Origin of the sequence: Trichococcus ilyis, assembly GCF_900109135.1 — a bacterium.
GTDB lineage: Bacteria > Bacillota > Bacilli > Lactobacillales > Aerococcaceae > Trichococcus > Trichococcus ilyis.
In genome coordinates this window covers 1-103,239 of the sequence record NZ_FNYT01000009.1, presented here as the reverse complement: position 1 = coordinate 103,239, position 103,239 = coordinate 1, and the positions used below count along the sequence as shown (strand labels likewise).

At 49.0% G+C, this 103,239-nt stretch carries 103 protein-coding genes, 6 tRNA genes, 1 other RNA gene, 1 pseudogene, 1 riboswitch and 1 other annotated feature; of the genes and pseudogenes, 23 read left to right on the top strand and 88 right to left on the bottom strand.

Translation table 11 applies throughout. The annotated features are described in order from the left end of the window. The 3 genes and pseudogenes from BMX58_RS06250 to BMX58_RS06240 all read right to left on the bottom strand — a co-directional run. Window positions 1–207 (bottom strand): annotated as a pseudogene (locus BMX58_RS06250) (IS5/IS1182 family transposase); the annotation flags it as partial. Window positions 208–467: 260 nt separating this feature from the next. Then, a complete protein-coding gene (gene rpsU / locus BMX58_RS06245) occupies window positions 468–641 on the bottom strand; it encodes a 30S ribosomal protein S21 (protein WP_068559653.1) in 174 nt (57 codons plus the stop codon). Window positions 642–840: 199 nt separating this feature from the next. Further along, the gene (locus tag BMX58_RS06240) at window positions 841–1,275 is read right to left on the bottom strand and encodes a Fur family transcriptional regulator (protein WP_068622862.1); all 435 of its coding nucleotides are present in this window, start codon (window positions 1,273–1,275) and stop codon (window positions 841–843) included. Between the two features lie 88 nt (window positions 1,276–1,363). Between BMX58_RS06240 and BMX58_RS06235 the strand changes: the two genes are divergently transcribed. Further along, the gene (locus BMX58_RS06235) at window positions 1,364–2,200 is read left to right on the top strand and encodes a pyruvate, water dikinase regulatory protein (protein ID WP_068622863.1); all 837 of its coding nucleotides are present in this window, start codon (window positions 1,364–1,366) and stop codon (window positions 2,198–2,200) included. 72 nt (window positions 2,201–2,272) lie between these two features. Here the strand turns inward: BMX58_RS06235 and BMX58_RS06230 are convergent, their stop codons facing one another. The 5 genes from BMX58_RS06230 to hisS form a co-directional block, all read right to left on the bottom strand. Continuing rightward, on the bottom strand, window positions 2,273–3,118 hold the full coding sequence (locus BMX58_RS06230) for a TPM domain-containing protein (RefSeq protein ID WP_068622864.1): 846 nt from the start codon (window positions 3,116–3,118) through the stop codon (window positions 2,273–2,275). Window positions 3,119–3,146: 28 nt separating this feature from the next. Next, window positions 3,147–3,725, bottom strand: coding sequence for a LemA family protein (locus BMX58_RS06225; protein WP_068622865.1), 579 nt, complete (start codon window positions 3,723–3,725; stop codon window positions 3,147–3,149). Window positions 3,726–3,818: 93 nt separating this feature from the next. Continuing rightward, window positions 3,819–4,712, bottom strand: coding sequence for a deoxyribonuclease IV (locus tag BMX58_RS06220; protein ID WP_068622866.1), 894 nt, complete (start codon window positions 4,710–4,712; stop codon window positions 3,819–3,821). Between the two features lie 143 nt (window positions 4,713–4,855). Beyond that, on the bottom strand, window positions 4,856–6,622 hold the full coding sequence (gene aspS / locus BMX58_RS06215; RefSeq protein WP_068622867.1) for an aspartate--tRNA ligase: 1,767 nt from the start codon (window positions 6,620–6,622) through the stop codon (window positions 4,856–4,858). A 24-nt stretch (window positions 6,623–6,646) separates the two neighbouring features. After that, the gene (gene hisS, locus BMX58_RS06210; protein WP_068622868.1) at window positions 6,647–7,969 is read right to left on the bottom strand and encodes a histidine--tRNA ligase; all 1,323 of its coding nucleotides are present in this window, start codon (window positions 7,967–7,969) and stop codon (window positions 6,647–6,649) included. Between the two features lie 511 nt (window positions 7,970–8,480). Between hisS and BMX58_RS06205 the strand changes: the two genes are divergently transcribed. After that, the gene (locus tag BMX58_RS06205) at window positions 8,481–9,803 is read left to right on the top strand and encodes an N-acetylmuramoyl-L-alanine amidase family protein (RefSeq protein ID WP_068622869.1); all 1,323 of its coding nucleotides are present in this window, start codon (window positions 8,481–8,483) and stop codon (window positions 9,801–9,803) included. A gap of 70 nt (window positions 9,804–9,873) precedes the next feature. Here BMX58_RS06205 and dtd read toward each other — a convergent pair whose 3' ends face one another. The 6 genes from dtd to BMX58_RS06175 all read right to left on the bottom strand — a co-directional run bounded on the left by dtd (window position 9,874) and on the right by BMX58_RS06175 (window position 15,717). Next, window positions 9,874–10,320, bottom strand: coding sequence for a D-aminoacyl-tRNA deacylase (gene dtd, locus BMX58_RS06200; RefSeq protein WP_068622870.1), 447 nt, complete (start codon window positions 10,318–10,320; stop codon window positions 9,874–9,876). Between the two features lie 22 nt (window positions 10,321–10,342). Then, window positions 10,343–12,553: a RelA/SpoT family protein gene (locus BMX58_RS06195; RefSeq protein WP_068622871.1), complete on the bottom strand. Its 2,211-nt coding sequence runs from the start codon at window positions 12,551–12,553 to the stop codon at window positions 10,343–10,345. Between the two features lie 271 nt (window positions 12,554–12,824). After that, the gene (gene deoC / locus BMX58_RS06190; RefSeq protein ID WP_068622872.1) at window positions 12,825–13,490 is read right to left on the bottom strand and encodes a deoxyribose-phosphate aldolase; all 666 of its coding nucleotides are present in this window, start codon (window positions 13,488–13,490) and stop codon (window positions 12,825–12,827) included. After that, window positions 13,483–14,259, bottom strand: a complete 777-nt coding sequence (locus BMX58_RS06185; protein WP_068622873.1) for a 16S rRNA (uracil(1498)-N(3))-methyltransferase — start codon at window positions 14,257–14,259, stop codon at window positions 13,483–13,485. The genes deoC and BMX58_RS06185 overlap by 8 nt, the downstream gene beginning before the upstream one ends. A 3-nt stretch (window positions 14,260–14,262) precedes the next feature. Next, window positions 14,263–15,213, bottom strand: a complete 951-nt coding sequence (prmA, locus tag BMX58_RS06180; protein WP_068622874.1) for a 50S ribosomal protein L11 methyltransferase — start codon at window positions 15,211–15,213, stop codon at window positions 14,263–14,265. Window positions 15,214–15,234: 21 nt separating this feature from the next. Further along, window positions 15,235–15,717, bottom strand: coding sequence for a DUF3013 family protein (locus BMX58_RS06175; protein WP_068622875.1), 483 nt, complete (start codon window positions 15,715–15,717; stop codon window positions 15,235–15,237). A 185-nt stretch (window positions 15,718–15,902) separates the two neighbouring features. Between BMX58_RS06175 and BMX58_RS06170 the strand changes: the two genes are divergently transcribed. The 4 genes from BMX58_RS06170 (at window position 15,903) to BMX58_RS06155 (ending at window position 18,464) form a co-directional block, all read left to right on the top strand. Further along, window positions 15,903–16,277: a hypothetical protein gene (locus tag BMX58_RS06170; RefSeq protein ID WP_068622876.1), complete on the top strand. Its 375-nt coding sequence runs from the start codon at window positions 15,903–15,905 to the stop codon at window positions 16,275–16,277. A 168-nt stretch (window positions 16,278–16,445) separates the two neighbouring features. Beyond that, a complete protein-coding gene (gene gpsB, locus BMX58_RS06165) occupies window positions 16,446–16,787 on the top strand; it encodes a cell division regulator GpsB (protein WP_068622877.1) in 342 nt (113 codons plus the stop codon). 18 nt (window positions 16,788–16,805) lie between these two features. After that, window positions 16,806–17,171: RNase P RNA component class B (gene rnpB / locus BMX58_RS06160), an RNA gene on the top strand. A 120-nt stretch (window positions 17,172–17,291) separates the two neighbouring features. Further along, window positions 17,292–18,464, top strand: coding sequence for a THUMP domain-containing class I SAM-dependent RNA methyltransferase (locus BMX58_RS06155; protein ID WP_068622878.1), 1,173 nt, complete (start codon window positions 17,292–17,294; stop codon window positions 18,462–18,464). Between the two features lie 112 nt (window positions 18,465–18,576). Here the strand turns inward: BMX58_RS06155 and BMX58_RS06150 are convergent, their stop codons facing one another. The 3 genes from BMX58_RS06150 to BMX58_RS06140 form a co-directional block, all read right to left on the bottom strand. Next, window positions 18,577–18,951: a nuclear transport factor 2 family protein gene (locus tag BMX58_RS06150; RefSeq protein ID WP_084253893.1), complete on the bottom strand. Its 375-nt coding sequence runs from the start codon at window positions 18,949–18,951 to the stop codon at window positions 18,577–18,579. A gap of 76 nt (window positions 18,952–19,027) precedes the next feature. Continuing rightward, window positions 19,028–20,026 carry an aldo/keto reductase gene (locus tag BMX58_RS06145; RefSeq protein ID WP_068622879.1) on the bottom strand — a complete coding sequence of 333 codons (999 nt, stop codon included), beginning with the start codon at window positions 20,024–20,026 and terminating at the stop codon, window positions 19,028–19,030. A gap of 41 nt (window positions 20,027–20,067) precedes the next feature. Continuing rightward, the gene (locus tag BMX58_RS06140; RefSeq protein WP_068622880.1) at window positions 20,068–20,676 is read right to left on the bottom strand and encodes an NAD(P)H-binding protein; all 609 of its coding nucleotides are present in this window, start codon (window positions 20,674–20,676) and stop codon (window positions 20,068–20,070) included. Between the two features lie 248 nt (window positions 20,677–20,924). Here BMX58_RS06140 and BMX58_RS06135 point away from each other — a divergent pair, with 248 nt between their 5' ends. Beyond that, window positions 20,925–21,761 carry an SDR family oxidoreductase gene (locus BMX58_RS06135; RefSeq protein WP_068622881.1) on the top strand — a complete coding sequence of 279 codons (837 nt, stop codon included), beginning with the start codon at window positions 20,925–20,927 and terminating at the stop codon, window positions 21,759–21,761. Between the two features lie 284 nt (window positions 21,762–22,045). Here the strand turns inward: BMX58_RS06135 and BMX58_RS06130 are convergent, their stop codons facing one another. From BMX58_RS06130 to BMX58_RS06055, 16 genes are all read right to left on the bottom strand, one after another. Continuing rightward, a complete protein-coding gene (locus BMX58_RS06130) occupies window positions 22,046–22,456 on the bottom strand; it encodes a ribonuclease HI family protein (protein ID WP_068622882.1) in 411 nt (136 codons plus the stop codon). Between the two features lie 80 nt (window positions 22,457–22,536). Continuing rightward, complete coding sequence (locus BMX58_RS06125; RefSeq protein ID WP_068622883.1) at window positions 22,537–22,749, bottom strand: cold-shock protein; 213 nt, start codon at window positions 22,747–22,749, stop codon at window positions 22,537–22,539. Window positions 22,750–22,857: 108 nt separating this feature from the next. Beyond that, a complete protein-coding gene (locus tag BMX58_RS06120; protein ID WP_068622884.1) occupies window positions 22,858–23,826 on the bottom strand; it encodes a tetratricopeptide repeat protein in 969 nt (322 codons plus the stop codon). Window positions 23,827–23,944: 118 nt separating this feature from the next. After that, window positions 23,945–24,727: an acetyl-CoA carboxylase carboxyl transferase subunit alpha gene (gene accA / locus BMX58_RS06115; RefSeq protein WP_068622885.1), complete on the bottom strand. Its 783-nt coding sequence runs from the start codon at window positions 24,725–24,727 to the stop codon at window positions 23,945–23,947. After that, window positions 24,724–25,599, bottom strand: a complete 876-nt coding sequence (gene accD / locus BMX58_RS06110; RefSeq protein ID WP_068622886.1) for an acetyl-CoA carboxylase, carboxyltransferase subunit beta — start codon at window positions 25,597–25,599, stop codon at window positions 24,724–24,726. The genes accA and accD overlap by 4 nt, the downstream gene beginning before the upstream one ends. 36 nt (window positions 25,600–25,635) lie before the next feature. Continuing rightward, window positions 25,636–27,012, bottom strand: a complete 1,377-nt coding sequence (locus BMX58_RS06105) for an acetyl-CoA carboxylase biotin carboxylase subunit (RefSeq protein WP_068622887.1) — start codon at window positions 27,010–27,012, stop codon at window positions 25,636–25,638. A 1-nt stretch (window position 27,013) separates the two neighbouring features. Beyond that, a complete protein-coding gene (gene fabZ / locus BMX58_RS06100) occupies window positions 27,014–27,445 on the bottom strand; it encodes a 3-hydroxyacyl-ACP dehydratase FabZ (RefSeq protein ID WP_068559698.1) in 432 nt (143 codons plus the stop codon). A gap of 18 nt (window positions 27,446–27,463) precedes the next feature. Beyond that, the gene (gene accB / locus BMX58_RS06095; RefSeq protein ID WP_068622888.1) at window positions 27,464–27,925 is read right to left on the bottom strand and encodes an acetyl-CoA carboxylase biotin carboxyl carrier protein; all 462 of its coding nucleotides are present in this window, start codon (window positions 27,923–27,925) and stop codon (window positions 27,464–27,466) included. Window positions 27,926–27,928: 3 nt separating this feature from the next. Beyond that, complete coding sequence (gene fabF / locus BMX58_RS06090) at window positions 27,929–29,164, bottom strand: beta-ketoacyl-ACP synthase II (protein WP_068622889.1); 1,236 nt, start codon at window positions 29,162–29,164, stop codon at window positions 27,929–27,931. Window positions 29,165–29,179: 15 nt separating this feature from the next. Beyond that, window positions 29,180–29,911: a 3-oxoacyl-[acyl-carrier-protein] reductase gene (fabG, locus tag BMX58_RS06085; RefSeq protein ID WP_068622890.1), complete on the bottom strand. Its 732-nt coding sequence runs from the start codon at window positions 29,909–29,911 to the stop codon at window positions 29,180–29,182. 29 nt (window positions 29,912–29,940) lie between these two features. After that, a complete protein-coding gene (gene fabD, locus BMX58_RS06080; protein ID WP_068622891.1) occupies window positions 29,941–30,867 on the bottom strand; it encodes an ACP S-malonyltransferase in 927 nt (308 codons plus the stop codon). 21 nt (window positions 30,868–30,888) lie between these two features. Beyond that, window positions 30,889–31,848, bottom strand: coding sequence for an enoyl-[acyl-carrier-protein] reductase FabK (fabK, locus tag BMX58_RS06075; RefSeq protein WP_068622892.1), 960 nt, complete (start codon window positions 31,846–31,848; stop codon window positions 30,889–30,891). 25 nt (window positions 31,849–31,873) lie between these two features. Then, on the bottom strand, window positions 31,874–32,101 hold the full coding sequence (locus tag BMX58_RS06070; protein ID WP_068622893.1) for an acyl carrier protein: 228 nt from the start codon (window positions 32,099–32,101) through the stop codon (window positions 31,874–31,876). A gap of 25 nt (window positions 32,102–32,126) precedes the next feature. Next, the gene (locus tag BMX58_RS06065; RefSeq protein ID WP_068622894.1) at window positions 32,127–33,110 is read right to left on the bottom strand and encodes a beta-ketoacyl-ACP synthase III; all 984 of its coding nucleotides are present in this window, start codon (window positions 33,108–33,110) and stop codon (window positions 32,127–32,129) included. Continuing rightward, on the bottom strand, window positions 33,110–33,610 hold the full coding sequence (gene fabT, locus BMX58_RS06060; RefSeq protein ID WP_093088807.1) for a fatty acid biosynthesis transcriptional regulator FabT: 501 nt from the start codon (window positions 33,608–33,610) through the stop codon (window positions 33,110–33,112). Before fabT ends, BMX58_RS06065 begins: the two co-directional genes overlap by 1 nt. Before the next feature lie 245 nt (window positions 33,611–33,855). Further along, window positions 33,856–34,194, bottom strand: coding sequence for a DUF2187 domain-containing protein (locus BMX58_RS06055; RefSeq protein WP_068622955.1), 339 nt, complete (start codon window positions 34,192–34,194; stop codon window positions 33,856–33,858). A 239-nt stretch (window positions 34,195–34,433) separates the two neighbouring features. Here BMX58_RS06055 and BMX58_RS06050 point away from each other — a divergent pair, with 239 nt between their 5' ends. Continuing rightward, a complete protein-coding gene (locus tag BMX58_RS06050; protein ID WP_068622896.1) occupies window positions 34,434–34,736 on the top strand; it encodes a hypothetical protein in 303 nt (100 codons plus the stop codon). An 80-nt stretch (window positions 34,737–34,816) separates the two neighbouring features. Here BMX58_RS06050 and BMX58_RS06045 read toward each other — a convergent pair. The 23 genes from BMX58_RS06045 to comGA all read right to left on the bottom strand — a co-directional run bounded on the left by BMX58_RS06045 (window position 34,817) and on the right by comGA (window position 52,550). Further along, window positions 34,817–34,890 (bottom strand) — tRNA-Arg (locus tag BMX58_RS06045). Window positions 34,891–35,157: 267 nt separating this feature from the next. Next, window positions 35,158–35,231, bottom strand: a tRNA-Arg gene (locus BMX58_RS06040). Between the two features lie 190 nt (window positions 35,232–35,421). Continuing rightward, on the bottom strand, window positions 35,422–36,675 hold the full coding sequence (locus BMX58_RS06030; protein WP_093088803.1) for a methionine gamma-lyase family protein: 1,254 nt from the start codon (window positions 36,673–36,675) through the stop codon (window positions 35,422–35,424). Further along, entirely contained in the window at window positions 36,659–37,918 is a 1,260-nt protein-coding gene (gene hflX, locus BMX58_RS06025) for a GTPase HflX (RefSeq protein ID WP_068622897.1), read from the bottom strand. The genes BMX58_RS06030 and hflX overlap by 17 nt, the downstream gene beginning before the upstream one ends. Window positions 37,919–37,957: 39 nt before the next feature. After that, window positions 37,958–38,908 (bottom strand): tRNA (adenosine(37)-N6)-dimethylallyltransferase MiaA, encoded by a 951-nt coding sequence (gene miaA / locus BMX58_RS06020; protein ID WP_068622898.1) that lies wholly within the window; start codon window positions 38,906–38,908, stop codon window positions 37,958–37,960. Further along, the gene (locus tag BMX58_RS06015) at window positions 38,901–39,641 is read right to left on the bottom strand and encodes a glycerophosphodiester phosphodiesterase (protein WP_068622899.1); all 741 of its coding nucleotides are present in this window, start codon (window positions 39,639–39,641) and stop codon (window positions 38,901–38,903) included. The genes miaA and BMX58_RS06015 overlap by 8 nt, the downstream gene beginning before the upstream one ends. A gap of 46 nt (window positions 39,642–39,687) precedes the next feature. Beyond that, window positions 39,688–41,388 (bottom strand): DNA repair protein RecN, encoded by a 1,701-nt coding sequence (gene recN, locus BMX58_RS06010; RefSeq protein WP_068622900.1) that lies wholly within the window; start codon window positions 41,386–41,388, stop codon window positions 39,688–39,690. Between the two features lie 38 nt (window positions 41,389–41,426). Further along, on the bottom strand, window positions 41,427–42,269 hold the full coding sequence (locus BMX58_RS06005; RefSeq protein ID WP_068622901.1) for a TlyA family RNA methyltransferase: 843 nt from the start codon (window positions 42,267–42,269) through the stop codon (window positions 41,427–41,429). A 12-nt stretch (window positions 42,270–42,281) separates the two neighbouring features. Beyond that, a complete protein-coding gene (locus BMX58_RS06000; protein WP_068622902.1) occupies window positions 42,282–43,175 on the bottom strand; it encodes a polyprenyl synthetase family protein in 894 nt (297 codons plus the stop codon). Between the two features lie 5 nt (window positions 43,176–43,180). Beyond that, entirely contained in the window at window positions 43,181–43,426 is a 246-nt protein-coding gene (locus BMX58_RS05995; protein ID WP_068622903.1) for an exodeoxyribonuclease VII small subunit, read from the bottom strand. Further along, window positions 43,426–44,760 (bottom strand): exodeoxyribonuclease VII large subunit, encoded by a 1,335-nt coding sequence (gene xseA, locus BMX58_RS05990; RefSeq protein ID WP_068622904.1) that lies wholly within the window; start codon window positions 44,758–44,760, stop codon window positions 43,426–43,428. The genes BMX58_RS05995 and xseA overlap by 1 nt, the downstream gene beginning before the upstream one ends. A 16-nt stretch (window positions 44,761–44,776) precedes the next feature. After that, window positions 44,777–45,616, bottom strand: coding sequence for a bifunctional methylenetetrahydrofolate dehydrogenase/methenyltetrahydrofolate cyclohydrolase FolD (gene folD / locus BMX58_RS05985; protein ID WP_068622905.1), 840 nt, complete (start codon window positions 45,614–45,616; stop codon window positions 44,777–44,779). A 125-nt stretch (window positions 45,617–45,741) separates the two neighbouring features. Beyond that, complete coding sequence (gene nusB, locus BMX58_RS05980; protein ID WP_068622906.1) at window positions 45,742–46,197, bottom strand: transcription antitermination factor NusB; 456 nt, start codon at window positions 46,195–46,197, stop codon at window positions 45,742–45,744. After that, the gene (locus BMX58_RS05975) at window positions 46,194–46,619 is read right to left on the bottom strand and encodes an Asp23/Gls24 family envelope stress response protein (RefSeq protein ID WP_068622907.1); all 426 of its coding nucleotides are present in this window, start codon (window positions 46,617–46,619) and stop codon (window positions 46,194–46,196) included. The genes nusB and BMX58_RS05975 overlap by 4 nt, the downstream gene beginning before the upstream one ends. A 26-nt stretch (window positions 46,620–46,645) precedes the next feature. Continuing rightward, window positions 46,646–47,203: an elongation factor P gene (gene efp / locus BMX58_RS05970; RefSeq protein ID WP_068622908.1), complete on the bottom strand. Its 558-nt coding sequence runs from the start codon at window positions 47,201–47,203 to the stop codon at window positions 46,646–46,648. Window positions 47,204–47,271: 68 nt separating this feature from the next. Next, window positions 47,272–48,333, bottom strand: a complete 1,062-nt coding sequence (locus BMX58_RS05965; protein ID WP_068622909.1) for a M24 family metallopeptidase — start codon at window positions 48,331–48,333, stop codon at window positions 47,272–47,274. Window positions 48,334–48,566: 233 nt separating this feature from the next. Then, window positions 48,567–48,896: a hypothetical protein gene (locus BMX58_RS05960; protein WP_068622910.1), complete on the bottom strand. Its 330-nt coding sequence runs from the start codon at window positions 48,894–48,896 to the stop codon at window positions 48,567–48,569. Between the two features lie 40 nt (window positions 48,897–48,936). Continuing rightward, window positions 48,937–49,404 carry a competence type IV pilus minor pilin ComGF gene (gene comGF / locus BMX58_RS05955; protein WP_162268618.1) on the bottom strand — a complete coding sequence of 156 codons (468 nt, stop codon included), beginning with the start codon at window positions 49,402–49,404 and terminating at the stop codon, window positions 48,937–48,939. Further along, complete coding sequence (locus BMX58_RS14585; RefSeq protein WP_068622912.1) at window positions 49,373–49,714, bottom strand: hypothetical protein; 342 nt, start codon at window positions 49,712–49,714, stop codon at window positions 49,373–49,375. Before BMX58_RS14585 ends, comGF begins: the two co-directional genes overlap by 32 nt. Continuing rightward, window positions 49,689–50,132, bottom strand: coding sequence for a prepilin-type N-terminal cleavage/methylation domain-containing protein (locus tag BMX58_RS05950; RefSeq protein ID WP_068622913.1), 444 nt, complete (start codon window positions 50,130–50,132; stop codon window positions 49,689–49,691). Before BMX58_RS05950 ends, BMX58_RS14585 begins: the two co-directional genes overlap by 26 nt. A gap of 14 nt (window positions 50,133–50,146) precedes the next feature. Next, window positions 50,147–50,482, bottom strand: coding sequence for a competence type IV pilus major pilin ComGC (gene comGC, locus BMX58_RS05945; protein ID WP_068622914.1), 336 nt, complete (start codon window positions 50,480–50,482; stop codon window positions 50,147–50,149). Further along, window positions 50,483–51,556 (bottom strand): competence type IV pilus assembly protein ComGB, encoded by a 1,074-nt coding sequence (gene comGB, locus BMX58_RS05940; protein WP_084253898.1) that lies wholly within the window; start codon window positions 51,554–51,556, stop codon window positions 50,483–50,485. Continuing rightward, the gene (gene comGA, locus BMX58_RS05935; protein WP_068622916.1) at window positions 51,507–52,550 is read right to left on the bottom strand and encodes a competence type IV pilus ATPase ComGA; all 1,044 of its coding nucleotides are present in this window, start codon (window positions 52,548–52,550) and stop codon (window positions 51,507–51,509) included. Before comGA ends, comGB begins: the two co-directional genes overlap by 50 nt. Before the next feature lie 163 nt (window positions 52,551–52,713). Here comGA and BMX58_RS05930 point away from each other — a divergent pair, with 163 nt between their 5' ends. Then, window positions 52,714–53,604, top strand: a complete 891-nt coding sequence (locus tag BMX58_RS05930; RefSeq protein WP_239420550.1) for a YitT family protein — start codon at window positions 52,714–52,716, stop codon at window positions 53,602–53,604. 91 nt (window positions 53,605–53,695) lie between these two features. On the opposite strand, the gene BMX58_RS05925 is transcribed toward BMX58_RS05930, so the two are convergent. The 4 genes from BMX58_RS05925 to BMX58_RS05910 form a co-directional block, all read right to left on the bottom strand. Further along, complete coding sequence (locus BMX58_RS05925; protein WP_068622917.1) at window positions 53,696–53,992, bottom strand: hypothetical protein; 297 nt, start codon at window positions 53,990–53,992, stop codon at window positions 53,696–53,698. A gap of 42 nt (window positions 53,993–54,034) precedes the next feature. Next, window positions 54,035–54,544: a DJ-1/PfpI family protein gene (locus BMX58_RS05920; RefSeq protein WP_068622918.1), complete on the bottom strand. Its 510-nt coding sequence runs from the start codon at window positions 54,542–54,544 to the stop codon at window positions 54,035–54,037. A gap of 238 nt (window positions 54,545–54,782) precedes the next feature. Further along, window positions 54,783–55,517 (bottom strand): YebC/PmpR family DNA-binding transcriptional regulator, encoded by a 735-nt coding sequence (locus BMX58_RS05915; protein ID WP_068622919.1) that lies wholly within the window; start codon window positions 55,515–55,517, stop codon window positions 54,783–54,785. A gap of 66 nt (window positions 55,518–55,583) precedes the next feature. Then, window positions 55,584–56,081 (bottom strand): VanZ family protein, encoded by a 498-nt coding sequence (locus BMX58_RS05910; RefSeq protein WP_068622920.1) that lies wholly within the window; start codon window positions 56,079–56,081, stop codon window positions 55,584–55,586. Window positions 56,082–56,192: 111 nt separating this feature from the next. On the opposite strand from BMX58_RS05910, the gene BMX58_RS05905 reads away from it, so the two are divergent. Next, a complete protein-coding gene (locus tag BMX58_RS05905) occupies window positions 56,193–58,001 on the top strand; it encodes a M3 family oligoendopeptidase (protein ID WP_068622921.1) in 1,809 nt (602 codons plus the stop codon). 168 nt (window positions 58,002–58,169) lie between these two features. Here BMX58_RS05905 and BMX58_RS05900 read toward each other — a convergent pair whose 3' ends face one another. Beyond that, on the bottom strand, window positions 58,170–59,081 hold the full coding sequence (locus BMX58_RS05900) for a diacylglycerol/lipid kinase family protein (RefSeq protein ID WP_068622958.1): 912 nt from the start codon (window positions 59,079–59,081) through the stop codon (window positions 58,170–58,172). Between the two features lie 171 nt (window positions 59,082–59,252). On the opposite strand from BMX58_RS05900, the gene trhO reads away from it, so the two are divergent. Next, entirely contained in the window at window positions 59,253–60,233 is a 981-nt protein-coding gene (trhO, locus tag BMX58_RS05895) for an oxygen-dependent tRNA uridine(34) hydroxylase TrhO (RefSeq protein ID WP_068622922.1), read from the top strand. A 140-nt stretch (window positions 60,234–60,373) separates the two neighbouring features. Continuing rightward, window positions 60,374–63,124 carry a transglycosylase domain-containing protein gene (locus BMX58_RS05890; protein WP_068622923.1) on the top strand — a complete coding sequence of 917 codons (2,751 nt, stop codon included), beginning with the start codon at window positions 60,374–60,376 and terminating at the stop codon, window positions 63,122–63,124. 268 nt (window positions 63,125–63,392) lie between these two features. Here BMX58_RS05890 and ccpA read toward each other — a convergent pair whose 3' ends face one another. Next, complete coding sequence (gene ccpA / locus BMX58_RS05885) at window positions 63,393–64,403, bottom strand: catabolite control protein A (protein WP_068622924.1); 1,011 nt, start codon at window positions 64,401–64,403, stop codon at window positions 63,393–63,395. 227 nt (window positions 64,404–64,630) lie between these two features. On the opposite strand from ccpA, the gene BMX58_RS05880 reads away from it, so the two are divergent. Then, the gene (locus BMX58_RS05880) at window positions 64,631–65,740 is read left to right on the top strand and encodes a M24 family metallopeptidase (RefSeq protein WP_068622925.1); all 1,110 of its coding nucleotides are present in this window, start codon (window positions 64,631–64,633) and stop codon (window positions 65,738–65,740) included. 255 nt (window positions 65,741–65,995) lie between these two features. On the opposite strand, the gene BMX58_RS05875 is transcribed toward BMX58_RS05880, so the two are convergent. Together BMX58_RS05875 and BMX58_RS05870 are read right to left on the bottom strand one after the other, a co-directional pair. Continuing rightward, window positions 65,996–66,460: a YtxH domain-containing protein gene (locus tag BMX58_RS05875; protein ID WP_068622926.1), complete on the bottom strand. Its 465-nt coding sequence runs from the start codon at window positions 66,458–66,460 to the stop codon at window positions 65,996–65,998. 34 nt (window positions 66,461–66,494) lie between these two features. Continuing rightward, window positions 66,495–66,959, bottom strand: a complete 465-nt coding sequence (locus BMX58_RS05870) for a DUF948 domain-containing protein (protein ID WP_068622927.1) — start codon at window positions 66,957–66,959, stop codon at window positions 66,495–66,497. Between the two features lie 267 nt (window positions 66,960–67,226). On the opposite strand from BMX58_RS05870, the gene BMX58_RS05865 reads away from it, so the two are divergent. Beyond that, window positions 67,227–68,132, top strand: coding sequence for a mechanosensitive ion channel family protein (locus BMX58_RS05865; RefSeq protein ID WP_068622928.1), 906 nt, complete (start codon window positions 67,227–67,229; stop codon window positions 68,130–68,132). 92 nt (window positions 68,133–68,224) lie between these two features. Here the strand turns inward: BMX58_RS05865 and cbpB are convergent, their stop codons facing one another. From cbpB to racE, 4 genes are all read right to left on the bottom strand, one after another. Further along, window positions 68,225–68,725, bottom strand: coding sequence for a cyclic-di-AMP-binding protein CbpB (gene cbpB / locus BMX58_RS05860; RefSeq protein ID WP_068622929.1), 501 nt, complete (start codon window positions 68,723–68,725; stop codon window positions 68,225–68,227). Window positions 68,726–68,826: 101 nt separating this feature from the next. Next, window positions 68,827–69,345 (bottom strand): metallophosphoesterase, encoded by a 519-nt coding sequence (locus tag BMX58_RS05855; RefSeq protein WP_084253900.1) that lies wholly within the window; start codon window positions 69,343–69,345, stop codon window positions 68,827–68,829. Beyond that, a complete protein-coding gene (locus tag BMX58_RS05850; protein WP_068622930.1) occupies window positions 69,346–69,969 on the bottom strand; it encodes an XTP/dITP diphosphatase in 624 nt (207 codons plus the stop codon). It abuts the gene before it with no gap. Between the two features lie 25 nt (window positions 69,970–69,994). Beyond that, window positions 69,995–70,819 (bottom strand): glutamate racemase, encoded by an 825-nt coding sequence (gene racE / locus BMX58_RS05845; RefSeq protein ID WP_068622931.1) that lies wholly within the window; start codon window positions 70,817–70,819, stop codon window positions 69,995–69,997. A 261-nt stretch (window positions 70,820–71,080) separates the two neighbouring features. On the opposite strand from racE, the gene BMX58_RS05840 reads away from it, so the two are divergent. Both BMX58_RS05840 and BMX58_RS05835 read left to right on the top strand, forming a co-directional pair. Next, window positions 71,081–71,386, top strand: a complete 306-nt coding sequence (locus BMX58_RS05840) for a hypothetical protein (RefSeq protein WP_068622932.1) — start codon at window positions 71,081–71,083, stop codon at window positions 71,384–71,386. A gap of 341 nt (window positions 71,387–71,727) precedes the next feature. After that, on the top strand, window positions 71,728–72,153 hold the full coding sequence (locus BMX58_RS05835; RefSeq protein WP_068622933.1) for a YslB family protein: 426 nt from the start codon (window positions 71,728–71,730) through the stop codon (window positions 72,151–72,153). A gap of 241 nt (window positions 72,154–72,394) precedes the next feature. On the opposite strand, the gene trxA is transcribed toward BMX58_RS05835, so the two are convergent. The 4 genes from trxA to BMX58_RS05815 all read right to left on the bottom strand — a co-directional run bounded on the left by trxA (window position 72,395) and on the right by BMX58_RS05815 (window position 76,535). Continuing rightward, the gene (gene trxA, locus BMX58_RS05830; RefSeq protein ID WP_068622934.1) at window positions 72,395–72,706 is read right to left on the bottom strand and encodes a thioredoxin; all 312 of its coding nucleotides are present in this window, start codon (window positions 72,704–72,706) and stop codon (window positions 72,395–72,397) included. 75 nt (window positions 72,707–72,781) lie between these two features. Beyond that, window positions 72,782–75,154, bottom strand: a complete 2,373-nt coding sequence (locus tag BMX58_RS05825; RefSeq protein WP_068622935.1) for an endonuclease MutS2 — start codon at window positions 75,152–75,154, stop codon at window positions 72,782–72,784. A gap of 86 nt (window positions 75,155–75,240) precedes the next feature. Next, window positions 75,241–75,786 carry a CvpA family protein gene (locus BMX58_RS05820; RefSeq protein WP_068622936.1) on the bottom strand — a complete coding sequence of 182 codons (546 nt, stop codon included), beginning with the start codon at window positions 75,784–75,786 and terminating at the stop codon, window positions 75,241–75,243. A 29-nt stretch (window positions 75,787–75,815) separates the two neighbouring features. Continuing rightward, window positions 75,816–76,535: a cell division protein ZapA gene (locus BMX58_RS05815; protein ID WP_068622937.1), complete on the bottom strand. Its 720-nt coding sequence runs from the start codon at window positions 76,533–76,535 to the stop codon at window positions 75,816–75,818. 223 nt (window positions 76,536–76,758) lie between these two features. Here BMX58_RS05815 and rnhC point away from each other — a divergent pair, with 223 nt between their 5' ends. Beyond that, the gene (gene rnhC, locus BMX58_RS05810) at window positions 76,759–77,709 is read left to right on the top strand and encodes a ribonuclease HIII (RefSeq protein WP_068622938.1); all 951 of its coding nucleotides are present in this window, start codon (window positions 76,759–76,761) and stop codon (window positions 77,707–77,709) included. 184 nt (window positions 77,710–77,893) lie between these two features. On the opposite strand, the gene pheT is transcribed toward rnhC, so the two are convergent. The 5 genes from pheT to BMX58_RS05785 form a co-directional block, all read right to left on the bottom strand. Continuing rightward, the gene (pheT, locus tag BMX58_RS05805; protein ID WP_068622960.1) at window positions 77,894–80,308 is read right to left on the bottom strand and encodes a phenylalanine--tRNA ligase subunit beta; all 2,415 of its coding nucleotides are present in this window, start codon (window positions 80,306–80,308) and stop codon (window positions 77,894–77,896) included. Between the two features lie 4 nt (window positions 80,309–80,312). Beyond that, a complete protein-coding gene (gene pheS / locus BMX58_RS05800) occupies window positions 80,313–81,359 on the bottom strand; it encodes a phenylalanine--tRNA ligase subunit alpha (protein ID WP_068622939.1) in 1,047 nt (348 codons plus the stop codon). A gap of 328 nt (window positions 81,360–81,687) precedes the next feature. Further along, the gene (locus BMX58_RS05795; protein WP_093088806.1) at window positions 81,688–82,002 is read right to left on the bottom strand and encodes a winged helix-turn-helix transcriptional regulator; all 315 of its coding nucleotides are present in this window, start codon (window positions 82,000–82,002) and stop codon (window positions 81,688–81,690) included. A 334-nt stretch (window positions 82,003–82,336) separates the two neighbouring features. Continuing rightward, window positions 82,337–83,095, bottom strand: coding sequence for a TrmH family RNA methyltransferase (locus BMX58_RS05790; RefSeq protein WP_068622940.1), 759 nt, complete (start codon window positions 83,093–83,095; stop codon window positions 82,337–82,339). Window positions 83,096–83,211: 116 nt separating this feature from the next. After that, window positions 83,212–84,513 carry a murein hydrolase activator EnvC family protein gene (locus BMX58_RS05785; RefSeq protein ID WP_068622941.1) on the bottom strand — a complete coding sequence of 434 codons (1,302 nt, stop codon included), beginning with the start codon at window positions 84,511–84,513 and terminating at the stop codon, window positions 83,212–83,214. A gap of 251 nt (window positions 84,514–84,764) precedes the next feature. Between BMX58_RS05785 and BMX58_RS05780 the strand changes: the two genes are divergently transcribed. Then, complete coding sequence (locus BMX58_RS05780; RefSeq protein ID WP_068622942.1) at window positions 84,765–84,944, top strand: YjzC family protein; 180 nt, start codon at window positions 84,765–84,767, stop codon at window positions 84,942–84,944. Window positions 84,945–85,059: 115 nt separating this feature from the next. On the opposite strand, the gene BMX58_RS05775 is transcribed toward BMX58_RS05780, so the two are convergent. After that, window positions 85,060–85,491 (bottom strand): GatB/YqeY domain-containing protein, encoded by a 432-nt coding sequence (locus tag BMX58_RS05775; RefSeq protein ID WP_084253902.1) that lies wholly within the window; start codon window positions 85,489–85,491, stop codon window positions 85,060–85,062. Window positions 85,492–85,743: 252 nt separating this feature from the next. On the opposite strand from BMX58_RS05775, the gene BMX58_RS05770 reads away from it, so the two are divergent. Then, a complete protein-coding gene (locus tag BMX58_RS05770; protein WP_068622943.1) occupies window positions 85,744–86,487 on the top strand; it encodes a YwaF family protein in 744 nt (247 codons plus the stop codon). A gap of 249 nt (window positions 86,488–86,736) precedes the next feature. Here the strand turns inward: BMX58_RS05770 and pepV are convergent, their stop codons facing one another. The 3 genes from pepV to BMX58_RS05755 all read right to left on the bottom strand — a co-directional run bounded on the left by pepV (window position 86,737) and on the right by BMX58_RS05755 (window position 90,707). Next, window positions 86,737–88,140 (bottom strand): dipeptidase PepV, encoded by a 1,404-nt coding sequence (gene pepV, locus BMX58_RS05765; protein WP_068622944.1) that lies wholly within the window; start codon window positions 88,138–88,140, stop codon window positions 86,737–86,739. Between the two features lie 101 nt (window positions 88,141–88,241). Next, window positions 88,242–88,985 (bottom strand): pseudouridine synthase, encoded by a 744-nt coding sequence (locus BMX58_RS05760; RefSeq protein ID WP_068622945.1) that lies wholly within the window; start codon window positions 88,983–88,985, stop codon window positions 88,242–88,244. A gap of 63 nt (window positions 88,986–89,048) precedes the next feature. Beyond that, window positions 89,049–90,707: a putative polysaccharide biosynthesis protein gene (locus BMX58_RS05755; RefSeq protein ID WP_068622946.1), complete on the bottom strand. Its 1,659-nt coding sequence runs from the start codon at window positions 90,705–90,707 to the stop codon at window positions 89,049–89,051. 331 nt (window positions 90,708–91,038) lie between these two features. Here BMX58_RS05755 and BMX58_RS05750 point away from each other — a divergent pair, with 331 nt between their 5' ends. Further along, the gene (locus BMX58_RS05750; protein WP_068622947.1) at window positions 91,039–92,475 is read left to right on the top strand and encodes a LysM peptidoglycan-binding domain-containing protein; all 1,437 of its coding nucleotides are present in this window, start codon (window positions 91,039–91,041) and stop codon (window positions 92,473–92,475) included. Between the two features lie 91 nt (window positions 92,476–92,566). Here the strand turns inward: BMX58_RS05750 and leuS are convergent, their stop codons facing one another. Beyond that, the gene (leuS, locus tag BMX58_RS05745) at window positions 92,567–94,981 is read right to left on the bottom strand and encodes a leucine--tRNA ligase (protein WP_068622948.1); all 2,415 of its coding nucleotides are present in this window, start codon (window positions 94,979–94,981) and stop codon (window positions 92,567–92,569) included. A gap of 89 nt (window positions 94,982–95,070) precedes the next feature. Next, window positions 95,071–95,278 (bottom strand) — a binding site (T-box leader). Window positions 95,279–95,365: 87 nt separating this feature from the next. Then, on the bottom strand, window positions 95,366–98,476 hold the full coding sequence (locus BMX58_RS05740) for a LysM peptidoglycan-binding domain-containing protein (RefSeq protein ID WP_275425219.1): 3,111 nt from the start codon (window positions 98,474–98,476) through the stop codon (window positions 95,366–95,368). A gap of 321 nt (window positions 98,477–98,797) precedes the next feature. Here BMX58_RS05740 and mnmL point away from each other — a divergent pair, with 321 nt between their 5' ends. Continuing rightward, window positions 98,798–99,790, top strand: a complete 993-nt coding sequence (gene mnmL, locus BMX58_RS05735; protein ID WP_068622950.1) for a tRNA modification radical SAM protein MnmL/YtqA — start codon at window positions 98,798–98,800, stop codon at window positions 99,788–99,790. Beyond that, complete coding sequence (gene mnmM / locus BMX58_RS05730; protein ID WP_068622951.1) at window positions 99,759–100,340, top strand: tRNA 5-(aminomethyl)-2-thiouridylate-methyltransferase MnmM; 582 nt, start codon at window positions 99,759–99,761, stop codon at window positions 100,338–100,340. Before mnmL ends, mnmM begins: the two co-directional genes overlap by 32 nt. Before the next feature lie 99 nt (window positions 100,341–100,439). On the opposite strand, the gene metK is transcribed toward mnmM, so the two are convergent. Beyond that, window positions 100,440–101,636: a methionine adenosyltransferase gene (gene metK / locus BMX58_RS05725; protein ID WP_068622952.1), complete on the bottom strand. Its 1,197-nt coding sequence runs from the start codon at window positions 101,634–101,636 to the stop codon at window positions 100,440–100,442. After that, window positions 101,634–101,709: riboswitch (SMK box riboswitch) on the bottom strand. It overlaps the preceding gene by 3 nt. 224 nt (window positions 101,710–101,933) lie before the next feature. Here metK and BMX58_RS05720 point away from each other — a divergent pair. Then, window positions 101,934–102,740, top strand: coding sequence for a hypothetical protein (locus tag BMX58_RS05720; protein ID WP_068622953.1), 807 nt, complete (start codon window positions 101,934–101,936; stop codon window positions 102,738–102,740). 88 nt (window positions 102,741–102,828) lie between these two features. Here BMX58_RS05720 and BMX58_RS05715 read toward each other — a convergent pair. The 4 genes from BMX58_RS05715 to BMX58_RS05705 form a co-directional block, all read right to left on the bottom strand. Then, window positions 102,829–102,900 (bottom strand) — tRNA-Glu (locus tag BMX58_RS05715). 17 nt (window positions 102,901–102,917) lie between these two features. Next, window positions 102,918–102,991: transfer RNA gene (locus tag BMX58_RS05710), tRNA-Ile, on the bottom strand. A 4-nt stretch (window positions 102,992–102,995) separates the two neighbouring features. Further along, window positions 102,996–103,083, bottom strand: a tRNA-Arg gene (locus tag BMX58_RS14650). A gap of 25 nt (window positions 103,084–103,108) precedes the next feature. Then, a tRNA-Met gene (locus tag BMX58_RS05705) sits at window positions 103,109–103,181 on the bottom strand. Window positions 103,182–103,239: the final 58 nt, after the last annotated feature.

Below are 103,239 nucleotides of genomic sequence, written 5' to 3'. Positions count from 1 at the left end.
GATTATCAAGGCACCTAGTGCCATCCTCACCGGCTTGGCGATGTTCCCTCTGTCACTGTTGAACAGAGCAGCGTACTTATCTTCAATGACTGACCAGGGAATCGAAGCTGCCTTTTTGACCCAACGGTTTTCTGGATTCATTGTGAGGCCCAATGGCTGATCGAAGTCATAAATGGTCAATTGCCGATTCGTCTGCTTTTTGTACATTTTCATCGCCTCTTCGTATCATTTTTGAAAAAAGTGCACGGGTTTTTGGTGTTTTCCCCTAGATTCCATGCATCTATTATACCAAAAAACATCGAAAAACGCTGTCACAATAAGGTTTATAAATTATTCAGTAGACATTATTTATACCGGTTGCGGACGATGGCGCAGCTGCGGAACGACAAAAAAATGGAATGATACGGAGATCATCCCATTCTTTATTGATTAGTCTCTAAGAATTTCAGAAAGCAAGCATCCGGCTGTTAGAATTTGCGTTTTCTGGCAGCTTCAGATTTTTTCTTGCGTCTCACACTTGGCTTTTCATAAAATTCATGTTTACGAGCGTCTTGTAGAGTTCCAGTTTTTGAAACAGTACGTTTAAAGCGACGAAGAGCATCATCAAGAGATTCGTTTTTACGAACAACTGTTTTTGACATTAAATATTCCCTCCCTCCGAGCATTAAAAGTAACGTTTCCTTTTGAAAGCTAGCAATCAAAATGAAATTGTTCTTTTGATATTATATCATAGGCGAAAGCAATTGCAACGGTTTATTGAAAACAAATACAGGAATTGTATCGGAATTGTATCGGAATCTTTTTTTCAGGAAAAAATTGCTTGACGTCCGGTAAGGTACGCTATCCGGCAGCCAGGCAATCCTTGCAGATCCCGAATATTTCGAAGCGATGGGAAGAAATTTGGCATCCCTCCAACTGTTGCTCAAAAAAATCCATCGGACACATCTGCAAAGCAATCGTCATCCCGCACTGCTGACAGATAAAGTGGTGATGGTGGTGCCCCTCATGCAGGCAAGTGATCCTGAACAATTTTTCATTGTTCAACTCGGTTTCTTCCAAGATCCCCACATCGACAAAAGTGTACAGATTGCGGTATATAGTGTCGTAGCTGAGTGTCGGATACTCAGCTTCCAAAGCCTGAAGAACAGCCTTTGCGGACAGATAACGGTTTGCTTCCGCAAAAACCGTTATGATATCTTCTCTTTTTTGGGTGTATTTGTAACCATGCTTTTTTAATTTCTGCAACGCAATTGTTACGGTATCGACCGGCATCATTTTCCCTCCCGACTCTATCAATTTCAAATTGACTATAGTATATTATTAGTGAGATTGCAATCATTAAGATTCAGGGAGGACGAATTATATGGAACAACAAGCGCACGAGGACCTGCATTTTGTCATCATATCCGATTCGGTTGGGGACACCGCCAGGAAAGTACTCCAGGCCGTTCTGGCCCAATTCCCGTCGATCACCGTTCATATGTACCATTACCCGTTCATCAGGAAGATGAAAGATCTGGAACCTGTTTTGAAAGAAGCCAAAGAATTGAAGGCATTTGTGATCCATACTCTGGTCGTCGAGGACTTGAGCGAATTCACGGACAGTTTCTGCGCTGCAGAAAACCTGCCTTGCTACAATATTTTAAAAGCACTGGTGAGCGATATTTCCGAAAAAACCGGACAGCAACCCCTCCGGCGAGCCGGCGCTTTGCACCGTTTGGATGACGAATACTTCAACCGCATCAGCGCCATCGAGTTTGCCGTCAAATACGACGACGGCAAAGATCCGAAAGGCTTCTTGGATGCCGATTTGGTCCTGTTGGGTGTTTCCCGCACTTCGAAAACGCCGCTTTCCATGTTTTTGGCGAACAAAAACATCAAGGTAGCCAACTTGCCGATCATGCCGGAAGCGGCTGTGCCTGACGAGATTTGGCAAGTCGATCCGAAGAAAATAGTCGGACTGACAAACGATGCGGAAGTACTGAACAACTTCCGCAAGGAGCGTATGATTGCTTACGGTTTGTCACCGGAAACCATCTACTCGGATATGGATCGCATCCGGGCAGAATTGGAATACGCCTATGAATTGTACAACAAGTTGGGCTGCATCGTCATCAACGTATCCAAACGTTCCATAGAAGAGACGGCCGCCATCATCATGAGCAGCATCGAAATTTCCGACACAACCATCATCCCTTAACAACAAAAGAAGAGGACGCGGTTTTTAAATCCGCGTCCTCTTCTTTTGTTGTCCGCTAGCGCATCGGCCGGGCTAGAAACCTCGGCTGGATCCGCCGCCTCCGGAAGATCCTCCACCGCCGAACCCGCCGCCTCCGCCAAAGCCGCCACCAAAACCGCCGCCGAATCCGCCGGAACCGCCGCGACGGTTGTTATCCCGATAACCGCCGCTCCCCAGGAGCAACCACCACAAAGGGTCCATTCCGCCGCCTCGGCCACCGCGTCCACCTCTGCCCCGGCCACCGAAAAAGTAGGACAGCAGCAAAAGAATGAACAGGAATTGGACCAGTTCCGCAATGAATGAGGAATCGTCTTCTTTGTATTGGTCAGCATCGACAGGATAGCCGGAAAAGATGACAGCATCGTCGAATTGGTATTCTTCATTGACGACGACAGCAGCCTCGGTGAATATTTGCTTGAGCCCGCCGTCGAAATCATTGGCCGAAAGATAATCCAGATGATTGTCCAGAATCCGTCCGGTCCTGCTGTCGGTCAGGGCGCCTTCAAGGCCATATCCGATTTCGAAGCGGATTTCCCTTTCCTCGAGGGCCAACAAAATCAGCACTCCGTTATCGGTTTCCTTCTGGCCAATTTTCCACTTTTCGAACAGGTCGACGGAATACTCTTCGATTGTCTCACCCTGCAGCGAATCGACCACTGCCACAACGATTTGAGGCTTTTCTTCCGTCAATTCATATTGCTCATTCACGCTCATGATGAATGTTTTCGTTTCTTCGGAGAGCGTGCCGCTTGGATCATAGACATAAAAATCGCTTGTCGGTTCAGGCAACGTTTGCGCCTGTACTGATGGCGCGGAAACCATCGAAAAGAAAAACGCCACCAAAACCGCAAGCAATTGCCATCGTGCCTTTTTCCTCATTTGAAACAAAGCATCATCAGCCCCTCAATTATTCATCGTCTGTATTCAGGTCCACGCTAGGAGCGGTTTCAGCGCCGCTGACCGCTTCAAAATAAGATTTTTCATCAAATCCGAAAAGGCCTGCCATGAGCGATCCCGGGAACCGTTTGACTTTGTTGTTGTACTGTTGCACCGCTTCGTTGTAGCGGTCCCTTTCGACCGAGATCCTGTTTTCGGTGCCGGCCAATTCATCCATCAAGGCTGTAACTTGTTCGTTCGATTTCAGTTCCGGATAGTTCTCGACAATCACCAACAGACGCGAAAGTGCGGATTCCATCTCGTTGCTGGCCGCCACCTGTTCTTCGGTCGTCTGGGCACTGCCGATTTTCGCGCGGGCATCAGCGATCGCGCCGAAAACTTCCTGTTCCTGTTCCATCGCACCTTTCACCGATTCGACCAAGTTAGGGATGAGATCGTAACGTCTTTGGAGTTTGCTTTCCACATTCGCCCACTGCACGTCGACATTGCTTTCCTCCGTCACCAATCCATTATAGGAACTGATCAAGGGCACTCCCAGCAGCAACACCGCAATGAACACCCCGATTAATCCTTTCAACCAACTTTTCATCTTTCCCCATCTCCTTCTTTATGCTTTTATTGTCGCTTGCATTCCATTATCCCTGAACGGAAACAAAAACGCATCCATCCAAAGATGTATTTCTTACTGATTCAGTATGTCTTCCAATAATCTCGGATTGAATGTCTGCGACTTCAGCATATCCAATTCGAATTTGTAAGGGGCCTTCTTGTTCTTTTTGTCCTCGCCCACGAACGGTGTCTCCAATATTTTCGGCAAATCCTGCAGCTGCGGATGGTGCACAATCTTGTTCAATGTCCCGAATCCGATTGTGCCGAAGCCGATGTTCGCATGTCTGTCCTTGTGGGTGCCTCTTTCGTTTTTCGAATCGTTGACATGCACCACTTTCAGACGCTCCAACCCGATGACGCGGTCGAATTCCTCCAGAACGCCATCAAAGTCCTCCTTGATATTGTATCCTGCATCGTTAGTATGGCATGTGTCCAGCGTTACGGAAAGCTTGTGATTGTAGACTACGCCATCGATGATGGCCGCCAACTCTTCGAACGTTCGGCCGATTTCGGTCCCTTTTCCCGCCATCGTTTCCAGTGCGATCTGTGCTGTCTGGCTGGGCTCAAGCACTTCGTTCAAGCCTTTGATGATCTGTTTGATTCCTGTTTCAGCGCCGGCGCCGACATGCGAGCCAGGGTGCAACGTAATCTGTTTGGCGCCGAGCGCTTGCGCCCGCACAATTTCATCGCGCAAAAAATCGATCGCGAATTCAAAATGATCCGGTTTCGTTGTGTTGGCCAGATTGATGATGTAAGGCGCATGAACGACCAACTCGAGCAATCCATGCTTTGCCATATAGTCCATGCCCTCCGGAATATTCATCTCGTCTACGCTTTTTCTGCGGGTATTCTGCGGAGCCCCTGTATAGATCATGAAAACGGATGCCCCATATGAGGCCGCTTCCTCCGCTGAACCCAACAACATTTTTTTGCCGCCCATGGAAACATGTGAACCTATCTTTAACATATCTTCACCCTTTTATCGTATATTATCCTAATAGTCCGTTTCGCCTGCAATCAAATGAAGGACGAAAAAACAGCCTTATGATACGGTTATTGTATCATAAGGCTTGTTTTTCTTTCTATCAGATGCTTTTTTTGGCCCTGATGTCAGTCCAATGAAGCAATTCTTAAGCTCAGTTCTTTCAACTGCGCTGCGCTTACTTCGCTTGGTGCGCTGGTCATCGGATCGAAAGCTTTCCCGTTTTTAGGGAAGGCGATCACTTCGCGGATGTTCGACTCGCCGGCCAGCAGCATGACCAGACGATCCAAGCCTAAAGCGATTCCGCCGTGCGGTGGAAAACCGTAATCGAAGGCATCAAGCAAGAATCCGAATTCTTCCTGGGCATCCTCTTTGCTGAAGCCCAGTGCCGCAAACATCTGCTCTTGCACTTCTCTTGTGTGGATACGCAGCGATCCGCCGCCGATTTCATAGCCGTTCAGGACGATATCATAGGCTTGGGCATAGACTTCTTCCGGATGATCGGCCAATTTGGAAAGATCCGCATCATTCGGACGAGTGAACGGATGGTGCATGGCAGTGTAGCGTTTTGCGTCCGCATCGTACTCAAGCAATGGCCAATCCACGACCCAAACGAAGGCAAATTGGGATTTGTCGATCAGGTCCAGATCGCGGCCGAACTTCAGACGCAATTCCCCCAGAGCCTGATAGACGATCTCTTTTTTGTCGGCAACGAACACCAGCAAGTCGCCTGGTTCTGCATCCATCAACCTGATCAATTCTTCGCTGTCTTCCGTAAAGAATTTCGCAACGGCGCCTTTCAGGCCGTCTTCTTCAACTTTCATCCAAGCCATGCCCTTAGCGCCGTATTGCTTGGCGTATTCGATCAGGTTATCCATGTCTTTGCGCGAATAAGCATCGGCTTTGCCTTTGACGTTCAGACCGCGGACTTGGCCGCCCTTTTCGCTCGTCGCTTTGAATACATTGAAGGATGATGTTTTCGCAAACTCATTCAAGTCGATCAGCTCCAGGCCGAAACGGGTATCCGGCTTGTCGCTGCCGAAACGGTTCATCGCTTCGTCATAGGAGATGCGCGGGAACGGAACCGGAATGTCTTTGTCCAACACATCCTTCATGACTTTCTGCAGCATGTTTTCGGTGATTCCCTGAATTTCCTCAGCGGAAAGGAAGCTGGTTTCGATGTCCACTTGCGTGAATTCAGGTTGTCTGTCACCGCGTAAATCCTCATCACGGAAGCAGCGCACAATCTGGTAATAACGGTCAAAGCCAGCGCCCATCAGCATCTGTTTGAACAGTTGCGGGGATTGCGGCAATGCGTAGAATTCGCCTTGGTGGACGCGGGAAGGGACGATGTAATCGCGCGCGCCTTCAGGAGTCGACTTCGTCAAATATGGCGTTTCGATGTCCATGAAATGCAAGTCATCCAAATAGTTGCGGACAGTGCGTGTCGTTTGGTGACGGATTTTCATGTTGTTCATCATTTTGTCTCTTCTCAGATCGATGTAACGGTATTTCATTCTCAGTTCATCGGATACGTTCACATCACCTTCAACGTAGAACGGCGGTGTTTTCGCTTTCGCCAAAATCTCCACGGATTCCGCTTCGATTTCGATTGTGCCCGTGCCGATGTTTGGATTGATTTGATTTTCTTCCCGAAGGACGACTTTACCTTTTACCTGCAGGACATATTCCCCACGGATTGTTTCCGCGATACGGAAAGCTTCTTCGCTGAACTCCGTGTTGAAGACGACTTGAACGATACCTTCACGGTCACGCAGATGGATAAAGATCAATCCGCCTAAGTCTCTTCTTTTGTTTACCCAGCCGTTGGCGACGACAGTCTGCCCGACATTTGCTTCCGTAAATAATCCGCAATACTCTGTTCTTCTTTCCATGTTCACTACCCTTTTCTGTATGATCTAGTCTTCTTTTCCGAAAAATTCATTGAACGCCGTCATATCGGCGGTCTGTGTTTTGTACACTTTATCAAAATCCGCGTAAATTTCAGCCAAAGACAAAGTCTGCTCTTTGCCTGTCGCCATCACTTTGAATTGCACTTGCCGATTCTTCAGTTCCTCTTCCCCGATGGTCATGACCACTTTGGCGCCGTTTTTCGTGGCTGTCTTGAACTGAGCCTTCGCTTTGCGGTCGTGGAAATCACGGTCAGCCGAATAGCCCGCTTGGCGCGCATTTTGGACCAATTTCATGACTTCGATGTTCGTTTCTTCGCCCAAACCTACCACATATACATCAAGTTCCGACAATTTTGGAACATCGACTTGCTGGTCTTTCATCAAAAGGATCAATCTCTCCAAGCCCATCCCGAAACCGAAACCGGGCACTTCCGGTCCGCCGATTTCCTGGACCAAACCGTCATAGCGTCCGCCGCCGCAGATGGTCGTTTCCGCTCCGAAGACTGCGGAGGATGTCATGATTTCGAAAATGGTATCCTGATAATAGTCGAGCCCGCGTACCATGTTGCTGTTGATCGTGAAAGGGATCTCCAATACCTTCAGCATTTCCTGGACCGCTTCAAAATGCTGCTTTGATTCTTCCGAAAGGAAATCCAGAATGCTCGGTGCATGTGCCACAATCTCTTTATCGCGCTTATCTTTGCTGTCCAATACGCGCAGTGGGTTTTTGTGCAGACGGGTCTGGGAATCTTTGCTCAATTCATCATGGAAAGGCTCCAGGTAGGCGATTAGCGCTTCGCGGTACCTGATCCGATCCGCTGTTTTGCCCAACGAATTGATGACCAATTTCAGATCGCTCAATTCCAGTTCCTTCAACAGGTCCCATGCCAATGCCATCGTTTCGACATCCGTCGCCGGGTTGACGCTGCCGAATACCTCGACTCCCAATTGGTGGAACTGACGCATTCTGCCGCCTTGTGGTCTTTCATAGCGGAACATCGGGCTGATGTAGTATACTTTCAATGGTTTCGGGTGTTCAGGTCCGAACAGCTTGTTTTCGACATAGGCACGGACAACCGGAGCCGTACCTTCCGGTTTCAAAGCGATATGCCGATTGCCTTTGTCGTAGAAATCATACATTTCCTTCGAAACGATGTCGCTCGTATCGCCGACCCCTCTGGAGAACAACTCGAAACTCTCGAACATCGGGGTGCGGATTTCCGAAAATTGGTAATCATGCAACAAGATGCGGGCTGTCTCCTCCACGTATTGCCAAATTTCCGCTTCCTGCAAAAATATATCGGCAGTCCCTTTTGGCTTTTGTATCATTTTTTTATCTCTCCTTTAAGCTTTATCCTGTCTGTTCTGTCCGAAAAAAAGCAAAAAAATAGCCCTCTTTCCATCATGGAAAAGGACGATTGATCAGACGTGGTGCCACCTTTATTCGAAAGCACAGCTTTCCTTTGGCGAGTAACGTTCGCGGCGTAATAGCTTTTCACTATTAATCCTCCAACCTGTCTTTCAAATAATCGTTTTGGGATTGCTCTCAGCCGCGGCAACCCTCTCTGATCAAACCGACCTATTTTACTTCGATCTTCACTGGACTTTTGTAATTTCCTTTACGATACAAGATAAGCAACGAATTGTCAATACCGTTTTCATCAAATTCTAACTTTACGGAGCACTTTCCCTGCCGCAGCGCCATGTCTGGCCGGAAATGCATCCGGGCATAATTTCTGAAAAGGCTTTGCATTGGATGCTGTATCTTTGCTATAATGAATAGAAGAATTGAACAGTTTCTGTAAATTATTATGCATCCAAACCAGAAAGGAGACAGCTAGTGAAGACTCTCGCAAAAAATAGACACCTGTTCTTCCTGACGATTGTTTTGCTGTTTGTCGGATTGGGCTCCTTCGGTACGGTAGCATTGGCCAACTATACCAGTGTCGGCATAACCGCAAGCATTGTAAATGTCCGCTCCGGCCCTGGCTTATCCTACGACATCATGACGCAGATACAGGGTGGCTCATCAGTCAATGTTCTGAGCGAAAAGAACGAATGGTATAAAGTCCGGCTCTCGGACGGGAGAATCGGTTGGGTGGCCAGCTGGCTGATCAGCAACACCGAAATCGCGGCAACCTCCGACCTGCTTGCGACCGTTCTGGTTCCGTCCGCCAACGTTCGCCAAGAGAATAATGAGGCTTCCGAAGTGGTCGGAACAGCCAGTCAAGGCGAAAAATTCGCCCTGCTGTATGAAGAAAACGGCTGGAGTCAAATCCAGTTCAACAATAAAGTCGCTTGGATTTTGTCCGAACTGATCGAAATTTCCCCTGGCAGCATCCAGTTGGCGCCCGAAACGGTAGACACCACAGCCACTGGGGCTGGGGCCGACGAGTCCGCTCCGATGGTCCTCATCACGATGGATGGCGTAAATGTCCGCAGCGGGCCTTCGACGGGCAGCGATATCCTTTTCATCGCCGAAAAAGGTGAAAAATATGAACTGATCAGCGAAAGCGGGGACTTCTACAAAATCCGCTATGAGGGCAACAAAGAAGGTTATGTCGCTTCATGGTTGGTGGAAACTACCAAGTCGATCAATCAGCCAGTCACCGCCTCCTCTACCACGACGCTTTCCGAAGCGACCATCGTGATCGATCCGGGGCACGGCGGGGAAGACCCGGGTGCTGAAGGTACTTACATCTACGAGAAGGAAGTGACCCTCAAAACCGCTGAAGCGGTGGCGGAAAAATTGCGCAGCGCGGGGGCGAATGTATTGTTGACCCGCACTTCCGACGTCTATGTGACGCTCGAAGATCGGGCAGCCATGAGCAATGCCAACAACGCGGATCTGTTCATCAGTTTCCATTATGACTCCACCGCGTCCGGTGCCTTAGCGACAGGCTTTACGACTTACTATTACGCGGATGCGGATATTCCGCTGGCGAATCTGGTCGATGATCATCTGGCCGACACCTTGCCGTTGCAGGACAACGGATCCAAGTTCGGGGATTTCTTGGTCACGCGCGAGAACACGCAACCCGCTCTGCTTTTGGAACTCGGCTACATGAACAATGATTCCGATGTCAAGACCTTCAATTCCGATTATTATCGCTCGTTGGTTGCCGAAAGCATCTACCAAGCTTTGACCCAGTATTTCCAATAAACCAGCGCACAGCGCTCCAAAATAACGGAGAAGGCGCCCTGAACCACGAATGTTCAGGGCGCCTTCTCCGTTATTTGTTTTTGGAATCTATAAGGATGGTCACGGGGCCATCGTTGTTCAAACGGACTTCCATGTGGGCACCGAATCGGCCGGATGCGACAGAGAAGCCTTCCGCCCTCAGGAGTTCATTGAACGCTTGATAAAGGGTTTCTCCGGCATCGGGGGCAGCGGCTCCGGTAAAACTCGGGCGGTTGCCCTTTTTCGTATCTGCGAATAAAGTAAATTGCGATATCGAAAGGACGGCCCCCTCAACATCCTTCAAAGAACGGTTCATTTTTCCGTCCTCATCTTCAAAAACTCTCAGATTCGACACTTTGCGGGCAACGTAGGCGACATCTTCCTGCGAATCCTCTTTGCCTATCCCTACGAGGAGCAGAAAACCTTTTCCGATCTCCCCTATTGTTTCTCCAGCGACCGAAACGGAAGCTTCGGCCACTTTCTGTACGACAACACGCATATTTTCCCTCTCTTCATTTTGATTAGGAGGTGACTCTCCTGACGGTGTAGACATCCGGGATATTCTTGATTTTATCGACGATTTTATCCAATTGGCTCAAATTCTGGATCCCTATCTTCAACGTGATCACAGCGATTTTATTGCTGTCGACTTTACCGTTCACGCTGCTCAGATTCTTGGTCATCGTGTTCACGACATGCAATATTTCGTTCAGAAGGCCGGAGCGGTTGTAGCCTTCGACCGTCAGCTCCGTTTCATAATCGATATTGGACGTGCCCGTATCTTCCCATTCCACTTCGATCAACCGATTTTCGTGCTCTCCGGACACTTGGACATTCGGGCAATCTTTGCGGTGGACGGATATGCCCCGGCCTTTGGTGATGTAGCCGACGATTTCGTCCCCGGGTACCGGATTGCAGCAATGGCTGATGCGGATGAGCAGATTATCCACGCCTTGGATGACCACGCCGCCTTCATGGCGGATCTTCATTTTTGGATTGTCTTTTTTGGTCTTTTGCTCGATTGTGTCCATCTGCTGTTCCGTTTTGTGCTTGTCGCGTTCGCGGCGGGCTTTTTCGGTCAAGCGATTGGAGACGATGAACGCAGACAGCTCGCCGAAACCGATAGCGGCATAGAGATCATCTTCCGAGTTCACATTGAAGCGGTTCAAAAGATCTTTGATCGCCTGTTTGGTCAGGAACTCTTTTGGTGAGAATTCCATCTCCGTCAATTGTTTTTCCAGCATATCCCGGCCTTTGATGACATGTTCGTCGCGGTCCTGCAGCTTGAAGTAGCGTTTGATTTTGTTTTTTGCCTTGCTGGTGGAAACCAGGTTGATCCAGTCCCTGCTTGGTCCGAATGAGTTCGGGGAAGTCATCACTTCGATGATGTCCCCGTTCTGCAGTTTGTAATTCAACGGCACGATTTTGCCGTTCACTTTGGCGCCGATGGTTTTGTGCCCGATTTCGGTATGGATGTTGTAGGCAAAATCCAACGGACCCGCGCCGGATGGCAACTCAACCACATCGCCTTTCGGAGTGAAGACATACACTTTGTCCTTGAAGATGTCCTCTTTTACGCTTTCGACGAATTCGCTGGCATTCTTGGAATCATCCTGCAGGTCAATCAGATCGCGGAACCAATCGATTTGGTGGGGCATCTTTTCGGGATCGATTTTTTTCGTGATGCCTTCTTTGTAAGCCCAGTGCGCAGCAACCCCGTATTCCGCGACCTGATGCATCTCGATTGTCCGGATCTGGATTTCGACGGGTGTACCCTGGGTTCCGATAACGGTTGTATGCAGCGACTGGTACATATTCGCTTTCGGCATCGCGATGTAATCTTTGAACCGACCGGGCATCGGCTTCCATTTTGTATGGATGGCCCCTAAAACGGCATAGCAATCCTTGATGGAATGCACGATGACTCGGATCGCCAGCAGGTCATAGATTTCCGTGAATTGTTTCTTTTGGTCCTTCATTTTCCGGTAGATGGAGTTGATATGCTTCGGCCGGCCGTAGATGTCGGCTTCGATTTCCAGTTCATCGATCGATTCCTTGATTTTGCTGATCGTATCTTTGATGTACAGCTCCCGTTCATCCCGCTTGCTGTTCATCAGATGCACGATCCGGTAATATTGCTGCGGGTTCAGATACCTCAACGAAGTATCCTCCAATTCCCATTTAATCCGGTTCATCCCCAACCGGTGGGCTAACGGTGCATAAATTTCCATAGTCTCATTGGAGATGATCCGCTGTTTCTCGGGTCTGTGGTATTTCAGCGTGCGCATGTTGTGCAATCTGTCGGCCAACTTCACCATGATGATGCGCAGATCTTTTGCCATCGCCATCAACATCTTGCGGTGATTTTCGGCCTGTTGCTCCTCATGGGACTTGTATTCGATCTTGCCCAATTTTGTGACTCCATCCACCAAGATGGCCACGGTTTTGGAGAATTCGCGCTCGATGTCCGCCAACGTATATTCCGTATCCTCTACGACATCATGCAAAAATCCCGTTGCAATCGTTTCCGGGTCCAGTTTCAAATCTGCCAATATCGCTGCGACTTGAGTCGGATGAACAAAATATTCCTCACCGGATTTGCGCATCTGTCCGCTGTGGGCTGCCCGGGCAAAATCACACGCTTTTTGGACAAATGCCACATGGGTTTCATTCATATACTCCGTGCAGAGCTGCACAACCTCTTCAGGCGAATAGGTTTTGATTTTCGGCATGTTGTCACTCCTGACTCTTAAGTTTATGTATGTATTTGCTGCAATCCCGTCCGCGAACGGAAAAGCAGTTGAATATATCAAATTTTGCAAACAAAATAAGTGCATATATTTCCCTTTATTATACTTTAAATCGGAACGATGCGCCATCAACAATTGTCCCTTGTTTTCAGCCGCAAAGCTTCAAAAAAACCTTGGGGAATACTCATAAGAGGGTCCCCAAGGTTCTATGGCCTATGCGCTTGTAATGAACGAAAAAGGATCCGCCTTCAGCTTATTTTGCCGCAAGCCAGCCTTCGACGATTTTCTTGCCGCTGGAAGTGCCCAAACGCGTTGCGCCGGCTGCGATGAAAGCCAGGGCATCTTCATACGTGCGCACGCCGCCGCTTGCTTTTACATCCATTACGGGTCCGACTGTCTTGCGCATCAGCGCGATATCTTCCAATGTTGCGCCCCCCGTTGAAAAACCGGTGGATGTCTTGACGAAGTCGGCGCCTGCCTTTTGGGCCAATTGGCAAGCGAGCACTTTTTCTTCATCGGTCAACAGGCACGTCTCGATGATGACTTTCAGGATTGCCTCGCCTTTAACGGCTTCAACTAATGAGGCAATCTCGCGTTCGACTGTTTGATGATCTCCATCCTTCAAAGCCCCGATGTTGATGACCATGTCCACTTCATCCGCACCGTTCTGGACCGCTTGCTTCGCTTCGAATGTCTTCACTTCGGCCGTGTTGGCGCCATGCGGGAAGCCGACAACCGTGCACACCAGGACATCCGTGCCGGTCAAAAACGCTTCCGCTTTTTTCAACCAGTATGGCTGTACGCAGACGGATTTGAAGTCATATTCCTTCGCTTCTTCGCAAAGGGCTTTGATTTCCGACTCCGTGGCATCTTGTCTTAATAGAGTGTGATCGATGTATTTGTTCAATTTTTCAACCATTTATATCCGCTCCTTTTCTTAATTCCAATTCATAGGATACTGCCGCCAATGCATACAAAGGGGCTGTCTCGGCACGCAGGATTCTCGGTCCCAACGCGCAGCTCTGATGGCCGGCTGACCTGAACGCAGCCAGTTCCTCCGGTGCCAAGCCGCCTTCAGGCCCGAAAACCAACAACAAAGAATCGCCTGGTTCAAGCTTTTCCAATGTGTGCACCAGGATGCTGCCTTCACCGGCCTTTGCATCTTCTTCATAGGCAACCAGCACTTTGCTGTATGTTGCAGCTTCGGCCAACAATTCATTGAGGTTATGGACGGGGTGCACGACCGGTTCTTTCTGGCGGTGTGATTGCTCTGCTGCCTCTTTCGCAATTTTCTGCAGGCGCTGCTGTTTTTTTGCGGCTTTATCCGCCGTCCACTTGACAACCGCATTTTTTGCTGCGAATGGGATGAAGGCAGCCGCGCCCAACTCTGTGCCCTTCTGCACGATATATTCGAGCTTGTCGCCCTTCGGAAGTCCGCAGGCGATTGTGACACGGATCGGCAATTCCGTTGAGCGGTCCTCATCGGCCAACCACTTCAGACTGACCGCGGTTGCGGATATATCGGTGATTTCTGCAACGAACGAAATTCCGGAGTTGTCGGCTAAATAGACGCGGTCCCCCTGTTTCATGCGCATCACATGCACCATGTGGTGATGGAAATCATCCGACAGGTTGATCGGCTGCTTTTGGTAATCTTTTGTCAAGGGCGGGATGATGTATCGCTGCATGCTTCAGTCCTCCACATTTTTTGTGCAGATCAGGCAAACCCAATCTTTCATCTGCTTTTCCTGCTCGATCTCGAATCCATTAGCATAGAGAGCCTCGATCAATTCATCCTTCTTCGAATCGATGATGCCCGAGAGGATGAAATAGCCGTCATCCTTGAGGTTTTTGTAGGCATCCGGGAGCAAAAGCAACAATATTTCCGCCAGGATATTCGCAACGATGATGTCGGCTTCCTCGTCGGCGATGCCTACCAATAGGTTGTTCTCTTTGACGATCACATCCGCAGCATAGGCATTATAAGCGATGTTCTCTTTGGAAACGCGCGTTGCGATTTCATCGATATCATAGGCATAGACGGTGTCTGCGCCCATTGCCTTGGCTGCGATGCTCAACACGCCCGATCCGGTTCCGACATCGATCACTTTTTCGCCGCCCCGCATCACGGCTTCAAGCGCTTCGATGGACAGGCGCGTAGTTGGATGCGTGCCGGTGCCGAAGGCCATCCCGGGATCCAATTGGATCAGCAGCTCCTTTTCATCTTCAGGCGTGTACTCTTCCCAATAAGGCACAATCGTAAGGAAACGCGTAAGCCTGATCGGGTGGAAATATTCTTTCCAGGAGTTTTCCCAATCCTCTTCTTTTACTTGATTGATCTGCAGCTCATTCTTTCCGATCTTCAGATCGAGTTTTTCCAACTCAGCCAGCTGTTCTTTGATGAACAACACGGTGTCCTGGAAACCCACGTTGTTCGGATAGTAGGCCATGATGAAGACGGCATGGCCTTCTTCAGGCAACGCACGCTCCTCTTTTATCTGGCCGAAACCGTCATCCTGCAGATTGACGAAGTCCAGCTCGTCGTCTATGGCGACGCCTTTCGCACCGGCCTCCATCAATATATTCGATACAGCCTCAACCGCTTCTGTAGCAGTCACAACCTTCACTTCATTCCATTCCATTTGCAATCACCTTTCCTATCATTAAGGATAACGATAATACGTTTCATCATATCTTCCTATTTCCTTCAGTGTTTCGATTGTCTGGATAAAATTCACTTCATTCCAATGCAACTCGAAGCTGGGATCCCCTTCATTCTTCAGAAACCCTCTTAACCTGCTGTTCGCCTCGCCTAACGTCAAGCGTATGCTCTTGATCACCGCTTCGGCCAAACCGCCTTGGATCCCTCTTTTCCGATCGAATGGAATACTGGCCAAATATTCCTCTGTTTTTATTTTTGCTGATCCGCGATCATAAAACAAAACAGAATCCTCAAAAATGAACCGGTCTTCATGATTGGAATGGCCATATACATCCGAAATACTATTGTCTGGAGGATAACTGACTTCTAATAATAACACAATTTCAACCGTATGGAAGGGTTTATGCCACTCTAACCGCCATTCGCATGACAAGTTGTGTTCCTCCAATTTTTCATGGATCATATCCAGCATACTTTTATTCATAATCTTCCTCCTCGTCGGGATGGATCTCATCATCTATTGTAGCAAAAAATGAGAAAAAGATATATTCCCGACTGTACAGCCGCAACTCATTTTCCGAATAACGGCCCGCGACATGCACAGAACCATTTCTTAAAAGAGCAGTTTGTGATATATTTAGGTCAGGCAAAAAGTTGGAGGGATATTTCATGACAGAACAATCAGAGATCAGACAATCCATCGATTACCTGGTGACACGCATCGCCCGTGATTACCGGAAAACAGAATTCAAGGACAGCTTGAAAGTCCAGATCCCTTTCGGCCGGAGGGCTGAGATTCTGTTGACTGACGATTACCTCGCACCGGATGAAAAAAGCATTTTCGCTGACAACATCGATCCGGTGGCCAAAAGCGAGCTTTTCAAAGAAGTCCTGCAAAGTAAAACGGATAAGGTCTTCAAGAGTTTTTTGCTGGAGATTTTCGGCAAACAGCCCGTTCTTAATGAAAATCTTTCCATCACGACAAAAAAATCCGGCAGCAATCAATATATCATCATCAATTTTGAAGGAGCCTTGCCTTATTGAGCTTTCCGTTCTTTTATAGCCGGAAAGTTCTGCGGGAGCCAAGCAAAAAAATCAGTTGAGTTTATCCGAAAAGCCTGATATGATGTTGATTGGAATATTTGCTTATTAATATTACTGTTTTATGCTATACTGATTAGGTAACAAGGACAACTAACGAGGTGTGCAAATATGGCAGAAAAAAATCTAACAACCAAAGATATTCTGCAAAAAGAATTCAAGAGCGCTATGAGAGGCTATAATGTTGCAGAAGTCGATGAATTCCTGGATATGATCATAAGAGACTATGAATCTTATCAGAAAGACCTTTCTTATCTTCAAAGTGAAAATGAACGTTTGATGAGCCGTGTTGATGAGTTGACGAAGCAAGCCGTATTGGCTAAGCCGACCCAATCAAACACCGCTTCAGTCGGCAGCGGTGTGACGAATTTTGATATTCTGAAACGCCTTTCCAATTTGGAGAAACATGTATTCGGTTCAAAACTGGATGAGACCAACGAAGAAGCAAACTAGCAGCAAAAGACATTTGTAAATTTCGGGTAATTGCGGTCTCCTTTATGGAGGCTGAGGAAAGTCCATGCTCGCACAAGCTGAGATGCTTGTAGTGTTCGTGCTTAGCGAAACAATAAGCTAAGGCAATCGATAGATTGACGGCAGAAAAAAAGGCTAAGGGCTCTACCTATGCCTGAGTATTCTTGAAAGTGCCACAGTGACGAAGCAGACGGGGAAACCTTTCTGGTGGAACGCGGTAAACCCCTCGAGCGAGCAACCCAAACTTTGGTAGGGGCACTCTTTCCAAGGAAATGAACGAGGGAAAGAGGCAGAAATGCAGATAGATAATTACCTCCGCCATCAGAGGCCTGGCTCCGATGGCGCGACAGAACATGGCTTACAGAAATTTACAAATCAGGCTTTTTTCTTCAAAAGAATACGATCAAGGATGGGACAAGCTAATTTTTGTCCCATTTTTCGTGCATTATCCGGCAATCTCTAAGGCAAAACAATAAGGAGTTATCAATGAGAACATATCAATTAGTGGCCACGGCCGCAAGCGGCATCGAAGCCATCACCGGCAATGAGCTGAAAAAAATGGGCTACAACGTCCAAGTAGAGAACGGCAAAGCCTACTTCACCGGCACGGAAACGGACATCATCAAGACCAACCTATGGCTGCGCACTGCCGACCGCATCAAGATCGTCTTCGGCAAATTCGAAGCAAAAACGTTCGATGACCTGTTCGAGCAAACGAAGGCCTTGCCTTGGGAACAAATCCTTCCGATGGATGCGGAATTCCCGGTTTCCGGCAAATCGCAGAAGTCGGCTTTGTACAGTGTCCCCGATTGCCAAGCAATCGTCAAAAAAGCCGTCGTCAACCGCCTGAGCGAATATTACCACCGCCGTACCCGTTTGCCTGAATCCGGCGCACTCTATCCGATCGAAGTAGCCATCAATAAGGATGAAGTGATCCTGACGATCGACACGAGCGGTTCCAGCCTTTTCAAACGCGGTTACCGTTCCGAAAAAGGCGGCGCTCCTTTGAAGGAAAACATGGCAGCCGCTTTGGTGATGCTGACCAATTGGTACCCTGACCGCCCCTTCTATGATCCGACTTGCGGTTCCGGCACGATTCCGATCGAAGCTGCTTTAATCGGACTGAACATCGCGCCAGGGTTGAAACGCTCCTTCCCTTCCGAGGAATGGAACATTTTCGAAGAAGGCCAGTGGGATCGCATCCGCAGTGAAGCAAAAGCTGCAGCGAACTTCGATGTGCAACTGGACATCGGCGGCTCCGATATCGATCCGCACATGATAGCCATCGCAAAGAGCAATGCCGCAAAAGCAGGCGTTGCGGATTATGTCACTTTCAAACAATTACCTTTGGCTGAGTTCACGACAACCAAGGAATACGGTACAATCGTCTGCAACCCGCCTTACGGTGAGCGACTTTCCGATCAGGAAGAGATCGAAGTCCTCTACAAAGAGATGGGCCAAGTTTTCCGTCCGATGAAGACGTGGAGCAAGTACATCCTGACTAGCGAATTGCTTTTCGAAGAATTCTACGGCGAAAAAGCCACGAAAAAACGCAAACTCTACAACGGAAGATTGCGCACCGACCTGTTCCAATATTGGGGCACGCGCCCGCCGCGAATAAAAAAAGAGCTTGACGCCGGCGAAACCAAAGAAAAATAGTCGTTATTGAAACAAAGCAGTCCGGACGATCCCGCATTAGCGGGCGTCCGGACTGCTTTGTTTTTTAACAGGATACGCTCTTCGCAGCCGGGCTCCGGCTCATAATCCGAACTCAATATGCGCTTGCTGTTGCATAGATGATTGTCCAAATGCCGTTTCGCTTAAGGAACTCCATTTCCAACTGTAGCCTCCATGTATTGCGGTAGCCGTTGATGCGGGCATCCACTAAATTTCTCCCTGTGATTGTAGCGGTATCATTACGTCCGGATACCGTAACATCTTTTTCGGCCGATGAATAATATCTCATTGCTTCCGCATCGATTTGATCTAGCCACTCATTTTTCGTTTGCGCATACCCCGTCATATGGACAAGTTCGAATGCATCGTCCAAAAGTACACTCAAAGCAAGTGTATTTTTCTCGACCATATACTCATGGTATTTTCTGTAAACCTGCAAAATCATTGCTCCGTCTCCGGTTTCTTTCACAATTTGCTCCCCTCTCCTGTATCAATGAACGCTTGCATTCCCGGTTTGATAATTCAGTCAGTTGTTCTGCCAAACATTATTTTTGCAACATACTAAACTGGCCAAGCGTTTTTTCTTCCGAACGGCCTGTTGCCGGTTCCGGGGCAAGCGAAAGTGAACTGATTTCCGCCCGCAATTCAGGCGTCACCTCAAAATCGGTTGCAGCCAATGAAGCATCCAATTGCGCCAAATTCCGGGCACCGATGATTGGCGCAGTCACTGCCGGATGGCTTTTTGCCCATGCCACAGCTAATGTCGCAGGACTGACACTCAATTTTTGGGAGAATGCCGTGAAGCGATCGGCAAGTTCCAGATCATCTTGATAACGCAAACGATTCAGTTCGCTGTCGACGAGACGGCCGGAATCCGGTTGTTTAGCCGTTCCGTATTTCCCCGTCAGCAAGCCTGCACCAAGCGGGCTGTAAGGGATGACCCCGATGTTCTTGGATTCAGCCAAAGGAAGCAATTCCACTTCGGATTGTCGTTTCGCCAAATTGTACAAAGGCTCCATAATTTCAAAGCGACCGAGCAACTCCCTTTCCGAAATGCCCAGTGCATCCATAATTTGCCACGCGGCCCAATTGCTGACGCCGGAGTAAAGTATTTTCCCTTGTTTTTGCAGATCATCCAAAGTTCGCAAAGTCAGTTCAATGTCAGTGCTCGGGTCGAAATAATGCAGGATATAGAAATCGATGTAGTCTGTATCCAACCGTTTTAGACTGGCATCAATGCTTGTTAGTATATGTTTCCGGGAAAGACCGCGGTCATTGATTCTCGGTGTTTTTGATGTCGGAAAGAATACTTTGCTCGTGATCACAAGATCCTCCCTTTGTCCCTTCATCAATTTCCCTAAAATTTCTTCGGATCGGCCGTGCGAATACATATCTGCTGTATCAAAAAAATTGATTCCAGCATCAAGACAGCGCTCATACAATGCTTTTGACGTTTCTTCATCCGCATCGCCTCCAAAAAACATGGCACCAAAACATAATTCAGAAACTTTGATGCCCGTTCTGCCAATTGATTTATATTTCATAGTTTGTCATCCCCTCACAGATAAATTATGCATCCCAAGGATCATTCCGGACGATTGATGCCTACACTTTCACGGACATAAAGATTCGGATCGGAAGCAAGGCGTAAGACAAGATCTGCGATGCTTTTTCTGGATACATCGTGACCGCCGAAAGGCTCGCCCTTGACGGTGATTTCATAATCCGTATCGTTGCTGCTGTCGAACCAGCCTGGGCGGACGATTGTATAGTCCAGACCCGAAGCTTCAATCACATCTGCAGCGTCACGGTACGTCTGCAAAACCGGATTGGAGCGAAGATTGCCGGAAGAGCCCACTGAAGCCGGGATTTCGTTATAGATACCCATCGAAGTGATAAAGATCAAACGCTTAACTCCAACACGCTGCATCGATTCCACAATCGCCTTGGCCATTTTCCCTAGGTTTCCTGTCAACGAGGCAAACACGACATCCTGGCCGGAAATGGCCTTGTCCAGTTCGCCTGCTTTCATCACATCGCCCGAAACGGAGACTTCTCTTGTTGGATCGATTGGTTTAAGCCTTTCCGGACGCCGTGAGAAAAGCGTCAACTCATCATTTGTTTTTTCAAGGAACAGCTGTCTTGCAACGCGACCGACTGAACCAGTTGCACCAATAATCACTACTTTTGTCATCAATTCCACCTCATATTTCTGATTGATATGAGTATGGTATCACTTGGAGTTCACTCTAAGTCAACCTTGAACGGTCATTTAAATTTTCACCGGTACGGAATCCAGCTTTTGAATGGTTCAATCAGAGCTGTGAAGGTGTAATGAAACCAATCCATAATAAGTGCCATATAATTGTTTTTAACAAAGCGCTTGACTTGGAGCCCACTCCAAGAGCTATAGTCTGAATATAAGATGGAATGGAGGCAAAAATGATGGGCAAAACGTGGTTGATTACAGGGGTGAGCAGTGGCTTCGGCTATGAACTGACGAGACAATTGTTGGATAAAGGCGACAAGGTGATCGGAACGGTGCGCAACAACGCCAAAATTGTCGATCTGATTGCAGAATACCCGACGCTGTTCGATTGCCGGATTCTTGATGTGACCGATACGCCAGCGATCCAGCAGGTGGTGAAGGAGGCGTTTGAAAAACACGGAGCAATCGATGTCATCATCAATAATGCGGGCTACGGCCTGTTCGGCGCCGCAGAGGAGTTGAGCGACGAGCAAGTAGAGCTCATCATCGCAACCAATTTGACCGGTTCCATCCAGATGATCCGTTCCGCGCTTCCGTTCCTGCGCAAGCAAGGTCACGGCCGCATCATCCAAATTTCTTCCTACGGCGGACAAGTCGCTTTTCCGGGCAATTCCATGTACCATGCCACGAAATTCGGGATCGAAGGCTTCTGCGAATCCGTGGCCCAGGAAATGGCCCCGTTCAATATCGGCGTGACCATCGTCGAACCGGGCGGCGCGCGGACTGAATTCCGCTACGGCAGCGCGCAAGTCGCGGAACTTATGCCTGAATACGACGGCAATCCAGCCCATAGCTTTCTTGCGATGCTTGATGCGTCTATTGTCCTGGCTCCAGGAAATCCAGCGGAAATGGCAAAACGGATCATCGAAAGCGCAGAAATCACACCCGCTCCGCTGCGGATGGTACTCGGCTCGCAAGCGCTGGCAAGCACAATCGCCACGCTCGAGAAACGCTTAGCTGATTTCAGGATGCAAACGGAGCTGGCGGCCTCAACGGATTACAAGGAATAAGCGTGATTTTTCGTCCGAAGCGAAAAGGCCACAGAACCGTCTCGAAATTAGACAGTCTAATTTTGTGCTGCTATCTTGATTGTCGGATTATTCGTTGTTATCCGACAACTTTTGCCGTAATCACGCTCCAGTTGTCAGATTCTTCAACGATATTCGACAATCTCGATCCGTTTGCAAATTCGGCACTCAAAAAGGCCATTAGGCTGTCTCAAGAGTAGACAGCCTAATGGCCTTTTTGAGTGCTGAAATGTGTATTTCATATTTCCGGAAAAGGTCAACCTTGCTCATTTTTTCTTTTTCACAAGCTGATAGAGCGCTTGTTTGGCGAGATTATCCGCACCTTTGTTTTCCTTTTCCGGAACCCATTCCAAATAAAAATTGGTGAACGCACCCATATTCTGCAGGGCTTCTTCCAGATACAGTCTGTGTTCCGCTTGTTTTGTGTACTTTTTCCGGATCGATTCGGCAACAAGTTTGCTGTCCGTGTAACAGAAAATGAGCTGTTCCTGCTTATTCTGTGTTTTCAGATAACGCAATCCATACAGCAACGCTTCGAATTCGGCACTATGATTATCCATTCTGTCCTCCAGAGGGATGCCGATCTGCTCTTGTATGCCATCCTCAACAATCAAAATTCCGATGGCTGCATAGCCTTCTTTTCCGGTGGCTGCCCCATCCACGAATAATTTTATCACCAGTTCCACATCCTAAAAAGCAAAGGTGAGAGGAAATCCTGAATGGATCCCCTTCACCTTTGCGGTTTGCTTGTGCTTTTTTATGGCTCCGCCAAGACCATCACATTGGTGGCTTGCGGTCCTCTGACGCCTTCAGCGATATCGAACTGAACGCGTTGCCCTTCTTCTAGTCTTTTGAAGCCTTCTCCAGCTATACCGGTAAAATGTACGAAAATGTCGTCTTCCTGCTCTTCGAGTTCAATAAAGCCATACCCTTTATCATTATTGAACCACTTTACTTTGCCAAATTCCATTGTACATCCTCCTTCAACACTCAATTCTTTGGAACTGCTTTCACAAAGACGGGTTACTCTCATTATAGAGAGGAAACCCGACAGAGTCAATTATTCTGATGGGTTCATTCAAAAAAAACCAAATAACTCGGTCAACCTTTTTTCCAATCGTTCAATTTGATCACGGATGGCCAATTCCCCCGGTTCGCCAGTCCCGGCAGTTCCGCTGTAGATGCGGCAAAGCACATCCAGCCATTCCGGAACGGAGGAGATTGTCCTGTCCTCGAACGGATACAGCAAGGAAAGTTGCATGAAGAAGCCATTTTCCACAGCGCCCGCCAAAGCAGGGTTCTTGTTGGCAATCTCTTCCTGGATGTAAGCCATCCCTTCTTTGTAGGTTTTCGTCTCAATCAAGGGGACCACCCTTGCCAGATCCAATTTTTCTTCGCTCCCGTCCAGTCTGACAGTCAGCGATGGACGGAGCCCGCGCTCAAGAAATTGATGGATGATTTCAGTCTTGAGCATCCGATGAAGTTTGTTGTTCAGGAGCAACCGTTGCGCTAGTTTGCCGAATTGGTCGTCCTCCAATTCCTTCAGTTGTTGTGCGTATACTTGTTGTTTGTGGAAAGGTTGGGTATCGATGTTTTTCTCTGCCCGGAGGATTTCTGAACTTTTTTTCAGCTTCGTTTCCAACTTCTTGAGTTCCACTTTTTCAACATCAGCTTCCAATTGCTCCAAAGCGAATTGATGCTCCATCGACAGCCCGAAAGTTTTTTTTCTGGCATCGATCTGTTCCCGGGCCATGTCAAAGGCTCCGGATTGAAGCAAACCTTTCAAATACAGAAAATCGATATCATCCACTGAAACGGCGGCTGCAATGTCCGGCCGGATTTCTTTGATCATTTCCAAACTTTTTTCCGCCTGATCGGTCTCCTGCAGCAGCATGAGGTACAGCGGGAGGATATCGTCTGCTTGCTTGATGGCTATGGCTTTGCCGATCCATTCTTCCGCAAGCTGCAGATTCCCCTCTTCGAATGCAAACAGACCCTTTTTCAAGTATCCTTCGTAATTTAGTGGAAAAACAATTTTTTCTCCCATTTCAATCACCCCAATCTAAGCTGATTTTCCTGTCAGGTCATTATAACATAAATGCATACACTAAAAAAACCGCCCGCACAGTATCGACTGTGCGGGCGGCCCCATTGCTGCTGGTGGATCAGTAGTTGCGGAACCTTTTCTGGCGTTGCGCGACCAGTTCGTCCGGAGTCAGTTGCTTCAGTTCTTTCAGCTTCGCACTTAACTCCCGTTTTAATTCCTGCATGACATCTTCCGACTTGCGGGCCACTTTTCTGCGGCTTTCCAAAATGATCTTGTCGATGACATCCAATGCAAACAAATCATCGGGCGTCAGCTTCATTACTTTGGCCGCTTCATCGGACCGTGAGGCGTCTTTCCATAAAATAGATGCAAAACCTTCCGGGGAAAGGACAGAATACATGGTGTTCTCCAACATCCATACTTCGTTGCCCATTGCCAGCGCCAATGCACCGCCGCTGCCTCCCTCGCCGATGAAGATGGCGATGAAAGGGACGGTCAGTTGACTCATCACCAGGAGCGATTCTGCGATCGCTTCACCGATGCCTCTGTCCTCGGAATCGACATCACAGAAAGCGCCTGAAGTATTGATGAAGGTCACGATCGGGCGATCGAATTTTTCTGCCTGTTTCATCAAGCGGATTGCCTTGCGGTATCCTTCCGGATGCGGGGATCCGAAATTGCGATAGACATTTTCAGTCAAATCGTGGCCTTTTTGCGTTCCGATGACGGTCACCGGCATGCCGTCCAAGAGTGCGATCCCGCCGACGATGGCGGGATCATCACCGAATTTTCTGTCGCCATGGAATTCAATGAACCCTTCACAGATGGCATGTATCATTTCTGTAGCCGTCAGGCGGGAAATGCTTCTCGCAGCGGTGATAATGTCTTTGACTTCTTTCACTGCACTTCACCCGCCTTTTCTGAAGGAGCATGCAACAGCAAGATATGCCGCAAAGTCCTTCTCAAATCTTTTCTGGCTACAATTTTATCGATAAAGCCGTTTTCCAGCACCTTTTCCGCCGTCTGGAAACCTTCCGGCAGTTTCGCTTTGATGGTCTGCTCGATAACGCGCTTGCCGGCGAAACCGACAGTTGCTCCAGTTTCGGCAATAATAATATCCCCTTGCATCGCAAAGCTGGCCGTCACGCCTCCGGTCGTCGGATCGGTCAGGACGGTGATGTACAACAAGCCGGCTTTGCTGTGGTTGGAGACTGCTACACTGACTTTCGCCATCTGCATCAAGGACATAATGCCTTCCTGCATTCTGGCTCCGCCTGAAGCTGTGAACACGATGATCGGAAGCTTTTCGGCAGTCGCCCGTTCAAACGCGCGCGTCAGCTTCTCTCCGACCACTTTCCCCATGCTTGCCATGATAAAGTTCGAATCCATCACACACAAAGCAACTTTATGCTTATTGATGAATGCCGCGCCGGTTACGACCGCCTCATCAAGTCCCGTTTTCTCCTTCGCAGCCTTCAACTTGTTCTCATACCCAGGAAATGCCAAAGGATTTTCTTCAGGCATGAGTGCGTTCCATTCATCAAAAGTGCCCTCATCAACGATATTGGAAATGCGCTCGTAGGCCGAAATCCGGAAATTATAGGCACAGTGCGGGCATACTTTATCTTTTCCTAAATCCTTGCTGTAGATTGTCTTTTGGCAATTCGGGCATTTTTCCCATAAACCCTCAGGAACAATCGGTTTCTGACTGTCGGCTTTTGAAGCGGGAACTTGAGCTATCGGAATGTAAGGACGCTTACGAAATAATTTCATTTCCTCACCTCTAGTGTGACTTCTTGACTAATTGATTTATACACTTTCCTCTTCTTCAGGTGCCCAAGTTTTCAAGAACACGTTCTGAAGATATTCCGTATCGTAATCTCCGGAAATGAAATTAGGATCCTGCAGAATATCTTCCTGGAAGAATTGATTCGTGTCGACTCCCTCAATGACCAGTTCCTGCAACGCACGCCTCATCTTGGCGATTGCCTCGCTTCTGTCATCACCTTTCGTGATGATTTTGGCGATCATTGAGTCATAGAATGGCGGAATCATATATCCGCCGTACATGGCGCTTTCTACACGCAGTCCGTTCCCGCCGCTTGGCAAGAACAGGTAGTCGATTTTCCCGGATGAAGGGCGGAAGCCCAAAGCCGGATTTTCAGCGTTGATGCGGCATTCGATCGTGTGGCCGGTGATGACGACCTCATCCTGCGTAAAGGATAAGGGCTCACCGCTGGCGATGCGCAGTTGTTCCTTGACGATATCGATGCCGGTTGCCATTTCCGTCACCGGATGCTCCACTTGGATACGCGTGTTCATTTCCATAAAATAGAAACGTTGTTCCGTATCGACGAGGAACTCGATTGTGCCTGCATTCGTATAGCCGACGTGTTTGGCCGCCCGGATGGCAACTTCCCCCATCGCTTTGCGTGTCTCTTCAGAAATGAACGTGGATGGACTTTCCTCCAGCACTTTCTGATGATTGCGCTGCAGCGAGCAGTCCCGCTCGCCCAGATGGACCACATTGCCGAATGAATCCCCTAAAATTTGCACTTCGATATGGCGGGCCGGTGTGATGATTTTTTCAAGATACATGCGGTCATCGCCGAATGCCGCTTTAGCTTCCGCTTTAGCTTGGCTGAAGGCTGCCTCCAGACCGTTTTCCTGGTAGACTTTCCGCATCCCTTTCCCGCCACCGCCTGCTGCAGCTTTCAGGATGACCGGATAACCGATTTTCTCTGCTTGCGCCACTGCCTCTTCGTATGAAGAGATGTAGCTTTCGCTGCCCGGAGTGACAGGTACGCCTGCAGCTATCATCGTTTTGCGGGCATTTGCTTTGTTGCCCATCAGGTCGATGATCGTGGAAGAAGGTCCGATGAAGCGGATGTTCATTTCTTCGCACATCGTAGCGAAAGCGCTGTTTTCTGATAGGAAACCGAAGCCGGGGTGGATGGCTTGGGCTCCTGTAACGACTGCCGCACTCAAAATGCTTGTCATATTCAAATAGGAATCGCTCGCTTTTGCAGGACCGATACAAATCGCCTCGGTAGCCAATTGCGTATGCAACGCTTCGCGGTCGGCTTCAGAATAGACCGCTACCGTCTGGATTCCTAACTCATGGCAAGCACGAATGATCCTGACAGCAATTTCTCCTCTGTTTGCGATCAATACCTTCGTAAACATATTATCTACCAATGATGAATGTCATTTCAACTTCACAAACTTTTTTGTCTCCGACAAAAGCTTGCCCGTAACCGATACCCGCAAATTTTTTCAATTTGACGATATCCACTTGAAGGCGCAAAACATCGCCAGGGACAACTTTTTGACGGAATTTAACTTTATTCAATCCGCCTAAATAAGCTGTTTGTCCTTTGAAATCAGGCAATGTCAACAACGGAATCGAACCCGCTTGAGCCAATGCTTCAACGATCAATACGCCCGGCATTACCGGTTCGCCAGGGAAGTGGCCTTGGAAGAAAGGTTCGTTGATTGTTACGTTTTTGTAGCAGACGATGTGTTCGCCTGGTGTCAATTCTTCAACTTTGTCGATGAAGAAAATAGGGTAGCGGTTTGGGATGATATCCATTACTTCTTGTGCGCTTAATAAACTCATTTTATTAGTCTCCTTTTTTTAGACGATGCGGAACAACGGTTGATTGTATTCAACAATCTGTTCGTTTTCAACCAATACTTCAACGATTTCCCCATCGAATTCGCTTTTGATTTCATTCATTAATTTCATCGCTTCAACCAGGCAGACAACTTCGCCTTTTGATACGGTCTGTCCTTTTGAGACATACGGTTTGGCATCAGGTGTCGGGGCCAGGTAAACAACCCCAACGATCGGAGAAGTCACGATTTTTCCTTCTTTGCGCTCAATCGTTTCAGCAACAGCTTCTTTGACGGCTTGTATCGGCGCAGCCGCTGCCGGTGCCGGGATTGCTGCCGGAGTGTTTTCGGCCGCCTGTTGGTGAGTCTGAACCAGTTTGTTCTTCGACAACAAGAGCTGGAAATCGCCTGTCTGATAGTGCAATTCAGTCAATGAAGATTGGTCTATCAACGAAATTAGGCTTTTTACATCTTCAATATTCACGTATTAAGCCTCCCATTTTTTGAAACATAGTACGGCATTATGGCCGCCGAAGCCCAAAGAATTGCTCAGAGTATAAGTCACTTCTTTTTCACGTCCTACATTCGGAATGTAATCCAAATCGCAGCCTTCATCAGCCACTTGGAAACCGATTGTAGGAGGCAGGAAATTATCCTGAATGGCTTTCACACAGGCAACCGCCTCGATACCGCCGGCAGCGCCCAACAGGTGGCCTGTCATGCTCTTTGTACTTGAGATAGCGACGTTGTAAGCTTCTTCACCGAATGCATATTTGATCGCAGCTGTTTCGCCGGAATCATTTGCAGGCGTGCTTGTGCCGTGAGCGTTGATGTAGTCGACTTGAGCCGGTGTGATCCCCGCTTCGTTCATAGCCAGGATCATCGCTTTACCCGCGCCGCTGCCGTCAGCTGACGGAGCAGTCATATGGTACGCATCACAAGTGACACCGTAGCCGACTACTTCAGCCAAAATGGTTGCGCCGCGTTCCAGTGCGTGATCAAGGTTTTCAAGCATCAAGATGCCCGCGCCTTCACCCATGACAAAGCCGTTTCTTTCTTTATCGAAAGGAATGGATGCACGGTCCGGATCAGTGCTTGCGGATAATGCAGTCAGAGCCGCAAACCCAGCGATGCCGATTTCGCAGACTGTCGCTTCCGATCCGCCGGCAAGCATCAGGTCAGCATAACCGTGCTTGATGCTGCGGAACGCTTCGCCAATTGAGTTTGTCGCAGAAGCACAAGCCGTTACGATATCCATGCTTGGACCTTTTGCGCCGAATTTGATGGCAGTGTTTCCTGCCGCCATATTGCCGATAGCCATCGGTACGAACATCGGCGGTACGCGTTTTGGTCCTTTTTCATGCATTTTGATGATGCCGGATTCCATCGTGATGAAACCGCCGACCCCGGAACCGATCGTAACGCCGAAACGGTCCGCATCGATTTTCTCCATGTCAATGCCGCTTTGTTCAACAGCTTGTGCTGAAGCTGCAACTGCATACTGCGAGAACAGATCCATCCGCTTGTATTCTTTACGGTCCATATATAAGGTCGCATCGAAGTCTTTCACTTCACCTGCAACCGAAATGCCTGTTTCGGTTGCATCAAAATTGGTGATGGCGGCGATGCCGTTTTTACCGTTTTTGATGCCGTCCCAGTATTCAGTCACTGTATTTCCTAGAGGTGTGATAGCACCCATACCTGTAATAACAACGCGATTCATATTTATCCTCCTGTCTTACATGTACATGCCGCCATTGACACTGATGGTCTGGCCGGTAATGTAAGTATTCTCACTCAAGAAAACAGCGGTGTTTGCCACTTCTTCGGCTTTCCCAAATCGTTTCAATGGAATTTGCGTCAACATTTGCTCCTGAATCTTATCGGACAGTACATCCGTCATTTCCGTTTCAATGAAGCCTGGTGCGATCGCATTACAAGTAATGCCTCTTGCTGCCGCTTCACGGGCGACTGACTTCGTCAATCCGATGATTCCTGCTTTGCTGGCCGCATAGTTGGCTTGTCCCGTATTTCCGGTTTCGCCGACCACACTTGAAATATTGATGATGCTCCCCGCTCTTTGCTTCAGCATAAGCGGCAAGGCGTGTCGGATCATGTTGAAGGTACCCTTCAGATTCACTTGGTAAGTAGCGTCGAAATCCTCTTCATCCATGCGCATGATCAGTTTATCGCGGGTGATCCCGGCATTGTTCACCAACACATCCACGGAACCGAACAGTTCCTTGGCTTGGCTGATGATTTCTTTGGCCGTTTCAAACTCGCTGACATCACCCAAGAGTGTTTTCACGGTGACACCATAGGATTCCAGATGTGCTATCTTTTCTTCAGGAATCGGTTTGCGCGCATTCAGAACGATGTTGGCTCCTCGTTTCGCATAGGCTTCAGCGATGGCTTCCCCGATTCCTCTTGAACTGCCAGTGACGATGACTGTCTTTCCTTTTAAATCCAAGGCTATCCCTCTTTTCTTGTCTGAATATCTTATTTTTGCAATGCTTCAAGGGTCTTATTGAGGGATTTTGCATCCTCTACGTTATATACGGCGACCTCTTTGTTGATTTTTTTGATGAACTTGCTCAAAGTCGTTCCAGGGCCGACTTCAACGAAAGTGTCCACACCCAAATCGATCAGTTTGCGGACGCTGTCTTCCCACAATACCGGTGATTCGATCTGACGGACCAAAAGGCCTTTGATGGCATCTTTTGCCACGATATCAGCTTCCGTATTGCCAATGACAGGGATCTTAGGCTCCTCGACAGTCACTTCGGACAAAGCCGCTTCCAGCCTCCCCGCTGCAGGGTGCAACAGTGCGGTATGGAATGGGCCGCTGACATTCAGAGGAATGATGCGTTTCACGCCTTTGGATTCAAGAATCTCGATTGCCTTGTCGACGCCTTCGATTTCCCCGCCGATGACGATCTGCGTCGGCATGTTGTAGTTGGCAGGCGCGACATAAGCCGTCTCGCTTGCTTCCCGGCAGGATTCTTCGATAACGGAGCGTTCAGCGTTCATGACCGCCGCCATCTTGCCGCGGCCTGCAGGAACTGCTTCACTCATGTATTTTCCGCGTTTCGCTACGAGCGAAATAGCCTCATTAAAAGAAAAAGCATTGGCTTTCACCAGTGCTGTATATTCCCCGAGGCTCAATCCTGCAACAAAATCTGGCTGAATTCCCTTTTCAGCTAGTAATTGATCAAGGGCGTAGCTAACCGTTAAGATTGCTGGTTGTGTGTATTCAGTTAAATGAAGCTTTCCGTTCTCCACGAAGCAAAGGTCTGCGACGTCGTAACCCAGAACAGCGGATGCTTCATCAAAAACAGTGCGCACAACTTCAAATTCGTTATAAAGTTCTTGGCCCATACCGAAATATTGCGCCCCTTGACCACTATAAACAAAAGCTGTTGCCATTATTTCACCTCTATATTTTTGTTAATCCGCCCACAATTTGGCTTGGGCCAGGATAACTTCTTTGCATTCCGTCATATACTCTTGTATGATATCATGACACGTTTGTTCCTTCGAAATCAGGCCGGCAATCTGTCCGGCCATCATCGAACCGTAGTCTTTATCACCATCAACAGTCGCTCTTCTCAGAGCGCCTTTGCCCATTTCTTCAAGTTTTGCCAAGTCCGGATTTTCCTTGCTTGTCTCTTCTTTTTCGACTTGCAGATATTCTCTGGTCAGTTTATTGCGCAACACACGAACAGGATGTCCGGTAATCTGACCGGTAATGACTGTATCGATGTCTTTCGCCTTTAGAATGGCATTCTTGAAATTTTGATGGGCATTGGATTCTTTGGCAACTACAAACCGTGTACCCACTTGAACAGCGGAAGCGCCCAGCATAAATGCTGCGGCCATTCCACGCCCATCGCCGATACCGCCGGCAGCGATGACTGGAATGGAGACGGCGTCGACTACCTGGGGAACCAGGGCAAGGGTTGTTGTCTTTCCGATGTGACCACCGGATTCCATACCTTCAACAACGACTGCGTGTGCACCGTCTTTCTCCATCCTTCTCGCTAAAGCTACGGAAGCTACAACCGGAATGACTGTGATACCTGCTTCTTTGAATTGGTTCATATAACGGGCTGGACTTCCGGCGCCAGTTGTGACAACCTTAACGCCGGCAGCGATTACTGCTTCAACAATCGCATCGACATGTGGATTCAAAAGCATGATGTTTACACCAAAAGGCTTATCAGTCAATGCTTTCATTTTCGAAATTTTTTCATTCGCTACATCCACGCTATCGTGGCCAGTCCCGATCAGACCCAAACCACCAGCATTGGAAACGGCACTTGCCAAATCAGCATCCGCCACCCACGCCATTGCCCCTTGAATGATGGGATATTGAATACCTAATAATTCACATAATTCTGATTTCATACAAGGCCTACTTTCCTTCTACTTCTTATTCTGCTAATTGAGCATCAACGTATTTGACCAAGTCTTCAACAGTGTTGATGCCTTCGTCTGATTCGATTTTGATATCGAATTCGTCTTCGATGTCGTTGATGATTTGGAATAAGTCTAAGCTATCAGCATCCAGGTCTTCTCTGAAGTTTGTTGCTAATTGTACTTCTTCTACTTCTTTGTCCAATTGGTCCACGATAATAGCTTGAATTTTTTCGAATGTCATAATAAATTCCTCCAAATATGTTTTTTTAGTTTAATGATACTACGATGGCTCCCCAAGTGAGGCCGCCACCAAATCCTGTCATCAGCACCTTCTCTTTGGTGCCGAGTTGAATTTCTTTGGTTTGCACAAGCTGATCCAACAGAATCGGAATGCTTGCTGCTGATGTGTTGCCCGTTTCTGCGATGTTTGTGGCAAACAATGAAAATGGCATTTTCAATTTTTTGCTGATTGCCTCCAACAAGCGAACGTTTGCTTGATGGGCCAGGATCTTCTTCAGATCTCCTTCAGAAAGATTTCCTTTCTCCATCACTTCGCGTATGACGCTCGGCACACTCCGGATTGCAAAGTCAAAAATGGCTCTGCCGTCCATCGTAAGGAAAGCTTGTTCCTCTTGCGCGGTGCTTCCATACGGATTTTTTACTTTCATCGTGTTCGCCACTAATGCCATATGGCGTCCACCATCGGAATGGATCGCTTCTGAAACAAAGCAATCGTCTTCCGTTCGTTCCAACAACACGCCGCCTGCGCCATCCCCGAACAGGACTGCCGTAGAACGGTCTTCCCAGTTGACGGCTTTTGACATTGTCTCGGCACCGATGATCATACCATATTGATATAGACCGCTCTGCATCATATGTAGACCGGTGGACAATGCGTAGACAAAACCGGAGCAAGCTGCATTGACATCGAAACAGAAAGCATTTACTGCGCCTATCTGTTCTTGCACAAGGCAAGCTGTCGACGGGCTGAGAGCATCCGGAGTCATTGTGGCTACAATGATGAAATCCAGCTGTTCGGCAGTGATTTTACCGTTTTGCAAAATCCGGCGGGCTGCTTCGCTGGCAAGATCGGAAGTGTTCTCATCCTTCGAAATGTGCCGGCTGCGTATGCCTGTCCTTTTGCTGATCCACTCATCACTCGTGTCCATGATTTTAGACAGATCATCATTTGTGATGACCTGTTCAGGAAGGTAATGACCTGTTGCGCTAATCTTTGAACCCAATTCCATCAACCCTGTTCCTTGATATTTTGAACTAAACCAAATAAGAAACCGTGAAGATTGTTTAGGCCTTTCAGCAAAACTTTCACTTCCTGATCTTCCATATCGCGAATGGTGTTCTTTACCATTTCCCGATGGAACTTATCATGAAGACGATACAGTAAGCGTCCTTTTTTGGTTAATCCTAGTTTTACGACTCTGCGGTCTTTCTCCATCCGAATGCGTTCGACATACCCTTTCTTTACCAGAGCGTTAATGGCCACCGTCAAAGTTCCCGCAGTTATGTTCAATTTCTTTGCTACTTCAGAAGTTGTATGTTCTTGATACATACCGATTGCTTCCACAGTATGCATTTCTTTGATGGATAAATCCGAAAATGAACTGACACGCAATGCATCCTCTTCGATATCCAGCACTTCATTGAAGACAGCTACGAGATATGAGTTAATTGTATCTATGGAATGATCCAAAGATAACTCTCCTCCTTTCGATGCCCGCTCAAACCACATTAGTCTGAAGGTCAAAATAGTTTGATGTTCAAACCTTTCGACTTTCAAACTATATAAAATTTTATACACCCTGTCAAGCATTTCGATAATAATTATTCTTCAGCTCCAAACGATATTGCAAATTCCATTCATTTGTTTCCATCCGCTTGCGCGCGGGCATTTCCGTGCAGGTTCAAGGCCTATTGCCCGGACTACGCCGCCAAAGAAAAGAAGCGACGAAAAACGCCGCTTCTTCAGTATCTTTATTAATCGACCTTAACAAATTCTTCGATATCTTTGAAATTCACGATCGTTTTATCTTCGCAGATATCTTTCATGGCACCTGATGACAAATCCCAATAAATTTCCACGACAGCGCTGTTTGTCAGTAATTTCCTGATTACCCCCACCATCTCCTGTTTACGGAACGTGAATTTGATTTCATCACCGATTTCAGGCCGTATAGATTCCTTGATGGCATCGACGACCTCCAAAGCCTGATCATACGACACGCCAAGCAGATTCGCAATACGTGAGTTGCTCGTACCTTTACGTAATTCGCTCTCAATCATGGTCTTCGTTTCTTTAGTAATATCCCTTACCATTTCCATTATCGCCTCACTTTTAAGAACCAGGAACTACAACAGACTTACAAACAGTAGTATACCATACTTCTTACGATTTGGCTCGAAAACACACTTATTGTAAGCAATATCGCCACATATCTTTCAGATTTCCGCTTTCAGCGTGCAATTTCATTTCAAAATAGTGTTTAATAATTTGCCTGCGATAAGGTATAATGATGATGTGAAGTGTTTAGCATTCTGTTTAGGAGGGGTTTAAGATGTTGAATGACCTTATTACGATACTGAAGCATGAATACACGGTGCATCCTGGTGAATACTTCAACGTGGATACATACTGGGTAAAAAATATGTCTGAAGTGAAGACTGTGATCATCGATCAGGATCACGTATTTACAAAAATGGTAAGCTTCTATCCCAAAAATTTTGTGATCTACTTGGAGCAGTTCCCCGATCAGAGCATTTACCGCACGAATTTCCCATTGCGGAAGATCGAAAACAGCGACTCCCATGAAGTTGTTTTTGACGAAGCGACCAAAGATGTCTATGAATATCTCGATTGATCACTAGGCTCGCAAGAATCGGATTCAGCAAGCAAAAAAGCTCACCGCAGTGAGCTTTTTCTTTTTTCTTCTATAATATACGTCTCAAGAGAGATTCGAACTCCCGACCGTTCGCTTAGAAGGCGAATGCTCTATCCTGCTGAGCTATTGAGACAGATTGGTATTGGACAGGAAAGGTTGCAAACCGTTTTGACCTCGTCACAAGTAATGATTATACAGTAAACCGATTAAATTGTCACCATGATTTTGATTGTTTTCCCAAAAATATTTCAATGACACAACAAACGGATATTCATGCCGCTCCTCACGGGCGACATTTGATCCGGAAGAAAGTGTCGTGACAAAAAAAACGTCGCATTCGTTTTGACACGAATGCAACAGAGTCTCTGCCCTGGACTTGCCGTCCTGAAAACAGATATGACGTCTCAAGAGAGATTCGAACTCCCGACCGTTCGCTTAGAAGGCGAATGCTCTATCCGGCTGAGCTATTGAGACAAGGTTTTAAGCCATTCGAACAACTCACAACATTGAATAGTATAGGCGATAACACGTCCAAAGTCAACACTTTCCTGGAAATGTTTTGGCTATTCCTTTTGCTTCTTTTGTTTTTGGGGGACGTTTTTTTACAAGCAAGCAAATTTGTCGGCCGGGCTGGATGATTACCCGGCCAGCAAATTCCGATCCGTCAGGAGAAGAACGTATCCTTCACCGCGGCCGTGACGGCCAATTTGACGTGTTCAAAGGTCAGTCCGCCCTGGACGTAGAGCAGATAGGGCGGACGGATCGGACCATCTGCAGTCAACTCCAGGCTGGCGCCTTGAATGAAGGTTCCCGCGGCCATGATCACATCATCTTCGTATCCGGGCATGTAAGCCGGAATCGGTTTGACGGTTGCATTCACGGGAGAATATTTTTGGATCGTCTGCGCGAAAGCGATCATGGCTTCCTTGCTCGGCAGAGCGACCATTTGAATCAGATCCGTGCGCGGGCTGTTCCAGGCAGGCGTTGACGATACGCCGCATTCTTCCAACAAGCCTGCCGTAAAGACTGCGCCTTTCACTGCTTCTCCCACGACATGCGGCGCCAAAAACAACCCTTGGTACATTTCCAGCAGACTATAGAGCGAAGCCCCAGCCTCGCGTCCGATACCGGGTGTCGTCAGGCGGTATGCGCACCTTTCGATCAGGTCCTCACGGCCGGCGAGATAACCGCCCATCTTCACGATGCCGCCCCCAGGATTTTTGATGAGCGACCCGGCGATCAGGTCGGCTCCGACTTCAATCGGTTCCATCGTTTCGACAAATTCGCCGTAACAATTATCGACAAAAAAGATCGTTTCCGGCGCCACATGCGGCCTGATTGCCGCTATCATCGTTTTGATCTCTGCGACCGTAAAAGAAGGCCTCGCCGCATAGCCACGGGAGCGTTGTATTGCGATCATTTTCGTTTTCGGGCTGACTTTTTCCAGTACAGCTGGGATATCCACTTCGCCGTCCGCACACAAGTCGACATGCTGGTATGCGATATTGTATTCTTTCAGAGAGCCTATCCCGTTACCGGTCAGACCGACAATATCCAGCAGGGTGTCGTATGGCGTTCCGGTCACGTACATCAATTCATCCCCGGGACGCAGAACTCCGAAAAGCGCCGTTGATATAGCATGTGTCCCGGAAATGATTTGCGGCCGTACCAAAGCGGCTTCAGCCTGAAAAATCTCCGCGTAAACCCTTTCCAGCGTGTCGCGGCCATCGTCATCGTACCCGTAACCCGTGCTCGGGTTGAAATGGAAATCGCTGACGCGGTGTTTGCGGAACGCCTCCAACACTTTACCTTGATTGAATAATGCCTTTTCCTGTATCGTCTTGAAAATGGGCTGGATTTTGTCATCCACTTTTGCGACCATACCCTCCAGCATTTCCTCTTTATTCATCACTTGCATCCGTTTTTTTGTCTCCTAACCACTTTGAATTGCTTTTGGCATACCCTCTCAAGCGGTATGCATTGGTTTCCTCTATGTACTCGATGGATTCCACAAAGGTTTCTTGCTGCATTTTATTCATCGTGCGGGCTTCAGGTCCGCTCGCATCGATATCTTTCGTGTATGGAACCAGCATTTTTGCGATTTCATCCCAAAGGAAGTCCTTCAACCGATTGATATCCGCATCGTCCAGTGCTGAAATGACGATATTCGGAAAAAGTCTGGGCTGAAAATCCGGCCCGGCGAGATCCCGTTTGTTGTAGATTGTCAACAGCGGTGTTTTGTCCATATCCAGATCCTTCAACAGCTCCAAGACGGTCTTTTCGTGCTGATCGATAAAGGATGTCGAAGCATCCACCACATGCAGGAACACGTCCATATTGCGGCTTTCCTCCAATGTGGAATGGAATGCATGGATCAACTGTGTCGGAAGGTCCTGGATGAACCCTACGGTATCGGTGATGGTGGCTTGGAATTGATTCGGAAAAGTCATTTTTCTTGTCAACGGATCCAAAGTCGCAAATAATTTGTCCTCTTCCAACGTTCCCGCATCGGTCAGGCGGTTGATGATCGTCGATTTCCCGGCGTTCGTGTAACCGATCAAGCCGATCTGGAAAACCTCACTGGCGTGCCGTTTTTCCCTGGCTCTTTGTCTGTGCAACTCTGTCTCTTCCAAAGTTTTCTTGATTTCCTGCATCTGACTGTGGATATGCCGGCGGTCGGATTCAAGCTTCGTTTCTCCCGGCCCCCGCGTGCCGATTCCCCCGCCCAAACGGGATAAATTGACACCCTGTCCCATCAGTCTGGGCAACAGATAACTCAATTGGGCCAAGGCCACCTGAAGCTTCCCTTCTTTGCTGCGGGCGCGCATCGCAAAGATATCCAATATCAGCTGAACCCGGTCGATCACTTTACAGTCGACAGACTCTTGGATGTTGCGGACTTGTTTTGACGAAAGCTCCTGCTGAAAAATGACGGTATCCGCATCAAGTTCCGCGCACAAATTCACCAATTCCTCCAACTTTCCTTTGCCGATGACGGTTCGTGAATCTTTCCGCTCCCTTTTTTGGGTCAAGACGCCGACCACTTCCCCCAACGCGGTTTCGGTCAATTCAGCCAGTTCCCTCAATTCATATTCAAAGGCTTCGTCCGTCTGATCCGTCTGAACGTTTACCAGAATCACTTTTTCTCTCGTATTTTCCATAGAATTTCCAACTTTCTTTTTTCGTCCTTTTGCCGATCATCACTTCAGGAACGACTCGACCAACGCTGCGATTTGCCGCATTCGGGAATCATCCTGAACCAAATCAAACCAATGGATGCCGCTCATTCTGTTCCGGAACCAGGTAAGTTGCCGCTTGGCATATCGCCTTGAGTTCAGCTTCAGCAATTCTTTGGCCTCTTCCAAGGTGATTTCCCCATTGAAGTAGCCGAACCATTCCTTGTATCCTATGCCTCTTGTGGCCTGTGTCTTGTCAGGCAAATGCAGGTCAAAAAGGGCTTTGGCCTCTTCGATCAGCCCGCCTGCCACCATCAGATCCACCCGTCGGTTGATGCGCTCGTAGAGGACGCTTCGATCGGTGTCAAGTCCGATCAGAAGTGCATCGTAATGCGGAGCAGCCTCCCGGTCATTCTGATCAGAAAACAATTTCCCGCTGAAGTGGATCATTTCCAGAGCGCGGATGACCCTTCGGCTGTTGTTCGGATGGATCTGTTCGGCGGCTCGGGGGTCCTTCTCGTTCAGGAGGTTCCAAAGATGCATGGCATCAGTCCGTGCCAATTCAGCCTCCAGTTCCCGGCGGTATTGTTTGTCTTCATTTGCGACTCCCCCGAACTGCATATCAAACAACAGTCCTTCGATATACAGCCCCGAACCTCCGACCACAATCGGCAGTTTGTCGTTTGCAACAATCGCGTCGATCGCTTGTCCGGCATCCCTTTTAAAATCGGAGGCTGTATAGTCCTGATCGACCGGTACGATATCCAACAAGTGATGCGGGATCCCTTCCGCCTCTTCCGCGGTCACTTTCGCCGTTCCGATATCAAGCCCTTCATACACTTGCATGGAATCCCCGTTGATGATTTCGCCATTGAATTGTTTCGCCAATCGGATGCTCAGTGCCGTTTTCCCGACTGCTGTCGGACCGATAATGACCACGATTTTTTTTAACTTGCTCTTTGTTGTTTCAGACACCTTGGATCACCTTTCTCATTTGCAATGCACGTTCCGGATAATCCGTGATCATCGAATCGATCTTTCTGCGCAGACAGACTTGCATTTCGACCTTCCGATTCACCGTCCAAACACGGAGGGGCATCTTTGATTGTTCAAAAGGAGGCAGGCTGCGCAAAATCGAGAATTTCGGGTGCCACCCCTCAACAGGGATCCCGGCACCCAAGTCAATTTGCTGTTTCCCCTTTTTGCTGAACAACAAAGCAATCTCCGAGTCCCCGCGCAACGCCTTGATTTTTTTCAGGGTATCGTAATGGAAACTGGAATAGATGACCGAAAATCGAGCAAGGAAAGGTTCAGTCAAAACCAGGACCTTTTCTTCGATCGCAGGATATTGGAATACATCCGTCTTCAATTCAATATTCAGCACTCCGGTAAAGTGATTCTCAGCCAGGAGATCCAGCACCTCTTGCAGCGTCGGGATGCGGGCCTGATTGTATTTCGGGTCGAACCAACTGCCTGCATCCAATTCTTTCAATTGTTGCAGGGTCAAATCTTTGACGAAGCCTTTTCCGGATGTCGTACGGTCAACAGTCTCATCATGGATGACCACGACCTCACCATCTTTGCTCAGATGGACATCCAATTCGATGCCATCGCTCGCTACATCCAAAGCTTCCTGAAACGCCTCAAGTGTATTCTCAGGCCGGTTGCCGCGGCTGCCTCTATGAGCGATGATTTTTGTGTATGCCAATCTCCCACAATCCTTTCAAATGAACCTTAACCCGCCTTTTTCTCATCTATGCTTTATTTTTTTCAGTGTCGGCCAAATCCAACAATTCCTTTGCATGAGCCAGCGAAAGCTCCGTGATGTCGGTACCCGCCAACATCCGCGCAACTTCGTTGATGCGTTCCTCGCCGAATAGCGGTTTGACATGCGTCTTTGTCCTGTCCGCGATGATTTCCTTTTCGATATACAGGTGCTGATCCGCCATTGCCGCCACTTGCGGAAGATGCGTAATGCAGAGGACCTGCGAGTAGCTGGCCACCAAATGGATCTTGTTGGCTATCGCTTGTGCCACCCTGCCCGACACGCCTGTATCGACCTCATCAAAGATGATGCTGGTGATGCCTTGCGTCTTGGTGAAGATGGCCTTCATCGCCAACATCATCCGCGAGAGTTCCCCTCCGCTGGCTACCTTTGCCAATGCTTTCAGAGGTTCACCGACATTCGTGGCGATGTAGAATTCAACTTGATCCAACCCGTTTTCCGTTATTGCGGTCTTTCCCTGCTGCTCATGGAAGACCGTCTTGAAAAGCACTTTATCCATATACAGTTCCTTCAGCTGCAATTGAATCTGTTTTTCCAAAGCAGCAGCGGATTTTCCGCGGATGACGGTCAGCTGTTTGCCGATCCTCAATACCTCTTCTTTTGCCTTGCTGTACCCCAGATTCAACCGTTCGAGGTAGCTTTCTCGGTTTTCGATCAGGTCCAGTTCTTTGGCGATTTTCTCATAGTGTACGAGCACCTCAGGGATTGTGTTCCCGTATTTGCGCTTCAACTGCCGGAGCAATTCCAACCTGTTCTCGATTTCATTCAGCCGGCCCTCATCATAGGACAGTTGTTCGATTTCCGAAAGGATGTCACCGGCGCATTCCTGCAATTGATAGTACGCTGCCGATACGGAGGCGGCTATCGTTTGATAGGCGGGATTGATGTCCTGCACTTTTTCCAGCGCAGCCATCCCGAGGCCGATTTTGTCGATGCCATTCTCTTCGCTGTTCTGCAGAGAATCATACGCGCTTGTCAAAGCATGCATGACTTTCTGATAGTTGACGAGGAGATTTCTTTCTTCTTCCAACTTTTCGTCTTCAGCGGGATCCTTCAGCTGCGCTTGTTCGATTTCCTGGATTTGGAACGTCAGCAGGTCGATTCTTTGGACCGTTTCTTTCTCATCTGTCCTGAGTTGGATCAGCTGCTTGCGTTTATCCGCATAATCGGCAAACGCAACATGGTATTTCGTTTTGACTTCTTTCAGTTCTTTTCCGGCAAATTGATCCAGCAAGTCGATATGCTTTTGCGGATCCATCAATTCCTGGTGTTCATTTTGCCCATGGATATCGATCAACGTTTCGCCCACCTCGCGCAAGGTCGCAACCGTTACGATGGTTCCGTTGACGCGGGAAATGTTTTTGCCGTTACGGGAGAGCTCCCGTTGCAGCAGAACCTGGTTCCCATCGGCTTCGATTCCGTACGCTTCCAGAACGGCCATTGTCTTGGCGTTTTCCGGGATACCGAAAAGCCCTTGGATGACAGTTTTATTTTCGCCGTATCGGATCAGGTCATTGGATCCTCTGCCGCCGGCCAGCAAACCGACCGCGTCGATGATGATGGATTTGCCGGCACCCGTTTCCCCGGTAAGGACGGTCATGCCTTCTTCGAAACTCACTTGAAGATTTTCAATTATTGCAAAATTTTTAATGGACAACTCTTGTAACATTCGGCATTCCCCTTCGCAACGCTTCCTTTAAATATTTGTCATTTATCGGAAATTGAGATTGCTTTACTTTTCAGCTGCTGATAAGCCTCCTGGACCACTTTCGGGCTGTCGATTTCAGGAGAAATGATGCCCGGCGCATGGCCGTTGGCTTGTAAGTGGACCAAAAATTCGATGTTTCCGGTTCCTCCGGTGATGGGGGAAAAGCTCAGATTGTTCACATCGAAGCCGGTCAAGGATGCAAACTCCAGAATATCCTTCAACACTTCGTTATGGACAGCCGGATCGCTGACGATCCCTTTTTTGCCGATTTTGCCTCTTCCGGCTTCAAATTGCGGTTTGATCAGCGCCACGACGTCACCGCCGGTTGCAATGATGTCCTTCAGCACTGGCAAAATCAGTTTCAAGGAAATGAAGGATACATCGATGGAAGCCATTTCCGGCCTGCCTTTTTCGAAATCCTCCAGTTTGCTGTATCGGAAATTCACCCGTTCCATCACCTCGACCCGTTCGTCTTGGCGTAATTTCCAATCCAGTTGATTGTAGCCGACATCCAAGGCGTAACATAATTTCGCCCCATTTTGCAGTGCGACATCCGTAAAGCCGCCGGTCGAGCTGCCGATGTCCAAAAAGATTTTGTCTTTTGGATCCAACTCGAACAAAGCGATGGCCTTCTCGAGCTTCAGTCCGCCGCGGCTCACGTATTTCAGGGTCTCGCCTTTGATATGGAGCGTTTTTTCAGTCGAAACCTTTTCCCCCGGTTTATCGTATCTTTGGTTGTTTTCATCGTAGATTTGCCCGGCCATGATCAATCTTTTGGCTTTCTCGCGGGAATCGGTCAAGCCCTGTTGCACTACAAGTAAATCCAATCTTTCTTTTTCCATGGTAATCTCCCGTTATATTCTGACGTAATCCAATATTTCGCGGAATACGTCTATTTTATTTTCCGCATCGTCAATGCGAGCTGCCAGTCGTTCCAAACAGCCTTCCGCTTGGCCGATGACAGTGTTCAGTTCCTGGATGGCTCCGGCGACCCCTAGCAGGGATGGGTATGTGTTTTTGTTCAAATCGGCATCGTGATGGGTGGTCTTGCCGGTCTGTGCCTCATCCAGCACGACATCTTTCAGGTCATTGTGGATCTGGTAAGCCAAACCCAAGTGCCGCGAGAACTGTTCCATTTCCCTTGCGAATGATCCATCCGCTTCGGCGATCAGGCATCCGGCCGTAACGGAAAATCGGATCAAGGCACCGGTCTTTTTGTCGTGCACTTGCTTTAATTCTTCGATTGTCAATCTTTTCTCTTCGCCTTCAACATCATCCATCTGGCCGGCTATCATCCCGTCCGGACCGGCGGCTTTCGCCAATAGGGCAATCAGCCTGATTTTCTTGTCAGCCGATAGTGTTGGTGTTTCCGCGAGAATTTCGAATGCGGCCGTCAACAGGGCATCGCCCGCAAGTATCGCCGTGGATTCCCCGAAAACTTTGTGCGAGGTCAAACGGCCACGCCTGTAGTCATCGTCATCCATAGCAGGCAGATCATCATGGATCAGGGAGTAGGTATGGATATACTCCAAAGCAGCTGCGGCAGCAAAGCCGTCGGAAATCTCCCTCCCCGCCAACGCAAGGGTCGCCAATACCAAAAGAGGGCGAATTCTTTTTCCGCCCCCCATTAAAGAATACGCCATCGCTTTATGCAGATTTTCTTGCTCAGGGACAGCCGCTCTCAATTCCGAATAGAGGTAAGCATCGAACCGAGGCATCCATTCCGCTTGAAACTCTCTGAGATTCATGCTCTTCATTCTCCTTCGCTTCGGGACGCAGGCTCTTCAAAATCCACTTCAGAACCATCAGCGTTCACGATTTTTGTCAGCGTTTTTTCAGCAATGTTCAGAGTATCCTGGCAGTACTTGCTGAGGTCCATTCCCACTTTGAATTGCTCCAGTGCCTCCTCCAAGGGCACATCCCCGGCTTCCAGCCTGGTCACGATCGCTTCCAATTGGTTCATCGCTTCTTCAAAACTAACATTTTTTTCGGCCTTCATCACTTTTCCTCCACCACATATTTTACTTCCGCTTCGGCATAACCGTCCGAAAAATTCACTTTCAATTTGTCGCCGCTTTGCAGCTCTTTGACGGACGATACAATCTCGCCGTCTCTCGTCGTATATGTGTAGCCTCGCGACATGATCTTCAAGGGACTCAGCAAATCCAGCGATTGCATGGCCGTGTTCAGGCGTTGTTCCTGCTGTTTCGCATATCGCTCCATGGCCCTCTTCAATTGCTCACTGAGCTGCTGTCTGCGTTTTTCGGCCAATGCGACTTCCCGTTCCGGGTTGCGGTTTTCCAGACGCAATTGCAGTCGCTCCAAGTCAGTGGAGCGTAATTGGATCTGCTGCTGCATTTGACTGATCAGGCGCAGCTGAACCTGATCCGCTTTTATCGCATAGCCCTCATACATCCTTTCCGGTTGCCTGAAGATGTAGGATTGCATGGCGCGATTCAGACGCTGTTGCTGCAGCGTGTGCAGATGCCGCAGCTTCTGGTACAGCCGGTTTTCGAGCTGATGGATATAGCGGTTGACATCGTTCAATACCGGCACTGACAATTCTGCCGCTGCCGTGGGCGTTGCAGCCCTGACATCGGCAACAAAGTCGGACAAGGTCGTATCGGTTTCATGTCCGACCGAGGAAATCACCGGGATAGTCATGGCTGCGATTTGGCGAACGACCGTTTCCTCGTTGAAGGACCAGAGATCCTCGATGGAACCGCCGCCCCTTGCGACAATGACCAAGTCATAGTCGCCTTTTTGCTCGATGGTTTGCAGATTCCTGATGATACTGCCGGCGGAATCCTTCCCTTGGACAACGGTCGGATAGAGCACCAGCTGGACAATCGGATATCTTCTTTTCACGGTCGTCATGATGTCCCGGATGACAGCACCGCTCGGACTGGTCACGATGGCGATCCGTTTCGGAAAAACCGGTATTTTTTTCTTCGGCAAGGAAAATAATCCTTCCCGCGCCAATTTCTCCTTCAGTTCCGAAAAAGCCTGATACAGAGCGCCGATACCGTCAGGTTCCATATGCTCGACCATGATATTATAGGTGCCGCCTGCTTCGTAGACGTTCACGCGTCCGATCAGCATCACCTTCATCCCTTCCTTTGGCGTGAAAGTCAACTTATCGAACCTGCCTTTGTACATCACTGCCGAGATGACAGCATGGTCATCCTTCAGGCTGAAGTACTGATGGCCCGGACGCGGACGATAATTGGATATTTCGCCGGTAAGGTAGACGCGCTCGAGATAAGGATCGGCATCGAATTTTCTTTTGATGTACTTGGTTAAAGCAGTGACGCTCAGATAAAGAGGTTCCAACTTTATGCCTCCTTGGTCATTTTGCTTTGTCGATCGTTTGCTGCAAAAGCATCGTAATCGTCATCGGACCGACCCCGCCCGGGACAGGCGTGATATGGCTGGCGATGCCCATCGCAGCTGCCGTATCCACGTCGCCGATCAATTTGCCTTCTGCACTGCGGTTCATACCGACATCGATGACGACTGCACCTTCTTTGATGAAATCAGCTGTGATAAAGTGGCCTCTGCCGATCGCCGCAACAAGGATATCGGCTTCTTTCGCCAATTCCTTCAGGTTTTTCGTGCGCGAATGAGCGATTGTCACCGTTGCATTTTCGTTCAGGAGCATGATGGACATCGGTTTTCCGACGATGTTGCTTCGGCCGATCACCAGCGCTTTTTTCCCTTCCAGCGCAATGTTGTATTCTTCCAAAATCTTCATGATGCCGTAAGGCGTGCACGGCAAGGCTGATTCGTTCCCCAGGAAAAAGTTCCCGACGTTCATCGGATGGAACCCATCCACATCCTTCTCATAACTGATCGCCCGCAGTACTTTTTGCTCATCTATATGCTTCGGCAAAGGCAGTTGGACCAAAATGCCGTGCATGCTGTCATCCTGGTTTTGCTTTTCGACTTCCGCCAGAAGATCCGCTTCGGAAATGTCTGCAGGCAGACGGACGACGCGCGAATTCATGCCCATTGCCGCCGATTGTTTTTCCTTATTGCGGACGTAGACCTGGCTCGCTTTGTCTTCGCCCACCAAAATGACGCAAAGACCAGGCGTTTTCCCTGCTGCCGTGAGTGCAGCCACCTGTTCCTTCATCTGTTCCTGCATTTTTTTTGCCAATCCTTTGCCATCCATCATGATCGTTTCCATTCATCAATCTCCTCTTCCTTGGTGTTACCGTCTATTTTACCATATTATCTTTGATTACGGTTAGAAAAGCGGACTCGCCAGGTTCAAACCAGCCGACAAAAAAAGAAAACCCTTATGCCGAAGCATTAAGGATTTTCCGATTTAGGAATGAGGTTGGACAATACGCCATTGATGAATTTGCTCGATTGCTCATCGCAATAAAGCTTTGAGATTTCGATCGCTTCATTCAGCGCCACCTTTTGCGGCACCTGTTCCGTATCACCCAACAACATTTCGTAGGCCGCGATCTGCATGATCAAAGCATCGGCTTTGGCCAATCTGCCGACCGTCCAGTTCTTCAGGTATGGTTGGATTGCTTCATCGATAGCCGCTTGATTATCCAAAACGCCATGCACTAGCGTGACCAAGTATGGATAATCCTGGAGTTCGATGTCGTCTTCGCTGTCCCATTCCTCTGAATCGCTCAAAAGAGCCTGCTTGATGGCTTCTTCCGGGGTCAATTCTTCGTTTGTTTTCAATTGGAAAAGGGCTTGCAGCGCCTTTTCACGAATTTCTCTTCTGGTTAAACGGGAAGCGCTCACGCATTATCCCCCAATTCTGTATCCAAATCCAGATAGGAATTGTCTTCGGATTTCGGTGCAACAAGCCCGACCACATGAACGTTCACTTGAGACACTTCAAGGTTACTCATGTACAGGACTTGTTCCTTTACTTTTTCTTGCATATCCAAAGCTACTTTGGGAACGGAAGCGCCGTACTTGATGTAACAATAAACGTCCACTCCCAAACCATTTTCATCGACCGTCAGATGCACCCCTTTATTGTGGGAAGTGCGTCCCAGCAATTCGTTGACGCCGGTCTTGAAAGAGCCTTGCATCGCATAAACGCCCTCCACTTCGTTGGCGGCGATGCCTGCGATCACTTCAATTACTTCGGGAGCAATCTCAATCTCCCCCAGAGGAGCCGGACCGTTTGCTAAAGGAATGTTTGTTTCTTCCATCATCTGTCATTCTCCTTTCTTGGGAAACATTATGCGCGGGATACGTATGAACCGTCCGTAGTATTGACGATCAGCATGTCATCCGCATTTACGAAGAATGGCACGTTGACCATCAATCCTGTTTCCATTTTGGCAGGTTTTGAGCCGCCGGAAGCTGTATCACCTTTGATGCCGGGTTCAGTCTCTTCGACACGCAGGATGACTGTGTTCGGCAGATCGACGCCCAAAGTTTCTGATTCATACATCAGGATGTTGACTTCCATGTTTTCTTTCAGATAGTTCAATTCATACTCGATTTGGCTTGCGCTCAATTCGATCTGTTCATAGTTTTCCATGTCCATGAACACGTAGGCACCGGCACTCTCGTACAGATATTGCATTTTGCGGTTCGCGATATGCGCTTTTCCGACTTTTTCGCCTGCACGGAAAGTTTTTTCCTGGACCGCGCCCGTGCGGAGATTTTTCAGTTTGGAACGCACAAAAGCCGCGCCTTTACCCGGCTTTACGTGTTGGAAATCGACAACTTTCCATAACCCTCCATCAATCTCGATCGTCAAACCTGTTTTAAAATCATTTACTGAAATCATCAATAATTCCTCCTGTGGCAGCTCATTTGAACTAAGTTTACCATTATTTTAGTGCGGATTCTATTTTTTTATAAAATTATCAGCTCTTTTGGCGAATGTGTCAGAATTTCATTGCCGTTTTCCCTGATCACAAGATCGTCTTCGATCCGTACGCCGCCCAGCCCCGCAAGATAGATGCCTGGTTCATTCGTGATGACATTTCCCGGCACCAGCACTTTCCCGGCTTTCTGCGATGTGTTCGGTCCCTCGTGTATCTCCAAACCGATTCCGTGGCCATTGGAGTGGCCGAACGCTTCCCCATAACCTTGTTCAGTAATGTAATCGCGGGCGACACTGTCGACTTCGATGCCCGTCATGCCGGCTTTTGCCGCCTCATTCACGCGCAGCTGGGCAGCCAGCACAATCCCGTGGATTTTCTTCAATTCCGGGTGGGGTTGCCCCACTGAAACTGTGCGGGTCATATCCGAAACATAGCCGTTGTAATAACAACCAAAATCCAGCGTCACGAAGTCGCCTTTTTCGATCAGCTTGGGACTCGCCACACCATGCGGCATGGCGGAACGCAGGCCGCTGGCGACTATCGTTTCGAAAGAAACACCGCTCGCGCCCAATTCGCGCATGTGGAAATCCAGGCGGTTGGCGATTTCTATTTCCGAAACCCCCGGACGGATGTGCTCAAGAATGAACATGAAGCCGGCATCCGCTATCTCACAGGCCCGTCTGATGGTCTTGATTTCTTCAGCGTCTTTGACTTCACGCAATTCCTCGATGATGCCCGAAGCCGGAAGCAGATCGCACGTCACCAAGTCCTCCAAGTCCTCGACACTGCGGAATGACATGACGGCGTCTTCGAAGCCCAGCGATGCCAGTCCCTTGCCCTCGACGATTTTTTTGACTTCATCAAAAATCGGTCCTTTGTTCTGAATGATCTGAAAACTTTGCGCCTGTGCAGCAGCTTGCTGGGTATAACGGAAGTCGGTCACAAAAAAAGCTTCCTCTTGAGTGATGACCGCCAGACCGGTCGTACCCGTAAAATTGGAAACATAACGTAAGTTATATTGACTTGTCACCAGCATTGCATCCATCTTCTTGGCTTTGATGGCAGCCTGCAATTTTGAGACTCTACTCATTTCACATACTTCCTTCCAAAAAAATCCTGATTGTTTGAAAACATACTTATCCAGTATATCAAAAAAAAGCCGGCATAGATAGGGGTGAATTCGTGCCCGTCAAAGATGCACGGCTCACAGCCGGCATTCCCTCCGCTTGCAATACGGGACGCAGCCGAAAAAAACGCACAAACCAAACCGGCAGATTTCCGGCTTGTTTGCGCGTTTTGCTGTATTTGCCACTTCCTGGCCCTTCAATCCGGCCGTTCCTGCGTGAAGATTTCCGTTACTTGCGTTTCGCTGTAGTTGTTTTGCAGCGTCACGGTTGCAGTGACTTTCCCGCCCGCGTCCACCGAGCACCGCACGGTTCCTTCTTCGAAAGACAGGACAGCCGGCACGATTTGGTTTTCCGGAGTCGCGGCTTTGTTCCGGTCGCGAAGCCAGTAGTCGGTGTAGGCCAGCAGCGTTTGGGCTTTATAATGGTTTTCCGTCAATCTGTACAGATAGAGTTGGTTCTCGTACACCCGGATGATCCCGAAAAGCATCAGCTGCGAAAGGAACAGGTAGAATATCGTGATCGGCAAGATGGATCCGCCCTCCCCTAACGAAACAGGACGCCAACCCTTAAGCTGGCGCTTTGGATAAAAGGATATGCGCTCTGCGGGTCCGGTTGTCCGAAAGTGTAGCCTGGATAGTAACGCCTTCATTGGTTACCTCATATTTCAGCACTTTGACATGCATCAGCATCGGATGATAGCCGCTCCCATTTTTGTACCGGAGGAGTTTGTTGGTCCGGAATTCGTAAGTATAGGCAGCCGTGTCGGCGGGATTCTGCGACTTGGTGCGGATGGCTGTGCTCGTCTTTTGGACGAGCAACTCATCCTCCCATTCATGCTCAAGTTGGATCAGGAAAAGATGCCATTCCGCATCTTGGGTCCTCTCCATTTGGGTTTGGGCGGTACGGATCACTTCAAGTCCGCCCATCACAAGCAAGAGCACAAATGTATTGACGGTCAGGGCTAAGACCGCTTCGAACAAGGTAAAACCTGCTTGTGACTTCCTAACGGTCTTCAGTCTGGTCTGCGTTCCCATGGACAACCACCCTTTCTGCGCCGGCATTTCCGCTGATTTCCAACTGCGCTGTTTCCGCATCCCAGCTTGTGGTGAAAGTAATTCCTCCCGAAACGTGACTCCCGAAAGGGTTCCCGCCCTTGGCGACAGCCCGCATTTGGTCTTGTGCGACTCGCCAATAGGCTACTTCCGTTTCCGCCGCTTCTAATACCGCAAAAAATTGAACGGCATGCGGCAGCAGCACGCAGAAGGAAAGACTGACCAAGGCCAAAGCAATCAGGCTTTCGAAAAGCATATAACCGCTGCTATCGTGCAGCTTTGTTGATTTCATAACGACCGCTCCCCAGTTGGATTGTGATGGTGTAGCGAGACCGGGCCGTTTCCATGATGATAGTGTTTGGCTGAAGATAGCCGCTGCCCCCTTTGATGAATCCGGTGTAGCCTTGGATCACCCTGGCGCCTTCAGGCAACAGCAGTTTGCGGTTGGCGTACCGATCCGAAACGCTTCCGTCTTTGAAAACAGCGTAATGCGTCGCACCGATCGGACGCGCGACATCCATGTTGACGCCGTTTCCGGTGATGACCGCATAGCTCTGCGCCGTGTGCAGCTCCGTCAGGAAATCATCCAAAAACAGAGTGAAGGCGAATTCGTCCATCGCGGTGTCCAGTCGTGGAGTCAACAGCAAAATCAGGGAAGCGATCGCCAGCACCAACAGGCTTTCGAACAAAGTGAATCCGCTCTTTCGCATCGGTCAGGCCGTCATCACGGCGTGGTTGCAGGCGTGATCGTTCCCACTTCACCGGCGCTGATCGTCAGTTTGGCGTTCGCCTCAGCCAATTGTTTAGCGCTGATGTATCCTTCGTCGCTCAGGACAGTGAAGCTCGCCGCCTCCGTCCCCGTGTCCAGTTCGTACATATCCGCTTGGGTCTGCACGACCACCGCCAATGCATCGGTCCCTTTCGCCTCCACGCTTTCCTTCGTGTTCGCCACATTCGGGATGATCATCAGCATCAGCACCGAAATGATGAACAGGACGAGGACCATTTCCATCAGTGTGAAGGCTTCCTTATTCTTCAGCGTTTTTTTTATCGTTTCCATTTAATACATTCCTCCTAATGAACTAAGCATCGGCATCAACAATATCAGATAGATCGCCATTACGATGATGGCGACCATAAGGAACAAGACGGGCTGCAGCCAGCCGATTTTCTGTTCAATGTCAGCAATCAGCAGCCGGAAACATTCTTCACTGTACATGCTCAATTTGATCGGCAGCTGGCTGGTGAGCTCGCCGTGGTAAATGATCCAACCCATTTCCTCTTTGAAGATTGGATAACGTTTGATGATCGTCGTCAGGCTGTCGCCCTGCGTCAGCCCCTCCTCCACCAACCCGGATATTTCCTTCATCCAGGCCGTCCCCTCGTCTCCACGCATCAGCGAAACGATTTGATTCAACTGCATCCCGTTGCGGAAAAAATAGGCGTATTCCCGGCAGAAGAAAAAGGAATAATAGAGTTGGACCCATCTGCTCAAGAGCGGAATCCTGCAGAACAACAATGATTGCCGGAAAGCGGATTTCCGCTTCAGATACATTTTCGCCAGCAAAAACAAACTTGCCCCCAAAGCCGCAGTCCCCAGGATAATGAGCGGCAGGTTCTTCAAATAAGCCAGGGTGATGCTGGCCATCCGGCCGGGCCCGTCTTCTGCAGGCTGCAGCATCGTCTCCAGGCTCGGGAGCAGTACCTGCCTGATCGCAATCAGCATGCCATTCGCGAACACGAGCAAAAACAGCGGATAGATCAAAACTTTTCTGAGCTTTTGCAACTGTTTGTCCTTTTCGGCCAAAAAGTCGGAACAGAACAGCAACGTTTCCGTCAGTTTTCCGTGAAGGAACGATAACCGCAACTGCGAAACCACCTGCTCCGAAAAACCGCACCCGGCCAAAGCCTCCGCCAAATTGACGCCCGTTTCCAGTCTTGCAAGCATGCGCTGGATGTCGTCCGCACGTTTCGGCTGCATCATCTTCAGAAAAGACAGCCCTTCGGACAGAGAAAAGCCTTCCTGCAGCAATTCACCCAAGCGCTTCAAAAAATAAGCCTGCTCTTTAGCTTGCCAACGCTTTTCAGACAAGATTCTCCAAGTAGTGCTTTTCCGTAATATATCCACACGCATAGGCTTTACGCAATTTGTCGTTCAAAGAAACAAATCGCTTTCCATCCTCCTTATTCTGCAGATGGTTCTGCAGTTCCTTGCCCGCCAGTATTTCGTAGATGGCGGCTGACTTTTCGTTCACCTGATAGTGGGAGCAGTGAATCGTGCATTTGCCGGCGCAAAGCGGACAAAATTTTGCGACCAGCCGTTGCGAGACGACCGCAAGCAGCGTCTGCTTCATTTGTTCGGAAGAAATCGCCAATTCCCGCAGCCTTTCCAATACCCCGAACGACTCTTTGGCATGGATCGTTGCGATCACCAGATGCCCGGTCAAGGCGCTCCTCACAACCATTTTGGCGGTTTCCTCATCCCGGATTTCGCCTATCACAAGGATGTCCGGATGATGGCGCAGGCATTGGCGGATCAGCAGGTCGTAAGTGATGCCCGCAGCCTCATTCACTTCGGCCTGCAGAAACAGCGGTTCTTCGATTTCGACCGGATCCTCCATCGTAATGATCTGCAAAGGTTCATCTGCGTATTTTCTGCGCAGCAAATGATAGATGGTGGTCGTTTTTCCGGAGCCGGTAGGTCCGGAAAAGAGCACCAATCCACTTTTGTGGTCCAACAGGTCCAGCAATGCCCTTTCCTGCTCCGGAAAGAAGGCATGCAATCCCGGATCGGAAGCCGGGTTGGCGTAGAGCATCCGGATAACGAGCGACTCTTGATAACGGAAATTTGCGATTGTCGACAGCCTCAATTCTATCTTTCTGCCATCCAGGCGGTACCTGACAGCTCCGGATTGGGGTTTCCGCCTTTCCCCTACGTTCATGTTCGAAAGAAATTTGAAGTAGGAAATCAGCCGTTCCCCTTTCTCGATGGAATAAGCGGATATTTTCGACAATCCGGTACTCACGCGAAAAAAGAGTTCATAGTGGTCTTCGTAAGGGAGCAGATGGATATCGGATACACCTAACCGCATCGCCTCCGCCAACAGGCTCTCAGCTTTTTCTTCCATATCATCACCTCGTTTCTTTTTTGCCGTCACTTATAGCTTCTGCAAAATCCATGCATCTGCTCTTTCTCCGACGAGAAACTTATTATAAAATAGGTGATATTGATTCAACTTGCGGCCCCATCCGCAAGCATAAGACGATTTCGGAAAGGAAGAGGTGAATTTTTTGAAAAAGAACATGGCTTCATCCATTCTTTTGATCATGATCGGAACATTTCTTTTCTCGATAGGCATCAATATGTTTTCTGTGGCAAACCACCTGGGTGAAGGAGGTGTCACTGGTATAAGTTTGTTGGCCTTCTATACATTGGATATTCCCGTAGCTGTGACGAGTTTCCTGCTGAACGCCGTCATCCTGATCGTCGGATTCCGCTTTTTGGAGAAGTCGACCATGAGGCTGACGCTTCTCGCTACCTTATTGATGTCGGTGTTCCTGCACCTTACGGCTGCTTGGCGGTATCCGATGGAAACAATCATTCTAGCGCCGCTCTGCTCCGGATTTTTGGTCGGCACCGGTTTGGGTCTCGTCATGCAGGCTGGCGGCTCAACGGCCGGGACCGATATCATCGCCCTGATTTTCAATAAATACCTCGGTTGGAGCACAAGCGTTGCTCTTGTTGTGTTGGATATTTTCGTTGTCGGCCCCTCCATCTTCGTCATCGGGTTGGAGAATGTCGTTTTGACTGCCGTGCATCTTTATGTGCAGACGAAGGTGCTGGACTTTATCCTGGAGGGATTCAATCCGAGGAAACAGGTGCTGATCATCTCGGACCGACACCAGGAAATCGCGGAGGCGATCGATAAAAAAATCGGCCGCGGCATGACTTTTTTGGAAGGGGAAGGCTACTATTCCAAGCGCCAGAAAAAAGTGCTGTTGATCGTCGTCAACAGGCAGCAACTGATGCCGCTCAACCGGATTGTCACGGCCATCGACCCGAAAGCTTTCTTCACGATCAGCGAAGCCCAAAGCGTCGTAGGCGAAGGTTTTTCCTATCTTATAACGGATGAATCATACAAGCAGAAAATCAATGATTTCCTCGACGAACAGTCGGAATGACCGCAAACAATCGCCAGGACGGCAAAGAACGGCAAGGCCATTTTATCTGCCCTTGCCGTTCTTTGTGTCTTCGATTCACCGCAATACCGCTTCAGGAAAGCAAAAGAACAACTCTCTCCATGATGTCCATTTTCTCCACTGCAGCACTATAGATCAACTTGCCGATCTTAAGGTTCCGTTCTTCCTCACGCATAGAAACAAGCTTTTCCTCCGAATTGTCTTTGATCCATTCGCCTTTCACGTCAGCAAGTGTGATTTCCTGCAGATCCACTGCTTTTTTTGCTTCCAGCAGTTCAAATTTCAGCATTCCGAACATTCTTTCCAGTTCCTGCATTCTGACGGGATCCCGTTCCATCAGTACATCGATTCTGGCTTTCAACTCTTTCATCTTCCATGCCGCCTCCATTTCGCCCGCAACACTCCTGACGGTTTATTTCGACAAAAATCCACAAATTTCCTGGCCGAATTGTTTCGCTTGATCCGGCCCGCTTGCGGTGATGAGGTTCCCGTCGACGGTGACGCCCGACCCGGAATAGACCGCCCCCTTGGCCTCGATGGCCGCAATTTCCGAATTGAAAACCGTCGCATTTTTTTTCTTCAGCAGACCGGCATTGGCCAAAATGACAGGAGCGATGCAGATGGCGGCAACCATTTTGCCTTGGCCGTTCATCGCTTGCGCCAACATCCAGGCATGCGGATCGTCGAAGAAAACGCTGCTTCCCTTCCCACCGACGAACACCACACCATCAAAACTGTTTGTATCGACATCTTCGACCAAAAGATCGGACTGCGCGATTCCGCCATGGACGCCCATGCATGTCCCGGTTTTGTGGCTGGCGATCCACATCTCATGCCCGCATTTTGCCACTTCTTCCTGGGTCATGAACAATTCCTCGTCGCGGAAGTCTTCCGGTGCAATCACAAATAATACCTTTGCCATATGCTGTTCCCCCATTCATTGTTTAGACCGAGCAGTTCTCGCTGGTGTGCAATTGTACTTTTGAACGAACAACCCGGGCGAATATCGGCTCTGCCTATCTGATTTACATTATAATTATACTACAAGCCCGTCGAGAAAGCGATTACACCGGAGCGACCCTTTCCATCAAAATAAAAAACGATCGCTCTCCGCACCAAGGGCCTCGGAGGACAATCGTTTTTTCATTCTCTGTCGAATTCTATTCTTCGTCCAGATCGGCGTTGTGGAACACTTCGGAGACATCATCGTCGTCTTCCAATTTTTCCAGCATCGTTCTGAATTGCGTTTCTTTGTCAGCAGCGATAGCCGACAAAGTTTGCGGTACCATCGTGACTTCCGCTTCAGCCAGCACATAGCCTTCAGCTTTCAACGCTTCGCAAACAGCATCAAAATCGGCTGGATCTGTATAAATTTCGAACACTTCATCGCTCGTCTGCAATTCCTCACCGCCGGCTTCCAATACGCTCATCAGCATCGTGTCTTCGTCCACTTCCAAATCTTCACGTTCGATCGCGATGTAGCCTTTGCGGTCGAACATATAGCTAACGGAACCGGACTCGCCCAATGATCCGCCGTTTTTGTTGAATGCGACTCTGATGTTGGTCGCAGTACGGTTGCGGTTGTCGGTCAAGGCATGTACAAGGACAGCCACACCATTCGGGCCGTACCCTTCATAGGTGATTTCTTCGTAGTTTTCGCCTTCTCCAGCTGAAGTTGCTTTCTTGATGGCGCGGGTGATGTTGTCGTTCGGCATGTTGGCCGCTTTGGCTTTTTCGATGATCAAGCGCAGGCTAGGGTTAGATGAGGGATCCGGACCGCTGTTCTTTGCAGCCATATAGATTTCTTTCGATAATTTCTGGAAAATTTTACCTCGTTTTTGATCTGCAGCGCCTTTCGCGCCTCTGATTTTACTCCATTTTGAATGTCCTGACATTCAGATCCCTCTTCTCATCTATTAATTTACTCAATCATTTTATCAAAAGTAGCCTCTCATGGCAATTCACTTTCTTCCTTTTCTGGCAGTCAGGAAGAACCAGCCGGCGATCACCGCCAAAATAGCGCCGCTGCCCGCCAAAATGACATCTTCCTTCATCGCAAATGCCGGAGACACGAGCGATTGATGGAATTCGTCTGCCGCAGCATAACTCACCGATAGCAGTAAAGCCACCGTGCTGGGCGTAAAGGCATCCCGCAGCTTCCCGGCAAGGCCGCCATACCACAGATAAGCCAGCAGGAAATAGATCAGGAATGACCAGATTTTGCTTCCGAAAAATCCCAGAAAGCCGAAATAGCCCAAAGCCCCGATGCTGATCGTCTGCTCGCCGTACTGGAAGGTGAACATAGCGAACAGGCCGGACAACGGCTGCGACTGGAGCAGATTTGCGAGGATGTTCGGCAGCGCATAGAAATTTTGCTCGAAAGTGGCGCGGTAATAAAGATAGACCATGATCAAGACCGCTCCTAACAGGTATGAATTGCTTTTTTGTTCTCTTTGCATAGGGCTTTTTCCTTTCATGAGACGAATTCTTTTTCATATTTTTGTCGGGGATTGCTATAATGAAAATATCGCATTTTACGATAGACCACAGATATCGAGAGGATGAGCAGTATGAAATATAGCCTAACCTGGGATTTGGACTCTTTTTTTGAGGGCGGCAGTTCTTCACCGGCCTTGCATGAAAAAATAATATCCATCCAAACCGGATTGAATGACTTTGAAACCGCGGCGAAGGATTGGGACCCCGAACACGATAAGCCGGAATATCCAGCTTTCCTGGAATTGCTGCATAGCGAAGAGGTGTTCGCCAAAGCCTTGATGCAATGCAACAGCTTCATAACCGGCGTCCAATCAGCCGACGTCTCGGATTTGGATGCAAGCGCAATCCATGCGCGAATAATCCAATTGTACAGCAAATTAACGATTATTCAAACGACTCTGAAGAAAAAAATAACCGCCATCAATGCCGGCGATTGGGATTTGCTGTTGCGAAAACCGGACTTTTCACCACTTGCATTCGCCCTCACGGAATGGCGCCAGCAAGGCGGCCGGCTCTTGTCCGACAAGGAGGAGGCGTTGTTGGCGAACCTGCGTGTCGATGGCTTCAACGGTTGGAGCGCGCACTACGATACGCTCGTATCCTTCGTCAAGATTCCTTTCGAAGAAACAGACGGCAGCCTGAGCCAACTGTCGGCAGGCCAGGCGATGAACCGGATGTATGCCGATCCCGATCCGGATGTCCGGAAAAGATTGTTCGTTGAATGGGAAAAAGCTTGGGGATCGCTTGCGCCGGCATTCGCCGATACGCTGAATCATCTGCAGGGATTCCGTCTGGCCGATTTTGAGGCGCACCAGGATGAGGATTTCCTGGCGGAATCGCTGCGCTACAACCGCATCAAGCGCGAGACTTTGGACTCGATGTGGCGGGCCATCAGCGCCTACAAACAGCCGTTCCTCTCGTTTCTGGACCGTAAAGCCGCTCTCATCGGCAAAGACAAGTTGGCTTGGTACGATGTCGATGCTCCCGTATCGCTCGGTGATTTCAAATCAAAAACCTTCAGCTTCGACGAAGCCGTAGACTACATCATCGGACACTTTACATCATTCGGTCCGAAACTGGCCGCTTTTTCCTTGGATGCAGTCAAGGACCGGTGGATCGAAGCCGAGAATCGTTCCGGAAAACGCCCCGGCGGATATTGCGAAGATTATCCCGAATCAAAGGAATCGCGTATTTTCATGACCTTTACAGGTTCAGCCAGCGACATGAGCACACTGGCCCATGAATTGGGCCATGCTTTCCATTCCCATGTGATGCGCGACCTCCCTGATCTGAATACGCGCTACGCCATGAACGTTGCCGAAACCGCATCAACTTTTGCGGAGACCATCATCAGTGCGGCTACGGTCAAAGAAGCGAGCAGCGACGAAGAAAAAATAGCGCTTTTGAACACAAAACTGGAAAATGCGACCGCTATGTTTTTGAATATTCATGCCCGTTACATTTTCGAAAAATCCTTCTACACAGAAAGAATGAATGGTTTCGTCACGGCGGATCGTCTGTCCGCACTGATGGAGGCAGCCCAGAAAGAGGCTTACCAGGACAGTTTAAGTGAATACCATCCCCTGTTCTGGGCGAGCAAGCTGCACTTTTTCATTGATGATGTGCCCTTCTACAACTTCCCTTACACGTTCGGTTTCCTTTTCAGTCTCGGCATTTATGCACAGTCGATGCAGCAGAGCGGCAACTTCGAAGAAACCTACATTTCCCTCCTGCGGGATACCGGCTCGATGACGACGGAAGACCTTGTGCTGAAGCATCTTGGCGCCGACATCACCCAGCTCGAATTCTGGAACCAAGGATTGGAGATCATGGCTGAAGACGTTGCAGAATTTTTGCGTCTGACCGAAAAATATATCTGAAGAGAGCGGGACAGAACGTGTTTAGCGCCGGACCACCGGAGCGGATGAGACTGGGACAAAAGTCTTAAAAAAAGAAAAAATCGCATGAAATCAAGCTTACAAACGTTGATTTCATGCGATTTCTATTTTTACTGTTCAGCTATTTTCAACCAAAATTTGATTTATCTCTCAGCCTCGTTGTTCGTGAAGTGGAGCCGGTGCATAAACTTTGAGGAAGGAAGGCAGTATCGCTATTTCGAGCGGAAATGCCGGCCCTTCGTCCCCGTCCACATTGGTGATCAGGCTATCGCCATCCTCCAAACCAATGGTGGCCCGCTTGAACGATCGATAAATGACGCTTTCGGAAGCTTTGATTTCACCCCTGAGCACCTGCGCCAAAAGTGTGAGCGAATCAAGCAGACTGGACTCTTTTAAGACGACCAGACGCATCTTGCCGTCATCAACCTGCGCCTCCGGCATGAAGCTTTCGAAGCTGGCGAGCGAATTCGTGAGCGCGATCAAAAGGAGCGGCGATTCCTGGGTAAAGGTCTCCCCGTCGACTGTGATCCGGAAGCGATGCACGGTCTGGTCAGCCAGCGCCTTTCCCCCTTCGATGAAATAGGCCAGAGGGCCATACTTCGTTTTTTTCTCAATGCTGACCGCTCCGACCGCTTCGGGTATCGCGCCTGCAGCCACATTCGACACAAAATGGCGGTCGTTGACCTTGCCTATGTCGAGATCGACCAAGACAGCGGAGCCCAACATGCGGATAGCCTCCACGGGGTCCAAAGGGATGCTGATTGCTCTTGCAAGGTCATTGACGGTGCCCAAAGGGATGAACCCGAAAGCCGCTTTTCCCCCTGCAGCAGCCAAACCATTGATTGTTTCGTTAACAGTGCCATCGCCGCCCATGCAAAAGACCGCCTGATGTCCTTGGTTTGCCGACTCGTAGGCGAAACGGATGGCATCTCCCTGTTTTTCGGTTTCCTTGACGTTGATTTGACCAAACAGTTTGCGCAACTGTTCCGTCATTTGCTCCAGATACTCCGGTGCTTTTTCGCCGCCTGAAGACGGATTCACGATCAGTGTACAGTCTCCCATCACATTCCCTCGCTTTCGTTCTTTTTCCCCGATAGTGTAGCACGGATGGCCCTCCAGCACGAAGCAAGTTGCCCTATTTCCTATTTTGAGCATATCCTTGGCTTTCTGCTTACAAAATGTGTATAATTCCATAACGTTCGAATCAAAACACAATGACATAGGGGGAGCAGTATGACAAAAGAATATCGTGTCCTACTCTATTATAAATACACACCAGTAGAGGACGCAGAAATATTTGCACAACAACACCTACAGTTCTGCAAAAAAATCGGTTTAAAGGGAAGAATTTTGGTTGCGGCAGAGGGAATCAATGGGACGGTTTCGGGAACGACGGAACAAACGCAAGCATACATCGATCATATGAATGCAGATCCACGTTTCAACGACATCACTTACAAAATTGACGAAACGGATGGCCATGCCTTCAAAAAAATGTTTGTCCGTTATCGTCCGGAAATCGTCTCCTTGCACTTGGGCGGCAATGACCTCAACCCGAATGAGGTCACGGGTGAATACCTATCTCCAGAAGCGTTCCGCGAAGCTATCCTTGACGAAAATACAGTCGTCATCGATGCGCGCAATGATTACGAATTCGACCTCGGCCATTTCCGCGGAGCTGTCCGTCCGGATATCCGGAACTTCAGGGAATTACCGCAATGGATCCGCGACAATAAGGAAAAATTCATGGATAAGCGCGTTGTAACCTACTGCACAGGCGGAATCCGCTGCGAGAAATTCTCGGGTTGGCTGGTGAAAGAAGGCTTCAAAGATGTCGGTCAACTGCACGGCGGCATCGCAACCTACGGCAAGGACGAAACCGTCAAAGGCGATTTGTGGGATGGGAAAATGTATGTGTTTGATGAGCGTATCGGCGTCGACATCAACCGCATCGAACATGTCGTTGTGGGAAAAGACTGGTTCGACGGCACGCCTTGCGAACGCTACGTGAACTGCGCGAACCCGAGCTGCAACCGCAGAATGCTATGTTCGGAAGAGAACGAGCACAAGTATATGCGCAGTTGCTCGCATGGATGCCGCATCCATGAACCCAATTATTACGTCCAACGCAATAACCTGTCTCCTGCGGATGTAGCCGCACGTTTAGCAGCCATCGCAGAGCCGGTCGTAAATTCCGCCGCATCGCTTGCATAACAAAAAAATCAGCAAGGGAGGTATCCTTGCTGATTTTTTTGCCCTCTCCGACTTGGAGGGTGTTCGTTCTATGGAATAGTCAGCGGAAAGCTTTTTTGTTATACTAGTAAGCGACCACCTGAAAAGGAAAGAGGGAATATATGAATAATCCAGATGGAATTAAAGCGGGAAAATGGCTGAAAAAGACCGGTGCATTCTTCAGAGGTCTTGGGCAATCGATATATGGCAGCCTCCAGCGGATTTTCACGAAAGAAAATGCCATGAACACGAAAGAAAAAGCCTTGCTTTGGGAACAAAGGACCCACAAACGGATGGACCAAGGCAGGCTGTCCTGGCGAAAAATGCGGGTTAGACTGGAAACCGAAACAAACTTGAAGCCGCTTCTGTCCAAAGGAGCTTTTGGTTTCAATGTATTTGTCGGGGTGATCCGGAATATTTTGACCGGAATTGTGCTTTTGGTTCTTTTGCTAGGGATCTTTGGCGGTGGCGCGGGCTTGGGCTATTTCGCCAACTTGATTTCTAAAGAGTCTCCGCCTTCTTACGAAAGCATGGCCGAAGACATCGCGAACGTTGAGCTTGTTTCCACCATGTACTACGCCAACAATGAAGCCATTTCGGAGATCCGCACCGATCTGGTCAGAACGACCGTGGGCTCGGAAAGCATTTCGCCGCTCATCAAAGAAGCCCTTATCGCAACGGAAGATGAAAATTTCTACGATCATAACGGCATCGTACCCAAGGCTATACTGCGGGCATTGGTGACCGAGCTGACCGGTTTCGGCAGCCAATCCGGCGGTTCCACATTGACGCAGCAACTCGTCAAACAGCAGATATTGACGAACGAAGTGACTTTTTCCCGCAAAGCCAATGAAATCTTATTGGCACTGCGGCTTGAGAATTTCTTTACGAAGGACGAAATACTGACTGCTTACTTGAACGTCTCTCCTTTCGGGCGAAACAGCAGCGGTTCCAATATCGCCGGCATAGAGGAAGCCGCGAACGGCATTTTTGGCGTGCATGCGGCTGACGTTTCGTTGACTCAGGCCGCTTTCTTGGTAGGGATACCGCAGAATCCCTATACCTATACCCCTTTCACCCAGTACGGTGAAAGAAAAGAAGATTTGACCGCAGCGCTGAACCGAAAGAATACCGTGCTCTTCCGGATGCTCAGCGAAGGCTACATAACCAAGGATGAGTATGATGCCGCGGTCGCCTATGACATCACTCAGGATTTCGTGCCTGCCCATGTCACACAGGAGGATCGGAACAGCTACCTATACCAAGCAGTCGAACGCGAAGCAATTCTGGTGCTGATGGAACAGGCGGCAGCCGCAAACGACCTTTCGATGGACGATATTGAAGCGGATATCGAATTGTACAACGAATACTATGCGAATGCGGACAACCAGTTGCGGCTTTCAGGCTATAACATATACAGCACCATCGACAAAGATATCTACAACGGCATGCAGGAAGTCGCTGCCGATTACGGTTACACTTTAGGGGACACCTATGTGGATACATACGTTGATGCGGATGGCGTGACGCAGGAAGTCACCGAGCTCGCCCAAACCGGCAGTGTCCTGATCGAAAACCAAACCGGAAAAATCATCGGGTTCATCGGGGGCCGGGACTTCTCGGTCAATCAAGTCGATCACGTGTTCAGCACGAACCGCTCGCCCGGTTCAACAATCAAGCCGCTGTTGGTCTACGCACCGGCAATCGAGCAAGACTTCATCTATCCTGCATCAATGGTGCCGGATACAAAAATCAGCATCAAACAGCCGGATGGTTCGCTATGGGAACCGACCAACTTCGGCGATACAATTTCGAATTCATACATGACGGCTCGCCAGGCGCTCTATCAATCGAAAAACAACCCTACAATCAAACTCTACGTCGCCATGAACGACGAAGGTCTGGATCCGGGGCAATACCTCGAAAAGATGGGCATAACCTCCATCGATGAATCGGAATACGGTAATCCATCCTTGGCTATCGGAGCAACGAACGACGGCCCGACCGTGCTGGAACAGACGAGTGCCTTCACGACTTTCGCGACCGGCGGCGATCATGTTTCTCCGTATCTGATCGAAACAATCACGGACAAACATGGAAATGTAGTCTATCAGCATGAATCCGAAACGGAAGAAGTATTCTCGGAACAGACTGCCTATCTGACTTTGGATATCCTCCGCGATGTCATCACGGACGGCACGGCACGATCAATCAACAATTATCTGAACTTCAATGCCGATTGGGCAGGAAAGACGGGCACATCAGAGGCAAACCGTGACATCTGGTTCATCGCCAGCACCCCTACCGTCACCCTCAGCTCCTGGATGGGATATGACAATTACAAAGGCGAACACGTCTTCTATGATCCGAACAATCAAGGACTTCCGACCGGCCGAAACTTGAATTATTGGTCGCAGATCGCCAACAAGATCTACAGCATCAATCCGGACATCCTCGGCACCGATCAAAAGCATCAGCAGCCGGAAGGGATAGTGGAAAAATCGGTGTTGGCCGAAACCGGAACTTTGGCCGGAACCGTGTCCTTCGCGAACGGATTGTCCGTCACGCTTAACGGCAGCACAAGGACCGATCTGTTCAAAGCGGATGCATTGCCGAAAGAACTCTCCTATTACTTCTCTCCAGGCGCTACCGACAAGGATCTGGAAGACTTCTGGGATAACTATTTGGCTGAAGCCACAGCGAAACGCAACGCTTCAGCTGCCTCGGCAAACCGGAGCAACGCAACCGACGCTGATGCAGAAACGGAAGCTGAAAACACCACGGCGGACGACGAAGAAACACCAGCTGAAGAAGAAACGGCAACAGAAGAGGAATCTCCACCGGCTGATGAAACACCAACCCCGGCCGAGTGACGCAAGAGAGAGCGGGACAGAACGCGTTTAGCCCCCGACCACTGGAACGGACAAACGCAGGCTGGCTGTAAGCCATCCGAGCATTATTCGTGAAGTGGAGCCAGGGGCTGCGTTCTGTTCCGCGTTTACGCAAACTATGCCCGGACTCTTTCCGTTTGCGGCTGACTTGCCCGCTCCTGTTCCAAAAATCTTGCTCAGCGCAGAAAAAAGCCATGCACCCGACGGGGATGCATGACTTTTTTTAGCTTGATGGCTTTTTCACGGCCGTTTACTTTTGAGTTAATGTCGTTCCTCTGTTGACGATTTTGTAAGGAAGGATGATTGATTTTTCGTCAATCTCTTCCTTATTCATGATTTTGGTCAGCAGACGCATCGCAACCGCACCGATATCATACAGCGGAAGCATGATGGACGTCAACTTCGGACGAGCCATTTCGGTGATGCGGGAATTGTTGCTGGCAGTGACTTCGAACGCTTCGGGAACATTGACATCTGAATTGATGATGCCGTTCAACAATCCGATTGCAAGTTCATCCCCAGCCACATAAGCAGCATCCACACCTGCTTCAAGTAGTTGGCTGGCCAATAACTCGCCATTTTGAAGCGTCGGCTCGCATTCGAAGACAAGCGACTCGTCAAATGCGATATTGGCATTGACCAAAGCATTCTTGTAGCCCTTCAAGCGGTACTGGCCATTGATCGGGTTCGCGAGCGCTCCGGAAACAAAAGCAATTTTTTGCTTTCCGTTCGCGATCATGTTGGCTACAACTTCTTCTGTCGCCGCGATATAGTCGATATTCACGCTCCCCACTTGTTGCTCAGGATCGATTGTGCCCGCCAACACAACCGGCGTTTTCGAGCGGGAAAATTCCGCGCGCAATTCGTCGGTGATTTTGTTGCCCATGTAGATGATGCCGTCAACTTGTTTGGCAAGCAATGTGTTCAGAACTTGAATTTCCTTTTGTTCGTTCTGATCGGAATTCGCCAAAATGATGTTGTATTTGTACATTGTTGCGATATCATCGATTCCGCGCGCTAAAGATGCAAAGAACAAGTTCGTGACATCGGGGACAATGACCCCAACTGTCGTTGTTTTTTTGCTGGCCAGACCGCGGGCAACCGCATTCGGCCTGTAATCCAAACGTTCGATGACTTCCAAAACCTTTTTCCTTGTGGATGGCTTTACGTTGGGATTACCGTTCACTACACGGGAAACAGTTGCCATTGAGACGTTTGCTTCGCGAGCGACATCATAAATTGTAATCGTTTGTTTTTCCATTTATGTTGCTCCTAACTCTAATTGTATTTCAATTTTTTATTTACCATCATTCAACATAATGTTGTAAATCTTGATTGTTTTACAAGCTTATAAAGAATTTACCATTGTTTCATGATATATGCAAGCGTTTTATAAAAGTTTTCATGAAAATTTCACATTGCATTATTCAAAAATCGAACCCTAATTATATGCTATAATACTAAAGAAAGGAAGGTGTGCTATTAAAAATGGCTCTTAATAAAATTATCAATTTGATGAAAGAACAAGATATCGATATCGTTTTTCTCAACGATCCCAAAAATGTATTTTATGTTTCCTCATACATGAGCGACCCTCATGAGAGAATCTTGGCAGCTGTTCTGTTCCGGGACGAGAAGCCTTTACTGTTTGTCCCTGCACTGGAAGAAGGCGATGCGCGGAAAACCGCCAAAGAATTCGATGTGTTCAGTTATATGGACACGCAAAATCCTTGGGACGTGCTCGCAGCCAAAATCAAGGAGCGCAAGACCGCGCTTTCGGATTGGTCCATCGAAAAAGATTTTTTGACGGTTGAACGCATGGAAGCTTTGCGTGTCCGTTTCCCTGCAGCAACTTTCCAACACAACATCAGTGCTGCACTTCAGGAAATGCGCCTGATCAAAGACGAGCAGGAGCTGGCTTTCATGAAGCAGGCGGGTTTCTGGGCGGATGAGGCCATCAAGATAGGCGCCAAAACGCTCAAAGAGGGCATCACCGAAATGGAAGTCGTAGCCGAAATCGAATATCAACTGAAAAAAAGAGGCGTATCTGAAATGAGTTTCGCGACGATGGTATTGTTTGGCGAAAATGCAGCCAGCCCGCACGGTATCCCTGGGGACACCAAACTCAAGAAGAACCAGTTTGTTCTGTTCGATTTGGGGACCATGCACGCAGGTTACGCCAGTGATGTAACACGCACCCTCTTCTTTGGCGATAAGCCTTCTGCGCATCAAAAACAGATTTATGATCTGGTGTTGGCGGCCCATGATCAGGCGATGGCTGCGGTTCAGCCCGGCATCAAAGCCAGCGAGCTGGATGCCGTTGCGCGGACCATCATTGCGGATGCCGGTTACGGAAGCTATTTCAACCATCGTTTGGGCCATGGTTTGGGACAAGGTGTCCATGAATACCCGTCCATCATGGAAGGCAATGAAATGAACTTGAATGTAGGCATGTGCTTCTCCATTGAGCCTGGCATCTATATCGAAGGCGATGTCGGGGTCAGGATCGAAGATTGCGGTTTTGTGAACGCCAACGGATTCGAATCGTTCACGCACACCCCCACTGATATCGGCGCTTATTCGAATCTGATCGGGTAAAGCCGTGACGAGTGCGGTGGGTCACCCCGGCTGCAAACGCGTTCAGCCCGTTGCCACATTTGCATGTCAACGCAAAGAGAGCGGGACAGAACGCGTTTAGCTCCGGACCACTGGAGCGAATAAGCGCAGAATGGCTGCAGGCCATTCGAGCATTGTTCGTGAAGTGGAGCCAGGGGCTGCGTTCTGTCCCGCGTTTACGCACACTATGTTCGGATACAAAAAGAGACTGGGAGTTTAGTCCCAGCCTCTTTGCGTTCAGAGATCTTCCACGCTGTCCTTGAGCTCTTCAATCTTTTCTTCTACCGCGGATTTCTTCTCTTCCGTTACGGCTGCGGCCTCTTCTTTGCCTTCCTCAGCAATCACAGAGGCGAATTCTTTTACGTCGGCAGCTTTCTCTTTGATGTCGTCTTTTGCCTTCTTAAGGTCATCTCCGACATGTTTGGTTGTTTCGGAGAATTGTGTTTTGATGGAGGATGTTGTATCCTTCAGATTGATTTTGATGTCTTCCGTCGTTTCTTTGGCAACGTCCATGAACTCGTTGCCCTTTTCCACTGCGATATCAGCATAATCGCGCGCCGTATCGAGAAGATTGTTAACTTCCTCGGTTATCTCATCGCGCAACTCCTTGCCTGGTTTCGGCGCAAACAACAAAGCGGTAATAGCCGCAGCCGCCCCACCGATGATCGCTCCCAATACAAATCCGCCTTTATTTTTTGTCATAATCCTCAAGCTCCTTTTCTTTTATGTATCCTGTTCAGTATGTTTTGAATTTCGTGTCCTTCGATTCTTTTTTGGATTGACGCTGACGGGCCATCGCCATTGCCGTCCTTCCCAGCTTTCCGACAGTCGAGGAGCCTGCAACTCCCTTTGCGCCCTTCCCTCCGCCTTTAAGTGATACAGCCAAATTTCTGGTTGATTGGTTCACATCAGAGACCGTCACACCCAGATCGCCGATAGCGGTGAATAAAGGATCCGTCTTGCTGATTTTGCCGTTCAGATCATCCACCAACGTATTTGCCTTGTTCAGCAAGCCTTCCACTTCGATCGAAAGATGGTCGACGTCCTTCGTGATGACTGCCAGGCTCTTGTTCGCTTCCTGGGTCACTTTTTCGACTTCGGCTAAGATGTCCGTGACTTTCCTTAATGCCAAGATGATGAAAACCACCAATACCGCAAAAGCTAGCGCAGCAATCAGAGCTGCAATTTCACCATATCCCATTATTTGTACTCACTCCTTCTCGTTCATACAGACAGCTGTCAAAGCATTGTACGAATTTTTATAAGATTTATACTATTTATAATAAAATGATACCATAGTCATTTCTGATATGCTATTGAAACCCCTTTAAGTTCCACCTGATTTACCCTTCGCGAATCCCAAACCGGAAAGACATGTTTTCTTCAACAAAATGTAAACCTATCTTCATTTTCATACCTTGGGTAATTTGATACAATGGAAGCAGTTGTTCAGAAATGAGGGATTTTAATGATTGATGCAAGCATGCAAGACAGCGCTCTTGCGCAAGATTTGATAGAGGAGGTAGTGACGAATCCGAACATATTCGTCAAATGGTGGAACAGCATCGCCTGGGAAGAAATCGTGGGCCTATTCATTTCCAAAGGCATCACCTTGCTTTTTTTGCTGCTCGTCTTTTTTGCCTTAAAGCGACTGTCCAGTTACGTGCTGCACCGCACCTTCGAAAAGCAAATATTGACGAAGCATATCACCCAAAACCGCGCCACAACCATCCATAAAATAGCCGAAAACGGCTTGCGCTACATTTTGTTTTTCTTTTTGATCTACGGCATCCTTTCCATCATGGGCGTGCCGATCGCGACATTGGTCGCCGGTGCTGGTCTTGCCGGTCTGGCCATCGGACTTGGGGCTCAGCAATTCATCAATGACATCGTCAACGGATTCTTCATCATCCTGGAATCCCAATTCGATGTCGGGGATCACGTCATCATCGGGGGCATCGATGGCACCGTCGTGAACGTAGGGTTGCGGACGACCCAGATCAAGAGTTTCGACGGGACGCTGCATTTTTTGCCGAACCATACCATCACGACAATCAGCAATATGTCCCGGAATGACATGCGGGCGATGATCGATATCCTCATTTTTCCGGATACCGATTTTGATACAGTCGATCAGGTCATCCATGCCGTGAATAAACGGCTTGTGCCTGAACATCCGGAGATCGTCAAAGGGCCCAATGTTGTGGGCATTACCGACAAAGGCAACGGACAGCTTGCCTACCGGGTTGTGTTCTACACATTGAACGGCCAGCAATTCGCGATCCAGAACTTGTTTCTGGGAAGCTACCGATCCGCATTGTTGGAAGCTGGCATCCAGATTCCGGCCATGCCCTACACCGCACCGAAAGCCTAGGCAAAAAAGAGCTTCGCCGCCAAGATACGATTTGGCAGCGAAGCTCTTTTGTTAGTCTTTTTGAAAAGAACCGGATACCGGAGGCTCGCCGGCTATTTTTTGGCCGCCACTTCTTCCTTCTCGGCTATCTTTTCCAGTTTATAGATGCGGTGGATGCTGTGCGCCAAGTGATTGACCCTCGTCAAAATTTCTTTACGGGTGATGATGCCGATGAATGTGCCATCGTCTTCCGTAACGCACAAAAAATTGTGGTCGATCAGATCATTCAAGATATCCTCAAGGTCCGTCCAAGGGCGGATGGTTTGGACAGTTTTGTCCATCACCTCTTCCACCGTGATCGTTTCCAGACGATCATACCGGATCGCATCAATCTCCGTGATGGCCTTGATGATCATCGGTATCGAAATCAACCCTTTGATACGGGACTTCGAATCCAATACCGGGATGACCGAATACTTCACTTGCGACAACACAAGAAATGCATGGTTCAAGTTGTTCGAGCAGTGCACGTTGGCGACATTTTCTGCATGGATCATCAGTTCGCCGCACGCATCATTGTCGAGCAACAGCCCGGCTACTTCACTACTAATCATTAATACGCCCTCCTAAAAGGTGTCTTCCATCCCGCAAGCGTCCGAACAGCAAAAGCCTCGGGGTGTGAGCCGATGCGGTCCGGTCAACCCCTTGCATGTGATCAAAAGATTTGAAATTGTTTTTCCATTCCAGGCATTTTCTGATGCCGTTCATTGTAGTAGGCCACTGTGAGGGTTTGCCCCTCAACAGTCGCCACACAATAGGTCTTTTCCATCAGCGTGCCCCGCGGCTGACTGATGCTTCCGGGATTGATGAAGATGATGCCATCCTCCTGTTCCGCTTTGACGATATGCGTATGGCCGTAAAAAACCAGGACAGCACCTGCTTGCTCTGCCTCCCGTTTCAAACCGGCAACGGAACTCCTCACGGAATGATGGTGGCCGTGGACAACCAACACATTCAGATTTCCGGCCTGGAAGCGCAACGCTTCGGGAAACTGATAATCATAATCGCAATTGCCCCTCACCGTGGACATGACTCCCCAGATCAGATCGTCACTGCTCAATTCCGAATCGCCGCAGTGGACGAAGTGATCAACCTTATTCAGATAGCGCGAAGCCAATTCGTTCAGAATCTCTTTGTTCCCGTGGCTATCGCTGACAACCAGTATCTTCATCATCTAGTCCGCATCCTTTTCCAACCAAGCTGCCCAACTCTTTTCCAGATTCTTAAGGGCATTTGCACGGTGGCTGATCTGATTTTTCTCGATGTCGCTCAATTCCGCCATCGTCTTGCCTAATTGCGGCAAATAGAATAACGGGTCATAACCGAATCCATTGTCTCCGCTCGGAAACTCCGCGATTTCACCCGCGACATCCCCTTCGACAACCAAACTTTCCCGATCCGGATGCGCCAACACTAAAGTACAGTGGAAGTGCGCCTTGCGGGATGGATTCTTCTGGGCACCAAGCATGGCGAGAACCTTTGCGTTGTTGGCGGCATCGCTTTTCGGCTCCCCGGCAAAGCGAGCAGAAAACACACCCGGCTGTCCATCCAGGGCATCGATGCAAATGCCCGAATCGTCCGCCAAAACCGTCATGCCCAATAGAGCAGCGATTGTTTCTGCCTTTTTGCGGGCATTGGCTTCGAACGTATAGCCAGTTTCCTCAACCTCTTCTATTTCCGGATAGTCCAGCAAGGTCACGACTTCGTAGCCTTTCGGTTCGAAAAGGACCGCAAAATCTTTTGCTTTCCCTGGGTTTTTTGTCGCAATGACAATCTTCTTTTTTTTGTTTGTGTTCATCGTATCCCTCGTTTCTCGATCTTACTCAGTTATTTTCAATCAAATGGGCCAATTCGACTTTTTCCACCGAAAAGCCGGCATTGCCGAGCCAGCTTTCTGCGATGTCCGAAAACAGTTTCGGCGAACCCGTTGTATAGAAACGGTAATCGGAGGCTGCTTTATTGTGCGAACTTTCCGCCAAACGGAAGTAATCCAGCAAGGTGCTCACTTCGGAGACCGTTTCGGCACCGGAGTCGATCAGCGTCACCTCGGGGCCCATCACATTTTGGATCAGCGGCGTCAGCAACGGGTAATGCGTGCAGCCCAGAATCAAGGTGTCGATCGACTCCTTCAGCAAGGGTCGCAGCGTTTCCGCGACCACTTTTTTGGCGATTGATCCATTGAATTGGTTGCTTTCCACAAGCGGCACAAATTTGGGACAGCTCATGCTGATGACCGAGATGTTCTTGTCTTTGTCCTTGATCGTTTTTTTGTAGACATCGCTGTTGATGGTTCCTTTTGTGCCGATCACGGCAATGCGCTCGTTTTTCGAATGTTTGATGGCTGCGCGGCTGCCGGGGTTGATGACACCGATGACCGGTATGTCAACCCGCTCACGGATGATGTCAAGAGCGGCGGCAGTCGCTGTGTTGCAGGCGATCACCAGCATCTTGATGTCTTTTTTCAGCAAAAACTGTGTCATTTCCCATGTGTATTGAATCACTTCTTCTTTGGGCCTAGGTCCATAGGGGCATCTGGCGGAATCACCCAGGTAATAAATCGATTCATTGGGAAGTTGTTTCATTGCCTGTTTCACGACTGTCAGCCCGCCGACACCCGAGTCAATAAAACCGATTGCTTTTTTACTCATGCAGTTACTTCCTTTGTTTTGTTTTCATACCTCTATTTTACCTTAAGATGCACCGATTTGGTGAAAATGAGGCAAATTTCATGCTGACATGCTTCACTTTTGCGGAAGTTGCAACCATTGGTTCTGTGCAGCGGCTTCGAATATTGGCCGTCCCCATTTATTTGTGCTACAATGGTTTCAATTTCAGGGCAGCATTTTCTGTTCTGTTGCGGCTCCCTTCGCATCACGGGATGCCAATCTGGTAAAGGAGTGGGATCATAGATGAGTCATCAGTCGATCATCACAGTCGTGGATAAGGGCCTGATCGACCGCGTGTCCGAAAGTGCGCGGGGCGGAGAATCCTACTGCGGCACCGTGATTGCCGGCCGCGGATCCGGCTTGCACGAAAACAAGAAACTGTTCAACCTGGCATTGGAACCGGAAAAGGAAATTCTCCTGTTGTTGACCCAAGCGGAGCAGTCCGAAAAAATCATCAACCGGATTGAAGAGGCGGTGAACATCACCGCTCCCGGGAACGGTATTCTTTTTGGCATCAACCTCAAGAGAGTCCGTGGCCTTTCTGGTTAGGACAAAGGAAACTCGTTATACCGCGACCGGCGGCATAACGAGTTTTCTTTTTTCCCGGATGGGGCAGACCGGTTCAACCGTTCAGTAAACGGCGCTGCTCCTCTTCTTTTTTCCAATCCGAAATGTATTTAAAAACCGGAACCAACAGCAGGATCAGTCCCAAAACTTTTTTGGCAGTCCACATAAACATCTTCCTTTCGCAAAAAAATATCAGGTTTCTTATCCCTATTATGCCTGATGTGGGAAAAAAACGCCATTGATAGGCTCCACCTGAAAATAGTCTCTATCCACCACTGAAAATACGTGTATAATGAAGTGTAACTTTAAGGGGGGAAATCCAATTGAATCCTGAAAATGAAAATGCCCGCATCATCGATAACGAACATTTTTCCTATTTGTTGATACGGGATTACCTTCTGGGGAACATACTGGGCGAACACACCGATGAAATATTGTATTGGGCCGGCAAGGATTTGGCTCGGCAATTCCCGCTGAAAAGCCAGGCAGATCTGTATGAAGCGATGATCTATTGCGGATTCGGACAGCTGGAACTGATCAAAAAAGAAAAAAATGCGCAACAATACCGTCTGGAAAGCGATCTGGTCACAGTCCGCACCCAAAACGAACAGGCCTCCTTCCAACTGGAAGCAGGATTTTTAGCGCAGCAGATCCAGATGACGACCGGTCTCCCATGTGAAGCAAAAGCAGAAATCATGATCGGAAAAGACAAAAAGAAAGAAGTCATCATCACGTTGTTCATCGAATAAGCCTGAACGCACAAGCATCACAGCGGCTAATTGCCGAGATGCTTGTGCGTTTTTTTGGAGAGCTGCTCGGCTTGCGTGTTCATCGACGAAAGCCGTCTTGGCCGGAGGTGCAAACCCGCTGCGGTCGCTCTTCTCAGACCAGATGCTTGTCGTTGACAACCTGCCCTTCACCAGGGCTCCCAACAAAAAAAGAGTTGCCGCCGCCTGGAAATGCTGGGCAGCAGCAACTCGTTCTTCTTGTTTAGATATACTTTTCAAGCTTGTCCTCAAGCATTTCTTTCGCATGATAGCCGACCAATTTTTCCACGACTTCCCCGTCTTTTTTGATCAAGAGCGTCGGGATGCCCATGATGCCGAATTGGCTTGGGGTTTGCGGGTTAGCATCCACGTCCATTTTCGCGAACGTCACTTTGTCGCCTATTTCCTCATCCAATTCATCGATGATCGGGGATTGCATCCGGCATGGTCCGCACCACGTTGCCCAGAAATCAACCAAGACGACCCCGTTCTTTGTTTCTGTTTCAAAGTTTGCATCCGTTAATATTTTTACCATTGTATTTTCTCCCTTCCAGCTGTTTCATCATGTCTCAATTATAGCAGAGGTTGTGCTTCGCACCAATCAATCTGCTCAGCCGCGGAAGGTTACGATTGTCGCGCCGTTTCCGCCTGCATTCACCGGTGCATACTCATAGGACAGCACCTGCGGATGGCGCTTCAGCAAATCGCCCACCCCTTTGCGCAAGGCACCTGTTCCTTTCCCGTGAACGATGGTGACTTGCGGATAGCCTGCCAATAAAGCGGCATCCAAATACTGATCGACTTCAGCCAAGGCTTCTTCGTAGCGCTTGCCTCTGAGATCAAGCTGCGTCGCCACATGGCTGGATGAAGCGGATTTGACCGTGGCGATCTGCCGTTGCCGCTTTTGCTGCTGCGGCTCTTCCTTGATCAGCCTGAGGTCCGCTTCCGGCAGTTTCATCTTCATGATTCCCATCTGCACAACCCATTCGCCATTGCCTTTTTTCTCGATAAGCGTACCGCGCTGGCCGTACGTCTCAGTGATGACTTCATCGCCCGGCTTCAGCATCTTTTTCTCTTTTTCTTTGCGCAGCACTTTGTTTTTGGCCAAGGATTCCTCCTGGCGCAGATCGTTGAACTGCTTGCGCAGATCGATCAGCTCGTGCTCCTTGATGCTGCCCGATGTCCCCATGTTCAGCTGCATTTCGCGGATTTCCTGCAACAGAAATTCCGCTTCTTCTTTCGCCGTATCGACCAATTTGTTGACCTCTTTTTTGGCATCCTCGATTATCTTTTCCTTGCTGGTTTCCAGTTTTTCGTTGGCGCGCTTGAGATCAGCCAGCAGTTTATCCGATTCCTTTAATTGCGCTTCTAGGCGAAGTGCTTCTTTTTCGGTGGCGCGTCTCTTCTGTTCCAGGTCTGCGATCATTTCGTTCAGATTTTGGCTGTCCACATCAATGAAGCTGCGGGCTTGATCGATGATGCCGGGCTTCAGTCCGAGCCGTTTCGAAATATCGAAGGCATTGCTTCGGCCCGGAACGCCTATCTGCAAGCGATAAGTCGGCGCTAACGTTTCTCCGTTGAACTCCATGCTGGCATTGATCGTTCCGGAGCGGTTATAGCCGTATGCCTTCAGTTCGGGATAGTGCGTTGTGGCCATCACATAGCTGCCGATACCGCCGATGTAGTCCAGGATCGAAATGGCAAGCGAGGCCCCTTCCTGCGGATCCGTACCGGAACCCAATTCATCCAAAAGCACCAGACTTTTGTCGTCGATCTGGTTCAGGATCGAAACGATGTTGGTCATGTGCGAAGAAAAAGTGCTCAGGCTCTGTTCGATTGATTGCTCATCGCCGATGTCGGCAAAAATTTCCGTAAAAATACCGATTTGGCTATCTTCATCCGCCGGTATCTGCAGCCCGGACTGACCCATCATTTGGATGATCCCGAGGGTTTTCAGCATGATCGTCTTCCCGCCCGTATTCGGACCGGTAATGACGATGGCTTGATATTCTTCGCCAAGGATCAGATCATTCGCGACGACGGCATTCTGGTCGATGAGCGGATGTCTGGCTTTCCAGATGGCGATGTGATTCTCCTTGCTGATGATCGGACGGGTCGCTTTCAGGGAATCGGCATAGCGCGCTTTGGCATTGATGAAATCCAAAGTCGCCAGCACTTCGCTGTTAGCATACAGTTCCTGCGTGAAGGGTTCGATTTCCATCGACAATTCATACAGGATCCGTTCGATTTCCGCTTTTTCTTGGGCAGCCAACTGGCGCAGATGATTATTCAGGTCCAGGATAGCTTGCGGCTCGATATAAAGCGTCTGACCGGTTGAACTTTGGTCATGGACGATGCCGCCGAATTGATTGCGGTATTCGACTTTGACCGGAATCACAAAACGGTCGTTGCGGATCGTGATGATGGCGTCGCTCAAATAAGCTGCTTTGCTTCTGATGGTATCATCCAGTTTGGTCCGGATATTTTGCTCGCCTTGCTTGATTCCGGTCCGGATCCCTTTCAATGCGGGAGAAGCATCATTCTGGATCGAACCATCCTCATGGACCGTCGCTTGGATCCGTCTTGTGATTTCAGGCAAGACGACCAGCCTGTCCACCAATTCATCCAGGGCAAAGAATGTGATTTCGTTGTCTTCGAACCATTGGAAGAATTGGATGATTTCCCTCGTTGTCGATAGTACCCGCCCGATTTCGGCGATTTCTTTGCCGTTCAAAGTGCCGCCTATCTCAAGACGCTTCAGATGGCTGCGGATGGATTTCAGTCTTGGCATCGGTATGCCGCCCTTCAGGCGCAGTACCTTCCTGCCATCCTCCGTTTCATTCTGCAAAGCAGTGACTTTTTCCGGATCGGTTTCAGGCCGCAATGCCTGAATCTGATCCTTCCCTTGGTCAGTTGCCGCAAAATTTTGGAGTTGTTGTTTGATTTTTTCGAACTCTAACGTTTTTCCTATTTTATTATTCATCGGATTCTCCTAAAAAATGCTTCTCCAAAAAAAGCGGGACGATACAGCACAACACTGTACGCTCCCTCTTGTTTAACTGACGACCTTTACTGAATGATGCCGATCCACCAGTCGTAGATCAAATGCGAAAAATAAGGTGTCTCGGATACCATCCAAGCTGCAAGGTCGCTTTCGACATAAAGTTGTTGGACGAAATCCAGCGGAATCATGGATGCAAGCGTCAACAGCAGGAAGATCCCGATATATTGCATCAGGAATCCGAGCACGCCCCCGCCCAGCTGATTCAGCTGCTTGATGATCGGGAAAAATGCCAACGAGTTCAGCATACTCCCGATAAATCTCGTGACGAGCCAGCCCGCGAACAACAGCAGCACAAATGCCAGTCCGTTGTAAAACGCCTGATCCAGTACGAAGGACACCTGTTCAGAGTAAAACAGCAATTCTTTGCCGAACTCGACCGATGGATACGGCACCAGCAGATCGATTTTTTCCGCAACGACGGCATAGTATTCTCTGGCGACCAAGAAAGAAATGAAATATCCCACAGTGTAGACAACTTGCAGAATAAGTCCCCTTCTGACGCCTGTATAGATGCCCCACAATAAGGCGAGCACTATGAGCAACGTAAGCATTTTTTCACCCGATTTCTACAGTCTTGTTGTTATTTACTACTTTTATCGTCCGCTTTGTTTTTCGCAAACGGCGGGATGGTCGTTTCGGCATTTCGGTTTACGCCCAGTGCAGAACGCACTTGGTTTCTGTGCTGTGCCCGCTTCAATGCCGCCTCGGAGGCGGTTGTCGGCTTCGATAATTTTGAATTGGATTTTCTGGCCGGCAGTTCGTTTGCGGCACGGGCAGCCTGCTGCAGTTCGCTGATTGTGGCAGGCATTGAAGCGACGACCCGCTGATCCTGTTTGCCTTCGCCGGACGAATCGTTCCTGGAGGCTTGTTCTTCAGATGGCGCTGCCTCAGGGGGAGTTTTCGCCGCTGACTCGCCTTCTTCCGCTTCGGCAGCAGAATGAGTTGCGTCGCCGGATTCTGCCGGCTTTTGCTCCGCTTCCGTTGTGCCTTCCGCAGTTTCCGGAACAGCAGTCGGTTCTGCCGAAGCTTCGCTTTCCTGCAACGCCTTCTCCAACATCGCCACTTTTTGCAGCAGCTCCTCGATTTCAAGCTGCTTCGTGAGCTGATCGGAAATGGCGTTCACAGCCACAAGAATGCCGCGCTCTTCCCGACCCAATGCCGGTGCGGCTTCTTTGATCTGTTCCAATTGCGCATTGACCAATTCCGAGACCGCAGTCAAATGCTCGGGTGCTTTATTTCCTACAATCGTATAGGTCTTTCCTGCTATGATTGTTTTGAATCTTCTTTTGTTTTCTGTCATATTCAAAGACCTCCATTTAAAAACTGTCTAGTATATTCTAACATAAATTCGCTGAATTGCAGTATAAACCTCCGCGTCTTCTCCAATCCGATCCCGTTGCCTAGCCCTGTCGGGACGACTCGATGCACATTTACTCGTGAACAAGGGAACTTGCTGTGATAGAATGAAGGTTCCCAACGCCGATCAGGTGTAAAGAAAAATCAAATTGAGCAAGGATGAGAATATGTCGAATGTCGTATTGAAAGTGACTACGGGTCAACTGAAAAAGATGGCCGTCTTTTATCAGGATTACGTTGTGAAGCCCGTACCCTACAGCCTTTTCACAGCCAAAAAGAACTTGACCACAATCACCGGATACAATTCCGGAAAGGTGCTGTTCCAGGGTCAAAACGCCGCCAGCGAAGCAGCGCAATGGCAATCGCCCAGCGCGCAGGCAGCGGATCAAAAAGCTTCGGTCAAAAAAAGCAGCCTTAAAAAAGAGTCCCCAAGCAAATCCGGCCTCCCGGCAGGCTTTTCCGGTTGGTCCGTCATCGGCAGCGATGAAGTCGGCAACGGTAGCTATTTCGGTCCGTTGACGGTCTGTGCTGTTTACGCGTCCGCCGAGCAATTGCCGTTGCTGCAAAAGTTGGGCGTTCAGGACTCAAAGGCGCTGACGGATGCCCGCATCATCACCATTGCGAAGCAATTATTGCGGCAAGTCCCGCACAGCGTCATCAACTTGATGCCCGAAAAGTACAATGAGGTCCAGCCGACCATGTCCCAAGGCAAAATGAAAGCCTTGCTGCATAACCAGGTCCTCGATCAGCTTTTGAGGAAAATAGCTCCGGAAAAGCCGAAAGCGATTCTGGTCGATCAGTTCGAGTTGCCTTCGACCTATTTTAAGCATATTTCCGACCAAAAAGTGCAGGTGAAGGAGAATCTGCATTTCCAGACAAAAGGCGAATCTCACCATCTTGCGGTTGCGGCGGCTTCCATCATCGCCCGTTACTACTTTCTGAAGACTTTGGATGAAATGGCTGTTGTGTCAGGATATCCGATCCCGTCCGGCGCCGGCGCCAATGTCGATCTGGTCGCCGCGGAGATGTACCGTCAAGGTGGTTTGGAACTGTTGGGCAAATACACGAAACTGCACTTCGCCAACACCCAAAAAGCCATCCGGCTGGCAAAAATATAGCTTTTTGGCATGTCGTACGGCGGATCCGACTGTGAGCTCCGGTGAATGGGGGCTTTGCCGGAACCGAGAGCTGTTTCCGCATTTCACCTCCGGCTGCCAAGCCCAACCCCGGCGCTGATTACGCTTAAACAAAGAGTGGACTGCCTCTTTACGAGACAGCCCACTCTTTGTTTGCATATTATTCTTAACGGATGGCGGCGCCGCATTCCGTTTCGAGAGCCGAAACCAATTTGGCGAAGGCTTTATTGATGTCCTCGTCGACAAGCGTCGCTTCAGGATTAAGGAATGACATGGAGTAAGCGACCGACTTTTTGCCGTCCTCGATGCCTTTGCCCTGATAAATGTCGAACAGGTGAACGGCCTTCAGGAACTTCCCGCCGTTCTCCTTGATGGTTTTGACGATCTGTTGGTGGGTGACCGTTTCATCCACCAACAAAGCCACATCACGGGTCACGCCAGGGAATTTAGGGATTGGCTGTTGCGTGATCACTTCCTTCGGTGCGGCGATGATCGCTTCAAAATCGATTTCGAAGGCATAGGTTTCCTTCAGGTCATATGCGTTCGCTGTTGCCGGATGGATCTGCCCGACATACCCGATATAGGCATCTCCCAAATAAACAGCGGCCGTTCTGCCCGGATGCATCCATTTCAGGTCTTTGGCAGCTTCGAAACGGATCTGATCGCTCAGGCCCATCGTCTCGAAATACCCGTCCAATACCCCTTTGGCATGGTAGAAATTGACTGGTTCAGCAGCCATCTGCCAATCTTTTTGGCAGGCCATCCCTGTCATCACACCAGCCAGACGTTCTGCTTCAATCGGCAATACGCGAGCTGACGACGGGAAGAACACCCGACCGATTTCGTAAAATTGGATATCGGAGTTCTTGCGGGCAACGTTGTAAGCAGCATTGTCCAACAAGGTGCTCAGCAAGTTCATCCGCAATGTGCTGCGGTCTTCGCTCATTGGCCAAGCCAAGCGGATGCCTTCCTTGTCTTCGACTGCATATTCTTTCGCTTTTTCGGCTGTGGTCAGAACGTAGCTGATGTTTTGGGTCAGTCCCGCGCCTTCCATGAATCTTCTGGTGATGCGCATCGTGTGTTGCTTCGGCGTCAATGCTGTCGGCACAGCCGGCGTGATCGGCAAGGTTTCCGGAAGGTTATCGTATCCGTAGATGCGTGCGACTTCCTCGAGGATGTCCGCATAGATGGAAATATCCCATCTTCTCGGCGGCACCGAGACAGTGAACGTTTTGCCGTCGAAGGACGATGCAAAGCCCAACTGGTTGAAGATGGCAGTCACTTCTTCGCTGGAAACGGCAGTGCCTAATGAACGGTTGATTTTTTCCAAAGTGATGGCTACCTGCGTGTCCTTCACTTCCACCGTATCGACGGAAGCCGTGCCCTCGACGATCGTGCCTCCAGCCAACTCATGGATCAATTCAGCGGCATGTTGTCCGGCCGTGATGATCGTCGCGACGTTGATGCCTTTTTCGAAACGGGAACTGGATTCGCTGCGCAAGTTGAATTTCCCTGCAGTCTTGCGGATCGAAACCGGATTGAACAAAGCAGCCTCCAGAGCAACCGTAACGGTCGCGTCCGTGATTTCTGAATCAAGTCCACCCATGACGCCGGCTAGCGCAATCGGGGCCGTGCCGTTCGTGATGACGATGTTTTCCGGATCCAACGTCCGTTCGACTCCATCGAGAGTCGTCAATGTTTCATTCGCTTTGGCGCGACGGACGATGATTTCCTTGGAACCGATCTGATCATAGTCGAACGCATGCAAAGGCTGCCCGTATTCCAAAAGAATGTAGTTTGTGATATCGACCACGTTGTTGATCGGACGGATGCCGCCATTCATCAGCTTATTCTGAAGCCAAAGCGGGCTCTCAGCGATTTTGACATCTTTTATCACTTGGATATGATAAGCAGGCGCATCGGCTGTGTCCTCAACGGCAACCTTGATATAATCCGCAACAGAACCGGTCTTTTCGGAGACAGGTGCAGCCGGGAATTGCAAAGGCTTGTTGTAGATGGCTGCGACTTCATGGGCGGATCCGCGCATGCTAAATGCATCAGCGCGGTTCGGTGTGATGTCGATGTCCAGGATTGCATCGTCCAGTCCCAACAATTCAACAACTTCCGCCCCGGGAACTGCTTCAGCCGGCAGGACGAAAATCCCGTCCGCATACTTTTTCGGCACAACACTTTCCGGATAGCCCAATTCAGCCAAGGAACAGATCATCCCATGCGATTCCTGGCCGCGCATCTTGCCTTTTTTGATTTTCGCATTGCCGGTGATCCGTGCGCCGTGCAAAGCCACGATGACTTTTTGGCCGGCAGCCACATTCGGTGCACCACAGACGATCTGGATCGGTTCCTCAGCTCCGACATTCACTTGGCAGACATGCAGATGATCCGAATCAGGATGATCGATCACGGACAACGTTTCGCCGACAACGATTTTGGACAAACCTTTGCCGGGATAGATAACGTCATCGACCTCAATCCCTGTGCGGGACATTTTTTCAGCCAACTCATCGGGTGTTACATCGGATAAATCCAGATACTCTTTTAACCATTTATAGGAAACTTTCATCATATTACTCCTTTACATCAAATTGACTTAAGAATCGGATGTCGTTCTGATAGAAATGACGGATATCATCGACTCCATATTTCAACATCGCTACTCGCTCTTGCCCCAGTCCGAAAGCAAAACCGGAATATTTCGTGGAGTCGATCCCGGACATTTCCAGCACGTTCGGATGCACGACGCCGGATCCCAGAATTTCGATCCAACCGGTTTGTTTGCAGACGTTGCAGCCAGAGCCACCGCATTTGAAGCAGCTGACATCGACCTCGACGGAAGGTTCCGTGAACGGGAAATAGCTCGGACGCAAACGGATTTCACGTTCTTCACCGAACAGTTTCTTGGCAAAGACGGCCAGTGTGCCTTTCAGATCGGCCAAAGTGATGTTCTCGCCGATGACCAAACCTTCGATTTGGTGGAATTGGTGCGAATGGGTCGCGTCATCGCTGTCGCGGCGATAGACTTTTCCCGGGCTGATCATTTTCAACGGCCCTTTGGAAAAGTCGTGCTTTTCCATCGTACGCGCTTGGACCGGCGAAGTGTGCGTGCGCAACAACAACTCATCGGTGATATAGAAAGTGTCCTGCATGTCGCGGGCAGGATGGTCTTTAGGAAGATTCATCTTTTCGAAATTGTAGCTGTCTTGCTCCACTTCCGGTCCGTCCACAATCTTGTAGCCCATCCCCAGGAACAGGTCTTCGATTTCTTCATTGATCTGCGTCAGCACATGCGTCGTGCCCTGGGCGATCTTTTTGCCCGGCAAAGTGACATCGATCGTTTCGGCCGCAATTTCGGCTTCCATTTTCTTGATTTCAAGAGCTTCCTTTTTGTCTTGGATTGCGGCTTCGATGTCATCGCGCAATTCATTCGCCAAAGTTCCGATGACCGGGCGTTCTTCCGGGCTCAGATCCTTCATCCCTCTCAAAGCCTCTGTGATTGGCCCTTTTTTCCCCAAGTAGGAAATGCGGACTTGGTTCAATGCCTGCAGATCCGCTGCAGATTCGACTTGCTGTATGGCATCTATTCGTAACGCTTGTAATTTTGCTTTCAATTCCATGTTCAATCCCCTTTTCATTAAAAATGCAAAAAAATCCCGTCCCTGGTAAGGGACGAGATTTTCGTGGTACCACCCTTGTTTCGTTGCAGGCAACGACACTTCATTTGTTTAACGGTAATAAACCGGAACTTTATTCATTGCGCGGGGCAAATCCCAAAGTCAGCTCAGGGAGTGAAAAACACGATCGGCTTCTATAAAGGCTCGCAGTCATTGGCCAATATTCCCTGAAAAAAGCTGCAGATCGTGAAGGTTCCCTTCAACGCTTTTCGTATTCATTTAGCATACTCCATCAGTTTACCCAGAAATGCCTTTCCCGTCAAGTTCGGATTCAGACCCAAGCGTCAGACCAATTTTGGATTTCCACCATCACATTGTTCAACGCTTTCCCTTTTTCGGACAATCCGTACATCACTTTGATTGCTGCCGCGGGGTTTTCGGTTCTCACCACAATTTTTTCATCTTCCAGCTCTTTTAAGCGTTCAACTAATACTCGATCACTGACATTAGGTATTTGCACGGCCAATTCCTTGAAACGTTTATCTCCGTCCATCAAGACTTCGATGATTAAGCCGGTCCATTTTTTCCCTAAAATAGAGAATGTTTTTTCAAACTTTGGACAAATACATTTTTTTACTTCCAGCATTTCATTCACAGCCTTCACCTCTTTGACCTATTATAAACACCCACATTTCCCCTGTCAAAGGGAATGTGCCTTTTGTCACAAAAAGTTTACAAAAAGTAAGCATTTCGATCCGTGGCCCGCAACAGCCGCAGCATTCCCTCAAGGTAATGCTTTAAGGCGCCAATCCCTTCCGTCCGATAAAGATAAAGGCATTGGTTAGGAAGGAAAGAACCCGACAGCCGGATTGCAGGCATACAAAAAGTTCATGTCTGTTTCCTATAATAGGATAGGAATTTCACAAAGGCAATACTTTTTCACATCTTTTCAAGAAAATCCTCCTGAAAAGACTGTTTCTTCAGCCAACGAAGTGATAAAGCAAGATGCCCGCCGCCACCGCGACATTCAAGGACTCGGCTTCGCCGAATATCGGGATATACAGGTTCAGATCCGTCAGAGCGAGTATTTCTTTTGAGACGCCATTCCCTTCGTTGCCAAGAACCACGGCAACAGCCTCCGTTGGGGAGACGGTCCGGTAATCGACAGCCGCTTCATTCAGTTCGGTCCCATAGACCGGGATACCATTCCGCTTCAATTCCGGAATCAGCTGCTGCAGGTCGCCCCGGTGGACGGCCAGATGAAAATGGCTACCTTGCATGGAGCGCAGCACTTTGTCGTTGTAAAAATCCACTGATCCTTCTCCCAGAAAGACTCCAGCATATCCAGCCGCATCAGCAGTCCGGATGATCGTTCCGACATTGCCCGGATCCTGTACCTGATCGAGCAGAATATACTTGCCTTTGTAGTCCAGAACCGGCGTCGTTCCGGGAATCCGGACGACTGCAACGACTCCTTGCGGTGTTTCGGTCTGCGCCAGACTGGCAAGGATTTCCGGAGAAACGAGAATGATCTGTTCGTCCGCAAGCTGAAGATCCGACTGTTGATAGAAAGTTTCTGTCATGATGACATCCTGGATCTGCGCTTCAGCTTTGATGGCCTCTTTCAGAAGGTGTGTTCCTTCGATCAGATAAACTCCCGCTTCTTTTCGCCCTTTCGCGGTCTGCAGTTTTTTCCATTGTTTGACTTTCTGGTTCTTCATCGATAGAATTTTTTCCATTTGGTACCCCCACAGTTCAACATATTTTCATTATACTCCATAAAGTTTGACCTTTTCATAAAAAGACAGAAAAAAAGAGATTGGGGACTCCCAACCTCTTCGAATAGTTAAAAATACTAACCGCCTATATAAGTAAGTGGATCAACTAATCCGCCATTTTCTTGAACTTCGAAATGGAGATGGACCCCGGTCGAATCGCCGGTTGTTCCCATTATTCCTATCTGTTGGCCTTGGCTGACGGTTTGCCCAGGCGCTACCAATAACCCTGGTTGCATGTGGGCATATAGAGTTTTGACGTTTACACCATTGATCGTACCGTGGTTGATGACGACATAATAACCGTAACTTGCGTGATAGGTAGCTGTCTCTACAGTACCGGATTGAGCAGCCGAAATGGCTCCACTACCCGCAATGTCTTGCCCTCTATGCAATTCATAGCCGCCGGTTATTGGTGATAGACGATATCCGAACGGAGATGAATAGTATCCACTGGCTGGCTTAATGAAACCACTTGAGTTTACCGTATAACTGCTGGATGCAGTCGTAGTCGGTGCTGCTGATGCTGTCAGGTTATTGGCGGCTGTTGCTGCAGCTGCTGCGATGGCGGCTGCTTCAGCTTCTGCTGCCGCGGCGGCTTCGGCGGCGATGCGTGCTTGTTCCGCTGCCATGTCATTGCTGATGGATTCTGTCTGGGCAGCCAAGTCAGCTTTGGTTGCTTCCAGGCCATTTTTCTCAGTTTCAGTCAATTCGTAGTTTTCGATGACCTGTGCGATCTGCACATCGATTTCGGCTTTCTGGGCGACAACGTTGTTTTTGGAAACCAAAATGTCTTGTCTCAATGCCTCAGCAGCGAGCTTTTCCTCTTCAACAGCCACTTTGCTGTCTTCAACTTGTTTTTGATCTGCTTCCTGTTGTTCCACAATATCCTTGTTGGCAGTCACAATCTTTGAAACGACCGTGATTTTGCCGACCAAGTCGGAAAAATTTTCGGAAGACAACAGTATTGAAGCTATATTCGTAACGCCCGCATCCGTCTGGATATAGCGAGCTTGCGTATTCAATTTTTCGGTCCTTTGGTCAATGACCACTTGTAAGGCATCGATTTCCGCTTGCAGTTCCAAAATTTTGGATTCGATGGCAGCTAGTTTTTGTTCTTGGTTCGCTAGTCGGGTCATCAATTCATCCAATTGCGATTGCAGTTCGTTTACTTTCGTTTCCAGATTTGTTTTTTCGGATTCCAAAGTATGCAATGAATTTGTTTTTTCGTCAATCTGCGATTGAATCGTGTTTGATTCTGATTGCAGAGCATCTTTTTGTTGTTGCAATTCTTCCAATGTAGCCGCTTGAGCAGTAAATCCACCTGCGATCGGACTAAGCAATAAGATTGATGAGAACAACGCGATATGTTTTTTTCCCAATGATACTTCTCCTCCTGTTTCTTCTACGCATTGAAGTATATCAAAGTTAAAATACCATTGCATGATAGAAATATGACAATTGTATTTCAATTTGTTACGAAAAGGAAAAAAACGCGAAACTTTGTTCAATCATCCACAACGCCTTAGGAAGACAGCCCCCATTTGATTGCGCGCGCTTTCAGCGCTATACTTAGACTGTGCCAAGCAACCATCCGTCCGTCGCTCAGCAGGAAAGAAAGGGGCAAATAAGCATGAAAATCGATCAAAAAAATCTGCATAAACCGGGTACAGATAACCTTCCTCCTGGTGTCTACAAAGAAGTCGGCCCTAGAGGAGGAAAAATAACAGGAAGTAAGGAAGTCCACATCGCAGAAGGACACAGGCTTCCGCCCACAAATAAAGCCGGAAACAAATGGATCAAAAAAGACTGATTATTCGTTTGTATCTGATCACTTGAACGTTTCAGGGCGGAGGAAACTTGGATTCACTTCAGAAAAGGACCGTGCAGCATTACGAGCGGAACGGTCCTTTTGATTAGTGATGGTTTTATTTTGCTAACAGCTCTTTGATGATTTTGGAGACAAGTGCTTTATCGGCTTTTCCGTCCAACACTGGCATCGAAAACTTCATAGCGTCCTTCAACGGCATATCGGCTACCCCATTTTCGGCCAAAAAGAAACGGACTTCCTTTTCGTCCATCATTTTGGGGACATAACCCTCAAGGATGGCCAATTTTTTCTGGTTCTCTTCAATCAGATCCGTGCGGTCGACCTGTTTCGCATAGGCGATTGTTTCATTCGTCTTCTTGATGTCCTTCAGAAAAACATGAATTTCTTCTGCTTCAGTCATTTCGCGTTTGTTGTCGATCAGGAAAGAATCGTACTCCGTTTTGATGAGGCGCAGGACGTCCGCCTTCAGTGTATCCTTGTCTTTCCTTGCCTGGATGAAGTCCTTGTTTACTTTTTCTTTCATTGTCATGCTTACAGGCTCCTTTCGATTCTCAGTATGGCTGCCTCACGCTTGATCCGATTCAAACAGCAGCCCTTACCCTTTATTCTAGGGAAAAGAAACAGAATAGGCAAATCTCTTCTCCTAATTCCAGCTTTTGATTGGGCAAAACTCTACCGCCATGCTGTTTCTGGCGTTTTAAGGGTGTACGCAGTACAATGAGGCAAAGAAAGTCGTTTTTGAGCAGATGCCGTTTTCCCATTCGCAGGAGAGGGTGAGCATATGGCTAATTTTTGGACTTTTGAATCAGACTTGCCAAGCGGGATCGGCGTCGAAACCTTCAGTTCGGCTCATCTTGCCTTGCTTGTCCTGTCTGCGAGCATCCTCCTTTCCACCATCTTGCTTTATCGCAAGCAGCCCGAGCGGAATCGGAGAAACATGAAGATCATCATCGCCGCCCTGTTGATGTTGCTTTATTTTTCGCGATGGGTGTGGTGTGCCTTCTTCGGCGATTTTTACTTCTTTATCAGCATGATGCTTCCTCTGCACCTCTGCAGCGTATCGGCGATAGTTGGGACAGCCGCCGTTTTTTCAAATAATCGGCTTCTGAAGGAGTTTTCGTACGGCATCGGTTTGCCGGGCGGATTGGTCGCCCTGGCAAACCCCAATCTGGGCCCTTATCCCCTTTTCAGTTTCTTTTTTGTCGAATTCTCCATGACCCATTTGTTGCTTATTCTGCTTCCTTTGCTTTACATATTCGGAGACGGTTTTCGGCCGGACATCCGAAGCTTGCCGCATTCCATCCTGTTGGCGGCACCTTTTGTGGTGTCAGCGTTTTGGGTCAATCAAACAATCGGCAGCAACTACATGTTTCTGAACCATATCGAAAGGGGCACGGTCCTTGTGCTTTTCGATCGTTGGCTGGGGACGCCCGGTTATCTGATCGCGGTCCTTGGGTCCATTCTCCTCAGTTGGAGTATCCTTTACACACCCTGGGAAATTTTGAAAAGAAAGGCTCTCCATTGAAGACGCAACTTGTCCTGTTACTTCGTCCATGACCTAAAAAAACGAGAGCGGGACAGAACGCGTTTAGCTCCGGACCACTGGAGCGGACAAGCGCAGAATGGCTGCAGGCCATTCGAGCATTGTTCGTGAAGTGGAGCCAGGGGCTGCGTTCTGTCCCGCGTTTACGCACACTATGTTCGGATACAAAACGAGACTGGGAGTTTAGTCCCAGCCTCGTTTTTTTAGATATGCGCCTGTAAGACTACTTGTTTATTTCAGCAATTCGTACATGGCATCCGCATAGATGGCGGCAGCGCGGAAAAGATCATCCAAAGCGATGAACTCATTCGCCTGATGCATCGTGTCAATGCTGTCCGGGAACATTGCCCCATAGGCAACCCCACGCTCCAACAAGCGTCCGTATGTTCCGCCGCCGATGGATTGTTCGTGGCCTTTCAAACCGGTATGTTTTTCGTATACAGCCAGCAACGTTTTGACCAATGGATCATCAGCCGAAACATAATGCGGCAACTTGCCGTGGCCGCCTTTTGCGATCGTCACGCCATAGGAAGCCAAAGCCGCCTCAAGCTTGATTTCGATGCCTTCCTCGGAAACGCCTTGCGGGTAGCGGAAATTCAAAGCCACTTCCCCACCGGTGGTCGGTGTGAACGTGAAGATGCCCGCATTCATGGTCAGTTCGCCCATAATCGGATCCGTATAAGCCAAGTTCAGCTTTTTCGCATCATGCTGCAGATGGATGCGGTCCGCGATCAATTCCAGGAAAGTGGCTGCTTGTCCGCCGAAGAGGAATTTATTCAGGAAAGAAGCCAGATAAGTGCCCGCGTTCACGCCGGCAGCCGGGTTCATGCCGTGAGCCGCTTTTCCGATCAATTCGATCGTGACTTGTTCTCCCTGAACCGAGAGCGTGCCCTTGACCGGATTGTGCTCAAGGAAGTCAGCGAAAGCCTGCTCGATTCTGTCTGGCTCCTGGCTGATGAAAACAGCGGTCGCATCCTGAGGGACCATGTTTTCACGCAGTCCGGCATCGAAGCTCAACAACTCATTTTTGCCGCCTTTGTTGTCGCCTCTGAACTGTACCATGAATGTCTGCATCCCTTTTTCACCGTTTATGATCGGAAACTCGGCATCCGGAGAAAAACCGAAGTCGGGGATCTGCTCATTCTGGAGATAGTGGTCCATGCATTTCCAACCGCTCTCTTCATCCGTTCCGATGATGATGCGGACCTTTTTGGTGATCGGCAGTTTCAGATCGCGGATGATTTTCAGCGCATAATAAGCAGCCATTGTAGGCCCCTTGTCGTCGCTTGCTCCACGTGCATAGATGCGGTCATCGATGATGACCGGCGCGAAAGGATCCGTATCCCAGCCGGTTCCGGTCGGCACAACATCGACATGGCCGAATACGCCCATCAATTCTTCCCCTTCGCCGAATTCGATATGTCCGGCCAGATTGCCGACATTCTTCGTGATGAAGCCATCCCGTTCGCCGATCGCCAAGAAAGCTTCCAAAGCCTCTTTAGGGCCCGGTCCGACCGGGGCATCAGGGGTTATTTTCGAGTCATCCCGGACACTGTCGATACGCAAAAGCGTGAATAAATCCTCGAGCAGCTCTGTTTTTCTAGCTTCCACTTCTTTTTTCCAATTGATTTCCATGGGCACACATCCTAACTTAAAATATCATGCTATCATCATATCACTTTTGGCAAAATAACCAAATAAAAGCTTGGCATTTGGGGCCAACAACCCGCAAACTCTTAGCCTTTTTTAATCGACTCCGGCAGGTGCGCCCGCAAGACCGCAATTTCCTCTTCGCGCAGCGGACGATACTCCCCTTTTTCCAGGTTTTCGTCAAGCCGCAAAGGGCCCATCGTCAGCCTCTTCAGAAAGGTGACCTCTTTCCCGCAGGCCACGACCATGCGCTTGACTTGATGGAACTTCCCTTCTTTGATCGTGATTTCGACCTCCGACACATCCTTTTTTTCATCATAGGAACGCAGCTCCAGTTTGGCCGGCAGGCAACGATAGCCGTCCTCCAGGACAATCCCGTCAGCAAAAGCGATCCGGTCGTCTTCGGTCATCCGGCCCGCTACTCTTGCGAAATAAACCTTGTCCACATGCCGCTTAGGCGACAGCAGGAAATGGGCCAGCTGGCCGTCGTTCGTCAACAGCAGCAAGCCTTCTGTATCCTTGTCCAGCCGCCCGACTGGGAAAAGTTCCTGTTGGTGCAGATCGAAGGACAACAGGTCAATGACCGTCTTTTGGTGATTGTCCTCGGTCGCGCTGAGCACGCCTTGCGGCTTGTTCATCATCAGATAGAGATATTCCTGATAGCTGACGGGCTCATCGCCGACAAGAATAATGTCCTTTTCGCTGTCCACCTTGGCTTCGGCTTTCGTTTCGACTTTTCCGTTCACCGTCACCCATTTTTTCTTCAGCAACAATTTGACTTCTTTTCTGGAGCCGAAGCCAGAATTCGCCAACAGTTTATCCAAACGCATATAATTTTCTCCCTTTATAAACCAAAAAGCACCCCCTGAGGCTGCTTTTTGGTTTCGTTTCTGTTATTTGATGCGCATTTTCCTGCGCAGTCCTTCTGCTTTGGCGCCCAGAATGTCATCAGCGATGCGCAATTTCAGGGTCAGGAACAGGTAGACGAATCCGCCGACTGCCGCCACGATAGCGACAACGATGAGTGCCGTCAGCTTGCGATCGATCGGAATGATCAGCATGCTGGCCTTCAAAGCGACGAACGCACATACCGTCATCAACAATGCGACGGCGAAAATTTTCCCGGTTTTCCGCAAAGTATCGGCTAATCCGAAATGGGTCAGCTGATAAATTTTTCGACCGCTCAAGAGCACCGTCGCGATGAATCCGATTGTCGTTGCAACCAATGCCCCTGGTGTATCGAACAATGCCAGCATCGGATACTGCATGATCGCTTTGACCGTCAGCCCGACCAACAAATAAGCGATCATCGTCTTGTGCCGGCTCAATGACTGCAGAATCGAACCGAGCACGGTGAACAGGCCCAAAACGATGCTCATCAGAGCAGATACTGCCAACAAGGTAGGCCCTTCCGGATGCAGCGGATAGAACACATTGTAGATCGGTTCGGAAACGATCATCATACCCAGCGAAGCCGGAAGCATGATGAAGGCGAACAATTGGATGATCTCCCGGACCTGACTCTGAAGAACACGGAAGTTTCCTTTCGTGAACTCGGCAGCAATCAGCGGAACGGCTGCCGTTGCCATCCCGACAGCCAAGGAGACAATGATCATGATCAATTTGTCGGCATTGAAACTGAACAGGCCGAAGAGGTCTTCGATTTCTTTTCCCGAGTAGCTCGTGAGGTTCTCCATCATCGGTTTGAACGTCACCTGATCGATCAGCTTGGCGAAAGTGATGCCTGATCCGATCAGGATGAACGGGATCGATTCCTGCAACATGCTTTTGATGGCCGCAGTCGTCTGGATATTGCTTGAAGGTTCGCTATTGGCGATCAGAGGCTGGTACTCGGCCATTTTCTGCTTGTAATAAAAGAGAAGGATCACAGCCGCTACAATCGCGCCTACAAATGCAGCAAAGGTGGAATGCGCGACCGCGGTGGCGATATTGCCGTCCAAGAGCTGCATCACGATGTAAGTCGCGCCCAAAAGGTATACGACCCTGCCGATCTGTTCGAATACTTGCGAAATCGCAGATGGCACCATATCCTGATAGCCTTGAAAAAAGCCGCGCATCAGACTCATGCCCGGAACCAGCAATAAAGCCGGCGCCAGAGCCCGTATCACCAAAGCCCCGTCTTCAGGGGAAGCGGCCGGACTGTTCTCCGCAATCATCGGAGCCAACCCGTACATCAAGGCGGCACTGACCCCACCCGTCAAAAACATGAAAAACATGCTCTTTTTGAAGATGTCGATGCCGGTCCGGTATTGATTTTTGGCATTGTATTGGGCAACCTGCTTGGACATCGCCGCAGGGAAACCCGCTATTCCGATCGAAAGGAACAGCTGATATGGGGTGTAGCCTATCGAATAGAGGGCATTGGCGGTATTGGCCGCATCCGTTGAACCCATCAAGGCGTTCCAAGGAATGATGTAGAGCGCACCGATCAAGCGGGAAAAAATGCTCCCGAAAGTCATCCAGAATGTTCCCTGCACCATCTTATCGTTGGTTGTTTCTTTTACTTCATTGACTTTTCTATCTGTTGACATTCACAACCTGCTTTCTCTCTGATAAATGAAAGAGAAGAATAATAATACCATCACTCAAGTATTTTACCAAAGTTCCGTTTTTTTTCAATCTATAGCAGTCTTATTTTGCAAAATCCTAACAATTACAGCATAATTCCTGACATTTCCGTGCTGAACACCCCATCTCTTTGTGCGCGTTTTCATACCATCACTTGAGCGTTTATGGTAAAATGTAAGTGTGAAGTGCAACTGAGTCAATCGCTGTTTCCCTGGACCATGCGCATGTATTTGGCTATCGGATAGAGCCAGTCAACCGTATCGCAAAAACTGCACAAGAAAAGAGGACTTAAAAATGGACACCTTAAGAAAGGCGTTCAGACATTTATTCGGAGTCATCCTTTCGCTCCTGCTTTTCTTCACCCTTTCGGCAACACCTGCTTTGGCTGCTGCCTCGCAGATCATTTACCAAGGTTCTGCATCCAATAAGGTTGTTGCCTTAACGTTTGATGATGGATCGGACGGATATTATATCCAATCAATTCTGAACACATTATCAGCCAATAATGTAAAAGCCACATTCTTCCTCACCGGTCAAGGGGCCGAAAATCACCCGCAGGCAATCAAGAACATTGTCGCAGCCGGACATGATATCGGAAACCACTCCTACAATCATCCGGACTTTACGACCATATCGACAACCGAGATGGCCAATCAACTGAGCCGCACCGAAACGATCATCACAAACCTTACAGGCAAAAGCACAAAACCTTTTTTCCGCGCTCCTTTCGGATCCTATAACAGTACCGTCCTGCAAACTGTCGGAAACGCCGGTTACACCTACACGTTCCAGTGGACAATCGATTCGCTGGACTGGACAGGCAACTCAGCCACTGACATCTATAACCGCGTCGTCAATAATGTCGTACCAGGCGCCGTCGTACTGATGCATGCCGGTTACGGAGCAAACGGCACGACTACCGCGTTGCCGAACATCATCAGTCAGTTGCGGGCGATGGGCTACTCATTCGTGACCCTTTCTCAGCTAATGAACACAACAAGCACTCCGGGAACAGGGACTGGAACCAATTACACTGTCCAAGCGGGTGACACCCTTTATGCGATCGCTTTGCGTTACGGCGTGACGGTGCAAGCAATCGTCAATGCCAATGGCTTGGCCAATGCCAACCTGATCCGCGTCGGTCAAGTGCTGACGATTCCGGGAACAGGCACGCCGACAACGCCTACGACTCCTACCACTCCGACTACGGGAACCAGTTATACCGTCAAAGCCGGGGATACCCTTTATGCCATCGCCTTGCGTTATGGTGTGACCGTCCAAGCGATCGTTAATGCTAATGGCATCGCCAACGCCAACCTGATCCGCGTCGGTCAAGTGCTGACGATTCCAGGGACAAGCACGCCGACAACACCTACGACTCCGACCACTCCGACCACTCCGACGACAGGCACGAGCTATATTGTCAAAGCCGGGGATACCCTTTATGCCATCGCCTTGCGTTACGGCGTGACGATCCAGCAGATCGTCGCCGCCAATAATATCGCCAACGCCAATCTGATAAGCGTCGGTCAAGTATTGACGATACCAGGAACCGGAACGCCGACTACTCCTACGGCACCGACAACCGGAACGTCCTATACCGTAAAAGCCGGGGATACTTTATATGCGATCGCGCTTCGATATGGCGTAACCATCACACAGCTTGTGAATGCCAACGGCATCTCCAATCCGAACCTGATCCGAGTCGGCCAAGTTTTGATCATCCCTTAAGGATTTCCCCATTTCCTGTCGATACAAGCAGCACAAAAGAGAACGAGAACCCTACTGCTTGGGTTTTCGTTCTCTTTGTTGTTTCTTTTGATTAATTTGCTACGATATTGACCAGTTTGCCTGGGATGGCGATGGTTTTTCTGACGGTCTTGCCGGCAATTCCTTCTTTGATGATGCTGTTTTCCAGAGCGATGGCGATCATGTCCTCTTTGGAAATATCGGACGCCACCATTTCCTTGGTTTTCACTTTTCCGTTGATCTGGAAAACGACCTCGATCTCGTCTTCGACAAGGAATGCTTCATCGTAAGTCGGCCAAGCAACGTAAGAAATGCCTTCCGGTTTGCCCAATTTGACCCAGAGTTCTTCGCTGAAGTGCGGCGCGATCGGTGCCAACAGCTGAACAAAACCAGTGATGTATTCGAACGGCAAAGCATCCACTTTGTAAGCTTCATTGATGAAGATCATCATCTGCGAAATCGCCGTATTGAAGTGGAGATTATCATAATCCTCGGTAACCTTCTTGACTGTCTGATGGTAAACCTTGTCCAATTCATGCGTGTTGACGGTTGTGATGCGGTCGCGCATCTTGTCATTTTCATCCAGCAGCAAGCGCCAAATGCGGTCCAGGAACTTGCGGCTGCCTTCGATGCCGCTTTCGCTCCAAGCGGAGGAAGCATCCAACGGTCCCATGAACATTTCGTACATGCGCAACGTGTCCGCGCCGTAGCGTTCGACAATGTCATCCGGATTGACGACATTGCCTTTTGATTTGGACATTTTCTCGTTGTTTTCGCCCAAGATCATGCCTTGGTTGTACAATTTCTGGAACGGCTCTTTCGTTGGCACGATGCCGATATCGTAAAGGAATTTATGCCAGAAACGCGCGTACAACAGATGCAGGACAGCATGTTCGGCGCCGCCGATGTACAGATCCACATTCTGCCAGTAAGCCAGTCTGTCTTTTGAAGCCAATTCGTTGCGGTTGTGCGGATCCATGAAGCGCAGGAAGTACCATGAGCTGCCCGCCCACTGCGGCATTGTGTTGGTTTCGCGTCTGCCTTTCATGCCTGTCACCGGATCGACCACATTGACCCACTCATCGATGACCGCAAGCGGGGATTCCCCTGTGCCGCTCGGCTTCACCTGATCGGTCTTCGGAAGCAACAACGGCAATTCGTTCTCGGGCACCGTTGTCGAAGTGCCATCTTCCCAGTGGATGACCGGAATCGGTTCGCCCCAATAGCGCTGTCTCGAGAACAACCAGTCGCGCAGGCGGTAGGAAACCACTTTTTCGCCCAGTCCTTTTTCCGACAACCACTCGTTCATCTTCGCGATCGCTGTCGCTTTATCCAGTCCGTTCAGGAAACCAGAGTTGATGTGCAAGCCGTCCTCGGTGTAGGCTGCTTCTTCGACATTTCCGCCTTCAAGAACCGGCACGATCTCCAAATCGAATGTTTTGGCAAATTCATAGTCGCGGGTGTCATGGGCAGGAACAGCCATGATGGCGCCGGTCCCGTATGTCGCCAACACATAGTCAGCGATCCAGATCGGAATTTCCTTTCCATTGACCGGATTGATTGCATAAGCACCCGTGAATACACCGGTCTTTTCCTTTGCAAGTTCTGTCCGGTCCAGATCGCTCTTCAATGAAATGGCATCGATGTAGGCCTCGACTGCTTCAGCCTGTTGGTCGGACATGATTTCCTTGACCAAAGGCAATTCAGGCGCCATGACCGCATAAGTCGCACCGAACAAAGTATCCGGTCTGGTCGTGAAGACGGTGAATTCTTTATCTGTATCCTTGATTTTGAAAGTAACGTTCGATCCTTCCGAACGTCCGATCCAGTTCCGTTGCATCTCCTTGATGCTCTCAGGCCAGTCCACCAATTCCAGATCGTCCAAAAGACGCTCAGCATAGGCAGTGATCTTCAGCATCCACTGTCTCATCGGTTTGCGGTAAACCGGATGTCCGCCACGCTCGCTGACGCCATCAACGACTTCCTCGTTGGCCAGCACAGTGCCCAAGGCCGGACACCAGTTGACGGAAACCTCCGCTTCATATGCCAATCCTTGTTCATACAATTTTGTGAAGATCCACTGCGTCCATTTGTAGTAGCTAGGGTCGGTCGTATTGATTTCGCGGCTCCAGTCATAACTGAATCCCAACGATTGGATTTGGCGCTTGAAGGTTTTGATGTTATGCTCGGTAAAATCTGCCGGATCGTTACCGGTATCCAGCGCATATTGCTCAGCCGGCAACCCGAAAGCATCCCATCCCATCGGATGCAGGACGTTGAAGCCTTGTGCACGTTTTGCCCGGGCAACGATATCAGTCGCCGTGTAGCCTTCCGGATGGCCTACATGCAAGCCTTGGCCGGAAGGGTAAGGGAACATATCCAAAACGTAATATTTCGGTTTCCCGCCTTCTTCGGTCGTTTTGAAGGTCCGGTTGTCTGCCCAATATTTTTGCCATTTTTTCTCGATCGTCTTATGTGTGTAACCCATTTCCAGCAACATCCTTTTCTTTTCATTCATCCAAACAGGCGGTTGGCCATAAAAAAAATCCCATAGGCAGCGCCCATCACTGGTTCTGCCTATAGGACGAATTTTCCGCGGTACCACCTATATTGAATGTCTTTGCATTCCTTATCATGCCTGTAACGCAGCGATGCGGTCCCGCTTACTGATGCTTTCAGCGGAACAACTCAAAGGCGAGTTCGAGAGGCTCTTTGCGCATTTTCACCACCCATGCGCTCTCTTCAAAAAAAGCTGCTCCCTACTATTCCTTCTCTATGTCTGTTTCGGTTATGAATTGATTCATCTGCTATTTTAACAAATAAAAATCATTTCATCAAGACTTGATGCCTGTCGGGGCCAATCTGTTTCGGCCTAAAGATTGATGACTTGGCCGACATAAATGATATTGGAATTAATATCATTCGCTTCGATCAATGCGGCTAAGCTGACACCCTTTTTCTTGGCGATGCCGTAAAGCGTGTCGCCTTTTTCGACCGTATAGGTATCGCCTGTTGTTACAGGCACGGTTGTCGATGGCGCCGTTGTCTGAGTTGTCGTTGAGGCCGCAGCCAACTTCAATGCTTGGCCCACAAAAATGATATCCGTGTTCAGTCCGTTCCACGTCTTCAGGTCGGCGACCGAGACGCCATTTGCGGATGCGATTTTATAAAGCGTATCCCCTTTTTGGACGGTGTAGACTGTGCTCGTGACAGTCGGAACGGAAGGAGTTGTCACAGTCGGCGTCGTTACCGCAACAGAAGCATTGTCGGTTGCTGCAGTAGCCTTCACCTGCAATGATTGACCCGGATAAATATAATCGGAATCCAAATTGTTCAGTGTCTTCAATTCCGTTACCGTAAGGCCGTTTGCATTTGCGATTTTCCAGAGCGTATCCCCGGATGCCACTGTGATGGTGCTCGTTGTGGTTGAGGTTCCCGGCGCAGTTGTCGTAGGCAAGGTAACGGTCGGCGCTGTGCTTGTTGTGCTCTTGAGCGTCAGCGTTTGTCCCGGAATAATGACATCTGAAGTGAGGCTGTTCAGTGTTTTCAGTTCCGCTACGCTCACTCCGTTCGCAGTCGCCAATTTCCAAAGGGTATCGCCGGATGCTACCGTGATCGTGGCTGCAGTTGTCGGTGCAGCAGGCGTTGTCGGCTGAGTAACAACCGGTGTTGTCGGCGCCGCGGCCGTAGTTTGTTTAAGCAACAATGTTTGGCCAGGAACGATGACATCACTACTCAGGTTGTTCAGAGTCTTCAGCTCGGCTACGCTCAAACCATTCGCAGTCGCGATTTTCCAGAGCGTGTCGCCCGAAGCTACTGTTACATTGCTGGTTGTTGTTCCCGGATTTACGGCAGGCGTTGTCGGGGTGGTTGGCGTCACCGTTGCGGTGCTCTTCAGCAACAGCACCTGACCGCTCAGAATCGCATCGCTTGTCAAGTTGTTCAACGCTTTTAATTCCGCTACCGTCAAACCGTTCGCGGTAGCAATCTTCCACAAAGTATCTCCGGAAACGACGACAACGCTGCTGCCGTTGGATGGTGTCGCCGGTGCGGTCGGTGTACTTGCTCCAGGTGCCACTGTGATGGTGCCATTGAGGTAGTTCACCGGATTGACGACTGTCCCGTTTTCCTGCACTTCGAAATGCAGATGGACGCCTGTTGAACTGCCGGTTGTTCCCATCACGCCGATTTTTTGGCCTTGGCTGACTGTCTGCCCTACCGATACCGAAAGTCCTGATTGCATGTGCGCATACAACGTTTTGATAGTCACGCCGTTTATTTTGCCGTGATTGATGACGACGTAATTGCCGTAGCTGTAATGATATGCGGCGACCTCTACAACCCCTGCCTGTGCCGCATTGATATTGCCGCTGCCGGCGATATCAATGCCCCGATGGAAATCCAACGCGCCATTGATAGGCGAAGTACGGTATCCGAAGGGAGAGGAAATGTATCCGCTGGCCGGTTTGATGAAGGCTCCAGTGACCGTTGTTCCCGTTGTTCCCGTGTTCGTTCCGGTAGTCGGCGTTGTAGCGCCCGCCGAGGTGCCGGTAGTTTTCAAAATCTGACCCGGATAGATCGCGTCGGATGTCAGACTGTTTGCGTTCTTCAATGTGGCAACCGTCATGCTGTTCGCGGTCGCGATTGACCACAGTGTGTCACCAGATTTCACTGTGTAGGATTGGGAAGGCGTTTGCCCCGTATTACTGCTTGCGCCGGTTTCGGTCGTATCGGGACTAGTGGTTGTCGGTTTGTTCAACAACAACTTTTGGCCTACATAAATGGTATCGCCGGTCAGAGAATTCAGGCTCTTCAATCCACTGAGCGTCAAGCTGTTCGCCGCGGCGATTTTGTAAAGGGTATCGCCAGCTACGACCGTATAGACTGAAGTTGCCGTATTTGAAGGTGTCTCACCTGGTGCTGTCGGTGCAGATGTCTCTTCCTTCGCAGGCGCCTCTTGCTCGACCACGACACTGTTCGGCAGCACCAGGCGATCGCCTACATAAATCATATTGGAACTCAATTTATTCAAAGCAATCAGATCGACCACCGAAATCGAATATTTTTTGGCGATCGCGGATAATGTGTCGCCGGCTTGGACCTCATGGACGGCATCCCCCGCTTGAACCGGAGTCGCTGGTGTTTCAGCGTCTTCCGTATCCTCAGCAGGTTCAGTTGGTGTTTCTTGTCCAGCAGTATCTTCACCGGAATTTTCAGGAAGCTCTACAGTCGGCAGCTCAGGTGTTTCTGTCGGCTTTTCGAAATCGATATTGCCTGCATCCGGTTCCTCAGTCTCGTCTTCGACGACAGGTATATAGTTGTCGTATTGATCCAAACCGTATTGCGCAATGATCCGGTTCAGTTTGGTGCTGTAGGCTGTGTCCGTCGCATAGCGGCCGGTCAGGTATGCAGTGGCATCCTGATAGGTGGCTGCGTTGCTCTTCCAGGCACCCGCATAATATGTCGGATTCCAACTGGTTCCGTTCGCCAACAGATCCGCGTAATCCTGCAAGGACTCCGCATAGGACGGATATTTCCGGAACTCTGCGTTGATGGGATAGTAATTCTGCCCGCCGCTGTCCTCTAAGGTTCCCATGTTGACGGACTCGCCTTCGTAGTTTCCCTTGATTCCGAACAGGTTATAGTTAGGCGCCGATGCCAGAGCACTGGTTCCCCACCCGCTCTCCAGAATCGCTTGAGCCATCATCACGGAGGCGTACAGGTCATTCTGTGCGGCGATCACAGTGGCAGACGGAATGATTTGATTCAAAAAGGGATTGGTGGAATATACTCGTGTATCCGTTGTTCCAAGCGTAGTCGACTCTGCTGCCAAAACCAATTGGGTCGGCTTGACGACAGTCGTCATAAACAATGAGGTACTCAGCACCGCTACGCTGCGTTTCAGTCTTTTATTCGTGGTGATAAAAGAATTGATCAATTGTTCTTTTTTCTTTTGGTTGATGCGTTCGTTTCTGGATAACACCAAAATATACCACTCCCTGTATCAAAAATACTGCCGAATCGGCAGTGAAAAACATCTGGATATATAAAAAGATGGATTTTAATTTAAATTTCTTTTAAGAAAATGATCCAACATGTCTATTATATGTTTGTTTCCCAAATTTTTGAATGGCTTTCATAACCATATTTAATATTTAACAATTGAAATGAATCTGTAACAATCCTACCACTACATAAAAGTAAGCCTTTCTCGGCATGCTTTCTTACAAAATGTAGTCCGGATCGTCAAATGGGCTATTGACTTAACAAAAATCATGATAAAATACCCTTTGAGGTGAAAGTATTGACAAATCAATTTTTATACAGCGACACAAACAAGCGTTACCATACATGGAATTACCATCTGCAGCAGCATTTCGGCGAAAAGATTTTCAAGGTTGCCATCGACGGCGGTTTCGATTGCCCTAACCGCGACGGCACCGTCGCTCGCGGCGGTTGTACATTCTGCACCGTGTCCGGATCCGGCGATTTCGCCCAGAATCGGATCGATCCGCTGCCTGTCCAATTGCGCAAAGGCATCGACATGATGCACAAAAAATGGCCGAACGTAAAGAGCTACATCGCCTATTTCCAAAATTTCACTAATACGCATGCCCCGGTGGACATCCTTCGCCACCGCTATGAGCAAGTGGTCAATGAGGAAGGCGTTGTCGGCATCATGATCGCAACAAGACCGGATTGCCTGCCGCCGGAAACGATCGAATATTTGGCCGAACTGAACAAGCGTTACTACATCTGGGTGGAACTGGGACTGCAGACCATTCATGAAGAAACAAGCAAAGTCATCAACCGCGCGCATTCCTATGAGACATATCTGAGAGCGGTGGAACAACTGCGTACGCATAATATCCCGGTTTGTACGCATCTCATCAATGGACTTCCCGGGGAAAACCATGACATGATGATGGAGAGCGTCCACCGGGTGATCCTGGATTCGGATATTCAAGGCATCAAAATCCATTTGCTGCACTTGATGAAAAACACAAAAATGGTCCGTGACTATTACCAAGGCAGATTAAGATTGCTCGAAAAAGACGAATATGTCGAACTTGTCTGCGATCAGCTCGAAGTCATTCCGCCAGAAATCGTCATCCACCGCATCACCGGCGATGCACCTCGCGACACATTGATCGGTCCGATGTGGAGTCTCAAAAAGTGGGAAGTGCTGAACGCAATCGACCAAGAGTTGGAACGTCGCAATACATATCAAGGCATTCATAATATCAGGAATAAGGGTGAGGAACATGTTGTTGTCCGCAGTGGATTTCAGCCATAAACTGCTGAAGGAAACAGTATCCGAAGGGGATACCGTTATTGATGCAACGGTCGGAAACGGAAGCGATACAGTGCTGCTGGCGACTTTGGTGGGGTCAAAAGGCCATGTCATCGGGTTCGATATCCAGAAACAGGCTATCGAAAACACAAAGCAAAAGCTTTTGTTGAGCGGGTTGACGAAGCAGGTCACCCTTCTTCATCAAGGGCATGAAACAGTTGCGGAAGTACTGGAGGAAGATGCCCGAATCGGTGGCGCCATCTTTAACTTGGGTTACCTTCCGGGGGCCGACAAATCGGTCATCACCCAAAAGGAGACGACCATTTCGGCGGTGGCTGCCTTGTTGCCCAAATTAAGGATCGGCAGCTATATCATTCTGGTCGTGTACAGCGGCCATTCCGGTGGCATGGAGGAGAAAAATGCCCTGCTTGAATATGTCAGCGAGCTGAATCAAGCGACCTACAAGGTGTTGCAATATGGTTTCATCAACCAAATCAATCATCCGCCGTTCCTGATCGCCATCGAAAAGAAAAAAACACCTTATATGAAATAAAAAAAGCAAAGCAGATTGGTTGATCCTGATCTTGTTAAAAAAACAGAAATAAGCACAAAAAAACTGCAAGCGCGCTTGCAGTTTTTTTTGTGCTTCCTATTATTTGCCAGCTTTGACGTACGCAAGCAAAGCTTCCGTTTTGTCCGTTTTTTCCCAAGTGAAGTCGGCGTCAGAACGGCCGAAATGACCATAGGCCGCTGTCTTCTTGAAGATTGGGCGACGCAGGTCCAACATTTGGATGATGCCTGCCGGCGTCAAGTTGAAGTTTTTGCGGACTGCTTCAATCAGCAACGCTTCAGGATATTCGCTCGTTCCGAACGTGTCGATGGAAATCGATACCGGTTCAGCAACACCGATTGCGTACGCCAATTGGATTTCGCATTTTGTGGCAAGTCCAGCGGCAACAATGTTCTTCGCGATATAGCGGGCCGCATAACTAGCGGAGCGGTCAACTTTTGTAGCATCCTTACCAGAGAATGCACCGCCACCATGACGCGCATACCCACCGTAAGTGTCAACGATAATTTTTCTTCCCGTCAGACCGGAATCACCTTTAGGCCCGCCGATAACGAAGCGTCCAGTAGGGTTGATGAAATATTTAGTATCTGCATCCAGCAAGGAATCATCGATGACAGGATGGATGACATGCTCCAAAATATCCTTTTTCAATTGTTCCAAGGTGACGTTCTCATCATGCTGTGTGCTCAAAACAATCGTGTCCACACGTTTCGGTTTGCCGTTCTCGTCGTATTCTACGGTAACTTGCGTTTTTCCGTCCGGTCTCAGGTATTCCAATGTGCCGTCTTTGCGAACCTCAGATAAACGTTTCGCTAACTTGTGACTGAGCGAAATCGGCAAAGGCATCAGCTCTTCCGTTTCGTTGATCGCAAATCCGAACATCAACCCTTGGTCTCCTGCTCCGATTTCATTGTAGTCCGTAGTCACCAATTCTCTGCGTTCCAGTGATTCATTAACGCCGATTGCGATATCGTCAGATTGTTCGTCCAATGATACCATCACAGCCAAGTTATCAGCATCAAAGCCAAATTTACCACGCGTATAACCAATCTCGGTCACGGTATCGCGGACAATCTGTTGGATGTTTACGTAGGCGCTTGTCGTGATTTCACCAAAGACAACCACCAGTCCTGTCGTAACAATCGTTTCGCAAGCAACACGCGCGTTTGGATCAGCAGCCAACAGTGTATCCAAAATAGCATCGCTGATCTGATCAGCGATTTTATCCGGATGACCTTCCGTTACTGACTCTGAAGTAAATAATCTTTTTTCTACCATTTTTCATTCCCCCATTTTTTGGTTACAAGGCGTCTTCACATATTGTGAATCCTATCGGGATATTGCAATTAGCCTCTGAAATGCAACATACCTAATATACGCTATCATGGCTGAAAATGCAACAAAAAATAAGTGTATCTGAACAGAATCCGCAGAATTCCTTCTCAGAACAAAGCTGCTTCAGTATCAGGATTCTGATCGGCTTGACATCACAAAGACGTTACCCTATGATGAATCTGCGCAATTATATATGAGATGATAGACTCATTCACCAAAAAAATGAAGAAAGAAGAGATTATGCTGAAATTCAAAAATAAATTCATGTCCCTGATGAACCATATTTTGTTGGCGATGCTGACAGCTCCCCTCAGCCTGTTGCTTTTCGGAGCTTGGAGAGGAATTACTTTCAACGGACCTAACTATGAACTGCTTTTGTGGCTCTACTTGTTTCTGCTGTTTACCCTTGCATTGGAACGCTTGCTTTCAAAGAGCGACCAGGCAGGCACGAAATTGCCCTATAAACCGGTTTTATTGTTCGGAATCTTTTCGATCGCTCTGTTGGGCATCCTTTTCTTTGCATCGAATCCGATTCTTTTCGCCATCCTACTGTTGTATTTCATCTATACGATTTTGCAATACCGTCCGTACAGCATGGCAAACACCTTTTACGAAATCCTCCTCAGGCCTTTCTTTAAGATATTCATCTTGTCTGCGCTGTCATTCTTCTCGCAAGCGAACTTTATTCCCTTGCAACTGCAATATGAAGTGGTTCCGCTCATTCTGTTCCACATTTTTGGCATCATTCTAATCCAGATCCGTAACACAAAAAAGAACAGTCAATCATTAACTTCTTACCAACACTTGCTGCGGAGGCATGGAAAGATCCTTAAATTATTCAGCTTTCTTTTGGCCTATGCAACTGGTATTTTCCAGACCCTCAACCTGAACAGCCCTGTTTGGGCTCTTATTCTGTTCCTTTTGTCAGCACTGTTGGCCTTGCCTGTATTCAAGAAGAAATTCCAGCATGATCTCAGACTCGAGCAATATCTCTCCAACTATAGTTTCCTCTTTACGCTTGCATATTCGCTGCTCTTTTTGAATTAACCTAAAAAGTCAGAAGCGCCGGTCACAACCGACTGGTGCTTCTGACTTTTTACAACAAAAAAAGCACTCGTATGAGTGCTTCAACAGATGACCCGTACGGGAATCGAACCCGTGTTACCGCCGTGAAAGGGCGGTGTCTTAACCGCTTGACCAACGGGCCGTATTAAATGATGAAAATGGGCCTAAATGGACTCGAACCATCGACCTCACGCTTATCAGGCGTGCGCTCTAACCAGCTGAGCTATAGGCCCTTTTTGAAAAAAGCGGGTGACTAGAATCGAACCCACAACAACAGCTTAGAAGGCTGTTATTTTACCATGCAAGTCAATAAAAAAATATTCCCTATCCAACTGGCTTAAGAATATCAATTGCGGGGACAGGACTTGAACCTGTGACCTCCGGGTTATGAGCCCGGCGAGCTGCCAACTGCTCCACCCCGCGATAATAGTACTATGGCCTGAGGCCACAATAAAATGATCCGTACGGGAATCGAACCCGT

Coding starts and splice junctions, on each gene's coding strand:
- BMX58_RS06185 (WP_068622873.1), bottom strand. CDS start 14,259: ATGCAGCGATACATCATCCCGCCCTTGACAAAAGATTACCAAAAGCAG.
- leuS (WP_068622948.1), bottom strand. CDS start 94,981: ATGGGTTACACACATAAGACGATCGAGAAAAAATGGCAAAAATATTGG.
- BMX58_RS05865 (WP_068622928.1), top strand. CDS start 67,227: ATGATTGATGCAAGCATGCAAGACAGCGCTCTTGCGCAAGATTTGATA.
- BMX58_RS06175 (WP_068622875.1), bottom strand. CDS start 15,717: ATGAATAAAAGTATGCTGGATATGATCCATGAAAAATTGGAGGAACAC.
- BMX58_RS05870 (WP_068622927.1), bottom strand. CDS start 66,959: ATGGGATATGGTGAAATTGCAGCTCTGATTGCTGCGCTAGCTTTTGCG.
- BMX58_RS05920 (WP_068622918.1), bottom strand. CDS start 54,544: ATGGCAAAGGTATTATTTGTGATTGCACCGGAAGACTTCCGCGACGAG.
- BMX58_RS05820 (WP_068622936.1), bottom strand. CDS start 75,786: ATGCTTACGTTGCTCATAGTGCTCGCCTTATTGTGGGGCATCTATACA.
- BMX58_RS06005 (WP_068622901.1), bottom strand. CDS start 42,269: ATGGAAAAAGAAAGATTGGATTTACTTGTAGTGCAACAGGGCTTGACC.
- BMX58_RS05875 (WP_068622926.1), bottom strand. CDS start 66,460: ATGACAAAAAATAAAGGCGGATTTGTATTGGGAGCGATCATCGGTGGG.
- BMX58_RS06230 (WP_068622864.1), bottom strand. CDS start 3,118: ATGAGGAAAAAGGCACGATGGCAATTGCTTGCGGTTTTGGTGGCGTTT.
- BMX58_RS05780 (WP_068622942.1), top strand. CDS start 84,765: ATGAAAATCGATCAAAAAAATCTGCATAAACCGGGTACAGATAACCTT.
- prmA (WP_068622874.1), bottom strand. CDS start 15,213: ATGGAATGGAATGAAGTGAAGGTTGTGACTGCTACAGAAGCGGTTGAG.
- deoC (WP_068622872.1), bottom strand. CDS start 13,490: ATGGTTGAAAAATTGAACAAATACATCGATCACACTCTATTAAGACAA.
- BMX58_RS05840 (WP_068622932.1), top strand. CDS start 71,081: ATGAGTCATCAGTCGATCATCACAGTCGTGGATAAGGGCCTGATCGAC.
- BMX58_RS05975 (WP_068622907.1), bottom strand. CDS start 46,619: ATGATGGAAGAAACAAACATTCCTTTAGCAAACGGTCCGGCTCCTCTG.
- fabZ (WP_068559698.1), bottom strand. CDS start 27,445: ATGAGTTTATTAAGCGCACAAGAAGTAATGGATATCATCCCAAACCGC.
- hisS (WP_068622868.1), bottom strand. CDS start 7,969: ATGATACAAAAGCCAAAAGGGACTGCCGATATATTTTTGCAGGAAGCG.
- BMX58_RS05965 (WP_068622909.1), bottom strand. CDS start 48,333: ATGAGTAGAGTCTCAAAATTGCAGGCTGCCATCAAAGCCAAGAAGATG.
- BMX58_RS05910 (WP_068622920.1), bottom strand. CDS start 56,081: ATGCAAAGAGAACAAAAAAGCAATTCATACCTGTTAGGAGCGGTCTTG.
- pheS (WP_068622939.1), bottom strand. CDS start 81,359: ATGGAATTGAAAGCAAAATTACAAGCGTTACGAATAGATGCCATACAG.
- fabK (WP_068622892.1), bottom strand. CDS start 31,848: ATGAAATCAGAATTATGTGAATTATTAGGTATTCAATATCCCATCATT.
- BMX58_RS05890 (WP_068622923.1), top strand. CDS start 60,374: ATGAATAATCCAGATGGAATTAAAGCGGGAAAATGGCTGAAAAAGACC.
- BMX58_RS05950 (WP_068622913.1), bottom strand. CDS start 50,132: ATGCGAAAGAGCGGATTCACTTTGTTCGAAAGCCTGTTGGTGCTGGCG.
- BMX58_RS06135 (WP_068622881.1), top strand. CDS start 20,925: ATGATGGGCAAAACGTGGTTGATTACAGGGGTGAGCAGTGGCTTCGGC.
- BMX58_RS06155 (WP_068622878.1), top strand. CDS start 17,292: ATGAGAACATATCAATTAGTGGCCACGGCCGCAAGCGGCATCGAAGCC.
- BMX58_RS06070 (WP_068622893.1), bottom strand. CDS start 32,101: ATGACATTCGAAAAAATTCAAGCTATTATCGTGGACCAATTGGACAAA.
- racE (WP_068622931.1), bottom strand. CDS start 70,819: ATGAGTAAAAAAGCAATCGGTTTTATTGACTCGGGTGTCGGCGGGCTG.
- recN (WP_068622900.1), bottom strand. CDS start 41,388: ATGTTACAAGAGTTGTCCATTAAAAATTTTGCAATAATTGAAAATCTT.
- fabD (WP_068622891.1), bottom strand. CDS start 30,867: ATGGCAACAGCTTTTGTTTATAGTGGTCAAGGGGCGCAATATTTCGGT.
- pheT (WP_068622960.1), bottom strand. CDS start 80,308: ATGAAAGTTTCCTATAAATGGTTAAAAGAGTATCTGGATTTATCCGAT.
- BMX58_RS06105 (WP_068622887.1), bottom strand. CDS start 27,012: ATGTTTACGAAGGTATTGATCGCAAACAGAGGAGAAATTGCTGTCAGG.
- BMX58_RS06170 (WP_068622876.1), top strand. CDS start 15,903: ATGACAGAACAATCAGAGATCAGACAATCCATCGATTACCTGGTGACA.
- gpsB (WP_068622877.1), top strand. CDS start 16,446: ATGGCAGAAAAAAATCTAACAACCAAAGATATTCTGCAAAAAGAATTC.
- hflX (WP_068622897.1), bottom strand. CDS start 37,918: ATGGAAAATACGAGAGAAAAAGTGATTCTGGTAAACGTTCAGACGGAT.
- BMX58_RS06120 (WP_068622884.1), bottom strand. CDS start 23,826: ATGGGAGAAAAAATTGTTTTTCCACTAAATTACGAAGGATACTTGAAA.
- rpsU (WP_068559653.1), bottom strand. CDS start 641: ATGTCAAAAACAGTTGTTCGTAAAAACGAATCTCTTGATGATGCTCTT.
- BMX58_RS05755 (WP_068622946.1), bottom strand. CDS start 90,707: ATGTCAACAGATAGAAAAGTCAATGAAGTAAAAGAAACAACCAACGAT.
- BMX58_RS05900 (WP_068622958.1), bottom strand. CDS start 59,081: ATGGGAGACTGTACACTGATCGTGAATCCGTCTTCAGGCGGCGAAAAA.
- BMX58_RS05775 (WP_084253902.1), bottom strand. CDS start 85,491: ATGACAATGAAAGAAAAAGTAAACAAGGACTTCATCCAGGCAAGGAAA.
- BMX58_RS06065 (WP_068622894.1), bottom strand. CDS start 33,110: ATGGAATTGGGTTCAAAGATTAGCGCAACAGGTCATTACCTTCCTGAA.
- metK (WP_068622952.1), bottom strand. CDS start 101,636: ATGGTAGAAAAAAGATTATTTACTTCAGAGTCAGTAACGGAAGGTCAT.
- BMX58_RS05880 (WP_068622925.1), top strand. CDS start 64,631: ATGGCTCTTAATAAAATTATCAATTTGATGAAAGAACAAGATATCGAT.
- BMX58_RS06055 (WP_068622955.1), bottom strand. CDS start 34,194: ATGGTAAGGGATATTACTAAAGAAACGAAGACCATGATTGAGAGCGAA.
- BMX58_RS06240 (WP_068622862.1), bottom strand. CDS start 1,275: ATGATGCCGGTCGATACCGTAACAATTGCGTTGCAGAAATTAAAAAAG.
- BMX58_RS05760 (WP_068622945.1), bottom strand. CDS start 88,985: ATGCGTTTGGATAAACTGTTGGCGAATTCTGGCTTCGGCTCCAGAAAA.
- BMX58_RS05720 (WP_068622953.1), top strand. CDS start 101,934: ATGCTGAAATTCAAAAATAAATTCATGTCCCTGATGAACCATATTTTG.
- BMX58_RS06030 (WP_093088803.1), bottom strand. CDS start 36,675: ATGCAAGTGATGAATAAAGAGGAAATGCTGGAGGGTATGGTCGCAAAA.
- folD (WP_068622905.1), bottom strand. CDS start 45,616: ATGGAAACGATCATGATGGATGGCAAAGGATTGGCAAAAAAAATGCAG.
- BMX58_RS06000 (WP_068622902.1), bottom strand. CDS start 43,175: ATGAATCTCAGAGAGTTTCAAGCGGAATGGATGCCTCGGTTCGATGCT.
- BMX58_RS05850 (WP_068622930.1), bottom strand. CDS start 69,969: ATGAACACAAACAAAAAAAAGAAGATTGTCATTGCGACAAAAAACCCA.
- BMX58_RS05905 (WP_068622921.1), top strand. CDS start 56,193: ATGAAATATAGCCTAACCTGGGATTTGGACTCTTTTTTTGAGGGCGGC.
- BMX58_RS06145 (WP_068622879.1), bottom strand. CDS start 20,026: ATGAAATATAAATCAATTGGCAGAACGGGCATCAAAGTTTCTGAATTA.
- BMX58_RS05770 (WP_068622943.1), top strand. CDS start 85,744: ATGGCTAATTTTTGGACTTTTGAATCAGACTTGCCAAGCGGGATCGGC.
- BMX58_RS05915 (WP_068622919.1), bottom strand. CDS start 55,517: ATGTCAGGACATTCAAAATGGAGTAAAATCAGAGGCGCGAAAGGCGCT.
- comGC (WP_068622914.1), bottom strand. CDS start 50,482: ATGGAAACGATAAAAAAAACGCTGAAGAATAAGGAAGCCTTCACACTG.
- comGF (WP_162268618.1), bottom strand. CDS start 49,404: ATGGGAACGCAGACCAGACTGAAGACCGTTAGGAAGTCACAAGCAGGT.
- efp (WP_068622908.1), bottom strand. CDS start 47,203: ATGATTTCAGTAAATGATTTTAAAACAGGTTTGACGATCGAGATTGAT.
- dtd (WP_068622870.1), bottom strand. CDS start 10,320: ATGCGTGTTGTCGTACAGAAAGTGGCCGAAGCTTCCGTTTCGGTCGCT.
- pepV (WP_068622944.1), bottom strand. CDS start 88,140: ATGGAAATCAATTGGAAAAAAGAAGTGGAAGCTAGAAAAACAGAGCTG.
- BMX58_RS05825 (WP_068622935.1), bottom strand. CDS start 75,154: ATGAATAATAAAATAGGAAAAACGTTAGAGTTCGAAAAAATCAAACAA.
- BMX58_RS05815 (WP_068622937.1), bottom strand. CDS start 76,535: ATGACAGAAAACAAAAGAAGATTCAAAACAATCATAGCAGGAAAGACC.
- BMX58_RS05790 (WP_068622940.1), bottom strand. CDS start 83,095: ATGGAAAAAATTCTATCGATGAAGAACCAGAAAGTCAAACAATGGAAA.
- BMX58_RS06225 (WP_068622865.1), bottom strand. CDS start 3,725: ATGAAAAGTTGGTTGAAAGGATTAATCGGGGTGTTCATTGCGGTGTTG.
- fabF (WP_068622889.1), bottom strand. CDS start 29,164: ATGAATCGCGTTGTTATTACAGGTATGGGTGCTATCACACCTCTAGGA.
- BMX58_RS05795 (WP_093088806.1), bottom strand. CDS start 82,002: ATGCTGGAAGTAAAAAAATGTATTTGTCCAAAGTTTGAAAAAACATTC.
- aspS (WP_068622867.1), bottom strand. CDS start 6,622: ATGGAAAGAAGAACAGAGTATTGCGGATTATTTACGGAAGCAAATGTC.
- trxA (WP_068622934.1), bottom strand. CDS start 72,706: ATGGTAAAAATATTAACGGATGCAAACTTTGAAACAGAAACAAAGAAC.
- BMX58_RS06235 (WP_068622863.1), top strand. CDS start 1,364: ATGGAACAACAAGCGCACGAGGACCTGCATTTTGTCATCATATCCGAT.
- cbpB (WP_068622929.1), bottom strand. CDS start 68,725: ATGATTAGTAGTGAAGTAGCCGGGCTGTTGCTCGACAATGATGCGTGC.
- BMX58_RS06050 (WP_068622896.1), top strand. CDS start 34,434: ATGTTGAATGACCTTATTACGATACTGAAGCATGAATACACGGTGCAT.
- BMX58_RS06195 (WP_068622871.1), bottom strand. CDS start 12,553: ATGCCGAAAATCAAAACCTATTCGCCTGAAGAGGTTGTGCAGCTCTGC.
- accD (WP_068622886.1), bottom strand. CDS start 25,599: ATGAAATTATTTCGTAAGCGTCCTTACATTCCGATAGCTCAAGTTCCC.
- ccpA (WP_068622924.1), bottom strand. CDS start 64,403: ATGGAAAAACAAACGATTACAATTTATGATGTCGCTCGCGAAGCAAAC.
- trhO (WP_068622922.1), top strand. CDS start 59,253: ATGACAAAAGAATATCGTGTCCTACTCTATTATAAATACACACCAGTA.
- BMX58_RS05995 (WP_068622903.1), bottom strand. CDS start 43,426: ATGAAGGCCGAAAAAAATGTTAGTTTTGAAGAAGCGATGAACCAATTG.
- BMX58_RS05855 (WP_084253900.1), bottom strand. CDS start 69,345: ATGATGAAGATACTGGTTGTCAGCGATAGCCACGGGAACAAAGAGATT.
- BMX58_RS14585 (WP_068622912.1), bottom strand. CDS start 49,714: ATGAAATCAACAAAGCTGCACGATAGCAGCGGTTATATGCTTTTCGAA.
- BMX58_RS06125 (WP_068622883.1), bottom strand. CDS start 22,749: ATGGAATTTGGCAAAGTAAAGTGGTTCAATAATGATAAAGGGTATGGC.
- BMX58_RS06220 (WP_068622866.1), bottom strand. CDS start 4,712: ATGTTAAAGATAGGTTCACATGTTTCCATGGGCGGCAAAAAAATGTTG.
- mnmM (WP_068622951.1), top strand. CDS start 99,759: ATGTTGTTGTCCGCAGTGGATTTCAGCCATAAACTGCTGAAGGAAACA.
- BMX58_RS05925 (WP_068622917.1), bottom strand. CDS start 53,992: ATGAAAGAGTTGAAAGCCAGAATCGATGTACTGATGGAACGGGATCCC.
- BMX58_RS06140 (WP_068622880.1), bottom strand. CDS start 20,676: ATGACAAAAGTAGTGATTATTGGTGCAACTGGTTCAGTCGGTCGCGTT.
- comGA (WP_068622916.1), bottom strand. CDS start 52,550: ATGGAAGAAAAAGCTGAGAGCCTGTTGGCGGAGGCGATGCGGTTAGGT.
- rnhC (WP_068622938.1), top strand. CDS start 76,759: ATGTCGAATGTCGTATTGAAAGTGACTACGGGTCAACTGAAAAAGATG.
- comGB (WP_084253898.1), bottom strand. CDS start 51,556: ATGCGTGTGGATATATTACGGAAAAGCACTACTTGGAGAATCTTGTCT.
- BMX58_RS05750 (WP_068622947.1), top strand. CDS start 91,039: ATGGACACCTTAAGAAAGGCGTTCAGACATTTATTCGGAGTCATCCTT.
- fabT (WP_093088807.1), bottom strand. CDS start 33,610: ATGTGGTTTGAGCGGGCATCGAAAGGAGGAGAGTTATCTTTGGATCAT.